99 protein-coding genes, 1 tRNA gene and 1 pseudogene (2 of these 101 running past the window's edge) are annotated in these 115343 nt (G+C 56.0%); 35 read left to right on the top strand and 66 right to left on the bottom strand.

The annotated features are described in order from the left end of the window. The 3 genes from ACHZBF_RS06920 to ACHZBF_RS06910 all read left to right on the top strand — a co-directional run. A protein-coding gene (locus tag ACHZBF_RS06920; RefSeq protein WP_273437852.1) for a TetR/AcrR family transcriptional regulator crosses the window boundary here: on the top strand, positions 1-199 show its 3' end. 398 nt of this gene lie to the left of the window's left edge; 199 of the gene's 597 nt are visible here — the last part of the coding sequence; its start codon lies off the left edge, out of view; it ends in the stop codon at positions 197-199. Positions 200-322: 123 nt separating this feature from the next. Next, positions 323-1507, top strand: a complete 1185-nt coding sequence (locus ACHZBF_RS06915; protein WP_029134034.1) for a M24 family metallopeptidase — start codon at positions 323-325, stop codon at positions 1505-1507. Between the two features lie 12 nt (positions 1508-1519). Next, the gene (locus ACHZBF_RS06910) at positions 1520-2422 is read left to right on the top strand and encodes a Rossmann-like and DUF2520 domain-containing protein (protein ID WP_321528025.1); all 903 of its coding nucleotides are present in this window, start codon (positions 1520-1522) and stop codon (positions 2420-2422) included. Between the two features lie 118 nt (positions 2423-2540). Here the strand turns inward: ACHZBF_RS06910 and ACHZBF_RS06905 are convergent, their stop codons facing one another. After that, positions 2541-4493, bottom strand: coding sequence for a putative bifunctional diguanylate cyclase/phosphodiesterase (locus tag ACHZBF_RS06905; RefSeq protein WP_321528024.1), 1953 nt, complete (start codon positions 4491-4493; stop codon positions 2541-2543). A gap of 324 nt (positions 4494-4817) precedes the next feature. Here ACHZBF_RS06905 and ACHZBF_RS06900 point away from each other — a divergent pair, with 324 nt between their 5' ends. From ACHZBF_RS06900 to ACHZBF_RS06880, 5 genes are all read left to right on the top strand, one after another. Next, positions 4818-5846, top strand: a complete 1029-nt coding sequence (locus tag ACHZBF_RS06900; RefSeq protein ID WP_321528023.1) for a hypothetical protein — start codon at positions 4818-4820, stop codon at positions 5844-5846. 399 nt (positions 5847-6245) lie between these two features. Then, on the top strand, positions 6246-7898 hold the full coding sequence (ilvG, locus tag ACHZBF_RS06895; RefSeq protein WP_321528022.1) for an acetolactate synthase 2 catalytic subunit: 1653 nt from the start codon (positions 6246-6248) through the stop codon (positions 7896-7898). Then, positions 7895-8191, top strand: coding sequence for an acetolactate synthase 2 small subunit (locus ACHZBF_RS06890; protein ID WP_321528021.1), 297 nt, complete (start codon positions 7895-7897; stop codon positions 8189-8191). Before ilvG ends, ACHZBF_RS06890 begins: the two co-directional genes overlap by 4 nt. A gap of 154 nt (positions 8192-8345) precedes the next feature. Beyond that, a complete protein-coding gene (gene nfo, locus ACHZBF_RS06885) occupies positions 8346-9188 on the top strand; it encodes a deoxyribonuclease IV (RefSeq protein ID WP_273437859.1) in 843 nt (280 codons plus the stop codon). Between the two features lie 107 nt (positions 9189-9295). Further along, positions 9296-9372, top strand: a tRNA-Asp gene (locus tag ACHZBF_RS06880). Between the two features lie 244 nt (positions 9373-9616). On the opposite strand, the gene ACHZBF_RS06875 is transcribed toward ACHZBF_RS06880, so the two are convergent. From ACHZBF_RS06875 to ACHZBF_RS06865, 3 genes are all read right to left on the bottom strand, one after another. After that, on the bottom strand, positions 9617-10738 hold the full coding sequence (locus tag ACHZBF_RS06875) for a methyltransferase (RefSeq protein WP_321528020.1): 1122 nt from the start codon (positions 10736-10738) through the stop codon (positions 9617-9619). Beyond that, positions 10725-11513: a class I SAM-dependent methyltransferase gene (locus tag ACHZBF_RS06870; RefSeq protein ID WP_321528019.1), complete on the bottom strand. Its 789-nt coding sequence runs from the start codon at positions 11511-11513 to the stop codon at positions 10725-10727. Before ACHZBF_RS06870 ends, ACHZBF_RS06875 begins: the two co-directional genes overlap by 14 nt. A 62-nt stretch (positions 11514-11575) precedes the next feature. After that, the gene (locus tag ACHZBF_RS06865) at positions 11576-12601 is read right to left on the bottom strand and encodes a thioredoxin family protein (RefSeq protein WP_321528018.1); all 1026 of its coding nucleotides are present in this window, start codon (positions 12599-12601) and stop codon (positions 11576-11578) included. 81 nt (positions 12602-12682) lie between these two features. Between ACHZBF_RS06865 and ACHZBF_RS06860 the strand changes: the two genes are divergently transcribed. Next, complete coding sequence (locus ACHZBF_RS06860) at positions 12683-12922, top strand: DUF6489 family protein (RefSeq protein ID WP_029134041.1); 240 nt, start codon at positions 12683-12685, stop codon at positions 12920-12922. A 44-nt stretch (positions 12923-12966) separates the two neighbouring features. Here the strand turns inward: ACHZBF_RS06860 and ACHZBF_RS06855 are convergent, their stop codons facing one another. The 7 genes from ACHZBF_RS06855 to ACHZBF_RS06825 form a co-directional block, all read right to left on the bottom strand. Beyond that, positions 12967-13740, bottom strand: a complete 774-nt coding sequence (locus tag ACHZBF_RS06855) for a sulfite exporter TauE/SafE family protein (protein ID WP_321528017.1) — start codon at positions 13738-13740, stop codon at positions 12967-12969. A gap of 129 nt (positions 13741-13869) precedes the next feature. Continuing rightward, entirely contained in the window at positions 13870-14190 is a 321-nt protein-coding gene (sugE, locus tag ACHZBF_RS06850; RefSeq protein WP_273437866.1) for a quaternary ammonium compound efflux SMR transporter SugE, read from the bottom strand. A 180-nt stretch (positions 14191-14370) separates the two neighbouring features. Beyond that, positions 14371-15039 (bottom strand): sensor histidine kinase, encoded by a 669-nt coding sequence (locus tag ACHZBF_RS06845; protein ID WP_029134044.1) that lies wholly within the window; start codon positions 15037-15039, stop codon positions 14371-14373. Beyond that, a complete protein-coding gene (locus ACHZBF_RS06840) occupies positions 15036-16676 on the bottom strand; it encodes a response regulator (protein ID WP_321528016.1) in 1641 nt (546 codons plus the stop codon). Before ACHZBF_RS06840 ends, ACHZBF_RS06845 begins: the two co-directional genes overlap by 4 nt. Positions 16677-16833: 157 nt before the next feature. After that, on the bottom strand, positions 16834-18648 hold the full coding sequence (locus ACHZBF_RS06835) for a sensor domain-containing diguanylate cyclase (protein ID WP_321528015.1): 1815 nt from the start codon (positions 18646-18648) through the stop codon (positions 16834-16836). Between the two features lie 167 nt (positions 18649-18815). After that, the gene (locus ACHZBF_RS06830; protein WP_321528014.1) at positions 18816-19007 is read right to left on the bottom strand and encodes an EamA family transporter; all 192 of its coding nucleotides are present in this window, start codon (positions 19005-19007) and stop codon (positions 18816-18818) included. 41 nt (positions 19008-19048) lie between these two features. Further along, positions 19049-20014: a hypothetical protein gene (locus ACHZBF_RS06825; RefSeq protein ID WP_321528013.1), complete on the bottom strand. Its 966-nt coding sequence runs from the start codon at positions 20012-20014 to the stop codon at positions 19049-19051. Between the two features lie 160 nt (positions 20015-20174). Between ACHZBF_RS06825 and ACHZBF_RS06820 the strand changes: the two genes are divergently transcribed. Both ACHZBF_RS06820 and rarD read left to right on the top strand, forming a co-directional pair. Then, a complete protein-coding gene (locus ACHZBF_RS06820; protein WP_037375521.1) occupies positions 20175-20642 on the top strand; it encodes an Lrp/AsnC family transcriptional regulator in 468 nt (155 codons plus the stop codon). Positions 20643-20791: 149 nt separating this feature from the next. Beyond that, positions 20792-21721 (top strand): EamA family transporter RarD, encoded by a 930-nt coding sequence (gene rarD, locus ACHZBF_RS06815; protein WP_037375522.1) that lies wholly within the window; start codon positions 20792-20794, stop codon positions 21719-21721. Between the two features lie 4 nt (positions 21722-21725). On the opposite strand, the gene ACHZBF_RS06810 is transcribed toward rarD, so the two are convergent. Both ACHZBF_RS06810 and ACHZBF_RS06805 read right to left on the bottom strand, forming a co-directional pair. Next, positions 21726-23084 (bottom strand): GGDEF domain-containing protein, encoded by a 1359-nt coding sequence (locus tag ACHZBF_RS06810; RefSeq protein ID WP_321528012.1) that lies wholly within the window; start codon positions 23082-23084, stop codon positions 21726-21728. 141 nt (positions 23085-23225) lie between these two features. Beyond that, positions 23226-24170: an AraC family transcriptional regulator gene (locus tag ACHZBF_RS06805; protein ID WP_321528011.1), complete on the bottom strand. Its 945-nt coding sequence runs from the start codon at positions 24168-24170 to the stop codon at positions 23226-23228. Positions 24171-24278: 108 nt separating this feature from the next. Between ACHZBF_RS06805 and ACHZBF_RS06800 the strand changes: the two genes are divergently transcribed. Then, complete coding sequence (locus ACHZBF_RS06800; protein ID WP_321528010.1) at positions 24279-25472, top strand: aminotransferase-like domain-containing protein; 1194 nt, start codon at positions 24279-24281, stop codon at positions 25470-25472. Between the two features lie 22 nt (positions 25473-25494). Here the strand turns inward: ACHZBF_RS06800 and ACHZBF_RS06795 are convergent, their stop codons facing one another. The 3 genes from ACHZBF_RS06795 to ACHZBF_RS06785 all read right to left on the bottom strand — a co-directional run bounded on the left by ACHZBF_RS06795 (position 25495) and on the right by ACHZBF_RS06785 (position 26954). After that, positions 25495-25968 carry a hemerythrin domain-containing protein gene (locus ACHZBF_RS06795; RefSeq protein WP_321528009.1) on the bottom strand — a complete coding sequence of 158 codons (474 nt, stop codon included), beginning with the start codon at positions 25966-25968 and terminating at the stop codon, positions 25495-25497. 11 nt (positions 25969-25979) lie between these two features. Further along, positions 25980-26609 (bottom strand): MBL fold metallo-hydrolase, encoded by a 630-nt coding sequence (locus ACHZBF_RS06790; RefSeq protein WP_273437879.1) that lies wholly within the window; start codon positions 26607-26609, stop codon positions 25980-25982. An 81-nt stretch (positions 26610-26690) separates the two neighbouring features. Then, complete coding sequence (locus tag ACHZBF_RS06785) at positions 26691-26954, bottom strand: sulfurtransferase TusA family protein (protein ID WP_288106062.1); 264 nt, start codon at positions 26952-26954, stop codon at positions 26691-26693. Between the two features lie 157 nt (positions 26955-27111). Here ACHZBF_RS06785 and ACHZBF_RS06780 point away from each other — a divergent pair, with 157 nt between their 5' ends. The 3 genes from ACHZBF_RS06780 to ACHZBF_RS06770 all read left to right on the top strand — a co-directional run bounded on the left by ACHZBF_RS06780 (position 27112) and on the right by ACHZBF_RS06770 (position 30758). Continuing rightward, positions 27112-27825, top strand: coding sequence for a TetR/AcrR family transcriptional regulator (locus ACHZBF_RS06780; RefSeq protein WP_273437882.1), 714 nt, complete (start codon positions 27112-27114; stop codon positions 27823-27825). Positions 27826-28094: 269 nt separating this feature from the next. After that, on the top strand, positions 28095-29903 hold the full coding sequence (locus ACHZBF_RS06775; protein WP_321528008.1) for an AMP-dependent synthetase/ligase: 1809 nt from the start codon (positions 28095-28097) through the stop codon (positions 29901-29903). A gap of 141 nt (positions 29904-30044) precedes the next feature. Then, positions 30045-30758, top strand: a complete 714-nt coding sequence (locus tag ACHZBF_RS06770; protein WP_029134057.1) for a DUF599 domain-containing protein — start codon at positions 30045-30047, stop codon at positions 30756-30758. Between the two features lie 8 nt (positions 30759-30766). Here the strand turns inward: ACHZBF_RS06770 and ubiM are convergent, their stop codons facing one another. Further along, complete coding sequence (gene ubiM, locus ACHZBF_RS06765; RefSeq protein ID WP_051302393.1) at positions 30767-31969, bottom strand: 5-demethoxyubiquinol-8 5-hydroxylase UbiM; 1203 nt, start codon at positions 31967-31969, stop codon at positions 30767-30769. A gap of 325 nt (positions 31970-32294) precedes the next feature. On the opposite strand from ubiM, the gene ACHZBF_RS06760 reads away from it, so the two are divergent. Further along, on the top strand, positions 32295-32606 hold the full coding sequence (locus tag ACHZBF_RS06760; RefSeq protein ID WP_029134058.1) for a hypothetical protein: 312 nt from the start codon (positions 32295-32297) through the stop codon (positions 32604-32606). 135 nt (positions 32607-32741) lie between these two features. Here ACHZBF_RS06760 and ACHZBF_RS06755 read toward each other — a convergent pair whose 3' ends face one another. The 10 genes from ACHZBF_RS06755 to ACHZBF_RS06710 all read right to left on the bottom strand — a co-directional run bounded on the left by ACHZBF_RS06755 (position 32742) and on the right by ACHZBF_RS06710 (position 43252). Next, positions 32742-33449, bottom strand: coding sequence for a DUF3581 family protein (locus tag ACHZBF_RS06755; RefSeq protein WP_321528007.1), 708 nt, complete (start codon positions 33447-33449; stop codon positions 32742-32744). 202 nt (positions 33450-33651) lie between these two features. Next, entirely contained in the window at positions 33652-34227 is a 576-nt protein-coding gene (locus ACHZBF_RS06750; RefSeq protein ID WP_321528006.1) for a chalcone isomerase family protein, read from the bottom strand. A gap of 81 nt (positions 34228-34308) precedes the next feature. Next, entirely contained in the window at positions 34309-35235 is a 927-nt protein-coding gene (locus ACHZBF_RS06745; protein WP_321528005.1) for an electron transfer flavoprotein subunit alpha/FixB family protein, read from the bottom strand. Then, the gene (locus ACHZBF_RS06740) at positions 35232-35984 is read right to left on the bottom strand and encodes an electron transfer flavoprotein subunit beta/FixA family protein (protein WP_321528004.1); all 753 of its coding nucleotides are present in this window, start codon (positions 35982-35984) and stop codon (positions 35232-35234) included. The genes ACHZBF_RS06745 and ACHZBF_RS06740 overlap by 4 nt, the downstream gene beginning before the upstream one ends. Before the next feature lie 72 nt (positions 35985-36056). Further along, a complete protein-coding gene (locus ACHZBF_RS06735; RefSeq protein ID WP_273438937.1) occupies positions 36057-36854 on the bottom strand; it encodes an enoyl-CoA hydratase/isomerase family protein in 798 nt (265 codons plus the stop codon). A 117-nt stretch (positions 36855-36971) separates the two neighbouring features. Further along, positions 36972-37502 carry a thioesterase family protein gene (locus ACHZBF_RS06730; protein WP_029133068.1) on the bottom strand — a complete coding sequence of 177 codons (531 nt, stop codon included), beginning with the start codon at positions 37500-37502 and terminating at the stop codon, positions 36972-36974. Positions 37503-37539: 37 nt separating this feature from the next. Then, on the bottom strand, positions 37540-39321 hold the full coding sequence (locus ACHZBF_RS06725) for an acyl-CoA dehydrogenase C-terminal domain-containing protein (protein WP_029133067.1): 1782 nt from the start codon (positions 39319-39321) through the stop codon (positions 37540-37542). A gap of 4 nt (positions 39322-39325) precedes the next feature. Then, positions 39326-41650: a 3-hydroxyacyl-CoA dehydrogenase/enoyl-CoA hydratase family protein gene (locus tag ACHZBF_RS06720; protein ID WP_029133066.1), complete on the bottom strand. Its 2325-nt coding sequence runs from the start codon at positions 41648-41650 to the stop codon at positions 39326-39328. Next, positions 41650-42774: a thiolase family protein gene (locus ACHZBF_RS06715; protein ID WP_321528003.1), complete on the bottom strand. Its 1125-nt coding sequence runs from the start codon at positions 42772-42774 to the stop codon at positions 41650-41652. The genes ACHZBF_RS06720 and ACHZBF_RS06715 overlap by 1 nt, the downstream gene beginning before the upstream one ends. Before the next feature lie 79 nt (positions 42775-42853). Beyond that, positions 42854-43252, bottom strand: coding sequence for a MerR family transcriptional regulator (locus tag ACHZBF_RS06710; protein ID WP_029133064.1), 399 nt, complete (start codon positions 43250-43252; stop codon positions 42854-42856). Between the two features lie 200 nt (positions 43253-43452). Between ACHZBF_RS06710 and thrH the strand changes: the two genes are divergently transcribed. From thrH to ACHZBF_RS06690, 4 genes are all read left to right on the top strand, one after another. Continuing rightward, positions 43453-44058, top strand: a complete 606-nt coding sequence (gene thrH / locus ACHZBF_RS06705; RefSeq protein WP_335340023.1) for a bifunctional phosphoserine phosphatase/homoserine phosphotransferase ThrH — start codon at positions 43453-43455, stop codon at positions 44056-44058. Between the two features lie 586 nt (positions 44059-44644). Then, on the top strand, positions 44645-45703 hold the full coding sequence (locus ACHZBF_RS06700) for an HD domain-containing phosphohydrolase (RefSeq protein WP_084609948.1): 1059 nt from the start codon (positions 44645-44647) through the stop codon (positions 45701-45703). Positions 45704-45748: 45 nt separating this feature from the next. Next, a complete protein-coding gene (locus ACHZBF_RS06695) occupies positions 45749-47290 on the top strand; it encodes a response regulator (RefSeq protein WP_321528002.1) in 1542 nt (513 codons plus the stop codon). Positions 47291-47308: 18 nt separating this feature from the next. Continuing rightward, positions 47309-48367 (top strand): SAM-dependent methyltransferase, encoded by a 1059-nt coding sequence (locus tag ACHZBF_RS06690; RefSeq protein ID WP_321528001.1) that lies wholly within the window; start codon positions 47309-47311, stop codon positions 48365-48367. 85 nt (positions 48368-48452) lie between these two features. Here the strand turns inward: ACHZBF_RS06690 and ACHZBF_RS06685 are convergent, their stop codons facing one another. Both ACHZBF_RS06685 and ACHZBF_RS06680 read right to left on the bottom strand, forming a co-directional pair. Next, positions 48453-49658 (bottom strand): beta-ketoacyl-[acyl-carrier-protein] synthase family protein, encoded by a 1206-nt coding sequence (locus ACHZBF_RS06685; protein ID WP_321528000.1) that lies wholly within the window; start codon positions 49656-49658, stop codon positions 48453-48455. Continuing rightward, entirely contained in the window at positions 49655-49906 is a 252-nt protein-coding gene (locus ACHZBF_RS06680) for an acyl carrier protein (protein WP_245621694.1), read from the bottom strand. The genes ACHZBF_RS06685 and ACHZBF_RS06680 overlap by 4 nt, the downstream gene beginning before the upstream one ends. Before the next feature lie 82 nt (positions 49907-49988). On the opposite strand from ACHZBF_RS06680, the gene ACHZBF_RS06675 reads away from it, so the two are divergent. Continuing rightward, entirely contained in the window at positions 49989-52559 is a 2571-nt protein-coding gene (locus ACHZBF_RS06675) for an ATP-binding protein (RefSeq protein ID WP_084609944.1), read from the top strand. Between the two features lie 376 nt (positions 52560-52935). On the opposite strand, the gene ACHZBF_RS06670 is transcribed toward ACHZBF_RS06675, so the two are convergent. Both ACHZBF_RS06670 and hrpB read right to left on the bottom strand, forming a co-directional pair. Continuing rightward, positions 52936-53844, bottom strand: coding sequence for a crotonase/enoyl-CoA hydratase family protein (locus tag ACHZBF_RS06670; protein WP_051302013.1), 909 nt, complete (start codon positions 53842-53844; stop codon positions 52936-52938). Between the two features lie 693 nt (positions 53845-54537). After that, positions 54538-57051, bottom strand: coding sequence for an ATP-dependent helicase HrpB (gene hrpB, locus ACHZBF_RS06665; protein WP_321527999.1), 2514 nt, complete (start codon positions 57049-57051; stop codon positions 54538-54540). 104 nt (positions 57052-57155) lie between these two features. Here hrpB and ybaK point away from each other — a divergent pair, with 104 nt between their 5' ends. Beyond that, positions 57156-57638 (top strand): Cys-tRNA(Pro) deacylase, encoded by a 483-nt coding sequence (ybaK, locus tag ACHZBF_RS06660; RefSeq protein ID WP_029133056.1) that lies wholly within the window; start codon positions 57156-57158, stop codon positions 57636-57638. Positions 57639-57658: 20 nt separating this feature from the next. Here the strand turns inward: ybaK and ACHZBF_RS06655 are convergent, their stop codons facing one another. From ACHZBF_RS06655 to ACHZBF_RS06640, 4 genes are all read right to left on the bottom strand, one after another. Further along, positions 57659-57853, bottom strand: coding sequence for a hypothetical protein (locus tag ACHZBF_RS06655; protein WP_037374953.1), 195 nt, complete (start codon positions 57851-57853; stop codon positions 57659-57661). Between the two features lie 3 nt (positions 57854-57856). Beyond that, positions 57857-59674 carry an AAA family ATPase gene (locus ACHZBF_RS06650; protein WP_321527998.1) on the bottom strand — a complete coding sequence of 606 codons (1818 nt, stop codon included), beginning with the start codon at positions 59672-59674 and terminating at the stop codon, positions 57857-57859. Continuing rightward, positions 59671-59868: a hypothetical protein gene (locus ACHZBF_RS06645; protein ID WP_051302010.1), complete on the bottom strand. Its 198-nt coding sequence runs from the start codon at positions 59866-59868 to the stop codon at positions 59671-59673. Before ACHZBF_RS06645 ends, ACHZBF_RS06650 begins: the two co-directional genes overlap by 4 nt. A 186-nt stretch (positions 59869-60054) precedes the next feature. After that, the gene (locus ACHZBF_RS06640) at positions 60055-61875 is read right to left on the bottom strand and encodes an RNB domain-containing ribonuclease (RefSeq protein ID WP_029133054.1); all 1821 of its coding nucleotides are present in this window, start codon (positions 61873-61875) and stop codon (positions 60055-60057) included. Between the two features lie 288 nt (positions 61876-62163). Here ACHZBF_RS06640 and ygfZ point away from each other — a divergent pair, with 288 nt between their 5' ends. After that, entirely contained in the window at positions 62164-63195 is a 1032-nt protein-coding gene (gene ygfZ / locus ACHZBF_RS06635) for a CAF17-like 4Fe-4S cluster assembly/insertion protein YgfZ (RefSeq protein WP_321527997.1), read from the top strand. 145 nt (positions 63196-63340) lie between these two features. Next, positions 63341-64174 carry an HDOD domain-containing protein gene (locus tag ACHZBF_RS06630; RefSeq protein WP_029133052.1) on the top strand — a complete coding sequence of 278 codons (834 nt, stop codon included), beginning with the start codon at positions 63341-63343 and terminating at the stop codon, positions 64172-64174. Between the two features lie 232 nt (positions 64175-64406). Here the strand turns inward: ACHZBF_RS06630 and lysS are convergent, their stop codons facing one another. Further along, positions 64407-65903: a lysine--tRNA ligase gene (gene lysS / locus ACHZBF_RS06625; RefSeq protein ID WP_321527996.1), complete on the bottom strand. Its 1497-nt coding sequence runs from the start codon at positions 65901-65903 to the stop codon at positions 64407-64409. Positions 65904-65978: 75 nt separating this feature from the next. Continuing rightward, positions 65979-67077, bottom strand: a protein-coding gene (prfB, locus tag ACHZBF_RS06620; RefSeq protein ID WP_157606765.1) for a peptide chain release factor 2 whose coding sequence is annotated in 2 segments (ribosomal slippage) — positions 65979-67001 and positions 67003-67077 — 1098 coding nt in all. Because the reading frame shifts where the segments join, the coding sequence is not laid out codon by codon here. A 155-nt stretch (positions 67078-67232) separates the two neighbouring features. On the opposite strand from prfB, the gene ACHZBF_RS06615 reads away from it, so the two are divergent. Next, on the top strand, positions 67233-68279 hold the full coding sequence (locus ACHZBF_RS06615) for a cyclic nucleotide-binding domain-containing protein (protein WP_029133050.1): 1047 nt from the start codon (positions 67233-67235) through the stop codon (positions 68277-68279). Positions 68280-68367: 88 nt separating this feature from the next. Here the strand turns inward: ACHZBF_RS06615 and ACHZBF_RS06610 are convergent, their stop codons facing one another. The 24 genes from ACHZBF_RS06610 to rpsB form a co-directional block, all read right to left on the bottom strand. After that, positions 68368-73698 carry a DUF6701 domain-containing protein gene (locus ACHZBF_RS06610; RefSeq protein WP_321527995.1) on the bottom strand — a complete coding sequence of 1777 codons (5331 nt, stop codon included), beginning with the start codon at positions 73696-73698 and terminating at the stop codon, positions 68368-68370. Positions 73699-73709: 11 nt separating this feature from the next. Continuing rightward, positions 73710-74129, bottom strand: coding sequence for a pilus assembly protein MshP (locus ACHZBF_RS06605; protein ID WP_321527994.1), 420 nt, complete (start codon positions 74127-74129; stop codon positions 73710-73712). After that, positions 74126-75217, bottom strand: a complete 1092-nt coding sequence (locus ACHZBF_RS06600) for a prepilin-type N-terminal cleavage/methylation domain-containing protein (RefSeq protein WP_084609939.1) — start codon at positions 75215-75217, stop codon at positions 74126-74128. Before ACHZBF_RS06600 ends, ACHZBF_RS06605 begins: the two co-directional genes overlap by 4 nt. Position 75218: 1 nt before the next feature. After that, entirely contained in the window at positions 75219-75692 is a 474-nt protein-coding gene (locus ACHZBF_RS06595; protein ID WP_029133048.1) for a type IV pilus modification PilV family protein, read from the bottom strand. 125 nt (positions 75693-75817) lie between these two features. Further along, on the bottom strand, positions 75818-76294 hold the full coding sequence (locus tag ACHZBF_RS06590) for a prepilin-type N-terminal cleavage/methylation domain-containing protein (protein ID WP_321527993.1): 477 nt from the start codon (positions 76292-76294) through the stop codon (positions 75818-75820). 170 nt (positions 76295-76464) lie between these two features. After that, complete coding sequence (locus ACHZBF_RS06585) at positions 76465-76953, bottom strand: type II secretion system protein (protein WP_273438978.1); 489 nt, start codon at positions 76951-76953, stop codon at positions 76465-76467. A 332-nt stretch (positions 76954-77285) separates the two neighbouring features. Further along, complete coding sequence (gene tilS / locus ACHZBF_RS06580; RefSeq protein WP_321527992.1) at positions 77286-78647, bottom strand: tRNA lysidine(34) synthetase TilS; 1362 nt, start codon at positions 78645-78647, stop codon at positions 77286-77288. Between the two features lie 129 nt (positions 78648-78776). After that, on the bottom strand, positions 78777-79733 hold the full coding sequence (gene accA / locus ACHZBF_RS06575) for an acetyl-CoA carboxylase carboxyl transferase subunit alpha (protein ID WP_029133046.1): 957 nt from the start codon (positions 79731-79733) through the stop codon (positions 78777-78779). Positions 79734-79935: 202 nt separating this feature from the next. Beyond that, the gene (dnaE, locus tag ACHZBF_RS06570) at positions 79936-83508 is read right to left on the bottom strand and encodes a DNA polymerase III subunit alpha (RefSeq protein WP_321527991.1); all 3573 of its coding nucleotides are present in this window, start codon (positions 83506-83508) and stop codon (positions 79936-79938) included. A gap of 213 nt (positions 83509-83721) precedes the next feature. Then, on the bottom strand, positions 83722-84300 hold the full coding sequence (rnhB, locus tag ACHZBF_RS06565; RefSeq protein WP_273438984.1) for a ribonuclease HII: 579 nt from the start codon (positions 84298-84300) through the stop codon (positions 83722-83724). Further along, on the bottom strand, positions 84300-85457 hold the full coding sequence (lpxB, locus tag ACHZBF_RS06560) for a lipid-A-disaccharide synthase (protein WP_321527990.1): 1158 nt from the start codon (positions 85455-85457) through the stop codon (positions 84300-84302). Before lpxB ends, rnhB begins: the two co-directional genes overlap by 1 nt. A gap of 215 nt (positions 85458-85672) precedes the next feature. Then, positions 85673-86443 (bottom strand): acyl-ACP--UDP-N-acetylglucosamine O-acyltransferase, encoded by a 771-nt coding sequence (gene lpxA, locus ACHZBF_RS06555; protein ID WP_029133043.1) that lies wholly within the window; start codon positions 86441-86443, stop codon positions 85673-85675. Then, complete coding sequence (gene fabZ, locus ACHZBF_RS06550) at positions 86440-86880, bottom strand: 3-hydroxyacyl-ACP dehydratase FabZ (RefSeq protein WP_084609934.1); 441 nt, start codon at positions 86878-86880, stop codon at positions 86440-86442. The genes lpxA and fabZ overlap by 4 nt, the downstream gene beginning before the upstream one ends. Before the next feature lie 88 nt (positions 86881-86968). After that, complete coding sequence (gene lpxD, locus ACHZBF_RS06545; RefSeq protein WP_321527989.1) at positions 86969-88027, bottom strand: UDP-3-O-(3-hydroxymyristoyl)glucosamine N-acyltransferase; 1059 nt, start codon at positions 88025-88027, stop codon at positions 86969-86971. 9 nt (positions 88028-88036) lie between these two features. Next, positions 88037-88630: an OmpH/Skp family outer membrane protein gene (locus tag ACHZBF_RS06540; protein ID WP_321527988.1), complete on the bottom strand. Its 594-nt coding sequence runs from the start codon at positions 88628-88630 to the stop codon at positions 88037-88039. Beyond that, positions 88572-90869, bottom strand: coding sequence for an outer membrane protein assembly factor BamA (gene bamA / locus ACHZBF_RS06535; protein WP_394707552.1), 2298 nt, complete (start codon positions 90867-90869; stop codon positions 88572-88574). Before bamA ends, ACHZBF_RS06540 begins: the two co-directional genes overlap by 59 nt. 278 nt (positions 90870-91147) lie before the next feature. Continuing rightward, positions 91148-92560 carry an RIP metalloprotease RseP gene (gene rseP / locus ACHZBF_RS06530; protein ID WP_321527986.1) on the bottom strand — a complete coding sequence of 471 codons (1413 nt, stop codon included), beginning with the start codon at positions 92558-92560 and terminating at the stop codon, positions 91148-91150. A 10-nt stretch (positions 92561-92570) separates the two neighbouring features. After that, positions 92571-93749: a 1-deoxy-D-xylulose-5-phosphate reductoisomerase gene (gene ispC, locus ACHZBF_RS06525; protein WP_029133038.1), complete on the bottom strand. Its 1179-nt coding sequence runs from the start codon at positions 93747-93749 to the stop codon at positions 92571-92573. After that, positions 93746-94567: a phosphatidate cytidylyltransferase gene (locus ACHZBF_RS06520; protein ID WP_321527985.1), complete on the bottom strand. Its 822-nt coding sequence runs from the start codon at positions 94565-94567 to the stop codon at positions 93746-93748. The genes ispC and ACHZBF_RS06520 overlap by 4 nt, the downstream gene beginning before the upstream one ends. A 2-nt stretch (positions 94568-94569) precedes the next feature. Then, positions 94570-95328: an isoprenyl transferase gene (locus tag ACHZBF_RS06515; protein ID WP_321527984.1), complete on the bottom strand. Its 759-nt coding sequence runs from the start codon at positions 95326-95328 to the stop codon at positions 94570-94572. A gap of 205 nt (positions 95329-95533) precedes the next feature. Further along, positions 95534-96091, bottom strand: coding sequence for a ribosome recycling factor (gene frr / locus ACHZBF_RS06510; protein WP_029133035.1), 558 nt, complete (start codon positions 96089-96091; stop codon positions 95534-95536). After that, positions 96081-96809: a UMP kinase gene (gene pyrH, locus ACHZBF_RS06505; RefSeq protein WP_321527983.1), complete on the bottom strand. Its 729-nt coding sequence runs from the start codon at positions 96807-96809 to the stop codon at positions 96081-96083. Before pyrH ends, frr begins: the two co-directional genes overlap by 11 nt. Before the next feature lie 80 nt (positions 96810-96889). After that, complete coding sequence (gene tsf, locus ACHZBF_RS06500; protein WP_288106971.1) at positions 96890-97777, bottom strand: translation elongation factor Ts; 888 nt, start codon at positions 97775-97777, stop codon at positions 96890-96892. Positions 97778-98001: 224 nt separating this feature from the next. Next, on the bottom strand, positions 98002-98748 hold the full coding sequence (gene rpsB / locus ACHZBF_RS06495) for a 30S ribosomal protein S2 (RefSeq protein WP_211245088.1): 747 nt from the start codon (positions 98746-98748) through the stop codon (positions 98002-98004). 400 nt (positions 98749-99148) lie between these two features. Between rpsB and map the strand changes: the two are divergent. Both map and glnD read left to right on the top strand, forming a co-directional pair. Next, positions 99149-99940 (top strand): annotated as a pseudogene (gene map, locus ACHZBF_RS06490) (type I methionyl aminopeptidase); the annotation flags it as partial. A gap of 15 nt (positions 99941-99955) precedes the next feature. Beyond that, positions 99956-102595: a [protein-PII] uridylyltransferase gene (gene glnD, locus ACHZBF_RS06485; protein ID WP_321527982.1), complete on the top strand. Its 2640-nt coding sequence runs from the start codon at positions 99956-99958 to the stop codon at positions 102593-102595. A gap of 64 nt (positions 102596-102659) precedes the next feature. On the opposite strand, the gene ACHZBF_RS06480 is transcribed toward glnD, so the two are convergent. Continuing rightward, a complete protein-coding gene (locus ACHZBF_RS06480; RefSeq protein WP_321527981.1) occupies positions 102660-104069 on the bottom strand; it encodes a mannose-1-phosphate guanylyltransferase/mannose-6-phosphate isomerase in 1410 nt (469 codons plus the stop codon). Positions 104070-104376: 307 nt separating this feature from the next. Between ACHZBF_RS06480 and ACHZBF_RS06475 the strand changes: the two genes are divergently transcribed. Continuing rightward, positions 104377-105177, top strand: coding sequence for an undecaprenyl-diphosphate phosphatase (locus ACHZBF_RS06475; protein WP_029133028.1), 801 nt, complete (start codon positions 104377-104379; stop codon positions 105175-105177). 341 nt (positions 105178-105518) lie between these two features. Here ACHZBF_RS06475 and lysA read toward each other — a convergent pair whose 3' ends face one another. The 3 genes from lysA to ACHZBF_RS06460 form a co-directional block, all read right to left on the bottom strand. Next, on the bottom strand, positions 105519-106772 hold the full coding sequence (gene lysA / locus ACHZBF_RS06470) for a diaminopimelate decarboxylase (RefSeq protein WP_029133027.1): 1254 nt from the start codon (positions 106770-106772) through the stop codon (positions 105519-105521). A gap of 123 nt (positions 106773-106895) precedes the next feature. Further along, positions 106896-108122, bottom strand: coding sequence for an LL-diaminopimelate aminotransferase (locus tag ACHZBF_RS06465; protein WP_273439006.1), 1227 nt, complete (start codon positions 108120-108122; stop codon positions 106896-106898). 263 nt (positions 108123-108385) lie between these two features. Continuing rightward, positions 108386-109192, bottom strand: a complete 807-nt coding sequence (locus tag ACHZBF_RS06460) for a DUF2189 domain-containing protein (protein WP_321527980.1) — start codon at positions 109190-109192, stop codon at positions 108386-108388. Positions 109193-109759: 567 nt separating this feature from the next. Between ACHZBF_RS06460 and coxB the strand changes: the two genes are divergently transcribed. From coxB to ACHZBF_RS06435, 5 genes are read left to right on the top strand one after another with little or no spacing between them, the layout of a single operon-like run. Next, a complete protein-coding gene (gene coxB, locus ACHZBF_RS06455) occupies positions 109760-110884 on the top strand; it encodes a cytochrome c oxidase subunit II (RefSeq protein WP_321527979.1) in 1125 nt (374 codons plus the stop codon). A 14-nt stretch (positions 110885-110898) separates the two neighbouring features. Next, a complete protein-coding gene (ctaD, locus tag ACHZBF_RS06450) occupies positions 110899-112509 on the top strand; it encodes a cytochrome c oxidase subunit I (protein ID WP_321527978.1) in 1611 nt (536 codons plus the stop codon). Next, positions 112506-112646, top strand: coding sequence for a hypothetical protein (locus ACHZBF_RS06445; RefSeq protein WP_321527977.1), 141 nt, complete (start codon positions 112506-112508; stop codon positions 112644-112646). Before ctaD ends, ACHZBF_RS06445 begins: the two co-directional genes overlap by 4 nt. After that, positions 112643-113215 (top strand): cytochrome c oxidase assembly protein, encoded by a 573-nt coding sequence (locus tag ACHZBF_RS06440; protein ID WP_321527976.1) that lies wholly within the window; start codon positions 112643-112645, stop codon positions 113213-113215. Before ACHZBF_RS06445 ends, ACHZBF_RS06440 begins: the two co-directional genes overlap by 4 nt. Positions 113216-113245: 30 nt before the next feature. Further along, positions 113246-114118, top strand: a complete 873-nt coding sequence (locus ACHZBF_RS06435) for a cytochrome c oxidase subunit 3 (RefSeq protein ID WP_029133022.1) — start codon at positions 113246-113248, stop codon at positions 114116-114118. A 10-nt stretch (positions 114119-114128) separates the two neighbouring features. Here ACHZBF_RS06435 and ACHZBF_RS06430 read toward each other — a convergent pair whose 3' ends face one another. After that, the gene (locus ACHZBF_RS06430; protein ID WP_245621693.1) at positions 114129-114344 is read right to left on the bottom strand and encodes a twin transmembrane helix small protein; all 216 of its coding nucleotides are present in this window, start codon (positions 114342-114344) and stop codon (positions 114129-114131) included. A gap of 79 nt (positions 114345-114423) precedes the next feature. Here ACHZBF_RS06430 and ACHZBF_RS06425 point away from each other — a divergent pair, with 79 nt between their 5' ends. Continuing rightward, entirely contained in the window at positions 114424-115158 is a 735-nt protein-coding gene (locus tag ACHZBF_RS06425) for an SURF1 family protein (protein WP_029133020.1), read from the top strand. Further along, a protein-coding gene (locus ACHZBF_RS06420) for an SCO family protein (protein WP_321527975.1) crosses the window boundary here: on the top strand, positions 115158-115343 show its 5' portion. It continues 447 nt past the right edge of the window; only the first 186 of its 633 coding nucleotides appear in the window; its start codon is at positions 115158-115160; its stop codon lies beyond the right edge, outside the window. The genes ACHZBF_RS06425 and ACHZBF_RS06420 overlap by 1 nt, the downstream gene beginning before the upstream one ends.

Genomic DNA, 115343 nt, shown 5'->3' with positions numbered 1-115343 from the left:
CAAACTGCTGCAGCAGTGGCTGGTGCAAGCGGAGTCGCAGGGGCAGATCCAGTCCGGCCTGAATCATCGTGAAATTGCCAATTTTATCTTTATCTCGCTGAATGGCGCGGCCGCCCTCTACGCCGTCACCCGGGACGACAGCGTGCTTAAACAGACGACCTCGCAGCTTCATCGTTACGTCCGACAACTGGAAGCCTGATTCCATCGACAGCTAAAGCGAGAGATACAATCAAAATATACCTTTCGGTTTATTTTATACAGAACACGCGGCGCGCCTGAACAGGCCGCGATTAACAGAGATATTTGCTGACAGGACATTGCCATGAGTCGACATCTGGAGCGTATTAAAATATTCCAGCGCGAGCTGATCAATCAGGGCCTTGGAGCCGCCCTGCTCTTCTACTCGCGGGATATCTTCTACTATACCGGCATTGCCCAACCGGCCTTTCTCGCCGTATTTCCAGACGACTACCGACTGTTTGTACGTAGCGGCTATCCCTATGCCGTACAGACCGCCGGTATCGAGGCTTCTCACATCAGTGAGGAACGCCGCCTCGACTTCATCTACCAGGAGTACTTCTCCTATCTCTGGAACAAGCGCCTGGGCATTGAACTGGACCTGTTACCGGCCAACAACTACCTGGCCTACCAGAAGTTATTCCAGGGTTTCGAACTGCAGGACGTATCCCCGCTGATCCTTAAGCAACGGACTGTCAAGACGCCCTATGAAATCGAGCAGATCCGCCGCGCCTGCAGGGTGGTCGAAACGGGTCAGCAGGCGATACAGCAGGGGCTGAGACCCGGTATCACCGAACTGGAACTCTCCGCCGTAATCGAGAACAGCCATCGTCTGGCCGGGCATGAGGGGGGAATCTTTCTGCGCCATCCCGACTTGCCATTGGGCATGGGACCAATCAGTTCCGGGGCCAACCTGGGTGATTTCACCGGCCTGGTCTACTCTGTCTCCGGCGTTGGACTGAGCACCGCCCTGCCGATTGGCCCCTCCAACCGGATTATTGATGATGGTGACCCGGTGGTGGTGGATATCCCGAGCATGGTGAACGGCTACCATGCCGACCAGTCCCGCACCTATGTCGCCGGCAGGGCAACTCCCCGATTGAAGGGATTGTATGCCGATCTGCGCGAGATTTCCGACTATGTCATCGACACAATAAAACCGGGTATGGGCTGTGATCAGGTCTATGATCTGGCAGTGGAAAAGGCAGCCGAGATGCGGGTCGAGGAGCAGTTCCTCAGATTTACCGGTGACAGCCACTGCCGGCTGATCGGTCATGGGGTCGGTATCGAAGTGAACGAGCCACCGGTGCTGATTGCCAACAACCGGGCCACCATTCCCGACAGCTGTGTACTGGCCATTGAGATGCACATGCTGGACAAGCGCGCCGGCGTGGTCAAAATAGAGGATACCGTGCTGATCAGCAGTGCGGGCAATGAAATTTTGACCAAGGCATCGCGGGACCTGATCGAGACCGCCGCCGCGAGTTGAGCAGGAGCGAAAATGTCAAAAGAGCGGATTGCACTGGTCGGCGCAGGTGCAGCGGGTAGCGCACTACTGCTGGCGCTGCATCGGGCCGGCTACCCCATTGCCGGTGTGGCCAGCCGGACACTGGAGTCGGCACGACGCTGCGCCGCACTAATCGGCGACCCGCCCGCCACCAGCGACCCGGCACCGGCCGTGGTCAACGCCGACATCATCATACTCGCCACCCCGGACGGCCAGATTGAACCGGCCTGCCACGCCATTGCCGACCAGGGCGTCATCCGGCCCGGCCAGCTGTTTCTCCATCTCAGTGGCGCACTCACCTCCAATGTCCTCGAACCGGCACGGCACAAAGGCGCCGAAGTGCTCTCCCTGCACCCGATCCAGGCGCTGGCCGACCCGCAGAAAGGAGCGGAACTGTTGCGGGGGAGCTGGTTCTGTCTGGAGGGAACCACACCGGCCATCACCCGGGGTGAAGCCCTGGTCAAGGCCCTGCAGGGGGAAACCCTCGTCATACCGGCTGAAAAGAAGGCACTCTATCACGCGGCCCTCTGTGTCGCCGCCAACTACCTGGTCACCATCGAGTCCATTGCCGTCACCCTGCTGGAGCAGATCGGCATTGAACGGCAAGCCGGCCTCAAGGCAATACTGCCGCTAATCGCCGGCAGTGTGGAAAACCTGGTCCACTCCGGCCTACCCGACGCGTTGACCGGACCGATCAGCCGGGGCGACACGGCAACCATCACACAACATATCGACAGTTTGCGGGAGATCCAGCCGGCCTATCAGGCGATCTATCGCATGCTCGGAAAAGAGACCGTGGAGCTGGCCCTGGAGAAAGGCGGGCTGGATCAGGAGCAGGCTGAGCAGATCCGGCTGCTGCTCACCCCGCAACCGCCGGATGCGTGCCTGATCAGTTGAGATTCGGGCCATGGGACCGCCGGTAAGTCTTCAACTCGAGACGATTGACCTGTAGGAGGCCCGCCCGCGGGCCGATTCACCGTGACACCGCCGTTCGTAGCAGGACGGGCCGGAGCAGTCAGAACCCCTCAAACACACTCTGGGTACCGTTTTTCCTTGCATCGCTGACATTGCCATCCATGATGAAGTCGAGGAACTCCGCTTCATCCAGTGGCTGACACAACATGTAGCCCTGAAAACAGTGGCAACCGCGCTTGCGCAGAAAATCAAATTCACGGCTGTTCTCAACCCCCTCGGCCACCACGCTCAACCCGAGTTTGGAGGCCATGGTGATGATCGCCTCGACAATACTCACTGTCTCCGGATCGCGGATGATGTCGTTGACGAATGAGCGGTCGATCTTGATCTCATCCAACGGCAGTCGTTTCAGGTAGGCCATGGAGGAGTAGCCGGTACCGAAATCATCAATCGAGAAGCGCACACCCAGGCTTTTCAGATCAAGCATTTTCGCCATCACCTCGTCGAGGTTGGTCACCAGCATGTTCTCGGTCAACTCCAGGGTCAGGCGCGTGGGATTGGCACCACTGATTTTCAGGAAGTGCGCCACCTGCATGGCGAAGTCGGCCTGCTGGAACTGCTGGGGGCTGATATTAACCGAGAGATGAATAGGTCCCGCCTCAGCATACTCGTCGGCAATTTTGCGCAGCAGATTGCAGGAGACTTCCAGCACCCGGTTACCGAGCGAGGTAATAATACCGATATCCTCCGCCACCGGAATGAACTCGGCCGGCATGATCAGGCCACGGGTCGGATGCTCCCAACGCAACAGCGCCTCGGCACCCAGGGTGTTGCCGGAGAAGTCATGCTTCGGTTGCCAGAGGATCTTCAGTTCGTTGCGTTCCAGGGCCTGACGCAGATCGTTCTGCATCTGCAACTGCTCTTCGGAACTCTTGCGCATACTGGGCAGGAAGAAACGCACGGTGTTGCGCCCGGCCTCCTTGGCTCGATACATGGCGGTATCCGCCTGCATCAGGACATCATCTGCGGTCTCACCATTCTGAGGGAACAGCGAGACACCGATGCTGGTGGTGGCATAGAGGCGATGGCCGTGCACTTCGTAGGGTTCCGAGAGCGCCGCCAGCACCTTGTTCGCCGCTATATCCACCTGATGGGTAAACTCGTCGAGCACGGCACTCTCCTCCGCCAGCAGCAGGACAAACTCATCGCCGCCCAGGCGAGCCGCTGTATCCTCCCTGCGCAGACAATCGGTAAGGCGTCTCGCCACTTGTTGCAGCAAGGCATCACCGATGGGGTGACCCAGTGTGTCGTTGATGGTCTTGAAATTATCCAGGTCGAGAAACAACAGTGCGCCGATACGGTCATGACGCCGGCAGCGAGCCAGCATCTGATTCAGCCGGTCCAGCAGCAGACGCCGATTGGGCAGATCGGTCAGGGGATCATAGGTCGCCTGATACTCCACCAGTTCCTGGGCCTGCCGCTGTTTGGTGACGTCACGAAAACTCCAGACCCTTCCCACGATCTCCCCTTCGATCAACTGCGGGTGTGAGCGGCTCTCGAAGATCCGTCCGTCGGTAAAGCGCAGGATATCCCTTGTCGCCTCATCGGTATGGGACAACTGATCACGGATGCGATGAATAAACCGTTCCCCATTCTCCATCAGAGGTGCGGTGAAAGCGCGCAACCAGCCCTTTTTATCATCCCGGTCAAGCGTCTGGGGTATCTCCCAAAGGGTCACGAACTTGGTGTTATAAATCACCACTCGCAGATCATTGTCGAGCACCAGAATACCATCGGTGGTGGAGTTGAGGGTCGCCTTCAGCAGGGAGATGATCTCCTGCAACTGATGCACATCCGCCTGCTCGGTGGTGGCCAGAGGCCAGAGGCCCTCAACATGGGTAGTGGATCGGACATTCTCCAGGCTGTCCGAGTCACGGGAGACCGACCTGGAAATCAGTGTATCCAGTTCATCCATTCTGTCGCCCAGAACCTCCAGTTCACTCCGGAGATCCGGCGCGACACTGCCGTCATCTGTCATATCCAATTCAGACACGCGCTTCCCTCATCTGACAGGTCCGGTCAGATTCTCTGATCCCAGGGGTTATCCATAGCATAGGAACATGGCAGGCCATTGACTCCTTTACTGGAAATCAACGGCCTGCCACATTATCGTTGTTAAACCCCGGAGATCCGAATCGCTATTCCGTCCCTCTCTATAATTTGTGCGGTTATTGTTTGACCTTCACTAAAAGGTCAATATTGTTGTTATGCCTGTTTTGCGGGAGCAATAAACCAAATAAACTCTATGACCAGTACAGGGTGGATCCAATCCGGACTCCGCCGAATGGCTACATAACCCCGATAAAACTGGTCCCCCATGAGTTTTCCCGAGCCTCTCCAACAGTTTATCGGCAACCGACTGGATCGGGAGCTGAACTGGAAAAGCCGCTGCCATCCCCTGTACGGGTATCTGCCGCGGTACTCTTCCACCCCGCTGTTCATCAAGCGTGAGGATGAACTCAACGCCAATGCGGTCGGAACCAAGTATCGAAAATACCTCAGCCTGATCCCGGCCCTAGAGCATAGCGGCAACGAGCGGATAATCTTGATAGGTAGTGCACATTCCAATAATGTGGTTGGGCTCGCTCAGCTGCTTCGGAGTCGTGGCATTGATGTCTCCGCCCTGATAAAAGCGCCTGGCAACAAACAGTTAGTTGGAAATCACTTACTCCTCACCATGCTGTTGCCGCATGACAGAATGCATTATGTCAGCCATCCGGACTGGCCGCGGGTGGAAGAGATCGCGGAACAACTGGTTGCCCGACTGAAACCGCAGGGCATCTCTGCCATGGTGATACCTGAAGGTGGCTATAGCGAAGCGGTACTGCCGGGCATCCTCACCCTGGCCGCCGACCTGCAGCGCAACGGCAAAGAGCTGGGCGTGGAATTCCAGGATATCTGGACCGACAGTGGCACCGGGATCAGTGCCATTGGTCTGCTACTTGGCATGCGGTTGCTTGGGATAACAAAGCCCCGTGTGCATATCACCCACATTGCCGGTAATCCAGACGAGTTCCAGCAGCGCTATGTACAGTTTGAACGCTGGCTGGAACAGCTGACGCAACAACCGCTGCCGGGAGCGCGGCCGCAAGTCCGGTTTATCCAGCCGGCCACCGCGGCCTCCTACGGCAGCGTCAATCAAACCATCCTGCGAGAGAGCTGGGCCATCGCCCGGGAGACTGGCCTGTTGATGGACCCGGTCTACTCGGTCAAGCACTTTTATACCGTGAAGCGCGAAATGGAACGGCAAGCGCCGGACGGTCCACAACTGATCCTGTACAACGGCGGCACCCTGGGCATGTGCGGATTTCAATCCAGGCTTGCATCCCGGGAACCGATGGTGTAGAAATAATCCCCAGTCAAATACGCCCAGCACCTCGCGGTGCCGTGCGTCAATCGGATGGACAAGGCTCGCCTCCCCATCAAACCTGAATTGAGACAACAGACCGAAAACGGAAAAAGTAACAGACAACTCATGAAAATTCGTTCGCTGATGGTAGTGGTATCTCTGGTAGTGGTAGTCGTAAATCGACTGCGCGGAGAGACTATCGGCTAGCATTTTTCACCCAAATCCGAAAAACCTCCGCATCGAAAGATCCGGGGGTTTTTTTTTGCCCAGGGACGGGCTTATGCCGCGGCGGCCATGGATGGCCGGGAGCGGCTTTGCCCAGGGATGGGGTATATGCCGCGGAGGCCATGGATGGCCGGGAGCGACCCAGCCTTTGAAGCAGGAGCCAGCAGAGAGATGAATGGTGCTGAATATATTGTTAGAAAACTGATATCAGAGGGAGTCGACACCCTGTTCGGCTATCCCGGCGGCTGTGTCATGCCGCTCTATGACGCCCTGCTGGAGAGCCCGATCAGGCACATCCTCTGCCGGCATGAACAGGGCACGGCCTTTGCCGCGAATGGCTACGCACGTTCCAGTGGCCGCATCGGCGTCTGTCTCGCCACCTCCGGACCCGGCGCCACCAACCTGATGACCGGCCTCGCCGATGCCTACATGGATTCAGTGCCGATGGTGGCCATAACCGGACAGGTGCCGACAGCGCTGATTGGCACCGACGCCTTCCAGGAGATTGATGTGCTTGGCATGAGCCTGCCGATCACCAAGCAGAGTTTCCTGGTTCAGGCGATCGATGAGCTGCCAGAAATATTGGATCAGGCATTCCGGATTGCCCTGGAGGGTCGCCCGGGTCCGGTACTGGTCGACCTGCCCAAGGATATCCAGCTGGCCACACTGTCGGAACCAACAATACCCCACCTCAGTGGGGAACGGATCAGCAACACCACCACCCCGGCGCAGTGGCAGCAGGCGATCGAGCTGATGAATACGAGCCGCAGGCCAATCATCTATGGCGGCGGTGGTATTCTGCTTGGCGACGCCGTCAGCCCGTTCCGCCAGTTCGTCGAAACCACCGGTATCCCGGCAGTATTCAGTCTGAAAGGGCTGGGGGCGCTGCCGGGCGATCATCCCCTTAACATGGGCATGCTCGGCATGCACGGCTCTGTGGCGGCCAACCAGGTTGTTCAGGAGGCCGATCTGCTGATTGCAGTCGGCGTCCGCTTCGATGACCGGGTGACCGGCAAGCTGAGCCGCTTTGCCCCCCACGCCCAGGTCATTCATCTGGACATAGATCCGGCAGAGATCGGCAAGCTTCACCAGGCGGTTTGTGCCCTGCCGGGTGATATCAAGCAGAGCCTGAAGGCACTCACTATCAAGCTGAATCTGTTGGACTGGCAGTCACAGTGTCTCGAACGACTGGAGCAGGACGGCTTTGCCCTGCCAGCGCAGGATGGCATCACCGGCCCCCATTTCATGCGTCTATTGTCACAGACGACCCGGGGCCAAGCCATCATCAGCTGCGATGTGGGCCAGCACCAGATGTGGGTGGCACAACACTACGCCTTCGACCATCCACGCAAACACCTTACCAGCGGCGGACTGGGCGCCATGGGGTTCGGCCTGCCGGCCGCCATCGGCGCCCAGTTGGCAAATCCGGAGATCCCGGTGATCAATGTGGCCGGTGACGGCTCTTTCATGATGAATGCGCAGGAACTGGCCACGATCGGCCGTTACCGGCTGCCGACCAAGATCATCATCCTGGACAACCAGGCTCTGGGCATGGTGCGGCAACAGCAGTCCGTCTGCTACCAGGGACGCTACAGCGAGATTGATCTCTCCGACAATCCGGACTTCTGCACCCTGGCCCGAGCCTTCGGCATTCCGGCCCAATCCATATCGGATCCCGATGACATGGCTTACGCCATCAACAAACTGCTGGAGACACCGGGCCCTGCCCTGCTGCATGTCGCCATCGCAACAGAGCACAATGTCTGGCCGATGGTGAAGCCGGGCGATGCCAATGATCAAATAATAACAGGAGCAAACCCATGATATTCAGTCTGCACATTCAAGCCCGTTCCAATCCGGCCATGCTGGAGAAGATACTCCAGACCACCCGCGTTCGTGGCTTTTCCATCCGCTCCATGGATGTCAAAAGCTGTGATACCGAACGGCTGCTCAAGATTCATCTGACGGTTGAGAGTGATCGTCCACAGGAGCGGCTGGTGACCCAGTTGAACAAGCTCGGCGGTATCCGGGAGCTGACCGCCCTGCATGCAGTGGCTGACTCCGCACCGCTGGTTGAAAGAAATCTCCACAAAGTGTCGCTGATGTATCCGGTCTGAGCAGTGCGGGAACGGCTGAGTGTGGGCGATAGTTCCGGGACAGGATGATCAGGGATCATCTCAGCCGCGGAAACCCGGAAAACCGGATGGTTTAGGCGACTGTGAGCCACCACCGGTTTCGGCTAATATGGGGTGTTTTGCGGTGGAGACCAAAATGAAGCATATCGGTGCCCATGTCAGCGCCAGTGGCGGCGTGGAGAACGCCCCGCTCAATGCCCGGGCCATCGGCGCAACCGCCTTTGCCCTGTTTACCAAGAACCAGCGGCAGTGGAAGGCCAAGCCACTAACGGACAACAGTATCGCCCGGTTTCGAGAAAACCTCGAGAGCGTCGCGATTGACCCGCAATTCGTGCTCCCCCACGACAGCTACCTGATCAACCTGGGGCATCCGGAACCGGAGGCGCTGCAAAAGTCCCGGGACGCCTTCCTGGACGAGATGCGACGCTGCGAGCAGCTTGGACTCAGTCTGCTCAATTTCCATCCCGGCAGTCATCTGAAAAAGATCACCGAAGCGGCGAGTCTTGCCCTGGTGGCCGACTCGATCAACTGGGCTTTGGAGCAGACCACGGGTGTCACCGCCGTGATCGAAAACACAGCCGGCCAGGGCACCAATTTGGGACACCGCTTTGAACACCTGGCCAGCATTATCGAACGGGTGGAAGACAAATCCCGCGTGGGTGTCTGCCTGGACACCTGTCATACCTTTACCGCCGGTTATGACCTGCGCACGGCCGAAGCCTGCGAGCAGACGTTTGCCGAATTTGAGCGAATTGTCGGCTTCGACTACCTGCGGGGCGTGCACCTGAACGACAGCAAACCGGACCTGGGCTCACGGGTCGACCGGCATGAGAGCCTGGGCAAGGGAAAACTGGGCTGGCCGGTGTTCGAGTACATCATGAACGATCCCCGTTTTGAGGAGATTCCCATGGTGCTGGAGACCATCGACGACACGCTCTGGGCCGATGAGATCCGCCAGCTTTATGCCCTGCAACGGTAACCCGGCAATCAAGAAAGAAAAGCGGTTGACCTTTTGTCAGGAATCATTAAACTACCGCGCTCCAACGTTGGTTGTCTGCCTTGCCGGCAACTGATTTGAGCCTCTGCGGAGCGGTAGTTCAGTTGGTTAGAATACCGGCCTGTCACGCCGGGGGTCGCGGGTTCGAGCCCCGTCCGCTCCGCCACTATTGATGAAAAACGGATTCCTTCTGGAATCCGTTTTTTTTTGCCATGGAAGGCCTTATGCCGCGTAGGCCAGGGATGGCCGAGAGCGGCTTTGCCATGGAAGGCCTTATGCCGCGTAGGCCAAGGATGGCCGAGAGCGGCTTTGCCAGAGATGACCTGATGCGGCACGGGCCAGGGATCGGCGTAGCCCCCCGTGGTTGCCCTGATCAATCGATGAAGGCGGGCCATGCCCACGATCGGCCTTCAGCCCGCCTTAAAACTCTTCAGCACCACAAACTTCCGATCCGCCGCCACCTGCCGTACATTGCCGTACAGCCGTTTGAGCTTGACGTGATAATTGAGATGGCGATTGCCGATAATGCGCAACTCGCCACCTGTCCGCAGCACCCGGCGCGCCTGATTGAACATGCGCCAGGCAATCTCGTCACCCACCACACTGCCCTGGTGAAAGGGTGGATTGCACAGGATCAGGTCGGCGCTGGCGGGGGGAAATCCACTCAGTGCATCCCCTTGACTGAAGCGGGCCGGATTCGCCAGACCGGAACCCGCGAAGGTCGCCTGGGCACTGGCCACGGCCATCGCCGACTCATCGACAAAATGCAGCGTGGCGGCGGGATTCTGTTGCGCGGCCATCAGACCCACCACGCCGTTGCCGCAACCCAGGTCGATAATATCCCGATAGCCATCACTGGCGGGTATATGCGCCAGCAACAGCCGGGTACCGATATCCAACTGATCCCGGGAAAAGACATTGGCGTGATTGATCAACTGAAAATCCGTCCCCTCCAGTGGGTAGCAGACAGGATAGGAAGAGGCGGGAATCTCCAGATCCGCACCAACGGCGGCGAAGATCAGCCGGGCTTTTTTATGTGCCAATGAGGTGGTGGTCGGACCGATAATGCGCTCGAACAGTTGCAGGGTCGAGGTATGGATCTGTTTCGACATGCCACAGCCGATCACCCGACTCTCCGGTTTGAGATGAGGCCGGAGCCGGATCAGTTCATGTTCCAGCAGCGCCAGGGTCTTGGTGACACGAATCAGCACCAGGTCATAGGCGCCCTGGGGTTCATCCAGGGAACCGATAAAGTCAACGCCACTTTCGTCAAGGCCGTTGGCTTTGAGATTCTCCCGCGCCGACCAGTCAGCCAGGTAGGAGTCACTCTGCCGGGTCGGCCCATACCGGGCAAGCGCGCAGCTCAGTGCGCCAAAACCATCATTGATAATCAGAATCCGGCCGCTGATCTCATTCCCGAGATGGGCCAGCAGATACTCATCCGCCGCATCCCAGGCGCGCAGCGTCTCCTGCTTGCGCAATGGATAACGCCGCAGAATGAAACTGCCGGCGGGCGTATCAAGCGTCTGCATGGCGTGGGCCGGTCAGGTAGATATCGTAACGGGTATTGGGGCTGCCGATGGAGAGCGACGGGACACGCTCAGTCAGTGGCGGCGCCTTGACCGGCCGCTTCACCACCACCCGGTGGCCGGCGATGCCAAGCGCGGTCTCCAGCAGTTCGGCACTATCCTGGTCCTCCCCCAGCAGCAGCTGGAACAGGCGCATCTCCTTTTTCACCTTGGCCGATTTCTCCCGATGCGGGTACATGGGGTCGAGATAGACCACATCGGGTCTTTCATCTGGCGGTGCGACATAGTCACGACCATCCAGACAGTGCAGCCGCATGCGTGCCGCGATCGACTCCACTTCCGGGTCCGCCAGGGCACGCCGCAGGCCATCCGACAGCAGGGCATGGACCACGGCGGAGCGCTCGATCATCTCCACGCTGCAGCCTAGGGTTGCCAGCACGAAGGCATCGCGCCCGAGACCGGCGGTCGTATCCAGCACCCGGGGAGTCCAGCCGTTCTTGAGACCGATGGCCCGGGCCAGCGGTTGTCCCCGGCCACCGCCGAACTTTCTTCTATGCGCAGCCTTGCCGTCGACAAAATCCACCATTACAGGCCCGGGGGCATCCGGCCCGAGCTGCCGCAACACCAGGCGATCCGCCTGTAGCAGCAACAGCAGACCCTGTTCGATCTGATCCAATGAATAACACGGGAGCGACAATGCAGCGGCCAGCCGCTCTGCCGCAGGCTGCTGTTCGGATGAGGCGGCGGCCACACCGATAACTGACGATTGTTCTGGCACAAATGATCCTGCGAAACGACTCAGTCCGATATAGGCAAATTATCCCAATTTATCAGCCGTCATTATCGCCAGATATCCACATCCCTGCCCTGCTCGCGTATCTGTTCTGCCCTGGCGGAGATGTAGCGCTGAAAACTGGGTTCCGTTTTATAAGCGTCCGAGAGCAGATAGTCAAAGATTGAGGCCGTGTGAAACTGTTTAAAAAACGCCTCGGAACGGATCACCTCCCCTGCCTCCGGATCAAACAGCACCACGGAGGGGGCATAGTTGATCGCCAACGCCTGAGCCCACTCCCGCGCCGTGGTGCGTTTTCCGTCCGGGGTGATAATCGGCGTGTTGGACCACATGTCCAGTTGGATGGCGTGCGTGCGCCCGACCAACTGACGGATCTCCGGGTCACTCAGCAGTTCCTGATGCATGCGGCTGCAGGCCGGGCAATCTCCCTGCTCGAAGAAGACAGCCAGCGGCTCCCGAACCAGACTGAGATCATGGGGCGCGGCAATAAAAAACGGCTGTGACTGGAGTTGTCTGCCCGCCGACACCGTCGTTTGACGGGACGCCAGATAATCGCGATAGGCTTGCTGCTGTTCGAGCCGGCCACCGATATAATCCAGCGCCAGCTTGAAGGTAGCCGGGGGAATATAGCCATTGAGCCGGAGAATCACCTGCCCCGCTTCATTCAGAAACAGCAGGGTCGGGGTAAATTGCACCCGCAGCGAGGCGGCAAAGGTCTTTTCCGTCTGCTCCTGACCATCCATATCCATTACCGGACGGTCACCCCACATGTTGACACTGATGACATCCAGTTCACGGCGCATCTGCTCCTCGATATCCCGTTGGGCGAGGTTGCGCTCCACCATCAGATTGCAATAGGGACACCCATTCTGGTGAAAAAACAGCAACACTCGCCGGCCTTCCGCCGATGCCTCTGCCACATCCTCCCGAATGTCCAAAAAGCTCTCCTTGAACCAGTCCGGATAAACCGTCTCCCTGGCCCCGAGAAAACGACCCTCAGACTCGGCCGCAGCCGCGCCGCCGAACAGCAACAGGAGTGACAGCCAGCCACACAACAAGAGAGACTTCAACATTGTCCAAACACCTTAAACACTGGTAACGTACCCGCAAGCATAGCAGGTGGATGCGACAACCATAATAGATCAGGAGGCAGCATGAAAATCTCCATCGATGTGACACCGGAAGAGATGCGAAAACTGATGGGCTGGCCGGATGTGCAGGGATTGCAGGAGGAGATGATCGACAAGATCCGCGAGCAGATGAATGCCGGCGCCGAAGGCTACGACCCGCTCAGCCTGATGCAGCCGTTCTTTGCCCAGTCGGCCAATTCAATGGAAAGCTTCCAGAAGATGGTGGCCGGCATGATGAGCGCTTACAGCAAGAAGAGCGATTAGGCCATCCTATGGCAGTTAGGCTGCACCACCCGTGAACTCACGGGTCACGCCCCGTAGATATCATAGAAAAAGTAGCCGGTGATGAGCACACTGGCGAGGATGACGAACTGCCGAACCAGCCGCTGTGGCAGCCGGCGCGCCGCATGGGCGGCCACATAACCGCCGGCCAGAGTGCCCAGCAAGACCAGGGTGCCCTCATACCAGGCGATCACGCCATCGAAAATAAACAGCGCTATGGCGATCAGTGAGACTACAGTGGAAACCAGCAGTTTAAGGCCATTCATGGCATTGATATCCGTATGTCCCGCCAGCGCCAGATAGCTGAGGATAACGATCCCCAGCCCGGCGTTGAAAAACCCCCCATAGATGCAGATCCCAAGCAGAAACAGCAGAAGCAGCAGTTTACCGATACTGGAGGCATGACGGTGAGCAGAGGCCATCCGCTTCAGTGTCCGGTTGATCCAGCCTCCGAAGATAAAAAGCAGCGTGGCAAACAGCAGCAGCCAGGGAATCGCCTCGCGAAACAGCGTCTCCGGTGTCTGCAACAGTAGCCAGGCACCGACAATACCCCCCAACAGGCTGAGGAGAATAAATCGCGGCAGTTCATTCCGGTGCGCGGACAGCTCGTTGCGGAAGGCGTAGGCGCCACTCATATAGCCGGAACAGGAAGAGAAGGTATTGGTGGCATTGGCGCTGATCGGCGAAACCCCGACAAACAGCAGAGCCGGAAAGGTGATAAAACTGCCTCCACCGGCGATGGAGTTGACCACGCCGCCAAAGAATCCGGCCAGGAAAAGGAACAGCGCTTCAAATAACATGGCCAACCGTTGTTAAAATCAGGATGCCGAGAGATTATCAGCTTCCACACGGTGACCGCCAGACACAGCCTGGCCACTTTTTCGTCGCCCTTTGTACCGCATCTTCGATTAACCCTGTTTTAAAAACCTTCAGGAGAGACTGGACATTTTCAGGCCGGCAATCCCGATAATAATCAGCAACACGCTGAACAGGCGAACAGTGTTCACAGATTCGCCCAGGAGGGTGATCCCAAGAATCACGGTACCGACCGCACCCACGCCAACCCAGACAGGATATGCGGTACCCACCGGCAGAGTACGCATGGCGATACCCAGCAGCCACAGGCTGATGATCATGGATAGCACGGTCCAGAAGCTTGGCCAAAACCGGCTGAATCCCTCCGTATACTTCAAACCTATCGCCCAACCGACCTCAAACAGGCCCGCTATCACCAGTGTCACCCAAGCCATAAAACTTTCCTTCAGCATGGTGGAGTCGTCCCCGATCGGGACCAAAAAGAGTCGCCACGCCCGAATCATTAGAGTAGTTGATTACCGTCTGAAGCAGACTTTGCTCACCAGCTTTCCTCTCCAGCCGGAAAACCTGGTGCGGAGATAACAGACGCCACTACGCCAGGCATGGCAGAAAATTCAAGGCAACCAGATTGAAAAACAGCCCCCACTGAGCTGGTGGCTGTTCTCCAGACGGATAAAGCCCTGCTGTTCTCCATTGCGATGCATCTCGGCAATCATGGTGGCGAAATAGAGGCCCAACTTGGTCCTGCCTTCGGCAAGCGCACCATGATCATCCTCCGCCGATTGTTTTGACAGCATCTGCTCCGGATACCCGCTCCCGTTATCCTCCACCCGAAACACCAGATACCCCGCTTCCTGGGCAGCGGAAATCAGCAGCCGGTCGCGGGTGTAGCGGATACCGTTGCCCACCAGATTGTTCAGTACGTTGCGGATCAGGTTTTCATCAAAATAACCGAACAGCTCCGGATCACAATCACTGACAAGTTCAATATGATTGGCCTCGGCGGATGAGCGGTTCTCTGCCATTATTTCCGCGATAAAAATGGCCACATCCACCTCCTCGATGGAGGGTGAGATACGTTCATTCTCGATATTGTAGAGGGTAAGCAGTTCGATCAGGTTGTTATTGAGCCGTTTTGCTTCATTTTGCAGCACGGTCATACGTGCCGGCTTATCAAAATCGACCGCGGCATCGGCAGTGATCTCATCAAGGGTATGAATCACCATACTGAGTGAGTTCTTCATGTCATGAATCAACGATGCGAGCACGTCATAAAACTTCATCCATTTTCCCTCTTCTCAGGGTTGGCTGAATTCCTTAACAACTGCTTCAGCATGCTTTGCATTTTATGCAGGGTACGGTCCTCGGAATCCATCTGACGTACCCTTTCCAGGTATTCACGTACCTTGGCAAGCAGATCGGTATCAATGCCGGACTCATTCATGTGCAGCATAAAAATCCGCGCCGCATTGAGATTCACCACCTTGTTACCAGGCATACCCGCTACCGCCTCTTCAAACAGCAGCATGGCTTCATCCAGCTTGCCAAGTTTGGCCAGTTCCACACCACGATTGTTCAGTCTGACGATCTCTTTCTTTATTCCGGCAATCATTGCACCGGGATCTTCGGAGAGGCCGAGGTCACCCATGGTCTCGCCCACCGCTTTCAAAAACAGTTCATCGGAGTGATTGTTTTTCACCGCTTGATGAAGCAGTTCGCTGGCGCGCTCCGTCTCGCCCATCCTGTTACAGGTGCGCGCCATATCCAGCGCAAGTTCCGGTGCGGCCTGGGTGCCAAGTTCCTTATAGAGCTCATGAGCCTCAATCATACATTGACGGGCACGTGCTCCGTTATTCATATCCTCCTGAATGGTGGCTTCGGTCATGGATGAGTAAAGCTTGGCTTCCGTATCTCCCTTGTAGGCTTTTTTCAGATCACGCAGCACCATCAAGGCAGCATCGCCACTGGCAGTAACCGCCTTGGCCCTGGCCAGATTGGCGTAGATGGAGGGGTGTTTATAGATGGAGTGTTTACCAAGGCGAATCGCCTGACCGAAGGCACGCTCCGCGACCTTTTCGTCATGATTACGCAATGCCAGCTCCCCCAGAGCACGTTGCCGCACAATGGCTTTGGCAGAGTGAGCGGTAGCTGTCTCCAGCACTTTCTGAGCCTCTTCCGGCTCATCCATGGCCTGGTGTGTCCTGGCCAACCAGTCATACGCCGCCATAAAACGTTCGTTGCCGTCGATAAGGCCTTGGAAAACCTGCTTGGCCTCTTGGTATCGCTTGTTGCCATAGTAGGACTTTCCGATACCTACCCTGGCCCAGGCAATTTCACGTTGAGACAACACGCCGGAATAGATCGCTTCTGCCTGATCGTAGGCACCTGCCTTGAGTGCAAGGTCAGCCTTGATCTTGACAAATTCGTTGAGATTTCTTGGGTTTTCGGCAATACGCCTGTCCAACAGATCATTGGCCAGTTCGTATTCGCGCCGATCAATAGCCTGTTCTATCTCCAGCAGGTCGGCCTTTTTGTTCAGCAACCGTTCAATCCGTTGCGCCAGCAGATCCTTGGTGAAGGGCTTGGTCAGATATGAATCCGGCTCGTACTCCACGGCGCCCATGACCATCAGACGGGTATTCTCGGCAGTGATCATAACAAAGATCGAACTGACACCGATCAGTTTCCTGGCGCGTATTTCCTCCAGAACCTGCTGTCCGTCCCGGCCCTCGCCCAGATTGTAATCACACAGGATGACATCATAGCGCTTGGACTCAATATGCGAGATAGCCTCGCGTCCATTGGCGACCGAGTCGATATCCGTTACCCCAAATGACTGCAGCATGTTGCGCAAAACGCCGCGCATATCGCCATAGTCATCCACGATCAAAAAACTTAACTGCTCTATTTTCGATGCCATTCGACTCTTCTCATACCACTCGTACCCCAGATAATAACATTCGCCTTCAGCCTAGGAGTCTGTCGGACTTAACACGGACTTACTGCGGAAAAGCCCGACAAACTCCCAGTGCCGGACTTGACTATGTGGGCACGAATGAGCGATCCCATTGACAGAGTCATGCCTGTAGTTCTATCTGTTCCTCGGTGCGGCAGCGGTTCCGTCCCTCACGCTTGGCCAGATAGAGTGCTTCATCCGCCCTCTCGAACGGGGTTTTACGGCCATCTCCCTTGCGGAATGAAGCCACGCCGCAGGAGACTGTGATATTGACCCGACTCTCACCCGAATGAAATGGCTTCTCTTCCACGGCCTGACGAATTTTTTCAGCTACGGTTCTGGCCCCTTGCAGATCCACCTCCGGCAACAGTATCACAAACTCCTCACCGCCATAGCGGGCGGGAAAATCAACCTTTCGAGTTGCCCGCCTGAGGTGCGCGCCAATCACGTGCAATACCTTGTCCCCCGCCAGATGGCCGTAGGTATCATTCACTTTCTTGAAATGATCCACATCGACAACGATCATGCTCAACGGATATTCATAACGATTCCAGCGCGCATACTCCTCCTCCAGACGGCAATCGAACGCATGACGATTATTCAGTCCGGTCAGGGCATCGGTAAATGCCTCGACTCTGGCCTGCTCCACGTGCTCCCGCAGCGTGGCGGTCTCCTGTTCCATATCACCCAGCCGGGTAGTCAGCAGATCGATACGCTGTTCAAAACCCTGTACCAGCTGCTCGGTTTCATTTTTGTGCCCACGCAGCCGGTCCTGGATCAGATTCAGACGTTCGGCAATTGTCGACTTCAACTCATCCAGATCCGTGGCCTGCTGGACAGTCGCGTGCAAATGGGAGACCTGACTCTGCATCTCGCTGTCCATGCGACGTTGTCCGTCCGCCAGTTGAGTGCCGACGGAACCGATGCCGTTTACCTCCTGATCGAGCTTCTGTAGCTGCTCAGTCATCTGCAACAGGAAACGCTCCACCTCCTGGCGCTCCTCTTCGGCCTGAATCCTGGCATGCTCGAACAGCTGCAACAGTTCGGTCAGAATCGGCGGAATATCCACTTCGGCAATGCCACCCGACAGACGGGTTTTAAGCGACTGAATCCTCGGTTCCTGATCCGTTGAAATATCCATGCGCTGCACCAGTTGCAACAGCACCTGGTCAACCGGTGGGAGGGAGGCGGCCACTTGAACTGCAGTCTCCCCGGTATCGGACAGCACCTTGACCAGTTCCGTGACCAGATCATCAAGCGCCTGCTGATTCTCGGCCCGACCCGCCTGATCCGCAAGCTTGCGCAGTTCCAGCGGTCCGCAACCGGCAGACGCAAGCTGATCAACCAGGGAGACAAAAACATCCCGTGCTTCCGGCAATCCATCCACGGGGGACATCCCGGCAGGCCTGGATTTTGTATCTGCCTGGCTACTGCTCTCTTTATCCTTGGCAAACAGTTTACCCATCAGCCCCGGTTTCCCGGTTGTCACAGACTGCAACGCCTCCAAAAGCAACGCCTTGGCGGCCTTTACCGATTCAGGTGGTGCGGGAGACCGCTTGAGTTCCCGGATGAGCTTGGATGCCCGTTTGGCAAGTGCTTTGGGCAGGGTTGCTTCTTCGAGAAGCTGGGACAAGAACGACTCAGCCGATGCGGATGCCGCCACTCCATTCTGTGTGGCATTTACTTGGCCGGCACGACCGGCGATATCCTCCACCAGACGTAACAGCGCACGGGTATCCTGCTCGCCCCGTACCCGGTTGCGCAACTGCTCCAAGCGATCATCCAGTTGCGGAGTCATTCCATCCCCAACAAAGGAGAGTCGGGAAATACAGCGTCTGAGCGTTGATTCAACCGACTGCCAGTGTTTCTCCTTGCGTTCCAGATCCCCCAGACTGTCGAAATACTTCTTCTTCCACTCACCATCCGATTGAACCATTACTTCTCCTTATCGTTATCGCTATAACCCTATCGGCAGCACTGGGTGGTGAGTTTAATAAAAAAATGGCGCCCAACGACGCCATTTTTAACCAACGAATTGTACCCGGGAAGGAAGCTCCCCCCTGCAGGTGCGGGCTACGTTTTTCGCTGGTGTCGCCATCCCTCTCATGAGGATAGCGCCAGGGCCAGCCAGACGAATCCGAGGGTAGCCATTTGGTGACTGCCAAACGGCTCATTATAGACACAGATCGCCAGGAGAAACGTGATGCTGGGTGCCAGATAATGCAGGACGCCGATCCTGCTGAGGGGCAAACGGTTGGCCGCTGCGGCAAAACAGACCAGAGGAAGCGTCGTCACCAGTCCGGCTCACAGACTGTTTTCGCTGCTTGCAGGTTGGCTCATGATCCTGCCGTCTCCGGGGAATGGATCAGATAGCGACGATGAAAGCGTTCGCTGCTTGACTCCATTAGCCGACTGATCAGCGCCACGGCAACAAATCCGTAGACCAGACGCATCCAGAAAATGCCGCTGATATCCGCGCCCAGCAATAGTATTAGCAAGGTGTCTTCAATCATGCTATGACAGAGTGCCAGCAGGGTCATGGCACTGAACACATCTCGATAGGGCACATGCCCGGCCTGCGCCTCCTTGATCAGCAGTCCGCCACCGAAGGCAAGACCCAGGGTAAAGCCAACGATGGTGATAGTGGTGGCAGCGCGACCGATGCCCAACATTCTCAGCAACGGCTGTAACAGCCATTGGAGCAAGCGCTCAATACCCAGCAGACGCAACAGCTTCAAGGTGGTCAAAAGCAGCGAGATAATCACCAGGATCACGCCGAGACTTTTAAGCTGGGCAACCCCCCAGGCGATCAGGCCGGCCGGTACCTCACCCGGCTGCCAGATCATTTGACTGGGCTGCTGCAGCCACCCACCCCAGGCATAGACATGGTGCAATACGAAACCGAGCAACACGGCGCTGAGCAGTCGTATCAACAAGGTGACCCCCAGCCTCACCCCGGCCTTCTGGGCGATGCGAGCCTCGATCGGCAGGGTGTGGGCGATCAGCATCATGGTGCCCAGAACCGTCACCTGGGCCACGCTCAACTGTTCAAGCGGAGCCTGATTGAAGAAGATCACCATGCCGGTGTAGATGTTGGTCAGCAGGGTGGTAGCCCAGACCAGCGCCATTGACTCGGGCAGTCCGACCAGCACCATAACCGGGCCAAGCAGGGCGGCAATAATCTCAACGCCCCCCAGTTCTTCCAGAAGTTTCACCAGCAACAGCGCCGGTATCATGATTTTGAACAGCGTGCTGGCCACCTGATAGATCTCCAGCAACAGTTCCCTGAACCACTGTTTCACATGCTTGCTCTCAAATGGATTCTTTCGATGAAATATTGTAACCAAAGGTGAGAAATCATAGTTTTTTAAAAGCCATATTTGAGTTAATTTAATTTTGTATTTATATACGATTTGCACTTAATATTTCATATTAAATATTGATTTTATAATTTTATTAATTATGAAAACCCGGAAACTGGACCGAATCGATCGCCGCATCCTCAATCAGTTACAAAAGGACAATAAAATCAGCAACCTGAACCTTGCTGAGCAGGTCGGGTTATCGCCTCCCGCCTGCCTGCGTCGGGTGAATCGTCTGCGTGCCGAGGGCGTCATCATGTCGGATGTCTCCCTGATTGACCCCCAGATAGCCGGACACAACATAAATATCATTGTGGAAGTGGAGATGGAGCGCGATCATCTGGAACTGTCAGCCCAGTTCCGCAAAGCGATCCAGGCTTCCCCGGAGGTCACCCAATGTTACGCGGTAACCGGTGAGGTCGATTTCATTCTGGTGGTCTCGGTGCCCGACATGCAGGCCTATGACGCCTTCACCCAAAAGGTGTTATACAAGCAATCGAATCTGCGAAAATTTCGCAGTCTGATTTCACTCGATCGGGTAAAATTCGAGACTGCAGTTAAACTCTAGGAGTCTGTCGGGCTTGACCGTTTGCAGCCAGACGGCGTTGAGTCCGACAGGTTCCTGCCCTCGCACCCCGACTCAGGGATTGGGTCCACCCGCCCTTTGGCTGACTGTCGCATCCGTAACGGAAAATTTGCCCGGAATCACCGTCATCCATGAACCAGCCAACAGAGTCAGATCGTGAAGTAAAAGTCGGCGTCCTGAGCGCCTTGGGTGCCTTTATTATCTGGGGCTTGTCACCACTCTACTACCGGGCCATCGGCGAGGCGCCAGCCCTTGAGATCATTGCCCATCGTGCCATCTGGTCTCTGCTGTTTACCCTGTTGATGGTCGGTTTCAGTGGGCAGATCCGGGTATTCATCTCGCTATTCCGCGATTATAAAATCCAGTTAATTCTGTTGCTCAGCTCTCTGTTGGTCTCGGTTAACTGGCTCGGCTTCATCTGGGCGGTCAACAACGGCAAGGCACTGGAAGCCAGCATGGGCTATTTCATTATGCCGATTGTCATGGTGCTGCTGGGGCGGCTGTTTCTTGATGAACGGCTGAACCGGAACCAGATCATTTCACTGCTGCTGGTCTGCCTGGGCGTGCTGAATCTGCTGGTCGCCATCCGGCAGCTACCCTGGATCGCCCTGTTACTCGCCATTTCGTTCGGTTTCTATAGCCTGGTGCGCAAGAAAGTGGCCGTCAATGCGTTGGTGGGACTGACCATGGAGTGCCTGTTCCTGGCCCCCCTGGCACTGGTTTATCTGCTGTTTCTCAATCACCAGGAGACGCTGGTGTTTGGCAGTCGGGAAATCGGCTTTGACCTGTTGCTGATTGGCTCCGGTCTGATGACTGCCCTGCCCCTGATACTGTTCACGTCGGCATCGAAGCGACTGCGTCTGGGCACGGTGGGCCTGTTGCAGTATCTCAATCCCACTTGTCAGTTTCTATTGGCAGTGTTTCTGTTCAACGAGCCCTTCTCGGCACATCATCTGAATACCTTTATCCTGATCTGGGCGGGTCTGGCAATCTTTACCCTGGATTCGAGAAACCGGATGAAACGTGAGTCGCTCGCCAGAAAGCTGACTGGTATGCCCTGATGATCTATGAATCTACCGGAGCCCTGGCGGTTCGCAGGCAATTACGTCCATCATGCTTTGCCTGATACATGGCCATATCCGCCGCATCCAGCAACGCATGCCAGTCGCTGGCAATCTCCGGAAAGCTGGCCACACCAATACTGACGGTCAGACTCACCGAATCATCCCCCAGCTTGATCTGATGGTTGGCCACCAGCCTCAGTAACCGTTCACCCAGATCGACCGCCATGGCCAGTGGCGTCTCCGGCAGAACCACCAGAAACTCTTCACCGCCGAATCTGGCCACGTAGTCCGTCTTTCGTAACGATCGCTCAAGCTCAAAGGCAATACTGCGCAGCACCCGGTCGCCATTGGCATGACCATATTGATCATTGACCTCCTTGAAGTGATCGATATCCACCATAAAGATCGAGAGCGAATGTTTGTAGCGGGTGGCGCGTTCAATATCATCGGTAATCCGCCGCTCCAGCGCGTTGCGATTATAGAGTCCGGTCAGCGGATCATGTGTCGCCTGATGCTTAAGCCTTTTCTCAATTTGTTTGCGCGCTTTGAGTTGGTTGTTCAGCTGACTGGTACGCCGATCGACCCGCGCCTCCAGCTCGGTATTGAGTACATGCAGTTGCCGCTCTTCCGATCGGGAGAGCAGAAAGAGATAAAGAAGCACCATAATATAAGCGGCGAAGCGTAACAGATGCCAATGCCACCAAGTGACATCCCACAGCACGGAAAACTGAAACATCAGCCCGGAAACACCAAGCAGCAGGTAATGACTGGCAAAAATCGTGCTGTCCTTATTGTTTTCACCACAATTCACACAGAAGAAATTGGCCGCAGCAACCAGAAACAGTACTCCCGCTACGCTATTGATAAGGTTTGCCTGCAGGGTAAACCGGTTATCCCCGGTCAGCATCGGCAGCACGGGGTCATGAATCAGTGTGCCGGCACCAATCAGCATCGCCAGGGCGATTACCAGCAATGGCAGACGATAACCGGACGCCTGTCGGGCCATCGACTCGGGCAACCATATCAGGGCAGCCATCAGGCCACCCGTTAGCATTGCAATGGAGTGAAACCAGACAAAATGTTGCGGACTCTCCGACAAGGCGTGAAAACCATCCAGCACTCCCATACCCACAAGTGCGGCCACAATCCAGATATAGCGCGCGGGGAGCCGCTCGTACACCCTCAACATGATAATCAACGCCGCAATCAACAACGCGGTAAAGGCACCCAGTGTTTCACCAAAAACGTGCAACGGGATGTGGACCCACTGTTCCTGAGGAACAAGAACAAATGCAGCCATGCCGCCGGAAAGGAGGAAGAGAATCACACTAAGCAACAAGGCGTTAAGGGATCTCATCATGCCTTCAGCATAAGATCGGGAAATTATGTTGTCCAGAGATTCCAACCGCTTCCGGCACAGTTTGTGACATGGGTCAGTGAGCGGCGGAAACAGTAGCCAACCGCACAATTAAACCATTGATTATGATGATATTTGTCAGACTTAAAAACGGTCGGGGCCGGCAGCATTCCTGGCCACCGGAATGCGAAATTCCAGGCTGAAACGGCCGCTTTGATTAATGAAATGATTGTCGTGGTAAAGGGCGTGTGGCGGGATGCTTCGAGCCTGATAATCACTGGCCGGCAACCAGTGCATATAAAGGTCACGCATCAGGTAGAGCAGGTCGCCGAACATGCCTTCCGCCTGACAACAGGCGTGCAGACCACCGGGTATCTCCATCACCCCGACACCATCCCCGGGATAGATACGTTTCGGCAGGGTCAGACAAGCGACATAGCGGCATTGATCGAACGGAATCAGATCCGGATTACTGTGGTGGAGTGCAATCATCTGCTGGGCTTTCACATCGACCCCGTGGGCACCTCCCCAATCCAGCAGGCGGGCCCATACCTCACTGATACGCTGGTCATAACCGACATGCCGTATATAGGCAACCGGCTGACTCGGCAGGCGTTTAATCTCTACTTGTCGCTGAACAGACTGGTTGTGGCTATCCAGGGTATCCCGATAATACTGGCGGTGCGGATTCATCGCGGATGCAGACCAGGCTGTTTTCAATGTCCGGCTTCTGGTTTCGTAGCCTTCACGGCGCCACAGCGTGGGGGAACAGTTGAAGCAGGATTTGAAGGCATGGTTGAACGCCGCATTGGAGTGAAAGCCGCACTCTGCCGCGATGTCGACTATGGCCATGTTCGGGTTATAAATCAGTAAATTGGCCGCCCATTCAAGACGGCAGCGCCGGATATAGTCATGCACGCTCTCCCCGGTGATCTGTTTGAAAATACGTTGAAAATGGTAGGGGGAGTAGCAGGCACTTTGAGCCAGTCCACTAATTTCCAGAGAATCCGAAAGTTTCGCATGGATGCGGTAAAGCGCCTCGTTTATACGGGTCTGATGTTCATAGGCGGTGTTCCGGCGCAAGCTCATGGCAAAAAAATAGCACATTTAGACAAAAGAATTACCCCATACCATCAAAATTAGCCTGATCGGTTTGCCTTATGCTGGCGGTATATTAAAACAACAGGGATTAGGTGGATGTTTGCACAGCGCACAATAAACCTGAACAGCTCCTTCATACGCGATATCCTGGCGGTCACCCAACAGCCGGACATGATCTCCTTTGCCGGCGGTCTGCCGGATCCAGAACTGTTTCCGGTGGCCGCCCTGCAGCAGGCCTCCATGCGCATGCAACAACAACTGGGCAACCGACTCTACCAATACAGTGAGACCCCGGGACTGCTTCCGCTTCGCCGCCACATTGCCGAGCAATTGGCCGATCCTGAGGTGCATGCGGAACAGATCATTATCACCACCGGCTCGCAACAGGGGCTGGACCTGGTGGTACGCTGTCTGATCGACCCGGGCGACAAGGTACTGGTCGAGGCTCCGACCTATCTGGGGGCGCTGCAAGTATTGAGGGCCAATCAGGCAACCCTGATCTCCATACCCTCCGATGAGCAGGGCCCCGACCTGGAAGCCCTGGAAGCCATAGTCCAGCGGGAACCGATTCGCTGTTTTTATACGGTTACCGATTTCCAGAATCCAACCGGTGCGAGCTACTCGCTGGAGCGCAGAAAAGGCCTCACGGCCTTGGCTGAGCGGTATAATTTCTGGATTCTGGAAGACGCCCCCTACTCCGCGCTGCGCTATTCAGGCGATCCCCTGCCCTCATTGCAGTCATTGCTGCCGGAGCGGGTGATCCATTTCGGATCTTTTTCCAAGATCATTGCCCCGGCCCTGCGAATGGGCTGGATCAGCGCACCCCGCGAGGTCATCAAGGTGGTAGAGAAGCTGAAACAGGCGGCCGACCTGCACTCCAGTGGCTATGACCAGCAACTGGTGCTGAGTTTCCTGCAAAGCGGCGCCCTTGAACCCCATCTGGAGCAGATCCGCAGCGCCTACGGCGAGCGACTGGAAGCGATGGCAACGGCGCTTACCCGCAACCTGTCCGACAGCCTGCATTTCACCAAGCCCCGGGGTGGCATGTTCATCTGGGCCACGTTGACCAGTAATGAAAGCACGCTGGAACTGTTCCGGGCCGCCGTCGCCGAGGGGGTCGCCTTTGTTCCCGGCGAGGCGTTCTATGTCAATGGCGAATCGGACAACAGCATGCGCCTGAATTTTTCCAATAGCAGTAGCGCGATGATTGAGGAGGGAGTCAGGCGTCTGGCCACACTGATCAATGACAGCAGCCGACGGGAGACCACGGCCTCAGCCCTGGCCTACTAACCCCGCCCTGATGCTGAGTGGCTCAAGCCCAGAACGGTTCATCCCAGGTAACCTCATCCGGCAGATGCCCCTGATCCAGCTCAACGCGGATCTGATCGAGGTCGGTATCCGACAGCACCCGTTCACAATAAGGGAAGAATCGCTGCTCTTCCCATTTCACATGACCTTTCAGCAGATCGATAAAGGACTCAAGTAGCCGTCCAAGGTCCCCTTCCCCGTCCTTTATCGCCGCCACAAGCCGGTTGAACTCCCGATGGTCCGCAATAACCTGGGTAACGACAATGTCCTGCGCCTGGGCACTGCTCAGGCGCTTGATCAGTGACTCTTCTTCCAACTTGAAATGGGGCTGCAACAGCGCCTCAACAATGAAGATCACGTAACGGGCAATTCGCTCCGGTGTTGTGCCATTGTTCATACCTTTCTTGATTCGTCGCGCAAACTTCAGCGCGTCGTGATGCTCCCAGGAGAGTTTTTTAAGCTGTTCACTGCGCTTCACCGCACCACCACTCAGTTCAGGAAGGGGTTGGTGGCCCGTTCATGGCCAATGGTGGAGACCGGCCCATGCCCGGAAATAAACTCCACATCATCGCCCATACTCCACAACTGTTCACGAATGGAACGCAACAGCGTGGCATGATCCCCCTTGGGAAAATCGGTTCGACCGATTGATCCATTGAACAGCACATCGCCCACAATGGCGACTTTCTCAGCGGGATTGAAGAAAACCACATGCCCCGGAGTATGTCCCGGACAGTGTCGCACCTCCAGTTGCTGATTGCCGACCTGAACCACATCCCCCTGGTCCAGCCAACGCTCCGGCTCAAAACTTTCCGCAGGCGGGAAGCCAAACATCTTTGCCTGTTCAGAGAGATCATCAATCCAGAACTTATCTTCCCGGTGCGGTCCCTCAATGGGTATCCCGAGTCGCCTGGATAACTCTCCCGCGGCACCGGCATGATCAATGTGGGCATGAGTGATCAGGATTTTTTCAAGGGTCAGCCCTTGGGCTTCCGCCTCCTGCAGGATACGCTCAATATCACCCCCGGGGTCTACAACAGCTGCCCGCCGGGTCTCTTCACAGGTAACCAGTGTACAGTTCTGCTCAAATGGAGTAACAGGAATCACGGTAAATTTCATACGAAACCATTTTCTGATCGGTTGACAAGATGGGTGAGTATACCGGAACTTTGCCGGCATGTGCCCATTCAGGGAACTGGATCAGACCGTTCTGCCGGACACTTTTTTAATCCAGTAGAGAAAATGCCCGTCCTCCTCCCTGCTCTCCAACAGCTCGAATTCAGGAAGACGGCAGAGCACCGGAAATTCCCGGCGTGAATCAGGATGGGTGACCGTCACCTTCAACACCTCGCCTACCGCCATGTGCGAGAGTGTCGCCTTGGTCTTCAGTACCGGTAACGGGCAGATAAGCCCGCTGACATCCAACTGCCGGTCGCACTTGAGTGCTTCAATAGTCTCAGTCAACACAACCTCCCGGGATCATCTGATCAGATACATTAAGAATTCGGGCACGGTAATAATCTACTGACAGCTTAGCGGGAAAAAATAGGCTTGACAAAAAATAAAACGAACGTTTAACTGAAACGCCAAGGTAGTAGAATTAAAAGAGTAGCATGGACCAATGAACCCATTCAGAGCAAATGACATTGCCACATACGACATCGGCACCCGTGATCTGAAAGTTCCTCTGGATACGAAAGACAGAATACTCGACGTCGCCGAGGAGATATTTGCCGAAAAGGGCTACTCCGCCACCTCCATGCGAACCATCACATCCCGGGCCAATGTCAATCTGGCCGCGGTCAACTACCATTTCGGATCCAAGGCACAGCTCTATCAGGCAGTTTTTCAGCGGCGTGTTGCGCCGATGAACAGGGAGCGTATTCGGGCGCTCGAATCACTGGAGCGGAAGGCGGGTGATACTCCTCTGGAACTGGATGACATCCTGAGGTCCTTTGTGGAACCGGCACTGAAGGCAAGCATGAACCCCAAACAGGGAGGCATCAATTTCATCCGATTACTGGGAAGAACACATGCAGAACCGGGACCGGAGGTGCACGATTTCCTGCCGCTGATGTATGACGAGGTAAAAAAGCGTTATCGCAATGCCTTGGCCAAAGCGCTCCCGGATCTCTCCCAGGAGGAACTATCCTGGCGTGTTCACTTTGTCATTGGCACCATCGCATTCACCCTGGCAGGGACCGATGCACTGGAGATGATCGAGTCCTGCCGCTACTGTGATCCGGCAGATATTGAAGGCATTATTCAGCGTCTACTACCCTTCTTGAAAGGAGGGCTCAGTGCCCCTTCGGCCCTGCCAGACCATTCAAACTAAGACATATCGAACCCGAACCAGATAGATTGAACAAGAGGAGTACCTATCAACCACCCGATGGAATATCAAACAACAACAAACCGGCACTGGTACCGACACCATGCTATAAAAAATAATAATCTGAATTTTTATTCACCCGGCGCAGTAGGTGATAAAGCCCCCCGCCACGACAACCGGGAAAATCGACCACCCAGGTTGCAATGAAGCTGGCTGTGCATCACACCAAATTAACAAGGTGATACCAGCCAGTCTCAAGAGAGGAGAGCATTATGAAAGCCAACCAGGAAATCATCTCCCTGGACGAGGCCATCACATTGGCAGGACTGTTTAAGGAGCGCACCAGTCGTACCCCCGAACGAATTGCCTATCGTTATTACGACCCGGAACAGGCCACATGGAAAAACAGTACCTGGTCGGAAATGCGCAGCGAAACCGCCCGCTGGCAGGCGGCATTTTTGCAAGAGGGTCTGAAACGCGGGGACCGGGTGGGCATTATGATGCCCAACCGTCGCGAATGGGTCATGTTCGATCAGGCCGCCCTGGGCCTCGGGCTGGTCAGCGTTCCCCTGTTTTATAACGATCGCGGCGGTAACGTAGCCTATATTGCCGAAGCTTCGGCAATCAAGCTGCTGGTTATCCACGGCCAGGAGCAGTGGAAAAGCCTGCAACCGGTCAGGGATGAGCTGCCGACCATTCGGCGTATCGTCTCCCTGGAGTCACTGGATGGCATGGCACATGATGATCGAATCCGACACCTGGAAAAGTGGTTGCCGGCAACCGCCGGAGAGTACCAGATGGTACACGATCTCGATCCACACAGCCTCTGCTCCATCGTCTATACCTCGGGAACTACAGGCCATCCAAAGGGTGTGATGCTGAGTCATCACAACATCCTCAGCAACACATACGAAGCATTACAGACCACCACCGTCAATGACAATGACATCATGCTCTCATTCCTGCCACTTTCACACATGCTGGAACGAACCGGCGGCTATTACCTCCCGCTGATGGCCGGCATCACCGTGGCCTATGCACGTTCCATTCTGCTGTTGGCCGAGGACCTGCTGAGCATTCGCCCCACCTTCATGATCAGTGTGCCACGTATCTATGAGCGTATTTATGCCAAGATTCAGGAGGGGCTGGATGAGAAACCCCCAATTGCGCGCAAGCTGTTCAACCTGGCGGTCAATGTCGGCTGGAAACGTTTTGAGCACCAGCAGGGAAGAGGAAGCTGGTCACCGTCGCTGCTCCTCTGGCCACTGCTGAACAAACTGGTAGCCAGCAAGGTCACGGAAAAACTGGGCGGCCGCCTGCGCACCGCCATCAGCGGCGGCGCCCCGCTGCCGCCGGATGTGGCTCGTACCTTCCTGGCACTTGGGGTACCGGTATTACAGGGATACGGCCTGACCGAAACCAGCCCTGTATTGGCGGTGAACCGTATCGATGACAATGTTCCCGAAAGCGTGGGGCTTGCGCTTCCCGGCACCCAACTATCAGTAGCAGAGAATGGGGAACTGTTGGCAAGGGGTGATGCCGTGATGCTCGGCTTCTGGAACAATCCACAGGAGACCGCCCGGGTCATTGATGAGGAGGGCTGGCTTCACACGGGAGATGTGGCCAGAATCGACTCCACCGGGCACGTCTATATTACCGGGCGGATCAAGGACATTATCGTGTTGGCAAATGGTGAAAAGGTATCGCCCGCCGACATGGAGATCGCCCTTGCCATGGACGCCCTGTTTGAGCAGGTTCTAATCATCGGCGAGGGCCGCCCCTTCCTGTCAGCATTGATCGTTCCGGAACCGGGACACTGGAAAAGTCTGGCAGAAGGACTGGGTCTAGATCCCGAAAATTCCGCCTCACTACAGGACAAAAAGGTAATGGACCATGTCTATCGGCGGATCAGTGAGCAGTTGCGCGAATTTCCTGGCTATGCACAGATACGCAAGGCGGTGCTGTTGGGGGAATCCTGGAGCGTGGAGAACGGCTATCTGACCCCTACGCTGAAAACCAAGCGAAAGTTGATTATCGAACACTGCGACGAACTCATCCGAGACATCTATGACGGGCATTAACCCGGCGCAAGGCATGGTGACCTGACCATTCAGGGCGCCATGCCTTACACCGCCCAACCCCGGAACATCATGATTTAACCTCCCGGGCCCTGCTATAGTTGGCGCTGTTCCAATCCCACAGCACAAAACGGCCGCATACCTATGAATGAAATCGCTAAATTCGCCCAAACACATTGGGAGAGCATCGTCGCCTTTGTCTGGTTCATGGTCTGCTTCTACGGCTACATGATCTACTCACAACGCATGGCTCGCACCACGCATTGCCTCTCCAGTGTGCTGCACCAGTATCGCCAGGCGTGGATGGAGCAGATGTTGACTCGGGATGTACGGGTTGCGGACACCACGGCATTGGCCAACCTGGAGCGCAGTGTGGCATTTTTTGCCTCATCCACCATGCTGATACTGGCCGGATTGGTTACCGTTATGGGATCCACTGACAAGGTCATCGACATGGTAGCCGATGTGCCCTTTGCCATTGACGCCAGCCGTTCGGAATGGGAGATCAAGCTGCTACTGCTTGTCGGCCTGTTTATGTATGCCTTTTTCAAGTTCACCTGGAGCCTTCGGCAATACGGTTTCTGTGCGGTAATGCTGGGTGGTGCACCCACCATGGATGCCCAGGTCTCCGGGCGTGAACGCAAGGCCTTCGCCATCCGCATCGCCCATGTTGCGTCACTGGCGGCAAACAACTTCAACCTGGGACTACGCACCTACTATTTCAGTCTGGCGGTACTCGGCTGGTTCATCAACCCGTGGCTGTTCATTGCATTGAGCAGTGGCATTGTCTGGGTGCTTTATCGACGCGAGTTCAAATCCAGAACGCTGGAAGAGCTGATCATCAGTCGTGCTGAATAGCCGAACGATTATAGAAATGGCAGACCAGCCTCCTCATGGCCACCAAGTTCGGTCAGTTTTTTGCTGATCATCTGCTTGACCGGCGGAAAATTGTTACTCAAGCGCAACACCAGACCACGCAGAATTTTCGCCGGCACCGAATCGTTGGTATAGAGACTGACGATTTCATTGGTGCCAGTATATAGTGGCCAGGAGACGCGCATCTGTTTGCTCTGGTATTTTTCCAGCACATCGAGGGCACCGATGTCCTGGCCCTGTAGCTGGGCCGCCCTGATCACCCTGAACAAGGTATCCTGTCCACGCAGGCCCAGATTAAAGCCGTGGGCCGTGACCGGATGCATTCCAACCGCCGCATCACCAATCAGGGCATAACGTGACTTGACGAACTTGTTGGCGTGCACGGCCACCAGCGGGTAGGCATGCCGCTTTCCCACCAGTCGCATATCGCCCAGCCGATGATTGAATTGAGCCTGTACCTCCGCCGCATAGGCTTCATCACCAAGCGCCTGGATCTGACTGGCGACGTCCGATGAAACCGTCACCACGGTGGAGGAGATATTGCCATTCAACGGCAACACAGCCAATGTCCGCCCATAATGGAAACACTCGTAGGCAATCTGATCATGGGGTTTTTCATGGGCCATGCGACTGACAATGGCCACCCGCCCAAAATCCTGCATGGATGCAGAGATGCCTGCCTTGCGCCGGGTTTCAGAAAATCGGCTGTCAGCAGCCACCACCAATGAAGCAACAATCGAATCACCATTGGAGAGTGCCACCGTCGCCTGCTGCGGCACTATTTGAACGTCAAGAACCGTGGTACCGGTAAGCACTTCAACATTTTCACTGGTGACCACCTCTTCATACAATGCCTTCCGGATCAGATAATTCGGTACCAGATAACCGAGCGCATCCACATCCTCCTTCCTGCTGTCAATTTCCAGACAGTAGGATGAGTTTCCATTAATCACCCTGGCCTGTCTGATCGGGGCAATTTCATTCTGTGGAATACGCGCCAACGCCCCCATCTCGGTAAGGATTTTTTTCGACAAATGGGTTAACGCGATCTCCCTTCCATCCATTGCCGGCGATTCCAGGTCAGTGATCCCGGACCGTTCAATAATCAGCGCGCGCAACCCACTGTCCTTGAGAGAACGGGCAAAACTGAGACCCGCCGGTCCACCACCTATAATTACAATGTCATACTTCATAAAACCCTCAATAGACCAGCTTCGCAACATGCCCTGACTGAGATATTGTACCCGGAGCACCCTGTTCTCACCGGCCCATAAGTTCACAAGCTGAATTGACACCCATCATAACGTTTACAACTGTCCATCAACAGTGGCTTGGGTGAATCCAAAAACCTTAAGATTATTAGGTTCTTAAAGTAACCACAGCGCCGGTCTGTTATCCAACACTGGTAATCAACCGATAAACCTTTCTGGATTGAGGGCAATTCTAATTCGTGCTATACATCTACCTGCGACACCCCCAATTTCGAGCTATGTATCTGAGGCACTGGATAAAACCGGCATGAATAAACCTGTCATCACACTACTTTTTGTGTCGATCGCTGCTCTAATCCTACCGGAAGTATCGTTGGCGAATAAATTTGCCACCATAGGCGGAGGCGTTAGCGGGGTAAGCGATGAAAAACTCAGCATACTAAAACAGATAGGGGCTTACACTGGAACTTTTTTTATCCTGTTAGGGGTTCTCAGTATCGTAACCAAAGACCGGTTTGAAGGCTTCATCGGAATGCGCTTAAAAGACCAGGGTATATCCCCTGCCTCCTACGTGCTTATCGGACTTGGCGCCCTACTCTCGTTACTGTTTTTTGTTTGATACCGGTACAACCTATTGGCGGGGTATCAGCGAAAGTGGTTGTGCAGGTGTTTGATTATCTGGAACGGGCAGGAATGGGGGGTATTTTGCAATCGATTCTAAAGGGGCGGTGACAACGGAAAACAACATACTGTCTCAGGCCGTATGTGCCCTGCGGTAACCAACATAAGATTCAACCATGCGGTTCATACCGGTCTGCTCAAAATTCCTTAAACCTCTTAATGCCATACGCTTTTCGCCTTCCCCAACAATCTCATTGGCTGACTTCAGGCAAAACAGCATACGTACGTCCCCCTTTTTTCCATCCACCTCAATAACCGTATCCGTCAACTCCAGGGAAGGCTTCTCAATATCCAAACGTTGCAAATCAATAGACATCTGCTGATAGATCACCAACGGTCTGTCCGGATTAATCATTACCCCTTCCCGTGACATCAGGGGTACCAGTACATTCAGGAAGTTCTTCCCCGAAAACTCGACGTAGCGGTGGGTAAAGTCGTTGATCAGACCGGCGTCATGGGATATATGCCCATGCCGCTCAATCTCGAGACAGTTTTTCTTCTGTTCGTCTACCAGAACAAGCTCACTCTCATTCAGTTCCTGATAGTGCAAGTTTATCCCGTCACTCACCATGCCGGAAAAAGTGAAGCACATCTGCTGGCTTAAACCATATCTGGCCAGCGTCACTGCGAACAAGAGATCCCCAGGCACGCAAAACAACTTTGCATCCTGGTGGTGCAAGGGATTGAAATCATCCGCAATCTCTTTTGCAAATCGACTGGCCTGCTGTCGGGTAAACCGAAGACCATCACCATCTTCCGTAAAGTAGTCGGTTAAAACCATTTTTTCTGCCCGGTATTCTATAGGTTTCGTGCCGCATCATATCAGGTGTTCGAATTAAATCAGTAATTTCATGCGATATGGCGGCGACCGCAACCGCCAACCAGACTGAAAAGTGGGGATTGGGTCAAAAAACAGGTAGAAAGATCCCCCATAGCCGGGGGATTGAGTGAACCCATCAAACGCGTCAGTTTCGCCGGTCTAGCTACTCCTGCCCCAACATGGCGCGCTTTAAAGCGGTTGTGACCGGATCGCTGCCTATCCAAATACTTAGCAGCGCCGGATAGAAATCACTCCCGGGTATGGTGTCCTTCAATTCACCATTGATATACACCCGGGTTCCGGCATCAGGGATATTGTCGAGCCAGATTTCATCCCCTCTGACCGCATCAGTGAACAGCGCTGAAAACCGGTTTATCCGCTGATCCAGTTGGGCCATGGCCTGCTCATCCTGGTTGGCCAAAAAACCCTCTCGCCAAGCCTTGTCCAGATCCTGTTTCTCAACCTTATCGTAGAGAAAATGCATCAGGATCCGCTTTGGACCGGTAGAGTTGATGATCTCCTCGGACGCCGATGTTTTCTCCGGCAGATAGAGTGCTCCGATATAGATCTTGAAAATGAACTTGTAGCGTATACCCGCCCCATTCAATACCAGCGCATTGTCACTCCCGTCCAGGGTGATCCGATCGGGTATAGTCACCTTGGCGAGCTCTGCCGCGCCCAAGGGAAAAATCGTGAGCAGACAGAGTAATCCGAACACACCTCTTAGCATCTTTTTCATTGGCTTCTCCTGGCCACAGTACGCTTCACTTTCAAACAGATTCTGGTTCGTTGCCCCCTTCTTGCCCCACCGTTGGAGCGGTTACAATTGATCCACCAACTCCGGCAGGGCCTGGAACAGGTCCGCTACCAGACCGTAGTCGGCCACCTGGAAGATCGGCGCCTCCTCGTCCTTGTTGATCGCCACGATCACCTTGCTCTCCTTCATCCCCGCCAAGTGCTGGATCGCCCCCGAGATGCCCACCGCTATGTACAGCTCCGGCGCCACGATCTTGCCCGTCTGCCCAACCTGGTAGTCATTCGGCACATAGCCCGCATCCACCGCCGCACGTGACGCGCCTATCGCCGCGTTCAGCTTGTCCGCCACCGCCTCGATCAGCTTGAAGTTCTCGCCACTGCCCATGCCCCGACCGCCCGAGACCACGATCTTCGCACTCGTCAGCTCCGGCCGCTCCGATTTCGTCAGCTCAGCACCCACATAACTCGATTGACCATAGCCCTCACCCGCCGGGATGTTCTCGAGCGTCGCACTGCCACCCTCTCCGGCCGCATCAAATGCCGTTCCCCGCACCGTGATCAGCTTGATCCGGTCACTGCTCTGCACCGTCGCCAGCGCGTTGCCCGCATAGATCGGCCGCACAAAGGTGTCGGCACTCTCGATCGCCGTAATATCCGACAGCTGCGCCACATCCAGCAGCGCCGCCACCCGCGGCAGGACGTTCTTGCCAAACGTCGTCGCCGGCGCCAGTACGTGACTGTAACCCTCCGCCAGTCGCGTCACCAGCAGCGACAAGCCTTCCGCCAGCGGGTGTTCATACACCGCATCATCCGCCACCAGCACCTTGCTGATACCGGCAATCTGCGCCGCCGCTTCGGCTACCGCTGCACAGTTCGAGCCCGCCACCAGCAGGTCAATCTCATCCCCCAGTTGGCCCGCCGCCGTCACCGTGTTCAGCGTCGCCCCTTTCAGTTGGGCATTGTCGTGTTCCGCTATGACCAGAATACTCATGCTATCACCTTCGCTTCGTTACGCAGCTTATCCACCAGCTCGGCCACGCTCTCAACCTTCACTCCCGCCTGGCGCTGGCCCGGCTCACTCACCTTCAGCACCGTCAGCCGCGGCGCAATGTCCACCCCCAGCTCCGCCACCGGTATCACTTCCAGCGGCTTCTTCTTCGCCTTCATGATGTTCGGCAACTTCGCATAGCGCGGCTCGTTCAGGCGCAGGTCGGTACTGACCACCGCCGGCAACTGCAGCTTGACCGTCTCCAGACCCCCATCGATCTCCCGCGTCACCGCCACTGCACCGTCCTCCAACACCACCTTGGAGGCAAAGGTGCCCTGCGGCCAGCCCAGCAGCGCCGCCAGCATCTGTCCCACCTGGTTGCTGTCGTCATCAATCGCCTGCTTGCCCAGAATCACCAGTTCCGGCTGCTCCTTGTCGACCACCGCCTTGAGCAACTTCGCCACCGCCAGCGGCTGCAGCTCCGCCTCACTCTCCACCAGCACGCCCCGGTCCGCTCCCAGCGCCAGCGCGTTGCGGATCGTCTCCTGGCACTGCTTCGCACCCAACGACACCACCACAATCTCTTCCGCCTTCCCCGCTTCCTTGATCCGTACCGCCTCTTCCACCGCGATCTCGTCAAACGGGTTCATCGACATCTTCACGTTGGCTAACTCCACCCCCGTCTCATCCGCCTTCACGCGGACCTTTACGTTGTAATCCACAACGCGCTTTACTGCGACCAGTACTTTCATACACCACCTTCGATTGGTTTGGCTGCCGTCTCTCTTACGGTTGCTATTGGAATGTCACGAATTGCTGCAGACTCATTCACCGGTAAATTCTGCCTTGCGCTTCTCCATGAAGGCAATGACTCCTTCAGCAAAGTCATGACTCACAGAGCAGAGTGCAAAGCGCTCCTGTTCCGCATCCAACTGCTGCTGCAGGGTGTTACTCATGGTGCTGTTGATAAGTTGCTTAGCCCGGGCATAGGCCTGGGTCGGCCCCTGTGCGAGTCGTGCCGCCAACTTCAGAGTGGCCGCTTCCAGCTCTGCATCTGTAACCACCTGATTAATTAATCCCGTGGCCTGCGCCTGTTCTGCAGACACGGGTTCATTCAGCAAGGTCATCGCCATAGCGCGCTTGGTACCGATGGCCCGCGGCAGAAAGAAGGTATTGCCTCCATCGGGGCTGGTACCGATCTGACAATAGGCCTGGGTAAACCTGGCATTGTCCGCCGCAACAGCCAGGTCAGAAGCCGCTACCAGACTCATGCCAAAGCCAGCCACATTACCCCGCACACTGGCAATAACGGGTTGGGGCATGGTGCGCAGGATGGTGATAAATTCATGCACCACGCCAATTAACTCCGTCACCTTCTGTTTGCGCGCATCAAGTGAGAGTTCCAGACTCTGATGAAAATAAGCAATATCGCCACCAGCCATGAAGTGATCACCCTCACCCCGCAATACGATAGCACGCACGCCGGGAGAATCAGCCAATCGCTGGAAACCATCCCGCAACTGGTAAGACATCTCACTGTCGAGAGCATTGAGGGATGCAGGACGATTCAGCGATACAACAGCCACCGCACCTTGCTGTTCAATCCGGACTGTCTCACCCATGGCCTATCCTCGTTGGTACCTATTAAAATAAAAAGTGGAAGCGGCAGCTTTAGTACTACGATACGGATGCCCCCTGCTCGCAGCGGCCAATCCGCTCCCACATAACCGGTTACGGTATCATTCCGTTGGATCTGTGACTTTCAATTGCTGTTCGAATGCATCCAATGTCTTGAGAAATTCTGATTTCTCCGCCACATCCTCATACTCCACCAGATCAATCAGCGCCCGACTGGGCACATTGCCGTTCGGACCACGGAACAACCCTTTGACAATGCCAATCGCGGCAACGCCCCGTGTGGTTTCGAAACGTTGTTCCATGTAAAACCATTTCTCATCCCATCCCAGAATACGGGTATGCAGCGTAAAACGTTCAAACGGACTGATCTCACGACGAAAACGTATACTGGCAATCGAGACAACCGGTAACCAGCGCCGCTTCATCACTTTGAGCATCATGCCGGTACGCAACATCAACTCAATACGCCCCAGATCCATCAGGGCCAGATAGCGGGAATTGGTCAGATGCAGATTAATATCCAAATCTGCCGGCCATACCCGCATCCGCAACGTTGCAGATTCCATCAGGGATTGATGCGGACGAAGGCAGGAAGTAATCAGCTGAAGGATCAGACGAAAGATCAGATTCATCGATTACAACCCAGTTCCACTGCCCGAACAGCCAGCCTTAAAAGGCTTCATCATTGAACTTCATCATCCCTTTTGAACCCGCCATGATATTGGCAAACAAGGCACTACTCTGGGGGAGTATACGCTCGAAGTAGAAACGGGCTGTATCCACCTTGGCCTGATAGAACAGGTTATCTTCATCCCGTTTCTGTTTGCCGATATCCGCCATGCGCATCCAGAGATAGCCCAGGGCAACCAGTGCGAACAGCCGCAGATATTCCGCCGCTGCCGCACCGGCCTCATCCGGATTCGCCATCCCTTTCTGTGCAATAACGGCGGTCGCCTTCTGCAACCGTCCGAAAGCCTTGGCCAACGGCATCAGGTAGGCATGCATGGAGAAATCGTGCTCTTTCGATTCAAGATAATCCCGCACCGGATGGAAGAAGCGCCGCAGATAACGCCCCATATGTGCCGGCAGCTTACGGCCGACCAGGTCCATCGCCTGAATGCCATTGGTCCCTTCGTAGATCTGGGCTATACGGGCATCGCGCACGTACTGTTCCATACCGTGCTCACGAATATAACCATGGCCACCAAATACCTGCATGCCCAGATTGGCCACTTCAGAACCGGTATCGGTCATGAACGCCTTGACCACGGGTGTCATCAGAGCGACGAAATCTTTCGCTTCCTGACGTCGAGATGGATCGGGGTTACGATGGGCATGATCCATTTCAGTCGCGACCCAACCGGCCAGTGCACGATTGCCTTCCACATAGGCGCGCTGAGTCAGCAGCATACGGCGGACATCGGGATGCACCAACAGGGAATCCGCCGGTTTTTCCGGTGACTTGGGGCCTGTCAGAGCGCGCCCCTGCAGCCGTTCACGTGCGTATGCCACAGCCCCCTGGTAGGAGGCCTCACCAATCCCCAACCCCTGGATACCAACTGCCAGGCGCTCTGTGTTCATCATGATGAACATCGCCTCCATGCCTTTGTTCAGTTCGCCGACAAGGAACCCCTTCGCATCATCAAGGTTGATCACACAGGTAGCGGACGCATTAATGCCCATCTTGTGCTCAATTGAGCCGCAACTGACACCATTCGGCGCCCCCAGCAAACCATCGGGATTGACTTGTATCTTTGGCACCAGGAACAGGCTGATGCCCTTGATGCCATTCGGGGCATCCGGGGTACGTGCCAATACCAGATGAATGATATTTTCCGTCAAGTCATGTTCACCGGCGGTGATGAACATCTTGCTACCGGTGATGTGATAACTGCCATCTTCCTGCGGTACCGCCTTGGTACGTATCATGCCCAGATCAGTGCCACATTGCGGCTCTGTCAGACACATGGAGCCACTCCATTTACCGGAGACCATATTGGGCAGATAGGTCTGTTTCAGCTCATCACTCGCTCTTGCAACCAGTGCGTTATAGGCGCCGTGGGTCAGACCGGGATAGAGGCCAAAGGCAAAATTGGTGCTGCACATGATCTCTTCCACCATCATGCTGACCGAGTTTGGCAACCCCTGCCCACCGTATTCAGGGTCGGCTGCCAGTGCACCCCAACCCATCTCATTGAAATCATGGTAGGCCTCTTTCAGACCGGCGGGAGTAGTTACCTTGCCATTTTCAAAATGGCATCCCTCTTCATCGCCTGAGCGATTCAGCGGGAGCAGACGCTCTTCACAGAATTTACCGGCCTCTTGCAGAATTGCATCCACCAGATCGGGGGTCACCTCTTCACAGCCCGGCAGCGCCTGAATCGCCTCGGCATCAAACAGTTCGCTATACACAAAGTGCATATCGCGCAGTGGTGTCTTGTAACTAGCCATTCTCTTAATTCCTCAGCGGTTTGCCGGTTTCCAGCATGTGTTCCATGCGATCCAGGGTGTCGGGGTGCCGGATCAGCGACATGAACACCTCCCGTTCCAGCCCCAACAGATCATCCTCGGTCAGGCTCTCGGTAATATCGGTATCACCACCACTGAGCATCTCCGCCAGCGCCATTGCAACTACAACGTCATGGTCCGTCGCCTTGCCCGCCAGATGAAACCCTTTCACCGCCATCTCCATCGCCGCCTTGGCGGTGGGTCCCGGAAGGCTGATCTCAATCGGCTGTGGTGGCTGATAGCCATCCGCCAGCGCCAGCGCTCGGGACTTGGCATCCGCCAGTAAGCGGTCTCGGTTCATGGTCACGCCGTCATCGGGACGGAAAAACAGATAATCTTTTGCTTCAGCAGCGGACTTGGCTACCGTTGCGGTACTGATGGTTTCAAAGCACTTGATCACCGCCGGCATGGGGCCACCGGGACGTCGTTTGTTGATCATCCAGCGCTGCAGCATCTCCTTGCAGCCGCCCCAGCCGGGAATCAGACCAACACCCACCTCAACCAAGCCGATATAGGTCTCGGCATGGGCCTGCACCGCATCACAATGCAACAGGGTTTCACAGCCTCCGCCCAGCGCCATGCCGGCTGGCGCACCAATCACCGGAAACGGCGCGTATTTCAGGGCCTTATAGGTCTGCTGACCGCCCTCTACCATCTCTTCGATCTGGTCCCAGGTGCCGATATTGGCCGCAAACAGCAGCAGTCCCAGATTGGCACCGACCGAGTAGTTTTCGCCTTCATTATGAAGAACGAGCGCCTTATATTCTTTGGAAACAATACCGATCGCCTCACGCATCAGGGCGAGGATATCCGGATCCATGGCGTTCATCTTGCTGGTGTATTCGAGACAGACCACCCCATCTCCGATATCCCAGAGCGCCGCCGAGCCATTCTTCGCCAAGGGTTCGCTGCGCCGCTTGATATCCGACAGAAGCAGCACACCCTCAGGACGGACTACATCCTGATAGATACCGCTGGTATCCAGATACTGCAACTGGCCATCTTGTACCCGGTAGAAGCTCTGTTCAGCAGCGAGTTGAATCAACGGAGGCAGAGATAATCCTTCACTCTCCAACAACTGCCCGAATAGAGAACCACCCAGTCGATCGATCAGTTCAAACGGACCATATTTCCAGGCATATCCCAGCTTCATCGCCTCATCGACTGCCAGGATATTCTCTGCAATCTCGGGAATCAGACTGGCGGCATAACCGAGCACCTGTGCCAGCACCCGGCGGGCGTACTGCCCGCCCTTGTCAGGATGATTCACCAGGGCCTTCAGCCCCCCTTGCCGCGATGCTTGAAGTGAGTCCAGTTGTGCCTTGCGTGAGGGATTGTACTCACCAGACACCAGATCAATACTCTCCTTGACCTTGCCGCCTGCTGTCCGGTTGATCCGGTAGAAACCGCCCTTGCCTTTGCGCCCGGTATAGCCGTCAGCAATCATCCTGCTCACCAGCTCAGGTATAGTGCTCTTCGCCAGGAACGGATCATCTTTCGACAGGGTGCGCTGCATACTCTCCATCAGGTGCGGCATCAGATCGATACCGACCAGATCGGAGAGTCCGAACACGCCGGTCTTGGGAATGCCCAACGGGCGCCCCATCACCGCATCCGCCTCTTCCACACTGAGCCCCAGGGCCATGGCCTCCAGGATCGCCACTTGAATCCAGAAAATGCCGATACGGTTGGCGATAAACCCCGGGGTATCGTTGCAATCAACGACACCTTTACCAAGCGAGCGGTCACAGAAATCACGAATACCCATTACCGCATCCGCCCGGGTTTTTTCTCCCGCGGTAATCTCCAGCAGCCGCATATAGCGGGGGGGATTGAAAAAGTGGGTGATCATGAAATCGCCAACAAAGGCATCTGTCTGCTCCGCCACCAGGTCCCGCAACGGGATAGTCGAGGTATTGGAAGAGACGACAGATCCGGGCTTGCGTACCGAATCAATTTTGCGATAGAGATCCTGCTTGATATCCAGCCGCTCAATCACCGCCTCAATAATCCAGTCACACTCTGCCAGCAGTTCCATATGGTCTTCAATATTGCCGGTGGTGACCAGGCGGGCATTGCGCTTATGCATAAAGGGTGCGGGCTGGACCTTGAGCATTTTCTGTACCGCGCCTTCGGCTATTGCGTTACGGTTATCAACACCCTTGGGAACGATATCCAGCAATACTACGGGAATCCCGGCGTTGCTTATGTGGGCGGCAATACCCGCCCCCATCACGCCTGCACCAATGACGGCGACTTTCTTAATTTCCATCAGACCGCCTCCAGAATGGTCGCAATACCCTGACCGCCGCCGATGCATTGGGTGGCCAACGCAAACTGTTTGTCCTCGCGCTTGAGCAGCGCAGCCGCCTTGCCGGTTATGCGCGCTCCCGTGGCGCCAAGTGGGTGCCCCAGGGCGACAGCGCCACCATCCAGATTGGTTTTTGCGAGATCCACCTCCAGGTCACGCACACAGGCCAGCGATTGAGAAGCAAACGCTTCATTGAGCTCGATAATGTCTATATCCGCCATGCTCAAGCCGGCACGCTTCAGCGCCTTGCGACTGGAGATGACCGGCCCGATGCCCATGATTTCCGGCGCACATCCGGAGATGGCAAAGCTGCGAATCCTGGCCAGGATATCCAGACCGTGGCTACGGGCGTACTCTTCGCTGCAGACCAGCACGGCCGACGCGCCGTCGGTCAAGGGTGAAGAGGTACCAGCAGTCACGCTGCCGCTCTCATCAAAGGCAAGTTTGAGACCCGCCAGACTCTCGGCCGTGGTTTCAGGCCGGATACAACCATCCTGCTCCACCCCGCTGACCGGTACAATTTCAGCACTCAGTTTTCCGGCGGCCTGGGCAGCCGCGGCTTTCTGATGGCTGGCAACGGCAAACGCCTCCTGTTCGGCGCGCGAAATATCATACTGCCGCGACAGGTTCTCGGCCGTCTCTCCCATACTCACATAGGCCCCCGGCATGGCGGCGGCCAGTTGCGGATTGGGCATGGGGTTGAAACCGGCCATCGGCACCCGGGTCATGGACTCGACCCCGGCGCAGATATAGACCTCACCGGCACCCAGGGCGATCGCCCCGGCCGCCTGGTGAATGGCCTGCATGGAGGAACCACAGAAACGGTTGACCGTCACACCGCCAATCGATACAGGCAGACCGCTGAGAAACACTACCAGACGGGCCATGTTGAAACCCTGCTCCCCTTCCGGGAAGGCACATCCAAGAACCAGATCCTCGATATCGTCTACGGCGACCCCGGTCCGCTCGACAAGCCCACGCACAGCGGCCGCCGCCAGATCATCGGGGCGCACTTTAACCAGCGCGCCTTTATTGGATTGGGTAAACGGGGTGCGGGCATAGCCTGCGATCACGATATTCTTCATTACGTTCTCCGTCATTGTAGGTGCCAGTTATTACTTTAGATTGTTGCGCGCATGATGCGCTGAAATTTCGCTATAGCGGCTACTCCGTGAAGCCGGTGGCGGCAGCTTTCTTCTTAATATTGGACAATGCCTGCTGCTCGATATCCCGCAGTTCAACAAGGGTCGCCACCAGATCTTCCTGCTGTTGTTCAAGGTCCTCGATACGACGACTAATCTTGGTTAGCAGCAGTTGCTGCTGCTCAATCTGTTCCGGGTCGACGTTATACAGGTTCAGATATTCCCGAATATCCGTCAGCGAGAAACCAAGGCGCTTGGCGCGCAGAATCAGCTTCAGTCGGGCGTGATCACGATAAGTGTAGACCCTGGTGGAGCCCACACGTTGCGGGCTGATCAGCCCTTTTGTCTCGTAAAACCGGATGGTCCTTGGTGTCACATCGAACGCTTCGGCCAATTCAGTAACTGTCAGCAACTTTTCCATTCTCTACTCCTCGGCAACACAATATAGAGAAGGTTTACGTATACGTCAATCTACTTACTATAAGGATAGTATAATAACTAATGCGTAATATGATACATCGGTGCTGCCCTTCCCCTGAGGCATGGTGTATCCTAGCGGCATTTTTTATAGGGGAATAACGCTTCCCAATGCTTTAACTGCAGGAGAATAAGCGCGTGGAAATGGCCTGTCTCGACCTCGAAGGGGTACTGATACCTGAAATCTGGATCAACTTTGCTGAACGAACCGGGATCGATGAACTCAAGGCAACCACGCGTGACATTCCCGATTACGATGTCCTGATGAGGCAGCGCCTGCGGATTCTCAAACAGCACAACCTTGGGCTGGCGGATATCCAGGCGGTGATCGATGGCATGTCACCACTGGAAGGGGCACGGGAATTTCTTGACTGGTTGCGGGAGCATTTCCAGGTAGTGATACTTTCCGACACCTTCTATGAGTTTGCCGCACCCATGATGCGGCAGCTTGGACACCCCACCCTGCTATGCCACAAACTTGCTGTCGATAAAAACGGCATGGTTGAGGATTACCATATCCGGCAAAAAGACCCGAAACGTCAAGCAGTTAAGGCATTCCACAACCTGAACTTCCGGGTTATTGCTGCTGGCGACTCCTACAATGACACAACCATGCTCGCAGAAGCCGACAAGGGAATTCTGTTCCGTCCTCCACAGAATGTCATTGACGAATTCCCCCAGTTCCCGGTAGTGACCGATTACGCCGCTTTCCGCGACGCCTTTAAGCAGGCCAGCAATCGCGCCCTTTAACCGCAAGGAAAAAATATCGCCGGGGAACATTCTCGTCTCGGCAATATGCCATCGACCGATGACCGAAAACCTGTAGATAAAGGTCTGCAGAGATAGCTGAAGCTAAAGAATATGCATTTTCAGCCGTTACCGATTATAAGGATACCAACCGGCGCAAAAGATGTTGCAAGCGCCCAGTGATCCAATAGTCAAACAGGCTCATCCTTCGGCCATCCACAGACGGCCTGGTACACACTATTGCGGCAATCTGCTCAATTACAGCCAGATCAGCGCAGCCGGTCCGCTGCTCCGGTTTTCATGGAGACCTGCGAAGAACGGGGGAGCCATTTGGCCGGCATGGAACAGGCCAGGGTTCCGGCATTTTGTGACTACTGTTTTGCAGGGCGATGCCCAACCGATTCTGTAGCGATTATTCCGTGAAAATTAGTCAGGAATTTCGGAATAAATACACAACTATCTTTTTGTTTTTGAATAACCTAGTATGTTTTTACTTCATACTAACCATGAGTGAGAGGCATCCGCTTTGATCGCGGATTGAGGGCGGAATATAGCTCACTTTACCAACCGGATGCCTGAGGATTGGGTTATGCCAACCGTACTGATTCTTGATGACCAGACTATCAGTCTGATGATCCTTGAAGAGTTGATACACTCTATCGATGACAGCATCCATGTCGAGTGTTTCACTGATCCGGTAAAGGCGCTGGAGTGGGCGAAACACAACAACCATGATCTGGTCATCACAGATTATAAAATGCCCAATATGGATGGGGTCGAGTTTACCCACTGGTTTCGCAAGATCCCCTCCTGTACCGATATACCTCTGGTTATCATTACCTGTATCGACGATAAATCGATTCGCTACCAGGCCCTTGAGGCCGGTGCTACGGATTTCCTCTCCAAGCCTATCGATCATTACGAGTGTCGCGCTCGATGCCGCAATCTGCTGCAACTGAGAAAACAGCAGGTCATTATTAAAGATCGGGCGCGCTGGCTGGAGCAGGAGATTTCAAGAAAAACCGAAGAGCTGCAACTGCGTGAAAAGGAGACACTGCTGCGCCTGGCGAAAGCCGGGGAATTTCGTGATGAAGAGACGGGTGACCATGTCATACGCATGTCTGACTATGCCTGCCTGATTGCCCGGTCACTCAACCTGGATGACAACCTGTGCGAAGTCATCCGCCTGGCTGCCCCCATGCACGATATTGGTAAAATCGGCATACCGGATCATATTTTGCTTAAACCCGGAAAGCTGACCAGTCAGGAGTGGAGCATCATGCAGAGGCATACCCGTATTGGGTATGACATTCTACGTGACAGCACCTCCTGTTACATACAAGCCGGGGCAGTCATCGCCTACGGTCATCATGAGCGATTCGATGGCAAAGGCTACCCTCAGGGACTGGCCGGCGACAACATCCCTATTGAAGCACGCGTGGTCGCGGTCGCGGACGTGTTTGATGCTCTGCGGTCCGAACGGCCCTATAAAAGCGCCTGGTCACTGGATCGAACCCTCGGTTATCTGGAAGCACAAAGGGGTAGTCACTTCGACCCGGATTGCGTGGATGTATTTATGGAAAATCTGGACAAAATACTTGCTATTCACGATAGCTCTCCAGGCGGTCGCGAAAGTCTCAGCAAATAAACCGGTGCTATGGATAGCCAAAAAATCACATGTCGGCGAACTGCCATGAAAAATGAAGGCACACAGCGTTACAGCATTATCGCGGGAGTCCTATGCCTTGACCTGTTCATGGTATTGGGAAAACTCCCACCAGGGATGCTGGTGCCTGCTATCGTGGTCAGCATTGTCATTATATACCGCGTAATAACTGTACAGATAAATGGCGGCAATCCAACGCATGTTTCCGAGCAGAAAAAGAGCACGGATAGCGAGGACAACGTCAAAAAATATAAAACAGCCTCCCCCGCAGAGATTCTTCAAGATAGACAGGAAACGTCCATACCTGACAAATTGGGTAACATTCGCCTACTACTGCTATCCGGAAGTAACAAGGCAAAACGGGAAATATCCGATCATCTCAATGGATGGGGCGTGAATTTTGTTGAAGCTGGTAGCAGCGCCCGGGCATTTGCCATGCTCATCGAATCAGCGGATACAGGCAAACCTTTTCAGACGGTACTTGTCGACCAGAGCAGCCTGGACATGGAAGAGTGCCAGTTCGCTACTGCCCTTCGGGCAGAGCCCTCATTACAGTCGCTGTACCTGATTTATTATGGCGGCAGTACTCTACCACCGCGGACCGAGCAGTTATACATGGCGGGATACTCCGGAATGCTATCCGCGCCACTGGACAAGACCCTGCTCTTCAAGGCACTTCATAACGCTCGTGAGACCGCCATACATCACCACAATGTGGTTCAGCTGCTTGATCATTATGAAACCGAAAAAGGACAGCAACCGCTTGATATCCTGATTGCCGGCGGCAGCCATAATGAATGCAGAAAAATCCACAGAATTCTCGGCAACGCCGGGCATCAGGCATTTATTGTCAGCGACTCGACGGAGATCCTGGAGGCGCTCGATAATCATCATTTCGATCTCGCTATTCTGGATGCTGACATGCCCGAGATATCTGGCATAGAAGCGATAAAGCTTTACCGCTTTGCACATCTTAATCAACCGTGGATACCTTTCATTCTGCTGCTTGATTCACCCAACTCCCAGACCATCCAGGCCTGTGAAGCCGCGGACATTGAGCACCTGATTGTTAAGCCGATTTCAACCCAGCGACTGTTGGAAACAGTCGCCCGGGCAACCGACCTGACAAGCCAGGGCCATAATGATGGGATTTTTGACTATCCAACTATCTCCGGTTCAACCCATTATCATGACAACAGCCTGACCCTTGACACCCACCAGCTTAATGAACTGAAGCGACTTGGAAAAGAGAAAGACTTCCTGTTGCAGCTGGTCAACCAGTTTGACAAGGAGACCGTTGCATTGATTAAGGGCCTTCAACTGGCAGCCACCAACCATGACATAAAATCAATCCAGGATTATGGCCATAAGCTGAAAGACACAGCAGGCAACCTGGGTGCGCTCAACCTTTATCGCATGGCAGTCCGACTTACCAAAATCAAGGATATGGAATTTGGCTTCGAACTGGATACTTTGGTAAACGAGATAGAAAATTGTCGCATTGCGACCATAGAAGCCTTGCACGACCACCTCTTTCACGGTAATAATTCAGCCTACAGAAAGGAATAAATTTCTTAGGGCTAAATCATGAATCCGCTTAGTCGAAAGCTTCAAAAATCCGGCATACACCCATACGGCTCAAATGAACTGCGGCTCTACGAAGAGAGATTGACCCGATACTTCACGCAGGAATATCGACGCGAAGCGGACAAAAAACACACGCTTGCGGCATTTGGGATCACTACCGACCAGGGACCGACCTGGGAAGAAACCGACGAACTCATGTCGGTACACTACGACCAGCCCCTGGAGTTTTTCCAGTCCTTTCTCGATCATGACTACATGGCCTATTCCATGGCCTACTATGGCGAGACGTCCCACCAGGTCCTGCGAAGCAGCGCCACCCTGGAACAGGCACAGGAGGAGAAGTTCCGACTGATTTGCGAGCGGGCCCAGATCCGCGGGAATGAAAGGATACTCAACATCGGTTGTGGATTTGGCTCCTTTGAAGCCTATCTGTTCAAACACTTTCCGAATGTTGAGGTGGTGACCATTACCGCCAGCAAGACACAGGCGGACTATATACGCAGCAAGCAGCAGGATGGCGACCATCTTTTTAGCAAGGCAAATCTTACACTGATTGAAAACGACATCAGCAATATCCCGCCGGAAGAGCTGGGCCTTGCAGCCTACGACCTGGTGATCTCGATCGCGGTATTTGAGCAGGTGAACAATCTGGATGCCATTTTTAACCTCATGGCATCCCTGTTAAAACCGGGCGGCCGGGTATTTCTGCACCTGATTGTCTCACAGCCGGTTTTTCCACAATATTTCAATGCCAGGGAAACCCCGGTGGGGGCCTACTTTCCCGGCGGACGAGTCTGGCCTCATCAGGAAATGTTGAATCAGCATCGGCATCTCACGCCAGAACTCGGCGTATATATCAATGGCATGAACTACTGGCGCACCATCGACGAATGGCACCGTCGATTCTGGGAACAGATTGAACAGCTACATGAGTCACTTCTTTCAGAAGAGGATATCCGCTACTGGAACAACTACTTCAGCGTCTGCAAGGTTGTACTCTTTGCACCCCAGTCGGGAGAGTTCTTCGGTAATGGCCACTACCTGTATCGCAAGCAGTGAAAAGGTGAATACGTAGCGCCCCCTCCAGACCAAACAGCACGACACAGGTGCGGGGTGCCCTGTGCTGCTTGCCTGCAAACCCAGCTTATACCGCTTGAAGCACTTGAACCGCGTTGAGCCCGCCAAACGCAAAAGAGTTTGAGATCGCCACGTGGATATCTTTCTCTCTTGCGGTATTCGGCACATAATCCAGATCGCAACCCTCACCTGGCCGGGTAAAATTGATAGTCGGGGGAATAACCCCTTCACAGAGTGCCAGTACGGTCGCGACAAACTCCAGACCACCCGAAGCGCCCAGCGCATGTCCGTGCATCGACTTGGTGGATGAAACCATCAGGGATTTTGCATCCGAACCGAACACCCGATGCAGCGCCTCGGTTTCAGTACGATCATTAGCCATGGTACCGGTGCCATGCGCATTCACATAATCCACATCCTGACTGTTCAGTCCTGCATCCTTGAGTGCAGCCTGAATGGCACGTGCCGCCCCCTCGGCAGACGGGTCAGTAATATGGCCTGCATCCGCCGACATACCCGAGCCTGCGAGCCGCGCAAGAATAGATGCGCCACGACCTTTTGCATGTCGCTCCGACTCAAGCACCACCATACCAGCCCCTTCTCCCAACACCAGACCACTACGGTCCGCCGAGAATGGCCGACAGTTGTCGCTGGAGACTACCCGCAACGCTTCCCAAGCCTTCAATAATCCATAGGTGAATGGTGCATCCGTGCCACCGGCTATGGCAACATCCACAACGCCGGCACGGATCAGCAGCGCAGCCTGGGCAATGGCATGATTGGCTGATGAACAAGCGCTGGAGACCGTAAATACCGGCCCGGCAATGGACAACTGCATGCTTACCTGGCTTGCCGCCGCGCTGGGCATCCCCTTGGGGATAGTAAATGGATGGGCGCGGGTTTTCTGTTGTCTGTAGAGATGATCATATGTGGCCTCATCCGTCTCTTTACCGCCACAACCGGTACCTATAACCGCGGCCGCACCGCCCAGGGAGGCCGCTGCCAAGCCGGCCTGATCAATAGCCTCCCGGCATGCCACGAGAGCAAACTGACTGTAGCGGTCGAGGAGAGGAACATCCTTGCTGAAAAAGTGGACAGTCGGATCAAATGCCCGAACCTGAGCCCCCAGGTTGATTTTCAGCCCTGCGTTATCAAATCCTGTTAATGGCAAAATGCCGCTCCGCCCCTCTTTTACAGAGGACCAGAACTGGTCTGTATTGAGACCCAGCGCTGACACCGATCCGAGACCGGTGATCACTACCCGATCATTCATGCCCCGGCTTTCTTATTCAATAGAGAATGAACGCCTGCAACAATATCCTGAACACTTCTGAGGCTCTCCAGCTCATCATTGGGCACTTCAATATCGCAAATCTCTTCCACCTCATAGACAATGGTGATCGCATCCAGTGAGGTAACGCCAAGATCCTGCAAAGACGTCTCCAATGCGATCGAGTCTACATCAATCATTTTTTGATTTGCGATCGCTGTTTTAACTATTGTTTCAATGTCCATGGCCATGAGATATGCTTCCGTTTAGATTTTTGAAATAGGCTGGATTTGCTGTCGGTGACACTTCAAGCCACTGTATCATCACCCAATTATGAATAGCAATCCCACATCCATCCATGGTGCGATAGAGACTGGATTTCGTAATCTCGCCCATAGGTTGAACAGCCGGCCGGACAGTGAGCACGAGCAGGCCGCGGTACGGATTATTATCCAGGTCGTTCTGCTGGTCTATATCCTGGCCTCTGGCCCTTCCACTTCCGAGGCAGTACAAGACTGGTATTTTACACTCACTTTCATTTCACTTTTTATCATTCTCTCCTCCTCCCTGTTCATATCGATACTGGCCTGGCCGGACAAATCTCCGGTTCGCAGAATAATCGGAATTGTCGCGGATGTATCCGCCTTCAGCTTCGGACTTGCGATCACCGGTGAACTGGGCGCTCCCTGGTATGCCGTGTATCTCTGGGTTACGTTTGGTAATGGCTTTCGTTATGGTGAAAAATACCTCTATCTTTCCGGGGCACTGTCGGTTATCGGCTTCAGCATGGTTATCGCCTTCACGCCCTACTGGCGGGAAAATCTGCCCTTGGGGATTGGGTTACTTGTCTCATTGATTGTCCTGCCAGGCTATGCGGCAAAGTTGACCAAACGTATTCATCAGGAGCGTCGACGCGCAGAAGCCGCCAATCATGCCAAAAGTGAATTTCTTGCACGCATGAGCCATGAGATCAGAACACCGCTGAATGGAATTATCGGCACCGGCGAGCTGCTCAAGACATGTGACCTGAATCAGATGGAGCGGGAATATGTCGATACCATATATACCTCCGGACACACCTTGCTGCGCCTGATAGAAGACATTCTTGATATCTCCAAAATAGAAGCCGGAAAACTGGAAATTGAAAACACGGCATTCGATCTCTATGCCTTGATCAACAGTACAATTAAAATGCTCTCACCGCAGGTCAACACAAGAAAAGTACAACTGTACTCCCATATTGATCCGGCAATTCCGTTTCGTGTTACCGGAGATCCGCTTCATCTCCGCCAAGTATTGATTAACCTGATTGGAAATGCCATTAAATTTACCGATACCGGACATATCGAACTTCGCTGCACCAGGATACGGGAAGAAGGTACTGGAAAAGTTGTCCGTTTTGAGGTTATCGATACCGGGATCGGAATACCCGAGGAGATGCAGGAAAAAATCTTCGAGAAGTTCACACAAGCGGATGGCAGTACCACTCGTCGCTTTGGCGGGACAGGGTTGGGAACCACCATCGCCAAGCAACTGGTCGAGCTGATGGGCGGTAATATCGGCCTGAAAAGCGATCCTGGCAGAGGCAGCCTGTTCTGGTTCGAGCTCGAATTCCAGGCACAGAAAAAAATCGTAACAGACGATGAAATGCGGTCAATGCAGGCCTGCCGGGTGTTGCGCATTACAACCCTGGATGAGTCCATCGAAACCAGTGCCACACACAGTCTGCGCGGCTGGGGCGTACCGGTTGACCACAGCCCTGACATCAACGATGCAGTCGGCAAACTAAAAATCGCCGCCAAGGAGTCCCGCCCCTATCATTTATTGCTGTTTGAAGAGGCATCTTACGATCAGCATACGATCGATTGTATCGACCATATTTTGCACGGCCGGGAATATCACGGAACATCTATCCTGTTACTGCATAATGGCGACAGGCAGCAGCTGAACCTGATGCCATACGCAATCAAAAAACGCGTACAGATCCTGCAAAATCCTCTGGATAAAGTCCATCTGTTCAACATACTGCACGCAGCACAGGTAGCGGATTTCGAGGGCAATGACATTCACACTGTCGATTCCAGCGCTCCGGTCCATGCGCCGTCACAAACTGCCCTGGAAATACTGGTTGCAGAGGACAATGCCATCAACCGACTGGTACTGGGCCGCATGCTCCAGCAGGCGGGCCACCAATATCAACAGGTGGAAGACGGTCAGGAATTACTGGATGCGCTGGAAACCCGCCGCTATGACCTGGTAATCGTCGATATGCAGATGCCTCACCTGGGTGGACTTGATGCATTTAAGATGTTCCGTTTTGCCCATCCTGACAATACAACGCCATTTATTATACTCACTGCAAATGCCACTATCGAAAGTCGTAAACAGTGTGAGGAGGCGGGAATAAAATGGTTTCTTACCAAGCCTGTTTCAGCTCAACGTCTGTATCAGGTAATTCAGCTATCCGTGACGGACAGTCAGTCGCAACTACCCGTACAACCCGCGAATGAATTACCTAAAGCAGCGGATGCTGAATCCATACTGGACCTTGAAACCATTGAGGAACTCTATCTGCTTGCCCCGGACCAGGGCTTTCTGGAACGCCTGCTTAACAAGTTGAAACTGGACGGTGAGCAACTTATTAACACCATGTCAGAGGCAGCTGCCTCCAATAACCCAAAACAATTCAGTACATCCGCACACGCGCTCAAGGGCTCAGCAGCCAATCTTGGTCTCATCAGACTACAGGCACAGGCGCTCTGTGCAGAACAGCTTCCGGAAGATGAGCTACCCGGACAGGGACTGGTGCAGGTAGATTGCCTGCGGACGGCATTCCACCAGGGGGTCAGCGAATTCACACGACTGCTTGAGAATCCACCACCCCATCTCGGTCCACAACGTTAAACGGCCACGCCTGACAAACCTCTCCACAACGCCCAATAAAAAGGCTGTGTCCCGGTTACAGGCTACCCCAGCAGGGAACACAATTGCAGGAGCGGCTTGATCCGCAAATTTTACGGCCGAAACCGCTCCTGCAGGATGATCCACTAGGAGTCTGTCGGGCTTGACCGATCGTAGCGAGGGAAAGCCGATTTGAGACAGATTTTTTAATCTTTCGAGGCGAATAGTGGGCCTATTCAACGAGGAAGATCGGAAAATATGGCCAAATCCGGCTTTTCCGCAGTAGATCAGTGTTAAGTCCGACAGGCTCCCAGCCAGTTCAACATCCCCATATTACTGGGACGGGGTCATCGAAAACAATGCAGGCCACCTGCCAGGCTCATCCAAAATTCGCCTGTCTGAATTCGCGGGCTGACCTGCGCGGCGGTGTCCAGCGTTTGTTCTGAGCATTCACCAGATACTCCATTAAACGCAGATTTTTCTCCGACAGCTGCATGGCAGTCTCCACCCAGATATTGACCACATCCATCAACTCGTTGTAGGAGAGGGGGTTAAACTGCTCCACCACCCGTTCCAATCCCTCGAAACCGGTGCTGCGTACCTGCTGATGGCGAATGAATTCATGCACTGCCTCAACCCCCTTGCCATCACTCACTACCTTATCCACGACGCCTAATTCAAACAGCTCGTCGGCCGTATAGACCTTGCCACTGGCAATGATGCGCTTGGCGATAGCCGGAGCAATACGCCGCGCCAGGAAGCTGAACGCCCCCATTCCTGGAAACATGCCGAATACGGTTTCAGGAAAACCGAATTTTGCACTTTTTTCAGCAATCAGCACATTCGCTGCGAGTGCCGCCTCAAAACCGCCACCGAGCGTCTCCCCCTGAACTAGGGCAATGGTAGTAAACGGCAATCCATATCCACTAAACGAAGCGTAGAGAATATCAATACAATCCTTGGCATAGGCGGCAAGCCTGGCCCGGTCATTCTCCCGGATCAGCTGAATAAACAGCTCCAGATCGCCACCCAGACAGAATACTCCCGGAAGGCTCGAACTCAGTATCTGATATCGCAGTCTATTGGGATCATCGGACTCATAGCCTTTCCTGGCAATGGATGAGACCAGCGCCTGGACCTGTTGCAGGTCCCTGATGAGTCCGGTGCTGATACAGGGGCGGTCAGGAAAGTTTAACCTGGCCCAAACGGCATGGTAGGCCGGATCAAATTCCACTTCCACATGTGTCAATCCCCGGGGATTTGCCACTTTGATTTTTTGCTGTTTCATTTCTCCCTCTCCTCAATGTACAAAAGTTAAACAGGGGATTCTCACAGCACAACTTCACCCTCCTCCGGCATTGCTCTGACTGGCATATTGACCATCTGATAAGGTCGGCCTTACAAACAGAATCCCAATGCAAATCTACAATTCCTATGCCCAAGCATAGAGTTAATCCACTATGTCCCCGCAACAGGTGCCGTATTATTGAAAACCCGCTCAGCGACTGCTCCTACTTCAATCACATAACATATCTACTCCAATTCAGTTGTTACAGTAAATGGGCGGTGGATCACCAAACCCTTGTCACTCACATCATCAGGCCACAAACATGTGGTAAAGGCTATCCAACGGTTCAGTCCAACCAACATGCAATCATCATTGCGCTCTGTCCAGCCAAACAATCCTCAGTTATTCACTGGGTATTCAAGCCCAATCACAAAGATGGCGGCAGCAACCTGTGTCACAGAATTGTCATTGCCCCCCTGGAGATAGTTTTCAAGGGTCGTAAAGTTGGCCTGATTAACCACCGGACTCAGCCACGACCGGATACGGGCCACCGCCAAGGCGCCCCCGGCAGATTGGCTGCACTGATGAGGCATGTGCAATAACCAATCATTCGCTGCCATGCTGTATTCCATATGCGGCTGTGTGATGGGCAATCAGGAATATTGAATAGTAATCCGGGACTATGAACGGATATCAGGCCTTTTTTCCCGGCCTTACCCGTGCAGTGGGAGCGGCCGAATAGGGATCATCGGGCCAGTAGTGTTTTGGATAGCGCCCTTTCAGCTCTTTTTTTACTTCCGCGTAAGTCCGCTCCCAGAAGCCTGCCAGGTCCTGGGTCACCTGGATCGGGCGCTGCGCCGGCGACAACAGATGCAGCATGACATTGACCGCCCCCTGACATACCGTCGGTGTCTGCCGCAGGCCAAACAACTCCTGCAGCTTCACCGCCAGCACTGGCGGTTCACCGACCTGATAGGTCAATTGGCGGCGACTCCCACTGGGCATGACCAGGCTGGCGGGGGCCAGTCTTTCCAGCTGCTGTTGTTGCTCCCAGGAGAGCCGACTGTTGAGAATGGTATCCAGTTCCAGCTGCTTGAGATGTTCTCTGCGACTGATACCGTTCAACCAGGGGGCCAGCCACTCCTCCAGCGTATCCAGCAGCGCCGCGTCCGACAAGTCTGGCCAGGTTGTCTCTTCAAGCCATAATTGCGTTGACATCACCCGTTGGCGCCACTGCCGCAGTTGGTCGCTCCAGGGTAACGCCGCCAACCCCATCTGTCTTATACCGGCAAGCATCGCCTGGCTACTCTCCTCCGGATCGACCTGGACCAGTGGACGTGTGGACAGCAGCAAATTCCCGAGCCGCTCCTCTTCCCGGGCCACCACTGTCTGGCTGGCAGCCTCCCACTCCACCCGGTGGGTGGTCTTGATGTGCCGCACCTGGAGGCTACGAATCTGATCAAGGGTTATCGGTGCCGCCAGATAGGCCCGGCCCTCCCGTCGCCCGGCATCCAGGGAAGCCACGACCAGATACTCATAGCGCGACAGCGGATCTCCCTCCGGCACCAGCAGGGCACGTCCGGAAGCCAACAGGTAGCGGCTGTCCGATCCGGGACGGCGTTGTGCAATGCGGTCTGGAAAGGCAAGTGATAATAACCCCCCGACGCTCAGATGCTTTTTATTACAACCCTTTTCCGGACCGAGCAGCCGACGCCACTGTTTTACCGCCCGCTCAACCTGATGGCAGATGGACCGATCCAGGAGCCCTTCAGCATCGCCGTTCCGCCGTCCCTGGCGCCAGGCGGCCAGCCGCTGAAGACGCTCTTCGATATCAATAGAGTGACTAATCCCCTGACGGCGCTTCAGGATATCCCGCTCGCTCAGCAAACCGGCGAGATCCAGCGCCACCTCCTCCTGCCCGTCGGCATTCAACAACAGATGCGCGAGCCTCGGGTGCAGGGCGAGCCCAGCCATGCGCCGGCCGACCGCGGTAATCCGGCCTTGCGCGTCCAGGGCATCCAGGCGTTGCAACAGTTCGCGCGCCTGGGCACAGGCTCCGGCCGGAGGCTGGTCCAGCCAGCGTAATTCTTCCGGCGCTGTCACCCCCCAGAGCGCCAGTTCCAGGATCAGTGGAGCCAGATCCGCATCCAGCAGTTCCGGCACCTGATGCGGTACCAGGCGGGCCTGTTCGGCAACGGTCCACAATCGGTAACAGACACCCGGACCAAGCCGCCCCGCCCGTCCGGCGCGCTGATCGGCGGAGGCGGCCGAGACACGTACCGTCTGGAGACGGGATAACCCGCTGTTCGGGTCAAACCGGGGACGCCTTGACCAACCGGCGTCCACCACCGCCCCGATGCCCTCTATGGTCAGACTGGTCTCGGCAATGGAGGTCGCCAGCACTATCCGCCGGCCATTCGCCTGAGGCGTCAGGGCGGCATCCTGATCAGCCCGACTCAGATCGCCATAAAGTGGAAACAGGGCAACCCCGGCCGGCAACTGTTGCCTGAGGCTGGCCTCGGCCCGCCGGATCTCTGCGGTGCCGGGCAGGAAGACCAGGATATCTCCCGTTGTTTCTGCGCTCGCGCGCAGAACCCCCCGGACCACCGAGTGGTTGATATCGGCCGCCGCCGGACGCTCCAGATAGCGAAGCTCCACCGGATGGCTGCGCCCTTCACCGACAATCACCGGCGCCCCGTCAAGCAAATCAGCCACTGCACCGGTGTCCAGGGTGGCGGACATGACCAGCAGCCGCAGATCATCCCGCAGGTTTTCCACCACATCCAGACAGAGCGCCAGCGCCAGATCGGCGTGCAGACTGCGTTCATGAAACTCATCGAAGATGATCAGCCCGATCTCCTGAAGTTCCGGGTCCTGCTGCAGCCGCCGGGTCAGAATCCCCTCGGTGACCACCTCGATACGGGTATCGACGGAGATTTCCCTCTCAAAACGGACCTGGTATCCCACCTGTTGGCCCACCGGTTCACCGAGTAGTTGTGCCATGCGACGTGCCGCGGCGCGGGTAGCCAGCCGCCGAGGTTCCAGCATGAGAATTTTTTTGCCGGCAAGCCAGGGCTGTCTGATCAACTCCAGTGGAATCAGGGTGGTCTTGCCAGAGCCCGGCGGCGCGGCAACAACCGCACGACGGGATTCGGCGAGGGTCTCACAGAGTTCAGGCAGCAGTTGGGTAACCGGGAGTTGCGACATCGGATGAGTGGTCTGGGTCTGATCAGGGCAATGCCGGCATTTCAGCACAGCTGACGATCTACTATCATAGCCCCAATCCGTAGACGAACAACAGTACACTCACCGTGACAAAGAACAAGACACCGGTTACAGCCGCTATCCGGCTGTTACGCCAACATCAGGTCAACTTTTCAGATCACCCCTATCGCTATGAGGCGGGCGGCGGTACCAGGATCTCTGCCCGGGAACTGGGAGTTGACGAGCATCAGGTGATCAAGACTTTGATCATGGAAGATGAAAACAGAAATCCACTGATTGTATTGATGCATGGGGATTGCGAGGTTTCCACCAAGGCCCTGGCGCGCTTGATCGGAGTGAAATCGATCACCCCTTGCACACCAGCCGTGGCGGATCGCCATTCCGGCTATCAAGTGGGCGGTACTTCCCCTTTCGGTACCCGGAAGCCCATGCCGGTCTACTGCGAGGAGGGCATCCTTGGGTTGGATCGCATCTACATCAACGGGGGCAAAAGAGGCTATCTGATCTCCATGTCACCGGATGATTTGCAGCGGGTACTCAATCCCACCCCGGTCTCTGCCATACAGTAGACGTGGTGACATGCTACCGGTTAGCGGGGATTGTTGGATTTACGACTGGTCAACACCACCAGTCCCAGGGCACCAAAGAAAGCGGCGACAATGGCATTGCCCTGGCTCAGACCAAACCCCAACGCCGTATAACCGGCAATGCCACCACCGATAGCACTGAAGGCAAGACTGCGCATAAAGCGGCACACCGCGCAGGACGGATTGCTACTGGGCATAATCTACGCCACCAGATCCGCGCGTGCCCGGTCACAGGCCAGGGAGAGATCAAACGCCTCTCCAGTCGGAAAATCCTGCGCCACAATCCAGATCTGGCTGAGCCGTTCATCCAGTTCTGGCAAGGCTCGCAGGGTATTCCGGGTCCGTTCCTGATCAAAGAAGGCGAAGGGCTCATCCAGGAAAATAAACTGTCGCCCCCCCTCGGTCCGCTGATTCAGCGCCTGGGCCAACGCCAGCCGCAGCGCCAGCATGATCTGACGCTGGGTACCGCTGGAGATCTCCTCCAGATCCATGAAGTCCCGTTTCTGGCTGGAGAATACCCGCACCGTGAGATCATCCTCGATCTGCAGATGCTGGTAGTTATTATCGGTGAAAATCGGCAATGTCCTGCTGACCGACTCCCCCAGATCACGATTGAAGCGCTGCGAGAGCGTCCTGGTGGCGCCGGTTAACAGTTCCAGGGCATACTCCCGGAGTTCGATACGTCTTTCATGGCCGGCACGTTGCTGCAGCAAATCCTGGCGGACGGATTCAATCTGTTCACCCTTTGTCAGGCGTCCCTGCTCTTTCTGCATCGCCATGCCAAGCCGGATACCCTGCTGCTGCAGTATCTCCCGCTGCTCCCGCATCGCACCAACTATCCGCTCCACCGCAGGCTCCAGCTCGCTGATAGAGATGGTCTCGGCCTGGATACGGGCCGGCAGGGTCTCATCGGCTGATGCTTCATCACCCGCCGATAACTTGTCAGCCAAGCCATTCAGTGGGCTCAGCAAGGCGCTCTCCAGCGCCACCGACAGCCCTTCAGCCTCTTCACTGAGGCGATTAACTTTCATCTGTCGGGTGGCTACCCGTATCCACAGCAGTATAAACAGCAGGGCGAACAGCCCGGCCGCATAGAGCAGCCAGGGCAAGTGCTGCACGGAATCCCACTGGGGTATAGCCGCTTTCAGGGCAGATTCGATGACACCGCTGTAGGGGTGATCGGGCAGACGGGCCAGCATCCCCCAGCTGACGGCGCTCAGCAGGGCACCGATCAGGCAGAGGAAACGAAAAAAACGTGCCCGCCCCCTCGCCCTGCGGGCGGAAAAGCGCTTCGGCAACATCGTCCGATAGCCCCTGAAGGCGGTTTCCAGGGTCTGGCCTTTCTCCTCTAGCAGGACCTGATTGGCCTGCAGGGCATGCTGCTCCGACTCCAGCTCACCAAACGCGGCAGGATCGAGATCCAACTCCCTCAGCGCCTCATCCTGCTGTTCTATCCGGGTCTGCAGACGGGCGATCTCGTCACGCTCCTGTTCGATCTCCTGCTCATGTTCATAGGCCACGTACTCCAGGGTGGAGAGGCCGGCCATACTCTTGACCGCCTGGCTGTGTGGTTGGGGTGCGATAATCTCCCGTTGGGCCAGATAGTAGGACTCGATAAATTCATCGTAGCCATAACCCAGTAGATCATAGACCGCCTCGTCAACCTCCGCATGGCCACGAGCGAGGGGACTCTCCTGCGTCTCCACCAGTGAGAGCCGGACTCCGTGATTGCCATCCCGATCCAGCATGCGGTTGATCTGGTAATGGGTCTGGTCATTCACCAGAAAGCGGATCGTGATGCTGCATGACGGTTCACCCCAACGGATCAGTTTCTGCAGATCATCCTGCCCCAGGGAGAAGGTTCGACCGAACAGCGCGAAACAGATCACCTCACCAATCGAACTCTTGCCGGATTCGTTGGCGCCTGCAATAGCAATCACGCCCTGTGCGGGCAGGTCACGCAACTCCAGACGTGCGTATTTGAGGAAATTCTCCGCGATGATATCGGTTAGAATCATGCGTAACCCTCCTCTTCCAGCTGACGGATTTTCCGCAAGGTCAGCTGCATCGCTTCATGATAAGTTGCCTCATCAAAGGGCTCATCACTATTTCGCCGGCGTTCAAATTCGGCATTGCAATAGGCGCTGAACGCCTCGGAGGGTCGCTGTACCCGGATGGGTCCGGTTTGGCTGATTTGTTCTTCTCCCGACATACTGGCTCTCCGACTTCGGCCTGATATTGTTATAATTTGTCGCCGCCTGAAACCATTCTGGATGTGACGTCACCTGGCAGCGAACGGACTTGGCATTCCAGTATAGGGAGTAGCAGTTAAAAATGCGAGATAGTGGGTTCGTACGAAGAAAAGCGACACCCACGCGAACCATCCGCCCGTTCGCGACTAACCGAGCGGGCGAAACCAGGCCGTCTGGTCCTCCACATCCACCTCCCGAACGGCAATGCGAATGCAGGAATCGAGTACAAGCTCCCGGCGCACCCTGAGTTTTGTCTCCATGGCGAATTCGGGAATCAGCAATGTCGCCTTGTTATTGTCTACTTCCACTACAACCGCCTCACCTTGCCAGGCCGGATTCCGCTTCAGATGGATCAGCTTCCAGTGGGTATTGGAGAGTCGCTCGGCACGACGAATCGCCCCGTTCAGCGGTTCTACCGCGGTAATACGCTCGCTGATCTGCTGCAATGACAACGGCTCCCGACCATCCAGATGGGCACGCAGCTGCTGATGAACCACCAGATCAAGATAGCGTCGAAGCGGGCTGGTGGTTCGGGTATAGCAGGCCAGCCCCAAACCTGAATGCGCCCCCTCCTGTGTTCTGGAGAGGGATGGTTTCATCTTGCGGCGATAGGCGTACATAGCCGCCAGCCCAATGGGGGTTTCCGCTTTATCGGGAGCCGGCTGAATGGCAAAAGGAACGGCAATATTCTGCTCAAGTGCGTAATTTGCGATGGCCTCACCGGCCATGACCATCGCCTCCGTCACCATATCGCGACTCTCCATGCGCACCAGCGGCCGGATACGCACCTCCCCGTCATGCACCCGGACACTGGCCTCCGGCAGGTCGATGGTGGCTGCACCGTTAGCCAGACGGCGTGCCCTGAACCGGTTCGTGATGGCCTTCATGACAGCAAACGGTGCATCATCCATCCGCTGATTTATTTCACCATAGGTGTGGCGGGTCACCCTGACCAGACTCTTGCAGATCACCACATCGGTAATCTGCGCCGCCTCATCCAATCGCATGCCGATGGACAGCGCCGGTGAAACGGGCTGCAGACCGAGGGCCAGTCGGTGCGTAATCTGCGGAGGCAGCATATGCACGATCTTTTCCGGCAGGTAGAGGTTGGCCGCGCGGCTACGCGCCTCCCGGTCAATAGCGGAATCTGCGGTGACCAGCGCAGCCACATCCGCCACGTGCACCCACAGGCGGTCGCCCTCCAGGGAGAGGGCATCGTCCGGGTCCTCGCTGCCCTCATCATCAATGGCGAACGCGGGCAGAGCGGTCAGATCCTCCCGCGTCTCTTGTGGCAATTCCGGCAGGTCCAGCAACGGGTCCTCGCAGGGCAACTGCTGGCGTCGCGGAAACGGGTTGTGGTCATCAGGCCAATAACCCACGCCCACCAGCATGCGATGGGCATTGACTGGCGTCTCCTGATGGCCCAACAGCTGCAGGATGCGACTGTTTTCGCTCAGACCCAGGGCCAGCTTCTCCACTTCCACCAACCGCTCCCGGTCTTGCGGTTCAATCGCCCGTCGCTCCAGCCGTGCCATAAAATCCGCCCACGCCTGTTCCGCAGCCGCCTTGGCCTCCTGGGCCTGTTGGTCCGCCGCCACCTGTGCCTGGCTTCTTACCCGGATCTGTTCCGGCGTCCCTTCGAAGTAGAGACCCTCCGCCACCAGTTCCCAGGTCGCCCAGGCGCTAGCCGGGGTGAAGTCACCATAGATCAGGGAAGAGAGCTCCTCCAGGTTGGTTTCCTCACCGCTCAGCAACTCCCAGGCTTCGGTCAGTTCGCCGTTCAATTCGACCAGATCCTCCAACCGGTTTAGCGGACCGGGATGGAGAATCACGATATCCTTGGGGCGGACTCGTTTGCCTTTACCATCACCCAGGTCAATGTCGATCTTGTCACTGACCTGGATGACCCGGGCCGGGCGGACCTTGTAGAGTGCCAGACTGCCTGATGCTGCTCTGAAAACTGACATGCGCTTCCTATCTGTATCTGTCGGCTGCTGAGTATAAACCCAGAAACTCCAATTGACCGCTACAGAGTGCAGACAATGATAAATCCATAGATCCAGAGTGGCGACCCGATGCAGTCGGTATGTTACTCTTTGATGCAGAAGATTCTGCTCAGCAGGATATAAACTAACCAGTTGACTCGTCCTCCGAATCGGTTTGCACGGCTGATTCGGTAGGCATATATTCACCCGAATGAAATACAGCTGCCCGATGGGTAAAACCGCCATAAGGGCATCCGAGGATCCAGCATCATGAATAGCCAGTGGAAACGCTTTCTTGAATCCCAATCAGCGCTAATATCAGCGGAAAATGAGGTTAGTTTCGTCTGCGATGACCCATTTCCCGCCTGCGCCCTGTTCGACTTGTCCCATCTGGGGCTGATCAGGGTATCGGGTGAAGATGCCCAAAGTTTTTTGCAGGGGCAGTTCACCAACGACACCCGCGAAGTGACCGAGCGCCACAGCCAGCTGAGCGCCTACTGTTCACCGAAGGGACGGATGCTGGCCAATTTCAGAATATTCCTGCACCAGGGCGACTACTTCCTGCAGATGCCGCGGGACACCTATGAAACCATCCTGAAACGCTTGCCGATGTTTGTATTGATGTCAAAAGTCAAAGTGACAGACGCCAGTGATGAGATTGTCTCCATCGGTGTTGCCGGCGAATGCGCCGAGTCCCTGTTGCAACAGCAGCTTACCTCGATCCCCGGCAAGCCGGGCGAGGTGGTTCAGCACGGGGAGGTCACACTGATACGGATTCCCGGCGAACCTGCCCGTTTTCAGATCAGCGGCGCAGCAGATGCGGTGTCTGCACTCTGGAGCCAACTATCCAAAGAGGCACAACCGGGCAACCGGGATTTCTGGTCACTGCTGGATATCCGTGCCGGTATACCCACCATCTATCGGGAGACCGCGGACGCCTTCGTACCTCAGATGACCAATATGCAGCAGATTGATGGCGTCAGCTTCACCAAGGGATGCTACACCGGACAGGAGGTGGTGGCCCGCATGAAATATCTGGGCAAGCTGAAGCGGCGCATGTACCTCGCTTCGGTGGAGACAGAAGCCAGACCGATGCCGGGCGATGAACTCTTTGCGCCCGGTAGCGACTCCGGACAGGGTGCAGGTAGGGTAGTGGACGCAAGGCCTTCGCCTGGAGGTGGTTTCGAGCTGCTGGCGGTGGCGGAGATTAAAAGTTTTGAAGAGAACAATCTACACCTGCAAGGTGATAACGGACCGAAACTGACGCCTGGTTCCCTGCCCTATGGATTTGATGAGACTTGATTGTGCCGGGAGCGGCTCAAGAATCAGCGGCGTAGTCCGATACAGAGATAATAACAACGCCGGATGCATCTCTCGGGCCTGACCGGATCTTGAACTATCCGGCGGGCCATATTCCGCATCCGCCTATTGGGACCGAATAACCGATATGATTGGCAAAGCTGCATTTTTTGAATCACTCCAGACAGCCATCAAAGAGAACAAAATCACCCTGCCGACGCTTCCGGAAGTCGCCCTGAAGGTACGGGATGCAGTCGAGCAGGAGAACGTCACAGCACATCAGATTGCCGACATGGTTGCTACCGACGCTGCGCTCTCCGCGCGACTGCTACAGGTGGCCAACAGCCCTCTCTATCGTGGTCGGGTACCGATCGAGAGCATTCAGATGGCCGTTACCCGGCTGGGCTACAAGCTGGTTCGCAGCCTGGTGGTCAGTCTGGCCATGAAACAGATCTTTCAGGCAACCAACGATACCCTGGATGTGCGGTTGCGCAGCATGTGGGAACAGAGCGTGGAGATTGCCGCCATCAGTCGCGTACTGTCGCAAAACCTGCGTCACCTGGACAAGGAGCAGGCGATGCTGGCCGGTCTGATCCACAACATTGGCTCCCTGCCTATACTCACCTGGGCGGAGTCCTATCCGGAACTGATGGAAGACGAAGCGGAACTGGATAAACTGGTGGCGGAACTAACCCCGGCGATCGGCACCCAGATACTGGAATTCTGGGGTTTTCCCGAGAGCCTGGTCAAGGTGGCGGCCGAGGCGCAGAACCTGAGCTATGACAGCGGCCCCCAGGCCGATTATGTGGACGTGGTCATTGTCGCCCGGCTACAGGCCCTGCCCGCCGACAAAGTTGGCGACATGGCCAGCTGGATCAACGTACCGGCCTTCCTGAAGGTGGGTCTTGATCCGGAAGTGGAGATGATCGAAATCGAGGGTGTAGCCGAGGATATCGAATCGGTTCAGGCGTTTTTTCTCTAACCACTCGCCTCTTCCTTGCTCCTCGAATTTTTGTGGGGTGAGGAGCCTGCAAGACCCTCGTTCCCACGCTCCGCGTGGGAACGCATACGGTTGGTAGAATCCCAGCGCGATTTATGGACGCCACCCCACATTTCCACGCAGAGCGTGGACACGAAGGGCAATTTGAATTTTAAACTTTGCGCTCTTGGCGTACTTTGCGGTTAATAAATAATCTCTAATCTCCAGACCCTTATTACTCCGCACGCATATGCGGGAACAACAATACATCCCGGATTGAGGGTGAGTCGGTAAACAGCATCACCAACCGGTCAATGCCGATGCCCTCACCGGCAGTAGGCGGCAGGCCGTGCTCCAGGGCGCGCACGTAATCGGCATCGAAATGCATCGCCTCATCATCCCCCGCCTCTTTCTCCTCGACCTGCATACGGAAGCGCTCGGCCTGATCCTCGGCATCATTGAGCTCGGAGAAACCGTTGGCAATTTCGCGCCCGCCGACGAAAAACTCGAAGCGATCGGTAACGAAGGGATCATTGTCGTTGCGGCGTGCCAGGGGTGACACCTCGGTCGGATAGGCGGTAATGAAGGTGGGGTTCATCAACCGATGCTCCACCGTCTTCTCAAAGATCTCGATCTGCACCTTGCCGAGGCCATAGCTAGCCTTCAGCGGGATACCGAGGGACTCCGCCAGCGCTCGCGCCTGCTCCAGGTCATCCAGCTGCTCGGCGCGGATCTGGGGATTGAACTGGAGTATCGACTCCTTGACCGACAAGCGGACAAACGGCTGGCCGAAGTCATAGGACTCGCCCTGATATTGAATCACCGTGTCGCCCAGGGTCGCTTGGGCCAGGCCACGCAACATATCCTCGGTCAGGTCCATCAGGTCATTGTAATCGGCATAGGCCTGATAGAACTCCAGCATGGTGAATTCAGGATTGTGGCGGGTGGATAGCCCCTCGTTACGGAAGTTGCGATTGATCTCGTAAACCCGCTCAAAGCCCCCCACCACTAGCCTTTTCAGATACAGCTCCGGGGCGATACGCAGAAACAGCTGCATATCCAGGGCATTGTGATGCGTCATAAATGGTCTGGCAGTGGCACCGCCGGGTATGGCCTGCATCATGGGGGTCTCCACCTCCATGAAATCCTTCTGATTCAGATAGTCACGGATATACTGGATCATGCGGGTGCGCATGCGGAAGGTATCCCGCGAGGATTCGCTCATGATCAGATCCAGGTAGCGCTGGCGATAGCGCTGCTCCTGATCGGTCAGGCCGTGGAACTTCTCCGGCAGCGGACGCAGCGACTTGGTCAACAGGGTCAACTCGTCGCAGCGTACCGAGAGTTCGCCGGTCTTGGTCTTGAACAACTGCCCCTCGGCGCCGATGATGTCACCCACGTCCCACTCTTTCTTGTAGGTGTCGTTATAGAAGCCTTCCGGCAGGGAATCGCGTTGAATAAACAGTTGGATTTTGCCGGACATATCTTGCAGATGGGAGAAGCTGGCCTTGCCCATTACCCGGCGGCTCATCATGCGTCCGGCCACCCGCACCCGCACAGCCAGTTCTTCAAGCTGTTCCGCGCTCTTCTCGCCATATTCGGCATGCAGTTCACCGGCCACCACGTTACGACGGAAGTCGTTGGGAAAGGCGATGCCCCGCTCGCGAATCTGCGCCAGCTTTTCACGGCGCTGGGCAATCAGCTTGTTTTCGTCCTGGATCTGTTCACTCATGTTAAAAACTCGTTGGTTGTTGCGTCAGAGAAGGCTACAGGGAGTATCAGACCAAACGCGTGAAAAAATAATCGGTCAGAGGCCGCTTTTCAGGCTCGCCTCAAGGAAGAGATCCAGACCGCCATCCAGTACCGCCTGGGTATTGCCGGTTTCAACCCCGGTACGCAGATCCTTGATACGGGACTGGTCCAGTACGTAGGAGCGGATCTGGCTGCCCCAACCGATATCGGACTTGCTCTCTTCCAGCACCTGCTGATCGGCATTGCGCTTCTGGATCTCCAGCTCATACAGCTTGGCCTTGAGCTGTTTCATCGCCTGGTCCTTGTTCTTGTGCTGGGAGCGGTCGTTCTGACACTGCACCACGGTGCCGGTGGGGTTGTGGGTGATGCGCACGGCCGACTCGGTCCGGTTCACATGCTGTCCACCCGCCCCGCTGGCACGATAGACATCGATACGCAGGTCGGCAGGATTGATATCGATCTCGATAGAGTCGTCGATCTCCGGGGCCACGAATACAGCGGCAAAAGAGGTGTGGCGTCGGTTGCCGGAATCGAAGGGTGATTTCCGCACCAGCCGGTGTACGCCGATCTCGGTGCGCAACCAACCAAACGCGAACTCACCCTCGAAGTGGATCGTAGCCGACTTGATACCGGCCACCTCACCGGGCGATACCTCCATCAGGTCGGTCTTGAATCCCCTGTGTTCGCCCCAGCGCAGATACATGCGTAGCAGCATCTCCGCCCAGTCCTGTGCCTCGGTGCCACCGGAGCCAGCCTGGATATCCAGGAAGGCATTGGAGGCATCCATCTCACCCGAGAACATACGCCGGAATTCCAGCTCAGCGACCTGTTGCTCATACGTCTGAAGGTCGGCCACGACCGAGTCCACGGTCTCGGCATCACCCTCCTCCACGGCCATATCCAGCAGGTCAGCGGCATCGTTCAAGCCATTGAACAGTTGATCCAGGGTGACCACGATCGTCTCCAGCGTGGCGCGTTCCTTGCCCAGCGACTGGGCATACTCGGGATCGCCCCAGATGCCGGGATCTTCCAGCTCGCGCAGGACCTCGGTCAGGCGCTCCTGCTTGCTGTCATAGTCAAAGATACCCCCTAAGGGACTCGGAGCGCCCTCGTAATTCACTGATTTTATTAGTGATGGGATTGAGATCCTGCATGGTCTACCTCGAACGAAACGGAGGGCGAATATTACACCAGAAAGGGGATCAACGGAAACCGTCGGGACTGCTCAATGCGCAATCATTCCACTTGCCCCAAGAGCGCGATTCTCGTAGTGTAAACTGCATTCCGATGAACCCTTTCTGGATAGCTTATGGATCTGGATCTCAATAAATTTCGCACGCTGATTCCGATTAATGCCCTCTATGAGGACAATCTGCTCTACCTGGCGGAACACGCCAGCGTCGAACGTTATCTGGTCGGCGAGCAAGTCTTCAATATTGGAGACAATGATCCGGATAACATCTTCCTGATGTCCGGGGAGGTCTGTCTCACCTCGGCCGAGGGTGAGGAGATTCTGGTTTCAGCCGGCTCCGACCGGGGACTGCATGCGTTGGCCAGCCGCAAACCACGACACTATCGTGGCGTGGTGGTATCACCGGCGGCAACCATCGTTCGTTTCGACTCGACACTGCTGGAACGGCTGCTGGCCTGGGGACACTTCTCCCCGGAGTTTACCGTTAACGACAAAACCGAGTCTGAAGAGGGTCCCAACGCCGAAGAGAGCGAATGGATGATGTCGATGATGCAGACAACCGCATTCACTCGCCTTCCCGCGGCAAATATCCAGAATTTGTTTTCCCACATGGAAGAGATCGAGGCCAAGGCGGGAGATCTGATCGTCAAGACCGGCGAACCCGGCGATTACTACTACGTGATCAAGCAGGGACGTTGTCGGGTCACCCTGCCTTCGGACACGGGCGAGGTGGTGTTGGCCGACCTCGGCCCGTGCAGCAGCTTCGGCGAGGAGGCGTTGATCACCGACTCGGTGCGCAATGCCGATGTATCGATGCTGACCAATGGAAAACTGATGCGCCTGGCCAAGGCGGATTTCCTGCAGCTGTTGGAAGCCCCCCTGCTGCAGTGGATCAACTACCCGACCCTTATCAAGATGGCCGCCGACGGAGCCGTCCGTATTGATGTGAGATTCCGCCGCGAGTTCGAGCACAACGGGCTCAGGGGTAGTATCAACATCCCCCAGAACCAGTTGCGGGCAGCGATTCCCGACCTGGACAAGGGCAAGAAATATATTGTCTATTGTGACTCGGGGCAGCGCAGCGCCACTTGTGCATTTCTGCTGAGTCAGCAGGGATTCGATGTCTATGTACTGGAAGGCGGGCTCTCCGCTATCCGCGCTTGATGTCCATAGGGCGGGCCGTGCCCGTCGTCGCTCCAATACGGCAACTCACGGCGCCCACTGGGCGCCCCAAATCGAGATTTGAAAAAGGCTAATAGGCTTCCCGCTGATAGATTAGTCCGCCGGGTCGACTGAACACACCGAAGGTGGCCTTGGCCGACGGGTTGTCCATAGCCGACCCGCTCCAAATGTATTTCAGCCAGGACGGAACCACTACCTCAACGTCAGTACTGCCGGTATTGCCCTGCCCTGGCGGCTGTAGATTCAGATTGAATTCACCCGCCACCGGTGGCTGTACAAACAACAGTGAAGAATCGCTCAGGTCATCCGCCGCATATGCCCCTGCCACGGCAGCCGACGTGTAGATCGCGGTATTGCGGCTGCCCCCGGCGATGACCACCTGGCCGACCGGGCTTTTTAATCCTGCGGTCAATCCGGCAGTGCAAAGATCAGCGCCATTGGCCACGAATCCATTGGCACTACCCGCGTAGTATTCCACCTGCAACGGCACGTGGAGTGGCAGCAGCTCAGATCCTTGGGCATTCTGCATCGCCATGCGGCCATAACGGATTTCCACGCCCGCCGGCGTGAAACTTTGCGGCATTCCAGCTGCCGTGACACCGTCATCATCCGTGATACTTTGCACCGACAGCACCAGGTCGCTGGTAAAGGGTGCCACCCGGTCGTTGGCGGTTCGATCATAGGTGAAGGTGTCACCCGAGAGCCCGAAATCCAGCGTACCGTTCCCGTTGTCGATCAGGCCGGGCATACCGATGCTCCAGTTCAAACCTACCTTGGTCACGCCATCCGCACCCAACTGAGTCCCATCACTGGTGATATTGGGCATGTTGATACCGCTCAGCGGGAGTTTATTGTAGGCGCCCGTGTAGTTCTGCGTGGTTACTCCACTGCTGTTTCTGGCGGTGATGATGGCCGCAGGCAGTTGCGGCGCAGCGTAGCCTATTGGGGTTCCCGCATAGCTGAAACCACTCCCGGTACAGCTGTTGAGCAGTGCCCCGTGATCGGTGATCGCGAAGGAGAAATCGGCCGGTATGAAGCGCCCGATATAGGGGGAACAGAGCGGCACGCCCTCACCCAGGAAGGGGTTCAGGCTATTCTGCTGGAGTTGGATAATGCCCACCTCGCTGTAGCTGACACCGCCCTTGTCAACACCGGTGGCGGCGACGGTAAAAGCGGCATCACCGCCTCCGTGCACCAGACTGCCGGGATTGCCACCAGCGGGTTGCTGCAGATCGGCACCGGGCTGACCAATGTTCCAGGCCGGCACCCGGGCGTAGAGGCCGGGGTCCGTGAGGGTTGAACTGGCGCAGCTGTCCCACAAACCGTCATTGTCATTGTCCCGACCCGGCGCCCAGCGCAGGCTCTTGTAACCGAGGGTAAACGGCTCGCCCGCACTCTTGAAGGGATTCCCGTCGGCATCCTGCGCCCGGGTATTACCCGTCGCATCGGCGTACACCGCCAGGGGCCGGATAACGAAGCCGTTGCTGGTGTCACTGGCCGCAATCGTTGTGCCTGTCGGCACACCGTCCGGGTCGACTGCCGGTATCGCCATTTCCACCCGCAACTGGTAGCGACCCGCGTCCTGTGAGGTGAAACTGAAGGGGGCAGTGCCGTTCCCATCGAAGGCGAGCTGGAGCATCTGACCGCTGCCAGCAGCGGTCAGGGTCGCGCTGCTCGCCGCGACAACCGAAAGGCTGTCGTCATTCAGCCCCTCACCGGCAACCGGCAGCAGATAGCTGAACATGGCATCAAGGGTCTGGTTGCCAACACCCGGAACACAGGCACCCGTCGCGTTATCGGTTCTTACCACCCGGACCCGCTGAGTCGTGGCGCCGTAACCGGTTTGCGAGGGCTTGCCGGCGATCTGGGTCGGCACCGCACTTTCGGGCGAGCCATCACCATCATCTCCATCCAGCAGAATGCCGGTTTCGGCAAATATCATTTCACAGGCATTCCCGCCACTACTGTTGATGCATTCCACGCTACTGGCCGTCACCGGTGAACTGGCTGTCGCGTCCAGCACGACACTTCCTGCCGTGGTGTGGCTCAGACTGACGCTTGCAGTACCACCGGTAAAGGTGACCGGGTCCGGGTTCCAGCCGCCGGCGGGAGAACTGAAATCGAGTGTTACCTGACCCATGTACAAATTGCTGCAGGTCGCATCGGCACAGGCACTGACCGTGACGGTCTCCCCCATGCAGGTGAGCCCCTGCCCATCATGTTCGAGGCGGATATGATCAAGCCCGGTTGCGACACAAGGATGGATCTCATCCCTGACCGCCTGTATCTGACTCTGGCTGAGCGCCTCCGTGTAGACCCGTACTTCATCCAGACTGCCCTTGAATCGCCAGCGCGGAACCGCCTCCCCCCCGGCCGCATTGTTTTCCCCGCCGATACTGGCAGCCCCGGGGTCGCTGCCCCAAGTACCGGTATAGACCGAGCTGGTACCACCGGTATTGAGCATCACGGCAATCCCGTCGACATAGATCGTACGAGTCTTGGCCGTGACATCATGTACCGCCGCCACATGGTGCCAGGTACCTGCGGAAATCACCGGGTTCTGGGTATCAACGATTATGGGATTCACGCTGCGGGAGAAAAAGCGCAATTTTCCATTGCCACCATCGCCCAGACTGAGGGCGAAGCCACCGTTGTTGGTCTGATCATCGGCAAAGATCCGCTGGTCGTTACCCAGATCGTCCGCCTTGATCCAGGCGGTAATGGTAAAGCTGTCGGTCAGATTGGGCAGTCCTGCCAGATCCACATAGTCATCGCTGCCATCAAAGACTCCATAACGGCAGGTTCCCGGGCTACCTGAAACGACCGGGTCCGTGGCAGCGGTCGTGGCATCATTAATCCCGGCCCCATGATAGCCATTGCCAGTGACATCCTGCACTTGCCCCCAACTCGCTTCATCCATGCGCCACTCGGCCAGTGGACTGAGCGGGCTGGCATTCAGTTCAAATTCCCGGGCACCGGTGTAGCTGTCGCCATGGTTGTCGAAAATACGTACCCGCAACAGACGGCCGGAGACTGCGGTAAACGGAAATTCCTGCCAAGTGGTGCTGACAGCGGTGGCGGAAAAGAGATGCGCCGGACCGACCGGCTCACCATACACGTCAATCTCGCGGAGGCCGGTGTAACTGTCGCCATAATTGGAGATGGTTCTCAGCCGGAAGCCGGTAACATCAGCTATCGGCACTCCACCATTGACCGCCGCAACTGTCCACTCCTGCATGGTTGATGTGTTGGCGGCGGTATAGGTATACACCGGGCCATTGAACGGGCCGACAATCTCGATCTCGCGAATCCCCGTGTAGCTGTCACCATAGTTGTTAACAGTAAGCAGCCGAACTCCAGTGACATTGGCAATGGCACTACCCATGACGGCGGCAACAGACCATACCTGATCGGCACTCGAAGCGGCCGCCGTGTAGGTGTAGGTGGTGCCACTGTTTGGGCCGACAATCTCGATCTCGCGAATACCGGTGTAGCTGTCGCCATAGTTGTTGACGGTACGCAATCTCACACCGGTGACATTAGCGATGGCACTGCCCATGACAGCAGCCACGGTCCATACCTGGTCAGTACTCGAAGCGGCCGCCGTGTAGGTGTAAGTGGTGCCATTGTTCGGGCCGACAATCTCAATCTCCCGAATACCGGTGTAACTGTCACCATAATTATTCACCGTGCGCAGTTGCACCCCGGTGACATTGGCGATACCACCGACCGTCCACTCCTGCGTGGCGGCCGAATTGACGGCAGTGTAGTCGGCCAGTTTGGTCCAGCCCCCGGCGCCGATCCGATACCAGATCTCAAAGTCCTGCACACTGCGACTTCCGTTGTAGTTATTGAGACGGAATTTGTCGAAGGTGATGGCATCACCGGTGGCACCGTCCTGATCGGTATCGAAGGTAAAGCTCAGGATATTGTTGTGGACCCCACTCTGACTGAGCCAGAAGGTGTTGCTTGTACCATCATTCAGGCGGCTGGCCGGGTAGCTACCGAGCTGCGAGCTGGCCGACACCGTGCCACCCTCGAATTCGAGCGCATAGTTGAACTCGGCGAACGGACCGCCGGGCGCCGGCAGCTTCTGCCAGGTGCCGCTGTTTCCCTGCTCATATTCCACCTGAAAATCCTGCACGCTGCGGGTACCGCTATGGTTATTGAGGCGGAGTTTGTCGAAGGTGATGGCATCACCGGTGGCACCGTCCTGATCAGTGTCGAAGGCGAAGCTCAGGGTATTGTTGTAGCTGCCGCTCTGACTAAGCCAGTAGGTGTTGGCGGTGCCATCGTTCAGGCGGCTGGCCGGGTAGCTGCCGTGCTGCGAGCTGGCCGACACCGTGCCACCCTCGAATTCGAGCGCATAATTGAACTCGGCGAACGGACCGCCGGGGGCCGGCAGCTTTTGCCAGCTGCCACTGTTCCCCAGCTCATATTCCAGCTGAAAATCCTGCACGCTGCGGCTGCCGTTATGATTATTGAGGCGAAGTTTATCGAAGATGATGGCATCACCGGTGGCACCATCCTGATCGGTATCGAAGGCGAAGCTCAGGGTATTGTTGTAGCTGCCGCTCTGACTGAGCCAGTAGGTGTTGGCCGTGCCATCATTCAGGCGGCTGGCCGGGTAGCTGCCGTGCTGCGAGCTGGTCGACACCGTGCCACCCTCGAATTCGAGCGCATAATTGAACTCGGCGAACGGACCGCCGGGGGCCGGCAGCTTTTGCCAGCTGCCACTGTTCCCCAGCTCATACTCGACCTGAAAATCCTGCACGCTGCGGCTGCCACCATGATTGTAGAGGCGGAATTTTTCAAAACTGATCGCGTCCCCCGTCGCGCCGTTCCAATCCGTGTCGAAGGCAAAGGTGAGTAGATTGCCGTAGATCCCACTCTGACTCAGCCAATAATTGTTGGCTGTACCATCATGCAGGCGACTGGCCGGATAACTGCCGTGCTGTGAAGTGGTGGATACCAGGGTACCGCCCTCTCCCCAATGCAGGTAATTGATGGCATCCACAGGATTGGTATCGGCCGGAATCCGGGTCCATCCGTCCCGCCCCGTATCGGCAGCGAGACCGGAATCGTCGGCATAAAGCAGTAGAAAATCCTCAATAGACCGGTTACCACCGTGATTGCTTAATCGAAACCCATCAAATCGGCGCTGCGGATAAGCGGCACCGAAACGGAAAATAATATCATTGGTGAATTGTCCCGATGACGACAACCACTGCGCTGTCGTGCTTTGGTCGTTGAGCCTGGATGCCGGATAGCTGCCAAGCTGTGAACTGTAGTGGGTGATCACGCCACCAGCAGCCGGATCGAGAAGATTATCCGCCGCATATGCCCCACCGTTACAAGCCAACACAACTGTTGCTGTGAGAATATGACTGACAGCTTTCATGGCCTGAATTTTCATCCTCTCACCGTGGCGCGCAAGCGTCGTGCAACGTAATCGGGCGTACCGAATACACCGCGACTGGCATTCACCTGAACATCGTAGAGCGTGTAACTGGATGCCCCTTCGGTCACCGGATAGGCAGTGCAGCCGGACAGCGTAATAATAAATCCATCGGTGCTGAAACTGCTGGGTACGCTGGGGCAGCTGTTATTGGTATTGATCTGATACACCGCCCATTCCAGCCCACTGGATGCCGCATACCAGGCGCGTACGGATTGCAATGACAGGGTGGTGGTGGTCTGCTGGGACATATTCAACCGCACCATGTAACTCCCCAGTGCCGCCAGCACCACCAGCATGAACAGGGTGCTGATCAGGGAGAATCCGTGCTGCCCTGGTGTTACCTTTACCACCCCGCCGACAGCTCCGTTCATGGCATATTCACCAGATGCGCCTGCTGCAGCAGGGTAATGGATTCACTCTGCTCCTGCACTGTGAGCTCCAGGGTCACCAGCCCATTGCGGGATGGGGTGCCCGGGGTATAAGTGAAATTGCAGGCGCTGACCTGATCCACCAGTAAGGCATGTTCTGCCGGATTGCTCTGAGCCAACAGTTCCGCATGACTGTCTACGGCATTCTGGGCAGCCTGCAGGTTGTAGCCCTGATAGCGTCGAATAGTCCCGCCGCCGGGATCACAGAGATAGGTGATGGGTGTATCGACAATATAGAACCGCTGGTCCGGTGAACTGGCCGGAAAGGCCGTCTGTAGACTGGAAAATCCGTTATTGAAAAAGTTCAGTGTGATTGGTGGACCGGCATTGACCGCACTGATGGTAGCCGCGTTATCCCGGTTGTAGGCGTTACTTCCCGACAGTCCGGTGTTGTAGATCACCAGACAGGAGGCGTTCATGCTAGCGCAGTCATTGACATTGCTCCCCGCCTGGACCAGTGCGCTGTCGGCGAGCAGCCCCATTACCTCAAATTGCATATCAGCATCCGCCGGGTTGAAACTGAGGCGCAGAGAATCCGCCTCGGGCGCGGCACGGTAAAGCCCCCCTGTCACTACGTGCAGAAACTCCAGGCAGGCACCGGAACAGCCGATACGCACACTGTTGGGCAGGGCGTCCCGCAGCTCCCGGGTCATCCGCACCAGCGCCGTGTCCGCCCGATCCACCAGCCGTGCGCGGCTGGCCTGTGACTGATACATCTCCACCGGTCGCTGGATCAACTGGGAAGCGGCCACGGCAATAACACCGCTGATCACGATCACCACCACCAGTTCGATCAGGGTAAAGCCGCATTGACCGCTGCCCCCGGCGTGTGAGTTGGGCCAGACAAGCCCCCTACTGCAGGCCGGGACACCAACCCGGCCCGACTCCGACACCTTGAATCTTGAAACAACCGCCTGTAGGAGCGGCGCCACGCCGCGATTCGGCCCGAGGGCGAGCCTCCTACCGGTCGCGCGGCAGACCGAAAGGGGGCCGCTCCGGGTCAATAGCTGATTTCCTGACTCTATCGTCATGTCAGTTCAGCCTGTAGGCCACGACAGGCACATTGATACCAGCCTGTCCATCGTGGGTCACGGTGATGGCAATGCGCAGCGCCGGACTGCCAGCCCCAGGTCCCAGCGTGGTCCCCGTCACGGACACCGCGATGTTGTAGCCCTCCAGACCGGACACCGTGGCACCATTCTGATCCAGGGCACCGGCACTGTTGTTAAGGCCGTGATAATCCCACACATCATCATAGGTGGCACGGATCTCACCGCCTTCAGGCCCGTTCGTCTCGACCCCGTCCGGGTCGGACAGCGGCTGGGTCAGTATCTCCTCCATGTAGGACTGGGCGATGGCGGTCGCCTGTTCACGAAGCATGGGATCGGCGCTGGAGAGAATGGTCTGGGTCATCACCATCAGAATACCTGTCGCCGCCACCGACAGAATCACAATAGAGACCACCAACTCGATCAGGGTGACACCGCGCTGTCTGGAGCGGGACATGCAAACCCGCACCGGAACCTGGTGTTCGCTGGGCGCTGATGCTTCCTGATCTGTTTTACGGCGGACACGGCCCGCCCAATGGGGGTGGATTTTCCACAGCTGGATGTCTGTTGGGCTCACCATAATCAGTGGACATACCCGGTCTGTGGTTCGACAGTGATGTTCCGGCTGCCAATGGTGATTGGGGTAGCGGTTGTCAGCAGAGTATTGGTCGCGCTGTTGCGTGGTCGCCCGAGCGTATCGAAATAGAGTGCAGTGGCACTCAGGGTGACCCCGCTCGGAGCTGTACCGCTATAGCCGGCACTGTCACTACCGGGCAGGCGGACCGCGGTAGTAAAGGCGCCGCTGTTGCAACTGGCACGCTGATTCAGCTGGTAGCCGGTGGAACTGATGGACACCTGGGTGTCGCAACCGGTGGCAACTGCCAGTTTCTGGCCGAATCGCACCGCCTCCCCCAGTTCATCGCTGAAACCCCACTCCAGGAAGGTGAGTTGATTGAAGAAACGCGGCATACCCACCGCCATCAGCACCCCTACCAGCAGCAATACAACCACCAGTTCCACCAGGGTAAAGCCGGCCTGACCGGGTCGACCCCTTTCCAATAAGCAAAACGGGCACCTGGAAGGTGCCCGTTTTTCAGTTGGCGATCGGTAAGTCACCGTATACAGTACTCAAGTAATACCAAGAAACGACGCCGAGGAAACAACGGGTCGATGTGGCATTTATTGAATTCGACTCCACTCCAGACCCCGCATGCAATCCCAGTTGCAGATTAGAATACTGAATCGACCGTCACTGCACCATTACTGACGTCATAGGTGATACTCATGTTGCCGGCCGGCTGGTAATCATAGGTGCAAATACTGCCAGACGCACTCGCCACGTAATCTACCGTGCCAGCCGCTGTTCCAGCCGGAGGGGGATTCTGCATGACACCATTCCAGATCTGTACGCAACGATTCGCATCTGGGTTGGTATTGACGCCGTTGGTTGAAGTTGGCCAGCCGTTGGCATGCATATCCACCGTGCCATCGCCAAAGCCGACAAGATTATCCACCGCTCCAGTATGCCCATTTGCCACCCACTGGGCATGGGCCAGTGATATGGCCGAACCCAATCCGCCCCCGGCACCCTTCACTGCAGCGATATGGGCATCCTGTTGCACATCCATAAACCGGGGCAGCGCCGTCGCCGCCAGCACACTGAGAATCAGGATCACCACGACCAACTCAATGAGAGTAAAACCTGCCTGTTGTTTCATCTTCCGCTCCCGTTGTTGCACATATTTTTGTTACCAATCTTGTTGCGGGGACATGCCAGCAAACGTCTGATTGCAAACGCAGGCTTGATGGGCACGCCGTGCTTTGCCATCCTGCATATCCTGGGTCGGCACGGCGGTCAAATTAATAAAATGGAAACCGCTAAGTGCGCAAAGGTCGCGAAGTGAATATCTTTATAACTTTGCGTGCTTCGCGCACTTTGCGGTTAGACTCCTTCCAGAATTTGACCCCGACCCTCTGGCGCGCCTCATTTAATCCCACTACCCAAGTATTTCGCCCAAGCCATCGGAAACTTTAATATTTTTAATGGAATTTAATCCGGTTTCTTAACTGGAGGTTGCCGACGCCAGGGCAACGGGCAGTTCCAGGTGATTTTCAGATGGCGGAATATGGGGGCCTGCCCATCCGGTTCACAGCGGCAGACGCCGATAATCTCGGCGATCTCCCCGTCGACCTCCAGCAGTGGCACCCGTTCCCGCATCCAGGGGAGCACCCCGGCCTCCTGCAGCAGATGTTTGATTTTTTTATTGATTCCCCGCCCCAATGGCCGGCAGGTTTCACCGCCCTGGCGGAAGCGAATCCGGTAACGTCCAGGCTCAGGCGAAACTCCCGCCACACCCTGGTTATCCTGAAATCGGAGCGTACCCAAGCCGGCCGGAAGCGACAGCTCGGACTCGCCGCGCCAGACCAGGGAATGGCAAGGATCGAACGACGGCAGCGGTGACATCAGGTAGAGACGGTCCCGGTACCGTCGTATTTCCGCGCCGCGCCAGCTTACCAGCGGATTGCCGTCCAGCCGCGACCCTAACACCTCGGTAATGATCCGTTCCAGGATTGCTGATCCGGGCAACGCGTACCCACTTCGCCCGATCCAGAGCCTCAGCAGTGCTGCCAATTGGCCCGCCGGAAGGGCGTTCAGTAACGATACGCAAAGTGTGCCATCCGCAGGATCATGGATCTGTTCCAGTTCCCGGGAAAGCAGGGCTTCTATCAGCCGGTCCGCCTCGGCACAGTGGCCGGCACTGCGCGACAGGGTTCGGGACATGGCCGGCCAGCGTGCTTTCAGCAGCGGGACCACCTGATGTCTCAGGTAATTCCGGTCGAATTCAATGTTCTGGTTACTGGCATCCTCGATCCAGTGCAACCCGACATCGGTCGCATACCGGGTCAGTTCATCGCGCGTGCTATCCAGCAAGGGTCTGGCATGTATCCCCTTATCGAAGCGGGTCAGCTCCGGCATCGCCGCCAGACCGCTCAAACCGGCACCGCGCAACAGCTGCAGCAACAGGGTCTCTGCCTGATCATCCTGGTGATGCGCCGTCAGCAGCATCTCCCCCGGCCGGATCTCCCGGGCCAACACACCATAGCGCGCCTCACGTGCCACAGCCTCCAGGCTCTCGCCCTTGATCGGCTTCAGTTGCAGGGAAAAGGTTTCCAGCGGGATATTCAGTTTCCGGCAGACCGACTGGCAGTGCCCGGCCCAGGTGGTCGACTGGGACTGCAGGCCATGGTCTACGTGGATCGCTCTGAGTGGGGCCGGCAGGCGCTCCCCCAAAACCACCATCGCATAAAGCAGGACATGTGAATCCATCCCGCCACTGAAGCCGATCAGATAGCCGGTTGGCAGAGAAAATTTTGACAGGGTATTCAGCAGATGATCGGGGCTGAATGACATGGCTGGATTGAACTCCGGAGGGGCATAGGAACGGTTTCAGCCGCGATGCACCAAAGTTTTATCGCAACTGAAGCTGATCCCAGGATGCATTGCAGTCATTTAACCCCGATGCGCACAAAATCAGAATAATCAGCTCTGGAAAGCGCCATATCCCATCAGTCGCTGATACCGCTCCTCCAGCAGTTGCTCCATGGGTTTCGCGTCGAGCAGTTGCAATGATTCCAGCAGCGCGCTTTTCAGGTATTTAGCCGCACCCTCCGGATCACGATGGGCACCACCCGATGGTTCCGGAATGATGGCATCAATCAGGTCCAGTTCCTTGAGCCGGTCTGAGGTGATCGCCATCGCCTCGGCTGCCAGCGGCGCCTTGTCGGCGCTCTTCCACAGGATCGAGGCACAACCTTCAGGTGAAATAACCGAATAGGTGCTGTATTCCAGCATCATCACCCGATCCCCCACGCCGATGGCCAGTGCGCCACCAGAGCCCCCTTCTCCCATGACGGTACAGATGATGGGCGTTTTCAGGCCGGCCATCACCAGCAGGTTTTTCGCGATTGCCTCGCTCTGGCCCCGCTCCTCCGCTCCTATGCCGGGATAGGCCCCTGGCGTATCGATAAAGGTCAGGACAGGCAGTTTAAAGCGCTCTGCCGTCTCCATCAGGCGCAATGCCTTGCGATACCCTTCGGGACGCGGCATGCCGAAGTTGCGGAACAGTTTTTCCTTGGTATCCCGCCCCTTCTGCTGACCGATCAGCATGACCGGACGACCATCGATGCGGGCGACACCGCCGACAATGGCATGGTCGTCAGCGAATGCACGATCGCCGTGCATCTCATGGAAATCGTCAAAAATATACTCGATATAGTTGAGCATATAGGGGCGCAGCGGATGTCTGGCCACCTGGGCGACCTGCCACGGCTTCAGGTTCTGATAGAGCGATTCTGTAAGTGACCGGCTCTTGGTTTCCAGACGGGTAATCTCGTCCTGGATATTGATCTCGTTATCATTGCCGACCAGGCGCAACTCTTCGATCTTCGCCTCGAGTTCGGCAATCGGTTGTTCAAATTCAAGAAAGTTCATGTCCATGGGCGAAATATACCGGATTAGGTTGGGATAGAACAGATCATCGGGCCATCCAGGTGATCAGCAATAACGACAGTCGTTGGGGATGGGGGTCAGGCTCAACTTACAGGTTGGGATGAGCTTGGGAACCCCAACAAGTTTTCATCTTTGTGCTCCCTAATGTTGGGGTTCGGTCCTCAGTCCAACCCACGAACTGTTTTCTGTATCAGGCAGGCGTGACTGCTTCGGCCCGCTCCATGACTCGACCACGAGAGTAGATTACCTCGACCGACTCCATATTCAGCAGACGGGAGAGTTGCCGTAACAGCTCATCGGCCGGATGCACCCGCCAGCTCTCGTCGCAGCGCAGCGCAGCGGCGGCAGTGTCCCCCTGATAGCAAATTTGAAGATCACACACCCCCCCCTGATACGGTGTCAGCACGCTACTCAGCTCTTCGGCAAAATCTTTAGCTGTCAATTGCCTCCGCGACAGCAGACGATGATTCCAGGTGAGTCGCAGGGCCGTGGCATTCAACTCCCGCGCCTGCTGGAACTCCATTACCTGATCAACCCGGATACTCAGCCCCCCCCGGTACTCGTCATAGTTCAGATTGCCCGCCACCAAAAGAATCCGGTCACTCACCAGCAGATCCTTAAACGCCTCGTACGCGTCGGAAAACAGCGTGATCTCGATCCTGCCGCTACGGTCATCCAGCACCACCGTACCCATGCGGCCGCGCTGGGTCTGGCGATGACTTACTGAGAGCGCCAGCCCCGCCACCATGACCCGCTGCTTGGAACGCTTCTGATACCCACCGCCATCTCCACCCACACCCCCATCCAGGGAAAGATTGCCGATCCGGGTCACGCCCAATCCGCCCATCTCCGGCACATAGCGATCAATCGGATGACCGGTCAGATAGAGACCCAGGGTCTCCTTCTCACCCTGCAAGCGGATTTCATCCTCCCACTCCTCGCTATCATCCGGGATCATCTGCCCATCAATCGCCGCCTGCGGTTGAGGGGCGGCGATACCAAACAGATCCTCCTGCCCCGCCGCCAGGCTGGCATGATGCTGCTCGGCCATCTTCAATGCCAGGGGGAGTTGAGCCATCAGGCTGGCGCGATTGGCCCCCAACTCATCCAGCGCCCCGGCCCTGAGCAGGGATTCGAGCACCCTTCGGTTAACCTTGCGCTGGTCGATGCGGCGACAGAATTCAAAGATATCCTTGAACCGGCCACCCGACTTCCGTGCCTCGATGATACTCTCGATGGCCGACTCACCCACCCCCTTGATGGCGCCCAGCCCATAGATCACCTCACTCCCGTCACCCACCGTGAACATATATTCGGAATGATTGACGTGGGGTGGGTTGACCACCAGATTCATGCTGCGGCACTCATCGATCAACGTCACCACCTTATCGGTGGTATCCATATCCGCCGACAGCACCGCCGCCATGAATGCCGAGGGGTAGTGCGCCTTCAACCACATGGTCTGGTAGGAGACCAGGGCATAGGCGGCGGAGTGGGATTTGTTGAAGCCGTAACCGGCGAACTTCTCCATCAGGTCGAAAATATAGGTAGCCACTTCCTCATCCACACCGCGCGCCACGGCGCCTGCACGGAAGATCTCTCCCTGTTTTTTCATCTCCTCGGGCTTTTTCTTGCCCATGGCACGCCGCAGCAGGTCGGCGCCCCCGAGGGAGTAGCCGGCCAGCACCTGGGCGATCTGCATCACCTGCTCCTGATACAGGATCACGCCATAGGTGGAGCGAAGGATCGGTTCCAGATCCGGGTGCGGGTAGACCACTTTTTGTTCCCCGTGCTTACGGGCGATGAAGTCATCCACCATGCCCGACTGCAGCGGACCGGGGCGGAACAGGGCCACCAGCGCGGTGATGTCATCGAAACAGTCCGGCCGCAGCTTTTTGATCAGCTCCTTCATGCCGCGGGATTCGAGCTGGAACACCGCCGTGGTCTCGCACTTTTTCAACAGGGCAAAGGCTTCGGTGTCATCCATCGGGATCAGGGTAATATCCACCGGTTCCTGACCCTGTTCCTGGCGCTTGCGGTTGACCGTCTTCAAGGCCCAGTCGACGATGGTGAGGGTCCGCAGACCCAGAAAGTCGAACTTCACCAGCCCCACCTGCTCCACATCGTCCTTGTCGAACTGGGTAACCAGGTTGGCGCCTCCCGGCTCACAATAGAGCGGCGTGAAATCGGTCAGCAGACCCGGCGCGATCACCACGCCGCCGGCGTGCTTGCCGGCATTGCGCGCCACACCCTCGAGCTTTTTCGCCATTTCGATCAGCTGGGTCACCTCCTCCTCATCGCGGAAGGCGGCCGCCAGATCCTCGCTCTCCTCCAGCGCCTTGTTCAGGGTCATACCGATCTCAAACGGGATCATCTTGGCGATGCGGTCTGTAAAGCCGTAGGGGTGACCCAGTACGCGCCCCACATCCCTGACTACCGCCTTGGCCGCCATCGAGCCATAGGTGATGATCTGGGAGACCGAGTCGCGGCCGTATTTACGCGCCACATAGTCGATCACCCGATCCCGGTTATCCATGCAGAAGTCGACATCGAAATCGGGCATGGAGACGCGCTCGGGATTGAGGAAGCGCTCGAACAGCAGTTCGTGCTCGATCGGATCGAGGTCGGTGATCTTCAGCGCGTAGGCGACAATGGAGCCGGCACCCGATCCACGTCCCGGTCCGACCGGAATGCCGTTATCCTTGGCCCACTGGATAAAATCAGCCACGATCAGGAAGTAGCCGGGGAAACCCATCTGGTTGATCACATCCAGTTCAACCTGCAGGCGATCATCGTAGACCTTGCGTTTCTCGGCGTACGCAGGATCGGCCCGGTCCAGGATAATCTCCAGCCGCTGCTCCAGTCCGCGCATCGACTCCCGGGAGAAAAACTCCTCAATGGTCATGCCTTCGGGAATGGGAAAATCGGGCAGGAAATTTTGTCCCAGAGTCAGCTCGATATTACAGCGTCGCGCGATCTCCACGCTGTTTTCCAGCGCTTCCGGAATATCTGCGAACAGCGCCACCATCTCCTCCGGCGTGCGCAGATACTGTTCCCGGCTGTAGTGTTTGGGTCTACGGGCGTCATCCAGGGTACGACCCTCATGAATACAGACCCGCACCTCATGGGCCTCAAAATCATCCGGGGTAAGAAAACGCACATCGTTGGTGGCCACCACCGGCACGTCCAGACGGGTGGCCAGGTCGATACTGGCATGGAGGCAACGCTCTTCACCTTCGCGCCCGGTGCGGTGCAGTTCCAGGTAGAAGCGATCACCAAACAGATCGAGCCAATGTCGCAGACGCTGTTCCGCCTGGGCCGGGTTCCCCGCCAGCAACGCCCGGCCAATATCTCCGGCACGGCCGCCGGAAAGGGCGATCAGCCCTTCGCAGCTCTCGCGCGAGAACCAGTCGCCTTCAAGCATCGCCTTGCCCAGGTGCTGACCTTCCCGGTAGCTTCTGGACACCAGGCAGGTGAGATTTCGATAGCCCCGGGAATTCTGCACCAGCAGCAGCAGTCGAAAGGGGTTGTTGGGATCTTCCGGATCCCGTACCCAGACATCCACACCGCTGACCGGCTTCACCCCGGCGGCAATGGATGCCTTGTAGAACTTTACCAGGGAGAACAGGTTTGACTGGTCCGTTACCGCCACTGCCGGCATGCCGAGTTCGGCTACCCGGGCAACCAGCGGCTTGATCCGCACCAACCCATCAACCAGGGAGTATTCGGAATGGACACGCAGATGGATGAAGGCTGGATGCATAGTGGCGATATTGTAACCCAGTCGTTAACGGATTTTCAGATTGAAATCATACCCGGCCCGACATTTCCTGTCCGTGGAATGGCACAGATCTCACACATAAAATGAGAAACCGCCAAGGGCGCAAAGTGTATACCTTTATGGCTTTGCATACTTCGCGCACATTGCGGTTGTATTTCTTTCACCGGCACCCGACGACGCGCCAATGGAGCATCCTTAACTACCCGACAGGAGCCTTTTTACCGGACCGAAGGAGCGACGGTGGATCGGGCTGACGCCAAGCTCCTGCAGCGCCGCCACATGGAGCTTGGTCGGATAGCCCTTGTGCTTCGCCAGGCCATAGCCCGGATACTGCTGATCCAGCAACACCATCTCCCGGTCCCGTGACACCTTGGCCAGGATTGATGCGGCGCTGATTGCCGGTTCACTGTCGTCACCACCAACGACGGCCTCGGCACTGCACCGGAGATCCGGACAGCGATTGCCATCGATCAGCGCATGGCCTGGCCGGGTAGTGAGTGCCTCAACCGCCCTTTTCATCGCCAGCAGACTGGCATGGAGTATGTTGAGCCGATCGATCTCTTCCACTTCAGCCCGCCCCAGCGCCCAGCAGAGGGCCTTATCCCTGATCTCGTGCGCAAGCTGCTCCCGACGCTTCTCGCTCAGTTTTTTCGAGTCGGCGAGTCCTGTAATGGGCCTATCCGGATGCAATATCACCGCAGCCGCCACCACGGGTCCGGCCAAGGGGCCCCTGCCGACCTCATCCACCCCGGCAATCCAGATCAGATCAGACATTATTCCGCACTCCTGTTTCGTCCTATCAGAGAAAGCACCGCCTCCGCCGCCTTGCGACTCGAGTCCTGCTGCAGAGTCTCGTGCAACTCCCCGTAACGCTGCTGGATATACCTTAGCCGCTCTGGAGACTCCAGCAATTCACTCAGGGCGTCCGCCAGCGCCTCGGGCGTGGCAGCATCCTGAATGAATTCCGGGGCCAGTGCCTCATTCGCAAGCAGGTTGGCCATCGCGACATAGGGTATCTTGACCAGATTGAAGCGATTGACGATCCAGTAAGTGAGTGGATTAAGCCGGTAGGCCACCACCATGGCGCGCCGCAGCAACATCGCCTCGAGGGTGGCGGTACCCGAGGCGGTGAGCACCACATCGGCTGCAATCATCACGGTTCTTGCCTGCCCGTCCACCAGGGTGACCGGCAGATCCGGCGCCTCACGATTGAGCACAGACTCGAATGCCGCTCGAGTGCGCTCATTGATCAGCGGCACCAGAAAATGGGCATCGGGATAACGCTCCGTGAGTTGCAGGGCCGCCCGGATAAAGGTTGCCGACAGCGACTCGATCTCCCCCACCCGGCTACCCGGGAGCATGGCAACCACATGGGGCCGGTCGGTCACGCCCAGCACCGCCCGGGCGGCTGGTCGATCGTTCTGCAGCGGGATTTCATCGGCCAGGGGATGTCCGACATACTGGACCGGCACCTGGTGTTGTTGAAGAAATTCCGCTTCAAAAGGAAAAATGCTCAGCATCAGGTCAACCGCTGCCCGGATTTTCTTGACCCGGCCGGGGCGCCAGGCCCAGACCGTCGGGCTGACATAGTGAACTGTGGGAATTCCCGACTTTTTCAAGGCCGTTTCCAGGCCAAGATTAAAATCCGGCGCATCGATACCGATGAACACATCCGGTGGGGCCTGCAGGAAATGGGTGAGCAACTTTTTGCGTATCGACAGCAACTCAGGGAGATGTTTCAGCACCTCGATCAACCCCATGACCGACAGCCGATCCATGGAGAACAGGCTTCGGCAGCCCTCCCTTATCATTAGCGGACCGCCCACGCCCTCGAAGCGGGCGTCCGGATAGCGCTTTTTGATCTCCCGAATCACCCCGGCGCCCAACAGGTCGCCAGACGGTTCATTGGCAACAATTCCAACTTTCAGCATAGCCGGTTACTTAATCAAAGTTCGTAGGTTGGGGTGAGCTTGCGAACCCCAGGGGGATTTCATGTATGTGCGCCATGATGTTGGGGTTAGTTCCTCACCCCAACCTACGGGTTGGTGCTTTGCAAATGGGGATGAAACCCTCTCATCACCCCACGTCTACCGCTGGCTGAGGAGTTCGAATTCAACCCCGCCGTTAATTCTCAAGACTGTCCGGCTCACCGGGCGATGCCGCGCTCGCTCTGCTCCAGAAAGTCGATATAGAGCCTGATTTCCGGACAGTCCTGCTCGAGCAGACGCAGACTTTCCAGAGCCGCTTCAATAGTGTGCTGCTGCTTGTAGATGATTTTGTAACCACGTTTGATTTGTTGAATCGTCTGGCTGGCAAAATTCCGCCGGCGTAAACCTTCCGAGTTAATACCGCAGGTCCTGGCCGGATGCCCGCTTACTGTGACATAGGGAGGGATATCCTTGTTAATGACCGACCCCATGGCGCAGAAGCTGTGTGCACCGATATGGGAAAACTGATGCGCCATGGTAAAACCGCCCAGAATCGCCCAGTCGCCAATGACTACATGCCCGCCGAGTGATGCGGCATTGGCCATGATAATGTGATCACCCAACTGGCAGTCATGCGCCACGTGGGTATAAGCCATCAACAGATTGTCATTACCGATACGGGTTGCCACCGCATCCTGCGCGGTACCCCGATTGATGGTGGTAAATTCACGGATCACATTGCGGTCGCCAATCTCCAGCCGAGTCTCCTCACCTGCGTATTTCTTGTCCTGAGGGTCCTCACCAACCGAGGCAAACTGGTAGATTTGATTATCCTCACCAATAGTGGTTGGCCCCTTAATCACGGCGTGAGGCCCAATGCGCGTGCCCTTGCCGATACGGACACCGGCACCTATTACGCTAAAAGGTCCTACTGAAACCCCTTCACCCAGCTCGGCTGAGGGGTCAATGGCGGCTTTTGGATCAATCAAGGAGCAAAATCCCGGGCAGTACACATGATTTCCGCAGTAGCGGCGACCTGACCATCCACCTTGGCGGTACATGAGAATATACCAATACCGCGCTTGATTGAATTCTGGTTCACCTCGATCATCAACTGATCACCGGGTTCCACGGGACGCCTGAAACGCGCCTTGTCGATTCCCACGAACAGGTAGACCGTGGTATCGGTTACCGTTTCCGGGTTTGATTCCATCGCCAGCAGACCGGTTGCCTGTGCCATCGCCTCAACGATCAGGACACCGGGCATTACCGGCCGGATGGGAAAATGACCGTTGAAAAAGGGCTCGTTATAGGTAACATTTTTCAACGCCAGCAGCCTGGTGTCCTTCTCAAAATCAAGCACCCGATCTATCAGGAGAAACGGGTAGCGGTGCGGCAACAGGGTCAGCACCTTATTAATATCCATCGTACTCAAATGACTCCCCCTGCCGCTGCAGTAACACTGCCAGCGATCAAGACAAAACAGTTATCGAATCAACTTCATGACGACCGGCCTAAGCCTGATCATCACTATTGTTTTCAGACTTATCGGCCAAGACCTGCTTTTCCAGCGCGCTTAACCGCTGCATAACATTTTCCAGGCGCCTGATTCGGGCAATGGTTTTTCGCCATTCACCATTCGGAACCGCAGGCAGGTTCCCGCTGTAATATCCCGGCTCCTTAAATGAACGGGTAACCAGCGTCTGGCCGGAGAAATGCACATTATCCCCAATCTCCAGATGGCCTGAGAGACCGACCCCCCCGCCCAAGGTACAGTATCTACCAATCGAGGTGGAACCGGCCACGCCGGCACATCCAGCAATTGCCGTGTGTTCGCCAATGCGAACGTTATGGGCAATCTGGATCTGGTTATCCAATCTGACGCCATCGGCGATCACGGTATCCCGCAAGGAACCCCGATCAATCGTGGTATTGGCGCCAATCTCTACATCATCGCCAATCCTGGCAATACCGATCTGCGGCACTTTTACCCATGCACCTTGGTCATTGGCATTGCCAAATCCATCACTGCCGATGACCGCCCCGGGGTGTATCAGCACCCTTTTGCCGATTACCGTGCCGGAGCAGATGGTTACATTGGCAACCAGACGGCTGTTTTCACCAATGAAGCTATCGTCATCGACCACGCAACCCGGACCAATCCTGACACCCGACCGAATCTGCACATTTTCCCCAATGACGGCGCAGGGTCCCACCCAGGCGTCAGGATCAACATTCGCACTAGCGGAGATAACGGCCGATATGTGAACACCCCCCGCCACATCCGACACGGGATAAAGCAGAGAGGCCACCCGGGCGTAGGTGAGATAGGGATTATCGGAGATCAGTCCGGCAGTCCGGGAGTATGCCGCATCTTCCCGGGACAGAATTACCGCGGATGCTTCTGTTTTCGATAAGTAGTGGCGATATTTGCTGTTAGCCAGAAAACAGATCGCACCTTTGGTTGCATCCTGTATGGTATCGGCATGGGTAATGCGCACCTCGCCGTCACCCAGTAACTCAACCCCTGCATGTGCAGCCAGATCCGCCAGGCGAAACACCACTCCGTTCACTGGCCTACCCTATTTGGACGTTTTGTGGAGCTCTTCAAGGCGTTGTAAAACTTTAGTTGTAAGATCAACACGTTTATTGAAATAGGCCACTCCGTCGGTCAGGATTACGTCAACCTTTTCCTCTTCGCCAATCTGGCTGACCACTTCGCCAACCTTGCGCAACAGGCGATTGACCGCTTCATTTCGACGCAGATTGGCATCTTCACGAAATTCCGCCCGTGATGTGGTCAGTTGACGACGGCGTGAACGGATATCGTTCTCAAGCCTTTTGGCCTCTTCCGCACTCATCACCGCAGCATCGCGGGCCAGCTTGTCCTCAAGCTGTTTCAGCTGTTTCGCCTTGGCAATCAGGTCCTGATCCCGCGCCTGAAACTCTTTTTTCAGCGAATTGCTGATTGCCTCAGACTGTGGCGATTTTTCCATCACCTTATTCAGATCAACAACGCCAACCTTAAAATCGGCTGCGTTCGCGACCGAAATCAGACTGAACAGTAAAATCGCAAGAATACTTAGGACTGACTTCTTCAATTTTATCTCCTGATGCTTAAAATGCGGTGCCGAAGGTGAACTGGAATATCTCAGTCTCATCACCCGGTTTTTCATTGAGTGGAACACCCAGGCTCACGCCCAGCGCACCCATGGGAGAGAGCCAGAAGGCCGAGGCCCCGGCAGAGTACCTCAGCTCACCCAGATCTATATCGTTCCCGCCATTGGTGGAAAATACATTACCCGCATCAAAAAACAGCCCCAGCCGGATAGTTTTCTCCATCAGCTTGAAGGGTGCCGGGAAGAACAGTTCGGCATTACCGACAACCTTGACGTTGCCGCCAAGCGCGTCGTTATTTGGTGTGTCACGGGGACCCAAGCTGTAGTCCTTGTAGCCCCTGACCGTCTTGATGCCGCCGGCAAAGAAGTTCTCCCACAAGGGCAACTGTGAGGTGTCGCCGTAGACGTCACCATAGGCGAGATCCCCGTTGAGCGCCAGGGTAAAGGCGCTATTCAAAGGGAAATAGCGTTTATGTCGATAGGCGATTTTATAGTACTCCAGATCACTGCCCGGCATGGTCGCTGACGCGCTCAGGCTCTGCATCCCCCCTTTGGTGGGCATCAGGGAGGAGTCACGGGAATCCCGACTCCAGCTGGTACCGAGCTTGAAATCGAGGAAGGTATCGCCGTTTTCGGTCTCGAATGCAACCACTTCAGTCGATGCGTCATCCGCCGGCTTGTAGGTGGTGTGCATCAGATCCATGGTGAAATTCACCCGGTCCGTCTCGGTGATTGGTACACCGAACACCACGCCGGCCACACCTGTATCGGTCAGGTATCTGGCCGTATCCACCTCGTCAAAGTCGGTTTTCTGATAACTCAGGTTAAACCCGCGGCTGATGCCATCCACGGTATAGTAGGGATTGACATAACCGATCCGGTAGTGAGTACTGGAGTCACTGTTATCAAATGCCAGGGAGACCTGCTTGCCCGTTCCCAGGAAGTTCCTTTGGGTAAGGCTGGTGCTGAAAATAAAACCGTCGGACTGGGAGAAACCGATGCCCGCCATCAGATTGCCCATCGGCTTTTCCACCACTGTGAGATTCACATCCACCTGATCGGTGGAACCCGGCACGGCGGGAGTCTCCACGTTAACCTCGTCGAAAAACCCCAGCCGCTGCAGACGTTCACGCGAACGGGTCACCTGCTCTGCAGAGTACCAGGCGGACTCGAGCTGGCGCATTTCACGACGCAAGACTTCATCACGGGTATCGCTGTTGCCCTTCATGTTGATGCGGCGGACATAGACCCGCTTTCCGGGATCAACAAAGTAGGTGACAGCCACCTGTTTCTTCTCTTCGTCAATATCCGGGATGCTGTTTACATTGGCGAATGCATAGCCGTTATTACCCAGCAGGGTATTGATGCGCTCCGCGCTGCCAATCACCTGTTTTCTGGAGAACACTTCGCCCCGAACCAGATGAATCATGGGAAAAAAGGCTTCCTTGGGCAATACCAGATCGCCGGTCAGGAGGATATCGTTAATGGTGTATACATCACCCTCTTCGATATTGACCGTGACATAGATATCCTTTTTGTCCGGGGTAATGGAGACCTGTGTCGAGGTGATCTTGAAATTGATATAGCCGCGGTCCAGGTAGAACGAGCGCAGCTTCTCCAGATCGCCCGAGAGCTTCTGCCGGGAGTACTGGTCATCCTTGGTAAAGGAGGAAAGGAAGCCTGTCGTGTTCAGGGAGAACTCATCCAGCAGATCCTCTTCATCAAAGGCACTGTTGCCGATGATGTTGATTTTCTTGATTCTGGCCGTTCCACCTTCCGAAATATCAATATTGATCGCCACCCGGTTACGTTCAAGCGGCGTCACGGTAGATGAAAGCTTGACGGCATATTTACCAAGATTGAAATACTGCCGCTGCAATTCCTGCTCAATCTTATCCAATACCGAACGATTGAACACCCGGCCTTCCGCGAGACCGATATCCTTCAGCGCCAGCAGCAGCGGTTCAGTCTCAAGTGATTTGTTTCCTTCAATCTCGATTTTGGCGATCGCGGGGCGTTCGGTCACAAAGACGATCAGCACATCCCCTTGCCGCTCCAGCTTTACATCCTTGAAAAAACCGGTCTTATAGAGCACACGGATGATCTCTCCCGTCTCATCGGACTCGATCTGTTGACCAATCTTTACCGGTAAATAGTTAAAGACCGTTCCCGGTGAGATACGCTGGAGTCCATCAACCCGAATATCCTTCACCACAAAGGTTTCACCAAGAACCAATTGAGGAAGCAGCAGGATGACAAGGAGCAGCAAAAATCGAGACTGAGTAACCAGATTCATATTGTCTTTATAAGATTTTGTTATTTTAAGTCTGTCCATGACAACAGAGCCTCTCATCATACCGGAATCTGGATTAACCATTGCTGATCCTGTTAACTCCAGGGTAGATGGCGGCCGCGAAATATGATCTCTTTAAGACAAACCAAAAAGATGATCGTAAGGCACTGATAATAATAACCTTTACAAATTACACGCATCCGACTAGAGGACCCGCGAACAGGAAAAGTGCCCTAGTATAAATAATCTTTCCACCACGCCCAAGGGGCAGACCAAATTAATTACGAATTGAACAGGCGCGTGATATCCACATAGAACGCCAGGGTCATCAGGCCCAGCAGAATCGCCAACCCGATTCGCTGTCCGAAGGCCTGTGCGGCCTCGGAAACCGGACTCCCCTTGATCGCCTCTACCAGGAAGTAGAACAGGTGCCCGCCATCCAGTATCGGAACCGGCAGTAGATTAAGCACGCCCAGACTGATACTGACCAGAGCCAAAAACTTGAGGAACTGGGTAAGCCCGAAACTCGCCGTCCGACCTGCGGTCTGGGCTATCGAAATAGGCCCGCTGAGGTTTCTGACAGAGATCTCTCCAGTCAACATCCTGCCGAGCATTTTCAGCATAAACAGTGACATATCTCCGGTCTTGACTGCGGCCATGGCCACCGCATCCAGAGGGCCATACCGCACCTCCACCCGGTAGTCATCGAACAGCCCCTCAGGCACATGGGGTCCCGCACCTATCCGCCCGACAGTCTGGTCACCACGTGTCATCTGGCCGACAATGAGCTTGATCCGATGCTCCGCACCTGCGCGGGAAATCTCCATTTCAACCAGTGATGCCGGGTGTTTCTGGATGTAGTCGACCAGTTCGGACCAGGAGTTCACCTCCTGATTGTCGACCGAAATAACCCGATCACCGACTTCAATGCCGGCGGATTCGGCCGCCTCCCCCGCCACAACCTGGCCGATAACCGGCTCAATCACCGGTCGTTTTGGCGACAGGCCAATACGCTCCAGTAACCGGCCGTCCTCAGCCAATCCCAGCAGACGACCACCCGGCAATATGCGCAACTGCTCAAGACCGGCAACATCCCGCACCTTGACGACCACATCATCGCCCGAGGTGGCATCCGTCAGCAGCGTGTAAACGGCGGCTTCCCAGGTGGGGGTCAAGGTATCACCCACGGAAAGAATCTCATCATCGGCGCTGAATCCCGCCTCGGCGGCGATGGTCGCCTCGGTCACCTGACCGATCCAGGGGCGAGAACCGGTATCCCCATACACACCGATAAACCAGAAGGCCAGCAGGGCAAAGGCAAAATTGAACAGTGGCCCGGCCGCAACAATCGCCGAACGAACCGCAACTGATTGTCTGTTGAAGGCCTGGCTCAGATAACGCGGGGGGACATCCCCCTCGCGCTCATCGAGCATTTTCACATAGCCGCCCAAGGGTATCGCCGCCACCACATACTCGGTCCCCAGATCCGCCTCGGAGAGTCGAACACCTTCCGACGCATCAGGTGATGACGCCCGCCCACGGAATGTCAGCAACGGTTTTCCGAATCCGATGGAAAACCGTAACACCTTGACACCCAGTTTTCTGGCGACCCAGAAGTGCCCGAACTCGTGAACCGCGATCAGGATTCCGAGGGCAACAACGAACGATGCAACTGTAAATAGAAATGAAGACATGGCGATTAGCTCAGACCCTGTTACGGATCAATTGTTCCGCCCGCCGGCGGGCCGACTCATCAATCGCAAGCAGGGTATCCAGATCGGCACCATGCTCTCCCGGCAGGGTATCGAGTACCGAACCAATCACCCCGGGGATATCGGTAAATCGCAGTTTTCCGGAAAGAAAAGCATCCACAGCCATCTCATTGGCCGCATTCAGGATAGCCGGGCTGGTACCGCCCGCCTCGATCGCTTCATAGGCAAGCCGGAGACAGGCAAACCGCTCCAGACTGGGCGGCTCAAAATCGAGTCGAGCCACATCAAACAGATCCAGAGGGGCCACCCCGGATTCGATGCGCTCCGGCCACGCCAGAGCATGGGCGATCGGGGTACGCATATCGGGATTGCCCAGTTGCGCGAGCACCGAGCCATCCGTATAGGCAACCATGGAGTGAATAACGCTTTGCGGATGCAACACCACCTTGATCCGGTCCGGCGTCGTATGGAACAGCCAGCAGGCCTCAATCACCTCCAGACCCTTGTTCATCATGGTGGCGGAATCCACCGATATCTTGCGCCCCATATCCCAGTTGGGGTGGGCACAGGCCTGATCCGGTGTCACGTCCTGAAGCTGATCCAGCGAGAGTGTGCGAAAAGGCCCTCCGGATGCCGTCAACAGGATGCGGGAAACACCCACCTGGTCCAACCCGTGCGAGAAATCGGCCGGCATGCACTGAAATACCGCATTATGCTCGCTGTCGATCGGCAGGATTTCCGCCCCGCCCTGCTCAACGGCCTGCATGAACAGCTCACCAGCCACTACCAGCGCCTCTTTATTGGCCAGCAACACCCGCTTGCCCGCCCTGGCCGCCGCCAGTGTCGGCAACAGACCGGCAGCACCGACAATGGCCGCCATGACATAGTGGGCATCGGAAATAGAGGCGACATGTTCCAGTCCCTCCACGCCGGCCAGCACATTGATCGACGATCCCGCCTCCTTGAGCCGTTGCTCCAGGCTGAGCGCCGCATCTCGATGCGCCATGACTGCATAATCCGGCCGAAACTGCAGGCACTGCCGGTAGAGCCCATCCACATCCCGGTTGGCAGTCAGGGCAACGATACGATACCGGTCCGGGTGTCGCGCAACCACATCCAGCGTGCTGATACCGATAGAACCGGTCGAGCCCAATACTGTCAAGCCGATCACCTGCCACCCCCAAGTAACAACAGTCCCAGGGTAAACACCGGCGCCACCGCTGTCAGACTGTCAATTCTATCCAGTATACCCCCATGACCGGGCAGTAGATTACCGCTGTCCTTAATACCGGCCTGTCGTTTCAGCAGACTTTCGAACAGATCGCCAACCACCGACACCAGGCAAACCAGCAGGCAGAGCGTTACAACCTGGGATACGGTACCCGTTTCCGGGCGCAACCAGATCAACAGCCCGCTCCACAACGCGACTGCAGCCAGGGCACCGTAGACACCCTCGCGGGTCTTTTTCGGGCTGATATGGGGGGACAGCTTGATCTTTCCCCACTGTCTGCCGGCAAAGTAGGCGCCGGTATCGGCCACCCAGGAGAGCGACAGGGCAAATAGCACCAGAGCAGGTCCCTGGGGACCATAGTTATGCAGATAGACCAGTGCCGCCCAGGTGGGCAACAGCACAAAATAACCGATCAGCAGTTTGACTGGTCGGCCTGGCTCAAGCGGTTTCTCCGGCCGATAACGGATAATTATCAAGCTGATCACAAACCAGCCGAAGGCGGCACCCGCAAACAATCCCAAACTCACCCACTGGTTAGGCAAGACAACGTAGAGTACTGCCATGGCCAGCGCCATGGTCAGCAGATAGAAAATTCGTTCAGGGAATTTCGTAAACTCAGCCAGCCGCGTCCATTCATCCGTCCCCAGGAGAATCACTGCGGCCAACAAAAGGGCGAAGCCCGTGGTCGGCAGGTAGAGCACCCCTCCAATCACCAGTGGCAACAGAACCAGTGCGGTTAAAATCCGATGCAGTAGCATAATCAGTCTGTCGGATCAGGGGATGTGTGGGTTGGCACCTGCTCCCCGGTCATACCGAAACGCCGTTGGCGGCCGGCATAATAGTGAAGTGCGTTATCGAAAGCTCCAGCATCAAAATCCGGCCAGTAGTCATCGGTAAAATAGAGTTCGGTATAAGCGGATTGCCAAAGCATGAAATTGCTGATGCGCTGTTCACCCCCGGTCCTGATAAACAGATCCGGATCGGGCAAATCAGAAAAGGAGAGCGCGGAGGCTATGGCAGACTCGGTGATCTGATCCGCCGACAATTCACCAGACTCCACTCTTTTGGCCAGATGCCTGACCGCCTGAACGATATCCCAGCGACCACCATAATTGGCGGCAATTTGCAGCACCAGGCCATCGTTGCCGGCCGTGTCAGCTTCGGCAGAAGCGATACGCTGCTGAAGTTTCCCGGAAAATGCACTGCGATCGCCGATGACCCGCAGCTGGACATTGTTACGATTTAAACGCTTTACTTCACGCTGTAAGGCCACCATAAAAAGATCCATCAGCAGGGTGACCTCTTTTTGTGGCCGTTTCCAGTTTTCGCTGCTGAAGGCGAATAGTGTAAGCACCTCAATACCGTGCTTTACCGACTGCTCCACGCTGGTACGGACCGATTTGACACCCGCCTGATGTCCGGCATGGCGAGGCAGCTTTCGCTGCGCTGCCCACCGGCCGTTGCCATCCATTACTATGGCGACATGCCGTGGCAACCGGGTCACTCCATCAACCTCCATTAAACCCAGAATCCTCTGTCCGCTGCTGCATTGTGTAGATTGTCTGTTATCTAACTTTAAGGGGTCAGAGCCAGATTTGCACAACCTCCCCGGATTCCATTCCGGGAACTGATCGCAAATTCGACTTTGACCCCGGGTACCTCGTCGGCATAGTGCGCCCTGGATATAGAGCGGGCCATACCCGTCAGCAATCCGATGTATCAGGTCAGATCGACATCAGATCCTTCTCTTTGACCGCAAGATGCTCATCAATCTCTTTGATGTGCTGGTCGGTCAGTTTCTGAATTATCTCCTGGCCGCGCCGCTCGTCATCCTCAGAGATCAGCTTCTCTTTTACCAGGTTTTTCAGTTCACTGTTGGCATCACGCCGAATATTCCGCACCGCAACCCGGGCCTGTTCGGCTTCTCCACGCACAACCCGGATCAGATCTTTTCTGCGCTCTTCGGTCAGCGGCGGCAGCGGCACCCGGATAACCGTTCCGGCGGAATTCGGATTCAGACCGAGATCGGAATTCATGATCGCCTTCTCGATGGTTTGCACCATATTCTTTTCCCACGGGGTGATAGCCAGGGTACGGGCATCATCCACCGTGACATTGGCTACCTGGCTGAGCGGTACATCGGAACCATAGTATGAGACCGTGAGGTGGTCCAGCAGACTGGGGTGTGCCCGGCCCGTCCGCACCTTTGCCAGTTCATGATCCAGTGCATCTACACTTTTTCCCATGCGCGTAGTCGCGTCTTTTTTTATGTCATCGATCATTTCCACTCTCCACAAGGGAACCGATTTCTTCGCCTTTCACCAGACGCAGCAAGGCACCCGGGGTATTGATATTCATTATCCGCAATGGCATACCGTTATCGCGACACAATACTATTGCCGTCGCATCCATCACCTTCAGGTCATCAGCCAGCGCCTTATCATAGCTGATGCGGGGGTAAAATTCGGCCTTGGGATCTTTCATCGGGTCGGCCGAATATACCCCGTCGACCTTGGTTGCCTTGATCATCAGGTCGGCATCGATTTCGATTGCCCGCAGACTGGCAGCCGAATCGGTGGTAAAGAACGGATTGCCCGTACCGGCGGCAAACAGCACGACTACGCCATCTTCCAGGTATTCCACTGCCTTCCTGCGTACGTACGTCTCACACACCTGCTCCATACTGATGGCGGACATGGTACGGGCAGCAACACCCAGCTTCAACAGTGAATTCTGCATGGCCAGGGCGTTCATCACCGTCGCCAGCATACCCATATGATCACCGGAAACCCGGTCCATACCGGCTTTGGCGAGCCCTTCACCACGAAAAATGTTCCCGCCGCCAATCACCAGGCCAACCTGAATGCCGGAGTCAACAAGTCCTTTGATATCTTCAGCCACCCTGGCAATCACTTCAGGGTCAATACCGAAAGCTCCCGCACCCATTAACGCTTCACCACTCAATTTGAGCAGGATGCGCCGGCAGATCAACTCAGACATACGGATTCTCTAAAATATTCTGTTCAAGGAAAGGTAAAGATAAAAACAGTCCCGGGAGACCGGGACTGTTTTCACTTCACTTATTCACCGCGGACCTGCGCCATTACCTCGTCGGCGAAGTTTTCCTGCTTCTTTTCGATTCCCTCGCCTACCTCAAACCGCTTGAAGCCGTTGACGGTGGCACCGACACCGGCGAGCAGTTTTTCCACAGTGGTATCCGGGTCCTTGATAAAAGCCTGACCCAACAGGGTGATCTCGGACAAGTACTTGCGCACCCGACCGTCAACGATCTTGTCCACGATATTTTCCGGCTTGCCGCTTTCCAGCGCCTGTACCTTGAAGATTTCGCGCTCTTTTTCCACCAGATCAGCGGGCACCTGCTCCTCGGAGACGCAGGTTGGATTGCTCGCGGCCACATGCATGGCAATGTCCTTCGCCAAATCGTCGTCCCCGCCTTCGATATCCACCACCACGCCGATGCGCGAGCCGTGACTGTAGCTGGCCAGGCGGCCATTGGCGGACTCGAAGCGCTCAAACCGGCGAACATTCATATTCTCGCCAATCTTTACGATGAGTGCTTCACGAGCGGTATTTACCGTGGTCTCTTCCCCATCGTGCAGCGGGGCATTCAGCAGCTCTTCAACGGTGGCCACTTCCGATGCCAGGGCACGCTGTGCCACGGCGTTGGCAAAAGAGGTGAAATTCTCATCCTTGGCAACAAAATCGGTTTCACAGTTGACTTCAACCATGACACCCTTTTTGTTGTCATCGGTCATCTGGATGACTATCAGGCCGTCAGCAGCGGTGCGCCCTGCCTTTTTGGCAGCCTTTGCCTGTCCTGATTTACGCATGTTTTCGATGGCCGCATCGATATCGCCATTGGTCTCGACCAATGCCTTCTTGCATTCCATCATGCCGGAACCGGTCCGTTCACGCAGTTCCTTTACCAGAGAGGCTGTAATCGCCATGATTCGTAATTCCTCGCTTATTTAAAGCTAGTAAGTAGATAGCGGCTTGAAACCCGAACAGTCGTGCAATGCTAAATCGGATGATGTGATATGCGCATCGCCGTGTCCGGATAGGCACCTCAGCGGTTTTGTTAAGCTAACGGAGTAGTCGCTATCAGTTAAAGTGGGCGGGCGCCTGATGAGCAGGGCCCGCCTGGTTTTCCGACAAAGCCGGCAGGCAGTTGTTATTCTGCTGCCTTGGCCTTCTCTTCAGGGACTTCGACGAACTCGTCAACGCTGCCCTCTTTGCCACCCAGATGGGCCGCACTGGCACGTCCTTCCAGAACTGCCGCCGCGGCGCCCTGCACATAGAGCTGAATCGCACGGATGGCGTCATCGTTGCCCGGGATCACGTAGTCAATGTTGTCGGGGTTGTTGTTGGTATCCACCACACCAACCACGGGAATACCCAACTTGCGGGCTTCAGCGACGGCAATATCCTCGTGTCCGGTATCGATCACGAACAGCACGTCCGGCAGGCTGTTCATCTCCTTGATGCCGCCCAGGCTGCGATCAAGCTTTTCCATTTCGCGACGCAGGCCAAGGGCCTCTTTCTTGTTGAAACGCTCAATGGTGCCGTCTTCAAACATCGCTTCAAGATCCTTCAAGCGCTTGATGCGCTGTTTGATGGTCTTGAAGTTGGTCAGCATGCCGCCCAGCCAGCGGTGGTTCACATAGGGCATGCCACAGCGTGTCGCCTCTTCCTTGATGGTTTCGCTGGCAGCGCGCTTGGTACCGACAAATAGAATCTTGCCGCCATTTGCAGCCAGCGAACCCATGAAATTCATGGCTTCTTTGTACAGTGGAAGGGTCTTGTCAAGATTCATAATATGAATCTTGTTGCGATGACCGAAGATGTAGGCCCCCATTTTGGGGTTCCAATAGCGGGTCTGATGACCGAAGTGCACGCCAGCCTCAAGCATCTGACGCATCGAGATGTTGCTCATGTATTGCTCCGAATTGTACGGGTTAGTCCTCCACGTACCCCAACTGGCGACCCGGTTTCCCGGGCACCCCGACAGCTGTGCCGGTACGTGTGTGAAGTAGTTCGGCGGATGCTATCCTGCCGTCCCTGGCCCTCCACAAGTTGCGGTTGACGGACCAAGGGCGCGTTTTATACCACAGAAGCCGCAGTGCGACAATCGGCATCGGCCGGAAAACAGCGCCTGACACACTCCGACATCACAGTCACGGAAATAAATTCAACCCCATGGCAAGCAGAGATGAATGTGGCAAAATTAACCTTTACAATAGGTATTTATAGCATTAAGCCTGAAAATTGAACCGATAGTCAGGTAACAGCGCCTTTCAGAAACCACAGGATACGCAACGAGTATGAGTGTAATCGTCAAAACCCCCGAAGAGATCGAAAAGATGCGGGTATCCGGCCGGCTGGCGGCCGAGGTGCTGGAGATGATTGCTCCTTATGTGCAACCCGGTATCACCACGGATGAACTGGATCAGCGGTGCCATGACTATATCATCAACGTACAGAACGCCATTCCCGCCCCGCTCAACTATCGCGGCTTTCCCAAGTCCATCTGCACCTCGGTAAATCATCAGGTCTGCCATGGAATACCAGGGAATAAAAAGCTTAAGAACGGCGATATTATCAATATTGATATCACCACTATCAAGGATGGCTTTCATGGCGATACCAGCAAGATGTTCCTGGTCGGTGACGCCTCAATTCTTGCCAGGAGACTGACCAAGGTGACCTACGAGGCACTCTGGCTCGGCATCAACCAGGTAAAACCGGGCGCCCACCTGGGAGATATCGGCCACATCATCCAGCAATATGCCGAATCCCATAACTACTCGGTGGTGCATGAATATTGCGGACATGGGATCGGTCGCGGTTTTCATGAGGACCCCCAGGTGCTCCATTATGGATCACCAGGAACCGGTATCAAGCTGCTTCCCGGGATGTGCTTTACCATCGAACCCATGATCAATGCCGGCAAACGCCAGGTCAAGATGCTGCCGGATGGCTGGACAGTGGTCACCAAGGATCGCAGTCTGTCCGCCCAATGGGAACACACCATTCTGGTAACCGAAACGGGTTATGAGGTACTCACCCTGCGAGACGAGGAGCGGGAACAGCCTGCCCAGTCCATTGCCTGACTCCGGTTCCCGCCAATGACCTCCGAAATAAGTTTCGACCCTGGCCAGTTTGCCAGTCAGCTTGAAGGGGCAACCAACCCGCTACCGATATTCCGTAACGCCATCAAACAGGTCTATCAGGTACTCAAGACCCGCTTTGAACAGGGCGACCCGATTACCGCATTGGTGCCGATGCGCGCCCAGATGATCGACAACCTGCTGCTCCAGGCCTGGAAGTTGAAAATGCCTGCCGATGCGGAAGCAGCCATGATTGCGGTCGGTGGTTATGGCCGCATGGAACTCCACCCCGGTTCCGACATCGACTTGATGATTCTACTGGATGAACAGGACCCGGATCGCCATTCCGAAACCCTGGCCGAACTGCTGACCTTCTTCTGGGATATTGGACTCGAAGTGGGCCACAGTGTCCGCACAGTTGCCGAGTGCGTCAGCGAGGCAAAACAGGACATTACCATCGCCACCAATATCATGGAGGCCCGACTGCTGGCCGGGCAGGAGGCCTTGTTCCAGCAGATGCAGGCTTCCACCGGTCCGGACAGTATCTGGCCGAGCGAGCGGTTTTTTACCGCCAAGTGGGAGGAGCAGAAACAGCGCTATCTCCGGTATGAGGAGACCATCAGCAATCTGGAGCCCAATATCAAGGAGAGTCCGGGTGGCCTGCGCGATATCCAGATGATTGGGTGGGTGGTTAAGCGCCACTATGGCGCCAAGACCATGCACGATCTGGTGGTGCACGGTTTCCTGACCGAAGAGGAGTACCTGGATCTGATGGACTGCCAGGACTATCTCTGGCGCATCCGCTTCGCGCTCCACCTCCTGACCGGGCGCCGGGAGGATCGCATTCTGTTTGACTATCAACGCACCCTGGCCTCCCAGTTCGGCTACGAAGACGATAAACAGGAGCTGGGAGTCGAGAAATTCATGCAGCAGTATTATCGTACCGCATTGCGTCTGCGGCGGATGAACGAACTGCTGTTGCAGCTGTTCCAGGAGGTGATTCTGCTGAAATGCCACCTCGATGAGCCGAAGCCGATCAACCGTCGGTTCCAGTCCAGAAGCGGTTTTCTGGAGGTGGTGCACAAGGACATATTTACCCAGTATCCGCTGGCGCTTCTGGAACTGTTTCTGGTCATGGAACAGCATCCGGAACTGAACGGCGTCAGGGCGAGCACCATCCGGCTGATTCGCAAGCACCGGCACTTGATCGACGACGATTTCCGCGCCGACATCCGCGCGCGCAGCCTGTTCATGGAGATCCTCCGTCAACCCGTCGGCATCACCCACGAACTGCGGCGCATGAACCGCTATGGCATTCTGGCCCGCTACATTCCCGCCTTCCTGAATATCGTCGGCAGAATGCAGTACGACCTGTTCCATGTATTCACCGTGGACAAGCACACCCTGTTTGTCGTGCGTAATCTGCGGCGTCTGACGGTGCCGCAGTACCGTGGCGAATTCCCGCTCTGCAGCGATATCATGGAGAAACTGCCGAAACCCGAACTGATCTACATCGCCGCTATCTTCCACGATATCGCCAAGGGCCGCGGCGGCGACCACTCCGAACTGGGTGCCAAGGATGCCTGGGACTTCTGCAAACTGCACGGCCTGAGCGACTATGACAGTCGCCTGGTCTCCTGGCTGGTGGAAAAGCATCTGCTGATGTCCATCACCGCTCAACGCAAGGACACCAGTGATCCGGACGTGATCCGCGATTTTGCCCAGATGGTGAAAAACCCCGTGCATCTGGACTATCTCTACCTGCTCACCATGGCGGATATCCGCGCAACCGACCCAAAAAAGTGGAACAGCTGGAAAAACTCCCTGCTCCGGGAACTCTACATCGCCACCAAACAGGCGCTGCTGCGCGGCCTGCAGAACCCCCAGGAGCGGGATGAGATTGTGCAGAACAAGCAGGCCGGCGCCCTGCATCTGCTGAAATCGGAAGGGTTGGACCCGGACAGCGCGATTGCACACTGGACGACTCTCAGTCTCGATTACTTTCTCTACCATACCTGGGAGGAGATCGCCTGGCAGACCCGGATGATCCTCGCCAGCACACCGGAGCAGCTGCCGTTAGTGCTGTTACGTAAATCCAGCACCCGCGGCGGTAGCGAGATTTTCCTCTATGCAGCGGACCGGGATGACCTGTTCGCCATCATCACCAGCCTGCTCGATCAGCTGGGCCTGAACATTGTCAGCGCCCGTATCGAAACCACCCATACCAACCTTACGCTGAACAGTTTCCTGGTACTGGAACAGGACGGCAGCCCGGTCGAAGAGGCCGGCAGAAGAGACGAGATCTGCGACCTGCTGAGAGACACCCTGATCGATCCGGAATCTGCCAATCTCGTCGTATCCCGCCGTATCCCCAGGCGGCTGAAACACTTCTCCACCCCAACCCGCATCGACTTTGTGCAGGACTACGGCAATCAGCGCACCATCATGAAACTGCTGACCGATGATCGCCCCGGCCTGCTCTCTCAGGTCGGCTATGCCTTCGCAAAATGCAAAATAAAACTGATCAACGCCAAGATCGCCACCATCGGCGCCGAGGCGGAAGACACCTTTTTCATCACTGATAGAAATGACAAACCGCTCGCCAGCCGCGAGCAGTTCGAGGCGCTGGAGAAAGAGATACAGGAGCGCCTGCGCTGACAGCGCCGTGAATTCACCCGGCGTGTTGCCCGGTCAGCTACAGGAGTTGCAGGTATAATTCAGTTTAGGATTCTGTCCTGCCATACAGGTCTTCAAAGCGGACGATATCATCCTCACCCAGGTAACTGCCGGTCTGGACCTCCACCATCTCCAGCGGTATGACCCCCCGATTCTCCAGGCTGTGGGTGGTGCCGATCGGGATATAGGTGGACTGATTTTCGGTCAGCAGCAGCACCTCTTCACCCCGGGTGACACTGGCGGTGCCCTTGACCACGATCCAGTGCTCGGCCCGGTGGTGGTGCATCTGCAAAGACAGCTTGGCGCCCGGATTGACCACGATCCGTTTCGCCTGGTGCCGTTCCCCCAGATCGATGGAGTCGTAGTAGCCCCAGGGGCGATACACCTTGCGATGCAGTTCGCTCTCACTACGCCCGGCAACCCGCAACAGATCGACAATCTGCTTCACTTCCTGCACCCGGGACTTGGGCGATACCATCACCGCATCATCCGTCTCCACCACCACCATGTCGTCCAGGCCAACCACGGCCACCAGTTTGTTCTCGGACTGGATATAGGAGTTGTGGGTATCGACACTCAGCACGTCCCCCTTCAGTGAATTGCCCTGACCATCCTTGGTCGTCACTTCCCATAGCGCCGACCACGACCCCACATCATTCCACCCGGCATCCAGAGGCACCACGACTGCCCGGTCGGTCTTCTCCATCACGGCGTAATCTATGGAATCCGCCGGACAGGCGGTAAAGGCATCCTTGTCCAGTCGGACAAAATCAGGCGACCGCCTGCTGCTCGCATAGGCATGCTTGCAGGCGGCAAGCATCTCCGGGTGATGCCGTTCCAGTGCTTGCAGATATTGTGAGGCCTTGAACACGAACATGCCGCTGTTCCAGTAATAGTCGGAAGAACTGACATAGCCTCGAGCCGTTGCCAGATCCGGCTTTTCGACAAAGGAGTCAACGGTATAGATATTATCCCAAGCGCCCGCTTCTCCCCGCCGGATATATCCATAACCGGTCTCGGGTCCGGTCGGCACCACACCAAAGGTTACCAGCCTGTCTGCCGTCGCCGCCTCAGCCGCCCTGGCGATCGCCGCATGGAAAGCCGGCATGTCCACGATGACATGATCCGCGGCGAGCACCAGCAACAGTTCATCCGGTGATTCCGCCGCCAGGGCGGCCAGTGCCACCGCAGGCGCGGTATTGCGCCCTACCGGTTCCAGCAAGATGGCCTGGGCGGTGACACCCATCTCGCGCAACTGCTCAGCCACCATAAAGCGATGATCCTCATTACATACCACGATGGGTGCGGCGATCCCCTGCAGACCATCCAGGCGGATAAGGGTCTCCTGGAGCATGGTATTGTCCGTTACCAACGGCAGGAATTGCTTGGGATATTGACTGCGCGACAGAGGCCACAGCCGCGTGCCTGAACCACCCGAAAGAATCACCGGTATCATTTCAACTCCCCTGGATCACTGTTTCCATAAGTCTATAGCATTTTGCGCCGCGTTGACGACCAGGTGATGAGGCCACGACGCGCAAGCGGTACCTCCATGCGGACAAACAGTGAAATGTCACATGAAAACAACCGGGCAAAACGGTATGATGGCACGCCAGCAGAATCGACCCAGGACGTATTGGCGTGAGATCCGGAACAGATGCGGTAGATGGACAAGACAGCCAGCGGAGTGTCATAACGAAGCATCAATATAGCCCTGGCAGCCTGCTCTCCACTACTCCTTTATAATTCACCCGCCAATTGACATGGATAGCCTGCAGATTTTCCTACTCGCCATAGTTCAGGGACTGACCGAGTTCTTGCCGATTTCCAGTTCCGCCCATCTTATCCTTACGCCAATGCTTTTCGGCTATCAGGATCAGGGGCTGGCCTTTGATGTGGCGGTTCACCTGGGATCACTGCTGGCGGTTACCACCTTCTTCAGGCATGAACTGCTGGATATGGCTGGTGATTTTTTTCGCTCACTGATCCGGGGGGCACCCCAGACACAAAACTCGCAAATGGTATGGCTGCTGATCCTGGCAACCCTGCCCATCATGATTGCCGGCGAGCTGTTTATCTCCCTGGTTGAACACGATCTGCGATCGATCTGGGTGATCGCCGCAACCACCATCCTGTTCGGCCTGCTGCTGTTCTGGTATGACAGGAAAGGCACCCAGTTGCGGGATGAATATTCAACCGACTGGCGTGACGCCCTGACTATCGGGCTGTTTCAGGTGCTGGCTCTGATACCCGGCACATCCCGATCGGGCATCACCATGACCGCCGGCATGATGCTGGGACTGACCAGAGAGGCCGCATCACGCTTCTCCTTTCTGCTCTCGATACCGACCATCCTGATGTCCGGCAGCTTGGTGACACTGGAACTGATTACTGCCCGGACAGCGGTGGACTGGTCGGCGATGCTTTTCGGCGCCCTGCTCTCCTTTGTCTCCGCCTACCTCTGCATTCACCTGTTTCTGCAGCTGATCGGGCGGATCGGCATGCTGCCGTTCGTCATTTACCGGCTGCTGCTGGGTGGCCTGTTGATCTGGATTGCGCTTTGAACATTAGCGATTGGCTGTAGATTGAATGCGGCCTTTGGCCCCTACAAATACACGCGGATCATATTGGGATCGGGATTAAGATGACTGATGGGCACGCCCCTCGCCTGGGCGTCACAAGTAGCTGTAGGTCGCGTTAGCCGAAGGCGTAACCCGACAAAGCCCGGATGCGGTGGATGCGCATCGCTGCACTCAGCACGCCCTGCATCCCCTGTTTACCGGAATAGCTGAATAGTCGCACACTATTTTCGTTTATTCGCGTTCACTCGCGGCTAAAGTTCGACGTTGGGGTTCGTTCCTCACCCCAACCTACCAACTCCAACCCCGATACGATTATGAACCTGTTACGGCCTAAAACTGTCCGGTTCAAACCGCAGGGTGGCAAACAGATCCTCCAGGGTCTCCTCCCGCCTGATCAGTTCGACCGTGCCGTCACAGCACAGCAGCAGCTCCTTCGGTCGCGCCTTGCCGTTGTAGTTAAAGCCCATGGCGTGGCCGTGGGCGCCCGTGTCGTGGATGCAGATGAGGTCACCGTCACTGATTTTCGGCAGGCTGCGCTGGATGGCGAACTTGTCATTGTTTTCACACAGGGAACCGGCCACATCCACCACCTCATCCCCGCCCGATCTGCCGGGCACGGTAATATGGTGGTAGGCCCCGTACATGCCGGGACGCATCAACGCCGACATGCAGGCGTCGACCCCGATATATGTGCGGTAGATCTCCTTGCGGTTGATCGCCTGTGTCACCAGCACTCCATGGGGACCGGTGATATAGCGGCCACTCTCCACATACATGCGCGGCGCATAGCCGTGCCGTTGCTTGAAACCGTCAAACAGCGCGGTGATCTCGCGTGCCATCGCGGCGATATCCAGGGGCTGGTCCTCGGGGCGGTAGGGAATACCCAGACCACCACCGATATTGACAAATTCAAACTGAATGCCCAGTTCACCGGAAATCCACTCCACGCTCTCCAGCAGCATCCGGGCGGTCTCCACCATATAGCTGTAGTTGAGCTCATTGGAGGCCAGCATGGTGTGCAGGCCAAAACGCTTTGCGCCGCGCGCCTGGGCCTTGCGGTAGGCATCCAGCAGTTGATCGTGGGACACCCCGTACTTGGCCTCCACCGGGGTGCCGATAATGCTGTTGCCGGTACGCCGCTCACCCGGGTTATAACGGAAGCAGATCAGTTCCGGCATCTCCGGCACCTTGTCCACCAGACTGATATCGTCCAGATTCAACACGCAGCCGCCTTCCGCTGCCGCCGCCTTGAAGTCGGTCTGGCTGGTGTTATTGGAGGTGAACATAATATCCTCACCCCGGGCGCCGGCAGCACGGCTCAGTTGCAGTTCCGCGGTCGAACTGCAGTCAAAACCGAAGCCGAGGGAGCGCATGATTTCCAGAATGCGGGGATTGGGCAGCGCCTTGACCGCATAGTACTCCCTGAATCCCTCAATACCGGCAAACAGCCGATTCAGCGTCTCACCCGTCTCGCGGATGCCCTGTTCGTCATAGAGATGGAACGGGGTGCCGAAGTGCCGTGCGATTTCTTCGATGTGGGGGTAGAGGCGCTGTTCAAAATCACTGGAAATGGGCATGGTCTGTTTCCGATCACTCGCTGCTGTCAATAACACGCCGACACCAGGTCGGGTGAATAACCCCGCCCATCGTGAAATGGTACGGGGCTATATACTGGGTTAAGTTAATTATGGTCCGGTAAATCAGAGGATTTTGCTGATCCGCTCCATCGCCTCGGTGACATTCTCATAGCTGTTGAATGCACTGATACGTATATAGCCTTCCCCGCACTTGCCGAAACCCGCGCCGGGGGTGCAGACCACCGCCGCCTCATTCAGCAGGCGATCGAAAAACTCCCAGGAGTCACATTTGCTGTCAATCCAGATATAGGGGGAGTTGACACCACCAATGCACTCATAGCCCAACGCCTCCATCTTTTCACGGATATATTTCGCATTGTTCAGATAGTAGGCGATCAGCTCCTTGATCTGCGCCTGGCCCTCCGCGGAATAGACCGCCTCGGCGGCACGCTGCACCGGGTAGGAGACACTGTTGAACTTGGTGGTATGGCGGCGATTCCACAGCGAATGCACCGAAACCGCCTGACCCGCTTCGGTATAGGCCATACACTCCTTTGGGACGACCGTATAGGCGCAGCGGGTCCCGGTAAAGCCGGCGGTCTTAGAGAAACTGCGGAACTCAACTGCCACTTCCCGGGCACCCTCCACCTCATAAATCGAACGAGGCAGACCCGCATCCTGCACAAACGCCTCGTAGGCGGCATCAAACAGGATCAGCGACTTATTGGCCTTGGCATAATCCACCCACTGTTTCAACTGCTCCCTGGTTGCGGTCGAACCGGCTGGATTATTGGGGAAACAGAGATAGATCAGGTCTACCGGTCGATCCGGTAGATCAGGAATGAATCCATTGTCCCGGTTGCCATCCAGATAGACCAGATTTTCGTAACGACCCAGTTCAGCATCCCAGCTACCACTGCGCCCGGCCATGACATTGGTATCCACGTACACCGGGTAGACCGGGTCCGGGATGGCTACAGTGATATCGGTGGAGAAAATCTCCTGGAAATTGCCGCTGTCGCATTTGGCCCCGTCACTGACGAACACCTCATCCGCGTCAACCTGTGCACCGCGTGCCTGAAAATCATTTTTGGCAATCGCTTCACGCAAGAAGTCATAACCCTGCTCCGGACCGTAGCCATGGAACGTGGCATCATTGGCCATCTCATCAACTGCCAGGTGGAACGCCTTGACACAGGCGTCAGGCAGCGCCCGGGTCACATCACCAATACCCAGTTTAATCAGCTTCTTGTCCTGATTGGATTGCTGAAATGCGTTGACGCGCTTGGCAATATTCGAAAAGAGATATGAAGCCTGTAGCTTCTGGTAGTTTTCATTAATCTTGATCATCTGGACACCTTGGTTCACCGCGCTTAACGCCTGGGGGAATACAATTCACCAGCGGAATACTGATCCGTACCATAGAGGCTTTCCAGCCCCTACTGTCCGGCTCAATCAGCATCCGCCAGTTGCAAACCGCGTAGTATAGGATATCCGCTTCATCCAGGCCATATCAGAGGCTCCTCCGGGTGGGGAGGGGGGGAGACACCATTGTACTGACGATGGATCAGAAACGGGACACGCCAGGAGAACGTATGGCTGCGGACTGACGCTCAGTCAGACCCAACCTGCGGTTGCACCAAATCATGATAGGCGTGCCAACTGGCATGGCCGATCAGTGGCATAAAGATAACCAGGCCGATAAACAGGGTGACCAGCCCGAGTCCGACAAACATGACAATCAGCGCCGCCCACAGCAGCAACGGTCTGGGATTGGTTGAAACACAGCGGATACTGGTGATCACTGCACTCATCACATCCGCATTCCTGTCCATGATCATGGGCACCGAAATCACGCTGATGCAGAAAACAGCGAAGGCAATAATACTGCCTGAGAGTATACCCGCAGCCATGAAGGCGGGGCTGTCTCCGGAGAAAAACAGCACATCAAGCGCGGATGCAAAATCGGGAGTTATCCCAAAAAAGAAAATGGCGAACACCATGTTGGCCAGCATCATCCAGACCAGGAACGCCAGCATCAGGATCAGCCCCATGGCCAGAAGACTGAAAGGCGCTCTCCGCCAGGACATCAGGCTACCCAGGAATGTCGGCTGGTCGCCCAGGGCGAGTGAGCGACTGACATCGTACAATCCGAAGGCAAGCAGTGGCGATATCAAAAAAAACCCGGCTGCCAATGCAGGAATAAAAAAGATCATGCCGATTGAGATTAACAGCGTCACCAGCAGATAACTCGACGACAAGAAAACCGCGCCGTATGAAAGACTGATCCATGGTGCCGCCTTGAGATCACGCCATCCTGCCGCGATCCACTGCCATGGATGATCGAGAGTTATAACATTAACTTGCGGTAGACTGACCGGCAGATCCACATCGAGGGCCGTATTCTGATTGAGCGTCATTTCAACATCCTGCTGATTCTGAAACCGCATCGGTTAATGCGCCATGACCCACTTATAATCAGCCCAACATCAATCTTCAAGCCCAGAAACTGAATGGTAATCGTAGATACAGCGAATCAGTCCTGCGGCACCCGGACCCAACCGTGCCAACATCCCAATCCAAAACGATTCCCCAGCGATATTTCCATGCCATCGGTTCCAGGGAAGACATTGCGTTTCGGGAAGAATGGGCCATACTGACTTTAAGTATTTACGCTCTGTGATTGAAAAACCGGCGGGTTCCCCTGAATCTCATGGGGTTGCCAGCAACTGATACAGACCGGATACTGAGGGCGTATCAATAATAAACCCAGGCATCAACAATAACCCGTGATTCCACCTGGTTAGATGCGTCTGCAACTATTTCAGAACTGAACCTGAACCCGGGGTTGCTTCCTGATTCAGAAAACCTTGGCTATTTCAAACCAACAATTACACGGATTCATAACGCATAAATTAATAACAGGATATGCAGCTTAATATCTGACCCGCAGTCATTCACACGTGATAAAGAGGGGAAGAGTAGTTATGTGCAGGAGATTCACCACTGTTAGCAGCCTCCTTCTGCTAACCGCCGGGTTGGCGGGATTCCAATCGACCCAGGCAGAGTACGGCATTAACTTCCCTCCCCCGGCCGCGGATGTCGCACAGGAGATCTACGACATCCACATGCTGACCATGCGGATTGCGACCTTCCTGCTGCTTGTTGTTTTCTCCTTCGTCATCTACTCACTCTACTTCCATAGAAAAAGCCGTGGCTATCAGGCCGACCAGAACTTTCACAACACCTGGTTCGGCAACTGGTCCTGGGTCATCGTGCCGGCCCTGGTGCTGGGAGTCGACCTAACCATCGCCAGTAATGCCGACACGGTACTGAAAAAAGTCTGGGATGTGCCGAAGGATGAAAAGCTCATGGACGTCAAGGTGACCGGGCACCAGTGGTGGTGGGAGTTCGACTATCTCGATCACGGCATCAAGGTGGAGAGCCGTTACATACCCGAGGAGAAGGCCGGCGACCTCTATCTCAGGGAGGTGGATAACCGGCTGGTCCTGCCGACCGACACCAAGATCCGCTTTCTGCATACCTCGGCCGATGTACTGCACGCCTTCTGGGTACCGGAACTGGCTTTCAAAAAGGACGCCATTCCCGGCTATGTCACCGAAACCTGGTCTGAAATAAACCGTGAAGGGGTGTTTCGCGGCCAGTGTGCCGAGCTGTGCGGCACCTGGCACTCACGCATGCCCCTGGTGGTGGAATCCGTTTCACCGGAAAAATTCCAGGAGTGGGTGAACGAGCAACAGGCAATCAAGGTGGCGACGGCGGCCGAGGCGGCCTCGACAAAAACCTGGAGCAAAAACGAACTGATGACCAAAGGCAAGGCGCTCTATGAGACCAAATGCGCCGCCTGCCACCAGGTGACCGGTCTGGGTCTGCCACCCGCCTTTCCGCCCCTGAACGGCTCGCCCATCGTCAATGGCCCGGTCGAAGGCCATCTCAACATGGTAATCAATGGCAAACCGGGTACCGCCATGCAGGCATGGGGATCACTGAATGATCTTGAAATCGCCGCCATTGTCACTTACGAACGTAACACCTGGGACAACAAGACCGGGGATACGGTACAGCCGACAGACGTCGCCCTGGCCCGCTGAAGGAGTTGAGGAACATGAGCTATACCAACGCCCTGCATGATGAAGCTCACCATCACGCCAACCCGACCGGATGGCGACGCTGGCTGTTCAGCACCAATCACAAGGACATCGGCACCCTCTACCTGTTGTTCGCCCTGACCATGCTGTTCATGGGCGGCGCCAGCGCCATGCTGATCCGCGCCGAACTGTTTCAACCGGGCATCCAGTTACTGGACCCCGACCTGTATAACAATCTGGTGACCAACCACGCCCTGCTGATGATCTTTGGTGCCGTGATGCCGGCGGCTGCCGGTCTGGCCAACTGGATGATTCCGCTGATGATCGGCGCACCGGACATGGCGTTGCCGCGCATGAACAATCTCAGCTTCTGGATTCTGCCCGCGGCCGGCACCATGCTGATACTCTCGTTCGTCGTCCCCTTCTTCCCCGGTGGTGGCAGCCAGATCAATACCGGCTGGACCCTCTATCCGCCCCTCTCGGTGCAGGTGGGTATGTCCATGGACTTCCTGATCTTCGCCATTCACCTGCTGGGCATCTCATCGGTACTGGCCTCCATCAATATTATTGTCACCCTGCTGAACATGCGCGCTCCCGGCATGAGCCTGATGCAGATGCCGATCTTTTGCTGGACCTGGCTGGTGACCGCGTTCCTGCTGATCCTGGTGGTGCCGGTACTCGCCGGTGGCGTCACCATGTTGCTGTTCGATCGCCATTTCGGCACCAGTTTTTTTGATGCCGCCGGTGGTGGTGACCCGGTGCTGTTCCAGCACCTGTTCTGGTTCTTCGGTCATCCCGAAGTCTATGTACTGCTACTGCCCTCCATCGGTGTGCTCTCCCACATCATACCCACCTTCGCGCGCAAACCGCTGTTCGGCTACAAATCCATGGTCGGTGCCATGATCGCCGTCGGCACCATCGGCATGGTGGTCTGGGCGCATCACCAGTACACCATTGGCATGTCACTGGGCGCGGTCAGTTATTTCATGATCGGCACCATCATCATCTCCATACCGGTCGGCCTGATGATTTTCAATTTCATCGCCACCATGTGGCGGGGCGCCATGACTTTTGAGACGCCCATGCTGTTTGCGGTAGCCATTATCCTGATGTTCACGTTCGGCGGTCTCAGCGGGGTGATGCTGGCGGTGGTGCCGGCAGACATGCAATACCACGACAGCATGTTTGTGGTGGCCCACTTCCACTATGTACTGATGCCGGGTGCGGTATTCGGTCTGTTTGCCGGCGTGTTCTACTGGCTGCCGAAATGGACCGGTCACATGTATGACGAACGGTTGGGCAAGATATTTTTCTGGATCAACGTGACCGGCTTCAATCTCACCTTCTTCCCGCAGCATTTTCTCGGCCTGGCCGGCATGCCACGCCGGATCATCGACTACAACGTCATGTTCACCGAGTTCAATGCCATCTCCAGTGTCGGGGCGATGATTTTCGGCTTCAGCCATCTGCTGCTGCTTTACATCATTATCAAAACCATACGCGGCGGCGAACCAGCCACCAACCGGGTCTGGGAGGGCGCCAAGGGCCTGGAGTGGGAAGTCGCCTCCCCACCACCCTTCCATACCTGGGAAACGCCCCCGCTGATCCGGCAGGAGCAGACTTCATGAACCCGCGTGACGATCAACTGAGACACAAAAACAGACGCTTGGCATGGATTCTGGGCGGCTTCGCCCTGCTGGTGCTGATCACCTCATTCCCCTTCTGGCAGAACATCTTCAAGATGTTGGGAGAGGCGGCAAAATGAATACCGAAGCTCGGGTCCGTAACAAGCGCCGCACCATCTGGCTGCTGTCACTGCTGGTGCTGGGCATGTTCGGATTCGGCTTTGCCCTGGTGCCACTCTATGACGTGCTTTGCCAGATAACCGGCATCCAGTCCGTCAGCCTACGCAGTGCGGGAGAGATCGCCAACCCGGCTTCCGAACAGGAAGATTCACGACTGATCACCATCAAGTTCGACACCTCGGTTCATCCCAATCTGCCTTGGGATTTCAGTCCGGTCGAGCGCAATCTGCAGGTGCATCCTGGCAAGTTGTATCAGGTTGATTTTGCCGCCCGCAATCGTAGTAGCGAACCGGTCACCGGGCAGGCTATACCCAGCGTGGCACCCTGGCAGGCAACCGCCTTTCTGAACAAGCTGGAGTGCTTCTGCTTCAATCAGCAGACCCTGGCAGGTCGACAGTCTGTTGATATGCCGTTGCGTTTCATGATCTCTCCCGAGCTTCCGCAGGAGATCCGCTCATTAACGCTCTCCTACAGCCTGATGAAACTGGAAAACGCACCGCCTGAACCAAACAAACGAGAGAAGGGTTAGCCTCATACACCAACATCAGGATTGAGACCTATGTCATCGTCAGAGCAACGCACCGCTTACTTCATCCCTGAGCCCAGCCCCTGGCCAATCGTCGGCATGGTCTCGCTGCTGACCACGCTGATTGGTGCCGTCCTGGCGATGAACGGTGTCGTGGTCGGAAAGTTTATCGTCATGGGTGGACTGCTGCTTTTCGCCTACTTGTTGTTTGGTTGGTTCCGCGACGTGATATCCGAGAACCTCGCCGACCGCTACAACCAGCAGGTGGATCGTTCATTCCGCATGGGTATGTTCTGGTTCATTGCCTCGGAGGTGTTCTTTTTCCTCGCCTTCTTTGGCGCCCTGTTCTATATCCGCAACATTGCGCTCCCCTGGTTGGGCGGCGACGGCTATCTTGGTGCTACCCGCGAGATCCTCTACAGCCAGTTCGACCCGGCCTGGCCCAGTCATGGTCCGGGCGCACTGGGTGGTGATTTCAAAGCAATGGGCGCCTGGGGGATACCAGCAATCAACACCCTTCTGCTGCTCTCCAGTGGCGCTACCATTACCTGGGCGCACTGGGGTCTAAAACAGGATAATCAGAAAACCCTGGTACGGGGACTGATGGCCACCATCGGACTGGGCCTGCTGTTTGTGGGTTTTCAGGCATACGAATATATTCATGCCTACGGCGAGCTGAATCTGACCCTGCAGTCGGGAGTCTACGGCTCAACCTTCTACATGTTGACCGGCTTCCACGGTTTTCATGTCACCATGGGCGCCATCATGCTTATGGCGATCCTGGGCAGAAGTATGAAGGGCCATTTCAGCACCCATAATCACTTCGCCTTCGAGGCCGTAGCCTGGTACTGGCATTTTGTGGACGTGGTCTGGCTCGGTCTGTTTATTTTCGTTTACTGGTTTTAATCGCCCGGAATCAGATTCCGTGCGGCTGTAACAGACCGGTCAGATAACCCAGGATCAACAGTGAAAAGAGCACGAAAGAGAGCACAATACGAACGGTCAGCGCCTTGACCACCCGGGTCTTGTCGTTTTTTCCATCATCCTTGGCAAGGTAGTACATACCCTGAAAGAGTGAGACCAATATAAAAATGAGAACCAGAATGACCGGCAGCTTGATAAAAATATCCACGACGTCCTCCCTTCTCCCATGGGAATTAACCGGAGGCGAGAAACAACAGCGCATGCCCATGCACATACTATAGACCGCCATGCAGATCTCGACATTGCAGTTTCAACCGCGTCCGATTCCAACACTGTTTCTGTTGTTGATCCTGCTACCGCTGTTTCTCTCGCTCGGTTTCTGGCAACTGGATCGCGCCCAGCAGAAACGCACCACTGCCAACACCATGGAAACACGGCGCAAGCTCCCACCCCTGATCGTGTCGGAACAACCGCTAACGGCAGAAGAGATTGAGTTTCGCACGCTCTCGGTCAGCGGCCAATTTGTCCCGGCCGGGCAGTTGTTGATCACCAATCGCAAGCATCTCGGCAAGCCGGGTTATCATGTCATCACACCGCTGCGCCTCCAGGGCAGCAACCGGCATCTGCTGGTGAACCGGGGCTGGGTAGCCGCCGTGAACAACCACCCGCCCGCCATCGAGACACCTACCGGACCCATCACCCTGAGCGGCGAAACCAACATCCCTTCACCCCCGGCGATTGAGCTTGAGTTTGATCTGCACAACTCCATCCTCTGGCCCTTCCTGACCCTGGAAAACTACCGGGCATGGTCCGGACTCGATATCTTTCCCTTTGTTATCCTGCAGTCACCTGACTCCCCGCACGGCTTTGTGCGCGCCTGGGCCAGCGCCAGACCTGGCGAGGGGATGCATCTTGGCTACGCGATACAGTGGTTTGCCTTTGGATTGCTATCGCTGGCACTCTGGTTGAGACTTTCGCTGACGCGACTATCCTCTCTGGTAACAGCAAAGGAGAACCGCTGATGCAATCCATCACCAACGGCCGGTCCTACATACCACTTCTGGTGCTGATACTGCTGTTTGGTCTGCCACCTACAGCCGGCTGGCTCTACGTCATGAATCCGCAATGGCTGCCGGACAAACATAAAAACAATGGGACTCTGGTATCCCCCCCCAGACCATTGCAGTCACTGCACCTGAAGGATGGC

The sequence above is a fragment of the Sedimenticola selenatireducens genome (genome assembly GCF_963675335.2).
GTDB lineage: Bacteria > Pseudomonadota > Gammaproteobacteria > Chromatiales > Chromatiaceae > Sedimenticola > Sedimenticola selenatireducens.
The sequence above is the reverse complement of the archived record's forward strand: the minus strand, read 5'-3'. Positions and strand labels throughout refer to the sequence as shown.

Coding starts and splice junctions, on each gene's coding strand:
- ACHZBF_RS06915 (WP_029134034.1), top strand. CDS start 323: ATGAGTCGACATCTGGAGCGTATTAAAATATTCCAGCGCGAGCTGATC.
- ACHZBF_RS06910 (WP_321528025.1), top strand. CDS start 1,520: ATGTCAAAAGAGCGGATTGCACTGGTCGGCGCAGGTGCAGCGGGTAGC.
- ACHZBF_RS06900 (WP_321528023.1), top strand. CDS start 4,818: ATGAGTTTTCCCGAGCCTCTCCAACAGTTTATCGGCAACCGACTGGAT.
- ilvG (WP_321528022.1), top strand. CDS start 6,246: ATGAATGGTGCTGAATATATTGTTAGAAAACTGATATCAGAGGGAGTC.
- ACHZBF_RS06890 (WP_321528021.1), top strand. CDS start 7,895: ATGATATTCAGTCTGCACATTCAAGCCCGTTCCAATCCGGCCATGCTG.
- nfo (WP_273437859.1), top strand. CDS start 8,346: ATGAAGCATATCGGTGCCCATGTCAGCGCCAGTGGCGGCGTGGAGAAC.
- ACHZBF_RS06875 (WP_321528020.1), bottom strand. CDS start 10,738: ATGCAGACGCTTGATACGCCCGCCGGCAGTTTCATTCTGCGGCGTTAT.
- ACHZBF_RS06865 (WP_321528018.1), bottom strand. CDS start 12,601: ATGTTGAAGTCTCTCTTGTTGTGTGGCTGGCTGTCACTCCTGTTGCTG.
- ACHZBF_RS06860 (WP_029134041.1), top strand. CDS start 12,683: ATGAAAATCTCCATCGATGTGACACCGGAAGAGATGCGAAAACTGATG.
- ACHZBF_RS06855 (WP_321528017.1), bottom strand. CDS start 13,740: ATGTTATTTGAAGCGCTGTTCCTTTTCCTGGCCGGATTCTTTGGCGGC.
- sugE (WP_273437866.1), bottom strand. CDS start 14,190: ATGGCTTGGGTGACACTGGTGATAGCGGGCCTGTTTGAGGTCGGTTGG.
- ACHZBF_RS06845 (WP_029134044.1), bottom strand. CDS start 15,039: ATGAAGTTTTATGACGTGCTCGCATCGTTGATTCATGACATGAAGAAC.
- ACHZBF_RS06840 (WP_321528016.1), bottom strand. CDS start 16,676: ATGGCATCGAAAATAGAGCAGTTAAGTTTTTTGATCGTGGATGACTAT.
- ACHZBF_RS06835 (WP_321528015.1), bottom strand. CDS start 18,648: ATGGTTCAATCGGATGGTGAGTGGAAGAAGAAGTATTTCGACAGTCTG.
- ACHZBF_RS06820 (WP_037375521.1), top strand. CDS start 20,175: ATGAAAACCCGGAAACTGGACCGAATCGATCGCCGCATCCTCAATCAG.
- rarD (WP_037375522.1), top strand. CDS start 20,792: ATGAACCAGCCAACAGAGTCAGATCGTGAAGTAAAAGTCGGCGTCCTG.
- ACHZBF_RS06810 (WP_321528012.1), bottom strand. CDS start 23,084: ATGATGAGATCCCTTAACGCCTTGTTGCTTAGTGTGATTCTCTTCCTC.
- ACHZBF_RS06805 (WP_321528011.1), bottom strand. CDS start 24,170: ATGAGCTTGCGCCGGAACACCGCCTATGAACATCAGACCCGTATAAAC.
- ACHZBF_RS06800 (WP_321528010.1), top strand. CDS start 24,279: ATGTTTGCACAGCGCACAATAAACCTGAACAGCTCCTTCATACGCGAT.
- ACHZBF_RS06790 (WP_273437879.1), bottom strand. CDS start 26,609: ATGAAATTTACCGTGATTCCTGTTACTCCATTTGAGCAGAACTGTACA.
- ACHZBF_RS06780 (WP_273437882.1), top strand. CDS start 27,112: ATGAACCCATTCAGAGCAAATGACATTGCCACATACGACATCGGCACC.
- ACHZBF_RS06775 (WP_321528008.1), top strand. CDS start 28,095: ATGAAAGCCAACCAGGAAATCATCTCCCTGGACGAGGCCATCACATTG.
- ACHZBF_RS06770 (WP_029134057.1), top strand. CDS start 30,045: ATGAATGAAATCGCTAAATTCGCCCAAACACATTGGGAGAGCATCGTC.
- ubiM (WP_051302393.1), bottom strand. CDS start 31,969: ATGAAGTATGACATTGTAATTATAGGTGGTGGACCGGCGGGTCTCAGT.
- ACHZBF_RS06760 (WP_029134058.1), top strand. CDS start 32,295: ATGAATAAACCTGTCATCACACTACTTTTTGTGTCGATCGCTGCTCTA.
- ACHZBF_RS06755 (WP_321528007.1), bottom strand. CDS start 33,449: ATGGTTTTAACCGACTACTTTACGGAAGATGGTGATGGTCTTCGGTTT.
- ACHZBF_RS06750 (WP_321528006.1), bottom strand. CDS start 34,227: ATGAAAAAGATGCTAAGAGGTGTGTTCGGATTACTCTGTCTGCTCACG.
- ACHZBF_RS06745 (WP_321528005.1), bottom strand. CDS start 35,235: ATGAGTATTCTGGTCATAGCGGAACACGACAATGCCCAACTGAAAGGG.
- ACHZBF_RS06740 (WP_321528004.1), bottom strand. CDS start 35,984: ATGAAAGTACTGGTCGCAGTAAAGCGCGTTGTGGATTACAACGTAAAG.
- ACHZBF_RS06735 (WP_273438937.1), bottom strand. CDS start 36,854: ATGGGTGAGACAGTCCGGATTGAACAGCAAGGTGCGGTGGCTGTTGTA.
- ACHZBF_RS06730 (WP_029133068.1), bottom strand. CDS start 37,502: ATGAATCTGATCTTTCGTCTGATCCTTCAGCTGATTACTTCCTGCCTT.
- ACHZBF_RS06725 (WP_029133067.1), bottom strand. CDS start 39,321: ATGGCTAGTTACAAGACACCACTGCGCGATATGCACTTTGTGTATAGC.
- ACHZBF_RS06720 (WP_029133066.1), bottom strand. CDS start 41,650: ATGGAAATTAAGAAAGTCGCCGTCATTGGTGCAGGCGTGATGGGGGCG.
- ACHZBF_RS06715 (WP_321528003.1), bottom strand. CDS start 42,774: ATGAAGAATATCGTGATCGCAGGCTATGCCCGCACCCCGTTTACCCAA.
- ACHZBF_RS06710 (WP_029133064.1), bottom strand. CDS start 43,252: ATGGAAAAGTTGCTGACAGTTACTGAATTGGCCGAAGCGTTCGATGTG.
- thrH (WP_335340023.1), top strand. CDS start 43,453: ATGGCCTGTCTCGACCTCGAAGGGGTACTGATACCTGAAATCTGGATC.
- ACHZBF_RS06700 (WP_084609948.1), top strand. CDS start 44,645: ATGCCAACCGTACTGATTCTTGATGACCAGACTATCAGTCTGATGATC.
- ACHZBF_RS06695 (WP_321528002.1), top strand. CDS start 45,749: ATGAAAAATGAAGGCACACAGCGTTACAGCATTATCGCGGGAGTCCTA.
- ACHZBF_RS06690 (WP_321528001.1), top strand. CDS start 47,309: ATGAATCCGCTTAGTCGAAAGCTTCAAAAATCCGGCATACACCCATAC.
- ACHZBF_RS06685 (WP_321528000.1), bottom strand. CDS start 49,658: ATGAATGATCGGGTAGTGATCACCGGTCTCGGATCGGTGTCAGCGCTG.
- ACHZBF_RS06680 (WP_245621694.1), bottom strand. CDS start 49,906: ATGGCCATGGACATTGAAACAATAGTTAAAACAGCGATCGCAAATCAA.
- ACHZBF_RS06675 (WP_084609944.1), top strand. CDS start 49,989: ATGAATAGCAATCCCACATCCATCCATGGTGCGATAGAGACTGGATTT.
- ACHZBF_RS06670 (WP_051302013.1), bottom strand. CDS start 53,844: ATGAAACAGCAAAAAATCAAAGTGGCAAATCCCCGGGGATTGACACAT.
- hrpB (WP_321527999.1), bottom strand. CDS start 57,051: ATGTCGCAACTCCCGGTTACCCAACTGCTGCCTGAACTCTGTGAGACC.
- ACHZBF_RS06655 (WP_037374953.1), bottom strand. CDS start 57,853: ATGCCCAGTAGCAATCCGTCCTGCGCGGTGTGCCGCTTTATGCGCAGT.
- ACHZBF_RS06650 (WP_321527998.1), bottom strand. CDS start 59,674: ATGATTCTAACCGATATCATCGCGGAGAATTTCCTCAAATACGCACGT.
- ACHZBF_RS06645 (WP_051302010.1), bottom strand. CDS start 59,868: ATGTCGGGAGAAGAACAAATCAGCCAAACCGGACCCATCCGGGTACAG.
- ACHZBF_RS06640 (WP_029133054.1), bottom strand. CDS start 61,875: ATGTCAGTTTTCAGAGCAGCATCAGGCAGTCTGGCACTCTACAAGGTC.
- ygfZ (WP_321527997.1), top strand. CDS start 62,164: ATGAATAGCCAGTGGAAACGCTTTCTTGAATCCCAATCAGCGCTAATA.
- ACHZBF_RS06630 (WP_029133052.1), top strand. CDS start 63,341: ATGATTGGCAAAGCTGCATTTTTTGAATCACTCCAGACAGCCATCAAA.
- lysS (WP_321527996.1), bottom strand. CDS start 65,903: ATGAGTGAACAGATCCAGGACGAAAACAAGCTGATTGCCCAGCGCCGT.
- ACHZBF_RS06615 (WP_029133050.1), top strand. CDS start 67,233: ATGGATCTGGATCTCAATAAATTTCGCACGCTGATTCCGATTAATGCC.
- ACHZBF_RS06610 (WP_321527995.1), bottom strand. CDS start 73,698: ATGAAAGCTGTCAGTCATATTCTCACAGCAACAGTTGTGTTGGCTTGT.
- ACHZBF_RS06605 (WP_321527994.1), bottom strand. CDS start 74,129: ATGAACGGAGCTGTCGGCGGGGTGGTAAAGGTAACACCAGGGCAGCAC.
- ACHZBF_RS06600 (WP_084609939.1), bottom strand. CDS start 75,217: ATGACGATAGAGTCAGGAAATCAGCTATTGACCCGGAGCGGCCCCCTT.
- ACHZBF_RS06595 (WP_029133048.1), bottom strand. CDS start 75,692: ATGTCCCGCTCCAGACAGCGCGGTGTCACCCTGATCGAGTTGGTGGTC.
- ACHZBF_RS06585 (WP_273438978.1), bottom strand. CDS start 76,953: ATGAAACAACAGGCAGGTTTTACTCTCATTGAGTTGGTCGTGGTGATC.
- tilS (WP_321527992.1), bottom strand. CDS start 78,647: ATGTCATTCAGCCCCGATCATCTGCTGAATACCCTGTCAAAATTTTCT.
- accA (WP_029133046.1), bottom strand. CDS start 79,733: ATGGACATGAACTTTCTTGAATTTGAACAACCGATTGCCGAACTCGAG.
- dnaE (WP_321527991.1), bottom strand. CDS start 83,508: ATGCATCCAGCCTTCATCCATCTGCGTGTCCATTCCGAATACTCCCTG.
- rnhB (WP_273438984.1), bottom strand. CDS start 84,300: ATGTCTGATCTGATCTGGATTGCCGGGGTGGATGAGGTCGGCAGGGGC.
- lpxB (WP_321527990.1), bottom strand. CDS start 85,457: ATGCTGAAAGTTGGAATTGTTGCCAATGAACCGTCTGGCGACCTGTTG.
- fabZ (WP_084609934.1), bottom strand. CDS start 86,880: ATGGATATTAATAAGGTGCTGACCCTGTTGCCGCACCGCTACCCGTTT.
- ACHZBF_RS06540 (WP_321527988.1), bottom strand. CDS start 88,630: ATGAAAAACCGGGTGATGAGACTGAGATATTCCAGTTCACCTTCGGCA.
- bamA (WP_394707552.1), bottom strand. CDS start 90,869: ATGAATCTGGTTACTCAGTCTCGATTTTTGCTGCTCCTTGTCATCCTG.
- rseP (WP_321527986.1), bottom strand. CDS start 92,560: ATGTCTTCATTTCTATTTACAGTTGCATCGTTCGTTGTTGCCCTCGGA.
- ACHZBF_RS06520 (WP_321527985.1), bottom strand. CDS start 94,567: ATGCTACTGCATCGGATTTTAACCGCACTGGTTCTGTTGCCACTGGTG.
- ACHZBF_RS06515 (WP_321527984.1), bottom strand. CDS start 95,328: ATGGAGGTTGATGGAGTGACCCGGTTGCCACGGCATGTCGCCATAGTA.
- frr (WP_029133035.1), bottom strand. CDS start 96,091: ATGATCGATGACATAAAAAAAGACGCGACTACGCGCATGGGAAAAAGT.
- pyrH (WP_321527983.1), bottom strand. CDS start 96,809: ATGTCTGAGTTGATCTGCCGGCGCATCCTGCTCAAATTGAGTGGTGAA.
- tsf (WP_288106971.1), bottom strand. CDS start 97,777: ATGGCGATTACAGCCTCTCTGGTAAAGGAACTGCGTGAACGGACCGGT.
- rpsB (WP_211245088.1), bottom strand. CDS start 98,748: ATGCGTCAGATGCTTGAGGCTGGCGTGCACTTCGGTCATCAGACCCGC.
- glnD (WP_321527982.1), top strand. CDS start 99,956: ATGACCTCCGAAATAAGTTTCGACCCTGGCCAGTTTGCCAGTCAGCTT.
- ACHZBF_RS06480 (WP_321527981.1), bottom strand. CDS start 104,069: ATGATACCGGTGATTCTTTCGGGTGGTTCAGGCACGCGGCTGTGGCCT.
- ACHZBF_RS06475 (WP_029133028.1), top strand. CDS start 104,377: ATGGATAGCCTGCAGATTTTCCTACTCGCCATAGTTCAGGGACTGACC.
- lysA (WP_029133027.1), bottom strand. CDS start 106,772: ATGCCCATTTCCAGTGATTTTGAACAGCGCCTCTACCCCCACATCGAA.
- ACHZBF_RS06465 (WP_273439006.1), bottom strand. CDS start 108,122: ATGATCAAGATTAATGAAAACTACCAGAAGCTACAGGCTTCATATCTC.
- ACHZBF_RS06460 (WP_321527980.1), bottom strand. CDS start 109,192: ATGACGCTCAATCAGAATACGGCCCTCGATGTGGATCTGCCGGTCAGT.
- coxB (WP_321527979.1), top strand. CDS start 109,760: ATGTGCAGGAGATTCACCACTGTTAGCAGCCTCCTTCTGCTAACCGCC.
- ctaD (WP_321527978.1), top strand. CDS start 110,899: ATGAGCTATACCAACGCCCTGCATGATGAAGCTCACCATCACGCCAAC.
- ACHZBF_RS06445 (WP_321527977.1), top strand. CDS start 112,506: ATGAACCCGCGTGACGATCAACTGAGACACAAAAACAGACGCTTGGCA.
- ACHZBF_RS06440 (WP_321527976.1), top strand. CDS start 112,643: ATGAATACCGAAGCTCGGGTCCGTAACAAGCGCCGCACCATCTGGCTG.
- ACHZBF_RS06435 (WP_029133022.1), top strand. CDS start 113,246: ATGTCATCGTCAGAGCAACGCACCGCTTACTTCATCCCTGAGCCCAGC.
- ACHZBF_RS06425 (WP_029133020.1), top strand. CDS start 114,424: ATGCAGATCTCGACATTGCAGTTTCAACCGCGTCCGATTCCAACACTG.